At 47.6% G+C, this 115,343-nt stretch carries 94 protein-coding genes and 4 pseudogenes (1 of these 98 running past the window's edge); 48 read left to right on the top strand and 50 right to left on the bottom strand.

Annotated features, from left to right (window positions below; all coding sequences use genetic code 11):
• On the top strand, nt 1-513 hold the 3' portion of the coding sequence (locus ACN0YN_RS26750; protein ID WP_417388028.1) for a PVC-type heme-binding CxxCH protein. 2,622 nt of this gene lie to the left of the window's left edge; only the last 513 of its 3,135 coding nucleotides appear in the window; the start codon falls outside the window, past its left edge; its stop codon occupies nt 511-513.
• Nucleotides 514-563: 50 nt separating this feature from the next.
• Entirely contained in the window at nt 564-2,081 is a 1,518-nt protein-coding gene (locus ACN0YN_RS26745) for a sulfatase (protein WP_417388027.1), read from the top strand.
• 7 nt (nt 2,082-2,088) lie between these two features.
• Here the strand turns inward: ACN0YN_RS26745 and ACN0YN_RS26740 are convergent, their stop codons facing one another.
• The 4 genes from ACN0YN_RS26740 to dprA all read right to left on the bottom strand — a co-directional run bounded on the left by ACN0YN_RS26740 (nt 2,089) and on the right by dprA (nt 5,515).
• Nucleotides 2,089-2,637, bottom strand: coding sequence for a hypothetical protein (locus ACN0YN_RS26740; protein WP_417388026.1), 549 nt, complete (start codon nt 2,635-2,637; stop codon nt 2,089-2,091).
• 198 nt (nt 2,638-2,835) lie between these two features.
• Nucleotides 2,836-3,660 carry a ferritin-like domain-containing protein gene (locus ACN0YN_RS26735; RefSeq protein WP_417388025.1) on the bottom strand — a complete coding sequence of 275 codons (825 nt, stop codon included), beginning with the start codon at nt 3,658-3,660 and terminating at the stop codon, nt 2,836-2,838.
• Nucleotides 3,661-3,665: 5 nt separating this feature from the next.
• Nucleotides 3,666-4,343 carry a class I SAM-dependent methyltransferase gene (locus ACN0YN_RS26730; protein ID WP_417388024.1) on the bottom strand — a complete coding sequence of 226 codons (678 nt, stop codon included), beginning with the start codon at nt 4,341-4,343 and terminating at the stop codon, nt 3,666-3,668.
• A 41-nt stretch (nt 4,344-4,384) separates the two neighbouring features.
• Nucleotides 4,385-5,515, bottom strand: coding sequence for a DNA-processing protein DprA (dprA, locus tag ACN0YN_RS26725; protein ID WP_417388023.1), 1,131 nt, complete (start codon nt 5,513-5,515; stop codon nt 4,385-4,387).
• Between the two features lie 184 nt (nt 5,516-5,699).
• Here dprA and ACN0YN_RS26720 point away from each other — a divergent pair, with 184 nt between their 5' ends.
• The 12 genes from ACN0YN_RS26720 (at nt 5,700) to ACN0YN_RS26665 (ending at nt 15,307) form a co-directional block, all read left to right on the top strand.
• Nucleotides 5,700-5,846 carry a hypothetical protein gene (locus tag ACN0YN_RS26720; RefSeq protein ID WP_417388022.1) on the top strand — a complete coding sequence of 49 codons (147 nt, stop codon included), beginning with the start codon at nt 5,700-5,702 and terminating at the stop codon, nt 5,844-5,846.
• Between the two features lie 12 nt (nt 5,847-5,858).
• Nucleotides 5,859-6,737, top strand: coding sequence for a sulfite exporter TauE/SafE family protein (locus ACN0YN_RS26715; protein WP_417388021.1), 879 nt, complete (start codon nt 5,859-5,861; stop codon nt 6,735-6,737).
• Between the two features lie 24 nt (nt 6,738-6,761).
• Nucleotides 6,762-7,343 carry a DJ-1/PfpI family protein gene (locus ACN0YN_RS26710; RefSeq protein WP_417388020.1) on the top strand — a complete coding sequence of 194 codons (582 nt, stop codon included), beginning with the start codon at nt 6,762-6,764 and terminating at the stop codon, nt 7,341-7,343.
• A 51-nt stretch (nt 7,344-7,394) separates the two neighbouring features.
• A complete protein-coding gene (locus ACN0YN_RS26705) occupies nt 7,395-7,883 on the top strand; it encodes a DUF423 domain-containing protein (protein ID WP_417388019.1) in 489 nt (162 codons plus the stop codon).
• 72 nt (nt 7,884-7,955) lie between these two features.
• On the top strand, nt 7,956-9,038 hold the full coding sequence (locus ACN0YN_RS26700) for a dipeptidase (RefSeq protein WP_417388018.1): 1,083 nt from the start codon (nt 7,956-7,958) through the stop codon (nt 9,036-9,038).
• A 212-nt stretch (nt 9,039-9,250) separates the two neighbouring features.
• On the top strand, nt 9,251-10,048 hold the full coding sequence (locus tag ACN0YN_RS26695; RefSeq protein WP_417388017.1) for a hypothetical protein: 798 nt from the start codon (nt 9,251-9,253) through the stop codon (nt 10,046-10,048).
• A gap of 223 nt (nt 10,049-10,271) precedes the next feature.
• Entirely contained in the window at nt 10,272-10,934 is a 663-nt protein-coding gene (locus tag ACN0YN_RS26690; RefSeq protein ID WP_417388016.1) for a hypothetical protein, read from the top strand.
• 53 nt (nt 10,935-10,987) lie between these two features.
• Nucleotides 10,988-11,212, top strand: coding sequence for a PLDc N-terminal domain-containing protein (locus ACN0YN_RS26685; RefSeq protein WP_417388015.1), 225 nt, complete (start codon nt 10,988-10,990; stop codon nt 11,210-11,212).
• Nucleotides 11,213-11,317: 105 nt separating this feature from the next.
• Nucleotides 11,318-11,542, top strand: a complete 225-nt coding sequence (locus ACN0YN_RS26680) for a PLDc N-terminal domain-containing protein (protein WP_417388014.1) — start codon at nt 11,318-11,320, stop codon at nt 11,540-11,542.
• A 109-nt stretch (nt 11,543-11,651) separates the two neighbouring features.
• Nucleotides 11,652-13,676: a serine/threonine protein kinase gene (locus ACN0YN_RS26675; protein WP_417388013.1), complete on the top strand. Its 2,025-nt coding sequence runs from the start codon at nt 11,652-11,654 to the stop codon at nt 13,674-13,676.
• On the top strand, nt 13,673-14,632 hold the full coding sequence (locus ACN0YN_RS26670) for a hypothetical protein (RefSeq protein WP_417388012.1): 960 nt from the start codon (nt 13,673-13,675) through the stop codon (nt 14,630-14,632). The genes ACN0YN_RS26675 and ACN0YN_RS26670 overlap by 4 nt, the downstream gene beginning before the upstream one ends.
• A 30-nt stretch (nt 14,633-14,662) precedes the next feature.
• Entirely contained in the window at nt 14,663-15,307 is a 645-nt protein-coding gene (locus ACN0YN_RS26665; protein ID WP_417388011.1) for an RNA polymerase sigma factor, read from the top strand.
• A 178-nt stretch (nt 15,308-15,485) separates the two neighbouring features.
• On the opposite strand, the gene ACN0YN_RS26660 is transcribed toward ACN0YN_RS26665, so the two are convergent.
• Entirely contained in the window at nt 15,486-15,584 is a 99-nt protein-coding gene (locus ACN0YN_RS26660; RefSeq protein ID WP_002645378.1) for a 50S ribosomal protein bL37, read from the bottom strand.
• Nucleotides 15,585-15,886: 302 nt separating this feature from the next.
• On the opposite strand from ACN0YN_RS26660, the pseudogene ACN0YN_RS26655 reads away from it, so the two are divergent.
• Nucleotides 15,887-16,732 (top strand): annotated as a pseudogene (locus ACN0YN_RS26655) (YifB family Mg chelatase-like AAA ATPase); the annotation flags it as partial.
• Here the strand turns inward: ACN0YN_RS26655 and ACN0YN_RS26650 are convergent.
• Entirely contained in the window at nt 16,714-18,450 is a 1,737-nt protein-coding gene (locus ACN0YN_RS26650; RefSeq protein ID WP_417388010.1) for a recombinase family protein, read from the bottom strand. The pseudogene ACN0YN_RS26655 and the gene ACN0YN_RS26650 sit on opposite strands and share 19 nt — an antisense overlap.
• A gap of 419 nt (nt 18,451-18,869) precedes the next feature.
• Complete coding sequence (locus ACN0YN_RS26645; protein WP_145192925.1) at nt 18,870-19,424, bottom strand: helix-turn-helix domain-containing protein; 555 nt, start codon at nt 19,422-19,424, stop codon at nt 18,870-18,872.
• A 240-nt stretch (nt 19,425-19,664) separates the two neighbouring features.
• Here ACN0YN_RS26645 and ACN0YN_RS26640 point away from each other — a divergent pair, with 240 nt between their 5' ends.
• Nucleotides 19,665-21,875, top strand: a complete 2,211-nt coding sequence (locus tag ACN0YN_RS26640; RefSeq protein WP_145192927.1) for a Helicase associated domain protein — start codon at nt 19,665-19,667, stop codon at nt 21,873-21,875.
• 550 nt (nt 21,876-22,425) lie between these two features.
• Here ACN0YN_RS26640 and ACN0YN_RS26635 read toward each other — a convergent pair.
• A complete protein-coding gene (locus tag ACN0YN_RS26635) occupies nt 22,426-23,550 on the bottom strand; it encodes a Dam family site-specific DNA-(adenine-N6)-methyltransferase (RefSeq protein WP_145192929.1) in 1,125 nt (374 codons plus the stop codon).
• A gap of 413 nt (nt 23,551-23,963) precedes the next feature.
• Here ACN0YN_RS26635 and ACN0YN_RS26630 point away from each other — a divergent pair, with 413 nt between their 5' ends.
• The 4 genes from ACN0YN_RS26630 (at nt 23,964) to ACN0YN_RS26615 (ending at nt 28,951) form a co-directional block, all read left to right on the top strand.
• Complete coding sequence (locus ACN0YN_RS26630; protein WP_145192931.1) at nt 23,964-24,761, top strand: hypothetical protein; 798 nt, start codon at nt 23,964-23,966, stop codon at nt 24,759-24,761.
• 838 nt (nt 24,762-25,599) lie between these two features.
• A complete protein-coding gene (locus ACN0YN_RS26625; protein WP_145192935.1) occupies nt 25,600-26,535 on the top strand; it encodes an AAA family ATPase in 936 nt (311 codons plus the stop codon).
• A 114-nt stretch (nt 26,536-26,649) separates the two neighbouring features.
• Nucleotides 26,650-27,720: a DNA methyltransferase gene (locus ACN0YN_RS26620; RefSeq protein WP_145192937.1), complete on the top strand. Its 1,071-nt coding sequence runs from the start codon at nt 26,650-26,652 to the stop codon at nt 27,718-27,720.
• 124 nt (nt 27,721-27,844) lie between these two features.
• On the top strand, nt 27,845-28,951 hold the full coding sequence (locus ACN0YN_RS26615; protein WP_145192939.1) for a DNA N-6-adenine-methyltransferase: 1,107 nt from the start codon (nt 27,845-27,847) through the stop codon (nt 28,949-28,951).
• 124 nt (nt 28,952-29,075) lie between these two features.
• Here the strand turns inward: ACN0YN_RS26615 and ACN0YN_RS26610 are convergent, their stop codons facing one another.
• The 3 genes from ACN0YN_RS26610 to ACN0YN_RS26600 form a co-directional block, all read right to left on the bottom strand.
• Nucleotides 29,076-29,576 (bottom strand): hypothetical protein, encoded by a 501-nt coding sequence (locus tag ACN0YN_RS26610; protein ID WP_145192941.1) that lies wholly within the window; start codon nt 29,574-29,576, stop codon nt 29,076-29,078.
• Nucleotides 29,577-29,914: 338 nt separating this feature from the next.
• Nucleotides 29,915-30,223 carry a hypothetical protein gene (locus ACN0YN_RS26605; protein WP_145192943.1) on the bottom strand — a complete coding sequence of 103 codons (309 nt, stop codon included), beginning with the start codon at nt 30,221-30,223 and terminating at the stop codon, nt 29,915-29,917.
• A gap of 64 nt (nt 30,224-30,287) precedes the next feature.
• On the bottom strand, nt 30,288-30,977 hold the full coding sequence (locus ACN0YN_RS26600) for a hypothetical protein (RefSeq protein WP_145192945.1): 690 nt from the start codon (nt 30,975-30,977) through the stop codon (nt 30,288-30,290).
• A 1,617-nt stretch (nt 30,978-32,594) separates the two neighbouring features.
• Between ACN0YN_RS26600 and ACN0YN_RS26595 the strand changes: the two genes are divergently transcribed.
• Both ACN0YN_RS26595 and ACN0YN_RS26590 read left to right on the top strand, forming a co-directional pair.
• Complete coding sequence (locus tag ACN0YN_RS26595) at nt 32,595-32,861, top strand: SEC-C metal-binding domain-containing protein (RefSeq protein WP_145192947.1); 267 nt, start codon at nt 32,595-32,597, stop codon at nt 32,859-32,861.
• Complete coding sequence (locus ACN0YN_RS26590) at nt 32,833-33,837, top strand: SEC-C metal-binding domain-containing protein (RefSeq protein WP_197996872.1); 1,005 nt, start codon at nt 32,833-32,835, stop codon at nt 33,835-33,837. The genes ACN0YN_RS26595 and ACN0YN_RS26590 overlap by 29 nt, the downstream gene beginning before the upstream one ends.
• A 349-nt stretch (nt 33,838-34,186) precedes the next feature.
• Here the strand turns inward: ACN0YN_RS26590 and ACN0YN_RS26585 are convergent, their stop codons facing one another.
• Complete coding sequence (locus ACN0YN_RS26585; RefSeq protein ID WP_145192949.1) at nt 34,187-34,510, bottom strand: hypothetical protein; 324 nt, start codon at nt 34,508-34,510, stop codon at nt 34,187-34,189.
• 241 nt (nt 34,511-34,751) lie between these two features.
• Here ACN0YN_RS26585 and ACN0YN_RS26580 point away from each other — a divergent pair, with 241 nt between their 5' ends.
• Together ACN0YN_RS26580 and ACN0YN_RS26575 are read left to right on the top strand one after the other, a co-directional pair.
• Nucleotides 34,752-35,726, top strand: a complete 975-nt coding sequence (locus ACN0YN_RS26580) for a J domain-containing protein (RefSeq protein ID WP_197996873.1) — start codon at nt 34,752-34,754, stop codon at nt 35,724-35,726.
• A gap of 72 nt (nt 35,727-35,798) precedes the next feature.
• Nucleotides 35,799-36,608, top strand: coding sequence for a Rho termination factor N-terminal domain-containing protein (locus ACN0YN_RS26575; protein WP_197996874.1), 810 nt, complete (start codon nt 35,799-35,801; stop codon nt 36,606-36,608).
• Between the two features lie 269 nt (nt 36,609-36,877).
• Here the strand turns inward: ACN0YN_RS26575 and rnhA are convergent.
• Nucleotides 36,878-37,351: pseudogene (gene rnhA / locus ACN0YN_RS26570) on the bottom strand (ribonuclease HI); the annotation flags it as partial.
• A 570-nt stretch (nt 37,352-37,921) separates the two neighbouring features.
• On the opposite strand from rnhA, the gene ACN0YN_RS26565 reads away from it, so the two are divergent.
• Nucleotides 37,922-38,284 carry a hypothetical protein gene (locus tag ACN0YN_RS26565; RefSeq protein ID WP_145192956.1) on the top strand — a complete coding sequence of 121 codons (363 nt, stop codon included), beginning with the start codon at nt 37,922-37,924 and terminating at the stop codon, nt 38,282-38,284.
• Nucleotides 38,285-38,400: 116 nt separating this feature from the next.
• Here ACN0YN_RS26565 and ACN0YN_RS26560 read toward each other — a convergent pair whose 3' ends face one another.
• The 4 genes from ACN0YN_RS26560 to ACN0YN_RS26545 form a co-directional block, all read right to left on the bottom strand.
• The gene (locus ACN0YN_RS26560) at nt 38,401-41,685 is read right to left on the bottom strand and encodes a sacsin N-terminal ATP-binding-like domain-containing protein (protein WP_145192958.1); all 3,285 of its coding nucleotides are present in this window, start codon (nt 41,683-41,685) and stop codon (nt 38,401-38,403) included.
• Nucleotides 41,686-41,695: 10 nt separating this feature from the next.
• Nucleotides 41,696-44,749, bottom strand: coding sequence for a DEAD/DEAH box helicase (locus ACN0YN_RS26555; protein WP_145192960.1), 3,054 nt, complete (start codon nt 44,747-44,749; stop codon nt 41,696-41,698).
• 84 nt (nt 44,750-44,833) lie between these two features.
• Nucleotides 44,834-46,012: a hypothetical protein gene (locus tag ACN0YN_RS26550; RefSeq protein ID WP_145192961.1), complete on the bottom strand. Its 1,179-nt coding sequence runs from the start codon at nt 46,010-46,012 to the stop codon at nt 44,834-44,836.
• Between the two features lie 53 nt (nt 46,013-46,065).
• Complete coding sequence (locus ACN0YN_RS26545; RefSeq protein ID WP_145192963.1) at nt 46,066-46,788, bottom strand: toll/interleukin-1 receptor domain-containing protein; 723 nt, start codon at nt 46,786-46,788, stop codon at nt 46,066-46,068.
• 179 nt (nt 46,789-46,967) lie between these two features.
• On the opposite strand from ACN0YN_RS26545, the gene ACN0YN_RS26540 reads away from it, so the two are divergent.
• Nucleotides 46,968-50,336 (top strand): AAA domain-containing protein, encoded by a 3,369-nt coding sequence (locus tag ACN0YN_RS26540; protein ID WP_145192965.1) that lies wholly within the window; start codon nt 46,968-46,970, stop codon nt 50,334-50,336.
• A gap of 144 nt (nt 50,337-50,480) precedes the next feature.
• On the opposite strand, the gene ACN0YN_RS26535 is transcribed toward ACN0YN_RS26540, so the two are convergent.
• The 19 genes and pseudogenes from ACN0YN_RS26535 to ACN0YN_RS26445 form a co-directional block, all read right to left on the bottom strand.
• Nucleotides 50,481-51,296 (bottom strand): MBL fold metallo-hydrolase, encoded by an 816-nt coding sequence (locus tag ACN0YN_RS26535; protein WP_145192967.1) that lies wholly within the window; start codon nt 51,294-51,296, stop codon nt 50,481-50,483.
• Nucleotides 51,297-51,356: 60 nt separating this feature from the next.
• Complete coding sequence (locus ACN0YN_RS26530; protein WP_145192969.1) at nt 51,357-51,836, bottom strand: TIGR03067 domain-containing protein; 480 nt, start codon at nt 51,834-51,836, stop codon at nt 51,357-51,359.
• A gap of 246 nt (nt 51,837-52,082) precedes the next feature.
• The gene (locus ACN0YN_RS26525; RefSeq protein WP_145192971.1) at nt 52,083-52,634 is read right to left on the bottom strand and encodes a hypothetical protein; all 552 of its coding nucleotides are present in this window, start codon (nt 52,632-52,634) and stop codon (nt 52,083-52,085) included.
• A 254-nt stretch (nt 52,635-52,888) separates the two neighbouring features.
• Complete coding sequence (locus tag ACN0YN_RS26520) at nt 52,889-53,401, bottom strand: hypothetical protein (RefSeq protein WP_145192975.1); 513 nt, start codon at nt 53,399-53,401, stop codon at nt 52,889-52,891.
• Nucleotides 53,401-54,270 carry a plasmid pRiA4b ORF-3 family protein gene (locus ACN0YN_RS26515; RefSeq protein ID WP_197996875.1) on the bottom strand — a complete coding sequence of 290 codons (870 nt, stop codon included), beginning with the start codon at nt 54,268-54,270 and terminating at the stop codon, nt 53,401-53,403. The genes ACN0YN_RS26520 and ACN0YN_RS26515 overlap by 1 nt, the downstream gene beginning before the upstream one ends.
• Nucleotides 54,271-54,378: 108 nt before the next feature.
• Nucleotides 54,379-55,419, bottom strand: coding sequence for a hypothetical protein (locus ACN0YN_RS26510; protein ID WP_145192977.1), 1,041 nt, complete (start codon nt 55,417-55,419; stop codon nt 54,379-54,381).
• A gap of 17 nt (nt 55,420-55,436) precedes the next feature.
• A complete protein-coding gene (gene brxL / locus ACN0YN_RS26505) occupies nt 55,437-57,464 on the bottom strand; it encodes a protease Lon-related BREX system protein BrxL (RefSeq protein WP_145192979.1) in 2,028 nt (675 codons plus the stop codon).
• Nucleotides 57,465-57,473: 9 nt separating this feature from the next.
• The gene (locus tag ACN0YN_RS26500; RefSeq protein WP_145192981.1) at nt 57,474-60,065 is read right to left on the bottom strand and encodes a PglZ domain-containing protein; all 2,592 of its coding nucleotides are present in this window, start codon (nt 60,063-60,065) and stop codon (nt 57,474-57,476) included.
• A 21-nt stretch (nt 60,066-60,086) separates the two neighbouring features.
• Nucleotides 60,087-60,884: a hypothetical protein gene (locus tag ACN0YN_RS26495; RefSeq protein WP_145192983.1), complete on the bottom strand. Its 798-nt coding sequence runs from the start codon at nt 60,882-60,884 to the stop codon at nt 60,087-60,089.
• Between the two features lies 1 nt (nt 60,885).
• A complete protein-coding gene (locus tag ACN0YN_RS26490; protein ID WP_145192985.1) occupies nt 60,886-61,992 on the bottom strand; it encodes a nucleotidyltransferase domain-containing protein in 1,107 nt (368 codons plus the stop codon).
• Nucleotides 61,992-65,951 carry a BREX-1 system adenine-specific DNA-methyltransferase PglX gene (gene pglX, locus ACN0YN_RS26485; RefSeq protein WP_145192987.1) on the bottom strand — a complete coding sequence of 1,320 codons (3,960 nt, stop codon included), beginning with the start codon at nt 65,949-65,951 and terminating at the stop codon, nt 61,992-61,994. The genes ACN0YN_RS26490 and pglX overlap by 1 nt, the downstream gene beginning before the upstream one ends.
• Before the next feature lies 1 nt (nt 65,952).
• Complete coding sequence (locus tag ACN0YN_RS26480) at nt 65,953-66,759, bottom strand: hypothetical protein (protein WP_145192989.1); 807 nt, start codon at nt 66,757-66,759, stop codon at nt 65,953-65,955.
• Nucleotides 66,760-66,762: 3 nt separating this feature from the next.
• Entirely contained in the window at nt 66,763-70,425 is a 3,663-nt protein-coding gene (gene brxC / locus ACN0YN_RS26475; protein ID WP_145192991.1) for a BREX system P-loop protein BrxC, read from the bottom strand.
• A gap of 16 nt (nt 70,426-70,441) precedes the next feature.
• Nucleotides 70,442-71,041, bottom strand: a complete 600-nt coding sequence (locus tag ACN0YN_RS26470) for a BREX protein BrxB domain-containing protein (protein WP_197996876.1) — start codon at nt 71,039-71,041, stop codon at nt 70,442-70,444.
• Complete coding sequence (locus ACN0YN_RS26465; RefSeq protein WP_197996877.1) at nt 71,022-71,837, bottom strand: BrxA family protein; 816 nt, start codon at nt 71,835-71,837, stop codon at nt 71,022-71,024. The genes ACN0YN_RS26470 and ACN0YN_RS26465 overlap by 20 nt, the downstream gene beginning before the upstream one ends.
• A gap of 86 nt (nt 71,838-71,923) precedes the next feature.
• Nucleotides 71,924-72,130 carry a helix-turn-helix domain-containing protein gene (locus ACN0YN_RS26460; protein ID WP_145192996.1) on the bottom strand — a complete coding sequence of 69 codons (207 nt, stop codon included), beginning with the start codon at nt 72,128-72,130 and terminating at the stop codon, nt 71,924-71,926.
• Between the two features lie 766 nt (nt 72,131-72,896).
• Nucleotides 72,897-73,405: pseudogene (locus ACN0YN_RS26455) on the bottom strand (cysteine hydrolase family protein).
• 10 nt (nt 73,406-73,415) lie between these two features.
• Nucleotides 73,416-74,642: an FG-GAP repeat domain-containing protein gene (locus ACN0YN_RS26450; RefSeq protein ID WP_145192998.1), complete on the bottom strand. Its 1,227-nt coding sequence runs from the start codon at nt 74,640-74,642 to the stop codon at nt 73,416-73,418.
• Nucleotides 74,639-75,145: an RNA polymerase sigma factor gene (locus tag ACN0YN_RS26445; protein WP_417388009.1), complete on the bottom strand. Its 507-nt coding sequence runs from the start codon at nt 75,143-75,145 to the stop codon at nt 74,639-74,641. The genes ACN0YN_RS26450 and ACN0YN_RS26445 overlap by 4 nt, the downstream gene beginning before the upstream one ends.
• Before the next feature lie 691 nt (nt 75,146-75,836).
• Between ACN0YN_RS26445 and ACN0YN_RS26440 the strand changes: the two genes are divergently transcribed.
• Nucleotides 75,837-76,298, top strand: a complete 462-nt coding sequence (locus ACN0YN_RS26440; RefSeq protein ID WP_145193003.1) for a recombinase family protein — start codon at nt 75,837-75,839, stop codon at nt 76,296-76,298.
• 18 nt (nt 76,299-76,316) lie between these two features.
• Nucleotides 76,317-76,439: pseudogene (locus ACN0YN_RS26435) on the top strand (helix-turn-helix domain-containing protein); the annotation flags it as partial.
• Nucleotides 76,440-76,738: 299 nt separating this feature from the next.
• Here ACN0YN_RS26435 and ACN0YN_RS26430 read toward each other — a convergent pair.
• Nucleotides 76,739-81,217, bottom strand: coding sequence for a hypothetical protein (locus ACN0YN_RS26430; RefSeq protein ID WP_145193007.1), 4,479 nt, complete (start codon nt 81,215-81,217; stop codon nt 76,739-76,741).
• Nucleotides 81,218-81,421: 204 nt separating this feature from the next.
• Nucleotides 81,422-81,583: a hypothetical protein gene (locus tag ACN0YN_RS26425; RefSeq protein ID WP_197996880.1), complete on the bottom strand. Its 162-nt coding sequence runs from the start codon at nt 81,581-81,583 to the stop codon at nt 81,422-81,424.
• Between the two features lie 483 nt (nt 81,584-82,066).
• Between ACN0YN_RS26425 and ACN0YN_RS26420 the strand changes: the two genes are divergently transcribed.
• The 10 genes from ACN0YN_RS26420 (at nt 82,067) to ACN0YN_RS26375 (ending at nt 88,423) form a co-directional block, all read left to right on the top strand.
• Nucleotides 82,067-82,393 (top strand): bleomycin resistance protein, encoded by a 327-nt coding sequence (locus tag ACN0YN_RS26420; RefSeq protein ID WP_145193010.1) that lies wholly within the window; start codon nt 82,067-82,069, stop codon nt 82,391-82,393.
• Between the two features lie 81 nt (nt 82,394-82,474).
• The gene (locus tag ACN0YN_RS26415; RefSeq protein ID WP_145193012.1) at nt 82,475-82,873 is read left to right on the top strand and encodes a hypothetical protein; all 399 of its coding nucleotides are present in this window, start codon (nt 82,475-82,477) and stop codon (nt 82,871-82,873) included.
• Between the two features lie 519 nt (nt 82,874-83,392).
• Nucleotides 83,393-83,608, top strand: a complete 216-nt coding sequence (locus ACN0YN_RS26410; protein ID WP_145193014.1) for an ArdC-like ssDNA-binding domain-containing protein — start codon at nt 83,393-83,395, stop codon at nt 83,606-83,608.
• Nucleotides 83,609-83,702: 94 nt separating this feature from the next.
• Nucleotides 83,703-84,161: a hypothetical protein gene (locus ACN0YN_RS26405; RefSeq protein ID WP_145193016.1), complete on the top strand. Its 459-nt coding sequence runs from the start codon at nt 83,703-83,705 to the stop codon at nt 84,159-84,161.
• A 583-nt stretch (nt 84,162-84,744) separates the two neighbouring features.
• Nucleotides 84,745-85,635, top strand: a complete 891-nt coding sequence (locus ACN0YN_RS26400; RefSeq protein ID WP_145193018.1) for an ArdC family protein — start codon at nt 84,745-84,747, stop codon at nt 85,633-85,635.
• A gap of 283 nt (nt 85,636-85,918) precedes the next feature.
• Nucleotides 85,919-86,326, top strand: a complete 408-nt coding sequence (locus ACN0YN_RS26395; RefSeq protein ID WP_145193020.1) for a hypothetical protein — start codon at nt 85,919-85,921, stop codon at nt 86,324-86,326.
• 59 nt (nt 86,327-86,385) lie between these two features.
• Entirely contained in the window at nt 86,386-87,327 is a 942-nt protein-coding gene (locus ACN0YN_RS26390) for a hypothetical protein (protein WP_145193022.1), read from the top strand.
• A 53-nt stretch (nt 87,328-87,380) separates the two neighbouring features.
• Nucleotides 87,381-87,779, top strand: a complete 399-nt coding sequence (locus tag ACN0YN_RS26385) for a hypothetical protein (RefSeq protein ID WP_145193024.1) — start codon at nt 87,381-87,383, stop codon at nt 87,777-87,779.
• Between the two features lie 63 nt (nt 87,780-87,842).
• Nucleotides 87,843-88,058, top strand: coding sequence for a hypothetical protein (locus ACN0YN_RS26380; RefSeq protein ID WP_145193025.1), 216 nt, complete (start codon nt 87,843-87,845; stop codon nt 88,056-88,058).
• 50 nt (nt 88,059-88,108) lie between these two features.
• On the top strand, nt 88,109-88,423 hold the full coding sequence (locus tag ACN0YN_RS26375) for a hypothetical protein (protein WP_145193027.1): 315 nt from the start codon (nt 88,109-88,111) through the stop codon (nt 88,421-88,423).
• 73 nt (nt 88,424-88,496) lie between these two features.
• Here ACN0YN_RS26375 and ACN0YN_RS26370 read toward each other — a convergent pair whose 3' ends face one another.
• Complete coding sequence (locus ACN0YN_RS26370; RefSeq protein WP_145193030.1) at nt 88,497-88,907, bottom strand: hypothetical protein; 411 nt, start codon at nt 88,905-88,907, stop codon at nt 88,497-88,499.
• A 171-nt stretch (nt 88,908-89,078) separates the two neighbouring features.
• Here ACN0YN_RS26370 and ACN0YN_RS26365 point away from each other — a divergent pair, with 171 nt between their 5' ends.
• The 4 genes from ACN0YN_RS26365 to ACN0YN_RS26350 all read left to right on the top strand — a co-directional run bounded on the left by ACN0YN_RS26365 (nt 89,079) and on the right by ACN0YN_RS26350 (nt 90,889).
• Nucleotides 89,079-89,513 (top strand): hypothetical protein, encoded by a 435-nt coding sequence (locus ACN0YN_RS26365; RefSeq protein WP_145193032.1) that lies wholly within the window; start codon nt 89,079-89,081, stop codon nt 89,511-89,513.
• 65 nt (nt 89,514-89,578) lie between these two features.
• Nucleotides 89,579-89,824: a hypothetical protein gene (locus tag ACN0YN_RS26360; RefSeq protein WP_145193034.1), complete on the top strand. Its 246-nt coding sequence runs from the start codon at nt 89,579-89,581 to the stop codon at nt 89,822-89,824.
• Between the two features lie 163 nt (nt 89,825-89,987).
• Entirely contained in the window at nt 89,988-90,662 is a 675-nt protein-coding gene (locus tag ACN0YN_RS26355) for a recombinase family protein (protein WP_197996881.1), read from the top strand.
• Nucleotides 90,611-90,889 carry a hypothetical protein gene (locus ACN0YN_RS26350; RefSeq protein ID WP_417388033.1) on the top strand — a complete coding sequence of 93 codons (279 nt, stop codon included), beginning with the start codon at nt 90,611-90,613 and terminating at the stop codon, nt 90,887-90,889. Before ACN0YN_RS26355 ends, ACN0YN_RS26350 begins: the two co-directional genes overlap by 52 nt.
• Before the next feature lie 288 nt (nt 90,890-91,177).
• Here the strand turns inward: ACN0YN_RS26350 and ACN0YN_RS26345 are convergent, their stop codons facing one another.
• Nucleotides 91,178-93,496 (bottom strand): protein kinase domain-containing protein, encoded by a 2,319-nt coding sequence (locus ACN0YN_RS26345; protein WP_145193038.1) that lies wholly within the window; start codon nt 93,494-93,496, stop codon nt 91,178-91,180.
• A gap of 184 nt (nt 93,497-93,680) precedes the next feature.
• Here ACN0YN_RS26345 and ACN0YN_RS26340 point away from each other — a divergent pair, with 184 nt between their 5' ends.
• Complete coding sequence (locus tag ACN0YN_RS26340) at nt 93,681-94,301, top strand: HEAT repeat domain-containing protein (protein WP_145193040.1); 621 nt, start codon at nt 93,681-93,683, stop codon at nt 94,299-94,301.
• Between the two features lie 13 nt (nt 94,302-94,314).
• Here ACN0YN_RS26340 and ACN0YN_RS26335 read toward each other — a convergent pair whose 3' ends face one another.
• The 4 genes from ACN0YN_RS26335 to ACN0YN_RS26320 form a co-directional block, all read right to left on the bottom strand.
• The gene (locus ACN0YN_RS26335) at nt 94,315-95,913 is read right to left on the bottom strand and encodes a hypothetical protein (RefSeq protein WP_145193042.1); all 1,599 of its coding nucleotides are present in this window, start codon (nt 95,911-95,913) and stop codon (nt 94,315-94,317) included.
• A 66-nt stretch (nt 95,914-95,979) separates the two neighbouring features.
• Nucleotides 95,980-96,534, bottom strand: a complete 555-nt coding sequence (locus tag ACN0YN_RS26330; protein WP_145193044.1) for a hypothetical protein — start codon at nt 96,532-96,534, stop codon at nt 95,980-95,982.
• 56 nt (nt 96,535-96,590) lie between these two features.
• Nucleotides 96,591-97,895: a DUF4339 domain-containing protein gene (locus tag ACN0YN_RS26325; protein WP_197996882.1), complete on the bottom strand. Its 1,305-nt coding sequence runs from the start codon at nt 97,893-97,895 to the stop codon at nt 96,591-96,593.
• Nucleotides 97,896-98,342: 447 nt separating this feature from the next.
• A complete protein-coding gene (locus ACN0YN_RS26320; RefSeq protein ID WP_145193048.1) occupies nt 98,343-98,951 on the bottom strand; it encodes a hypothetical protein in 609 nt (202 codons plus the stop codon).
• A 154-nt stretch (nt 98,952-99,105) separates the two neighbouring features.
• Between ACN0YN_RS26320 and ACN0YN_RS26315 the strand changes: the two genes are divergently transcribed.
• Both ACN0YN_RS26315 and ACN0YN_RS26310 read left to right on the top strand, forming a co-directional pair.
• A complete protein-coding gene (locus ACN0YN_RS26315) occupies nt 99,106-99,798 on the top strand; it encodes a carbonic anhydrase family protein (protein ID WP_145193051.1) in 693 nt (230 codons plus the stop codon).
• 109 nt (nt 99,799-99,907) lie between these two features.
• Complete coding sequence (locus tag ACN0YN_RS26310; RefSeq protein WP_417388008.1) at nt 99,908-100,696, top strand: YifB family Mg chelatase-like AAA ATPase; 789 nt, start codon at nt 99,908-99,910, stop codon at nt 100,694-100,696.
• Between the two features lie 7 nt (nt 100,697-100,703).
• Here ACN0YN_RS26310 and amt read toward each other — a convergent pair whose 3' ends face one another.
• From amt to ACN0YN_RS26295, 3 genes are all read right to left on the bottom strand, one after another.
• Nucleotides 100,704-103,694, bottom strand: coding sequence for an ammonium transporter (amt, locus tag ACN0YN_RS26305; RefSeq protein ID WP_417388007.1), 2,991 nt, complete (start codon nt 103,692-103,694; stop codon nt 100,704-100,706).
• 235 nt (nt 103,695-103,929) lie between these two features.
• Complete coding sequence (locus tag ACN0YN_RS26300; protein ID WP_417388006.1) at nt 103,930-104,997, bottom strand: tRNA dihydrouridine synthase; 1,068 nt, start codon at nt 104,995-104,997, stop codon at nt 103,930-103,932.
• A 36-nt stretch (nt 104,998-105,033) separates the two neighbouring features.
• Entirely contained in the window at nt 105,034-106,596 is a 1,563-nt protein-coding gene (locus ACN0YN_RS26295) for a thiamine phosphate synthase (protein ID WP_417388005.1), read from the bottom strand.
• Between the two features lie 603 nt (nt 106,597-107,199).
• Between ACN0YN_RS26295 and ACN0YN_RS26290 the strand changes: the two genes are divergently transcribed.
• Both ACN0YN_RS26290 and ACN0YN_RS26285 read left to right on the top strand, forming a co-directional pair.
• Nucleotides 107,200-109,740 (top strand): ATP-dependent Clp protease ATP-binding subunit, encoded by a 2,541-nt coding sequence (locus ACN0YN_RS26290; protein WP_417388004.1) that lies wholly within the window; start codon nt 107,200-107,202, stop codon nt 109,738-109,740.
• Nucleotides 109,741-109,850: 110 nt separating this feature from the next.
• Nucleotides 109,851-110,528 (top strand): class I SAM-dependent methyltransferase, encoded by a 678-nt coding sequence (locus ACN0YN_RS26285; RefSeq protein ID WP_417388003.1) that lies wholly within the window; start codon nt 109,851-109,853, stop codon nt 110,526-110,528.
• 139 nt (nt 110,529-110,667) lie between these two features.
• Here the strand turns inward: ACN0YN_RS26285 and csrA are convergent, their stop codons facing one another.
• Both csrA and ACN0YN_RS26275 read right to left on the bottom strand, forming a co-directional pair.
• Entirely contained in the window at nt 110,668-110,898 is a 231-nt protein-coding gene (gene csrA / locus ACN0YN_RS26280) for a carbon storage regulator CsrA (protein WP_417388002.1), read from the bottom strand.
• Between the two features lie 170 nt (nt 110,899-111,068).
• Nucleotides 111,069-111,455: a hypothetical protein gene (locus tag ACN0YN_RS26275; RefSeq protein WP_417388001.1), complete on the bottom strand. Its 387-nt coding sequence runs from the start codon at nt 111,453-111,455 to the stop codon at nt 111,069-111,071.
• A gap of 96 nt (nt 111,456-111,551) precedes the next feature.
• Here ACN0YN_RS26275 and ACN0YN_RS26270 point away from each other — a divergent pair, with 96 nt between their 5' ends.
• On the top strand, nt 111,552-113,453 hold the full coding sequence (locus tag ACN0YN_RS26270) for a carbon starvation protein A (RefSeq protein WP_417388000.1): 1,902 nt from the start codon (nt 111,552-111,554) through the stop codon (nt 113,451-113,453).
• 1,666 nt (nt 113,454-115,119) lie between these two features.
• On the opposite strand, the gene ACN0YN_RS26265 is transcribed toward ACN0YN_RS26270, so the two are convergent.
• The coding region (locus tag ACN0YN_RS26265) for a hypothetical protein (protein WP_417387999.1) at nt 115,120-115,343 on the bottom strand (224 nt) is incomplete at its 5' end.

Here is a 115,343-nt window from a genome sequence, read left to right as displayed (position 1 = left end):
GTTCAGCAGGCTGCGACCCCGTTGTTAAAAAAACTGGGCGTAGATCTGGCACAGCAGAAAGCCCATCTGGAATCACTCAAACCTTTGCTTACAGAAGGACGGTTGGAAGAAGGACGCAAAATCTTCTTTGGCAAGAAAGCGGCCTGTTCAGGCTGTCATGCGATTGAAAATGAGGGCGGAAAGGTGGGCCCCGACCTGACAAAGATCGGTGCCATTCGTACGGGAACAGACCTGCTGGAAGCGATTGCACTCCCCAGTGCCAGCTTCGCGCGGGGTTATCGTTCTTACCTGGTGGTGACCGATGAAGGACGTATTTATACGGGAGTCATCAGTCGCGAATCGACGGATACGGTCTACCTGAGGACCGCTGATCTGTCCGAAGTGCGGATTCCCCGTGATCAGATTGAAGTGATGAAAGAGTCGCCGACATCGATCATGCCTAAAGGCCTGGAGCAGCGACTGACACAGCAGGAAATCCGGGATTTACTTGCGTACCTGCAGAACCGCAAGTAAAGTGGAATCATTGTCCTCATCCTTGTGATTCCAGCCGTTAAAGGTGCGCTATGTTTAATGGTTCTGTTGTAATACGCTGTCTTTCCTGGTCTGTCTGCATTCTTTCACTCTGCTTTGTTTCAAATACGCAGGCTGCAGAAGAGCAGAAGCGACCGAATATTCTGTTCGCGATTGCCGATGACTGGGGCTGGCCACATGCCAGTGTTTACGGCGATCCCGTTGTGAAAACGCCGACCTTTGATCGGCTGGCGCGTGAAGGCGTGCTGTTTCAGAATGCTTATATTTCATCCCCCTCCTGTACCCCCTCGCGTGGGGCCATTCTGACTGGTAAATATCACTGGCAGCTTGAAGCGGGGGCGAATCTGCATTGCATCTTTCCTGATAAGTTCGAAACGTATCCGGAAATACTCAAAGAACACGGTTATCAGGTCGGTTATACAGGCAAAGCCTGGGGACCGGGACGCACCGAAACCGCCGGCCGCGAACTGGCGGGAAAACGTTATAAGAGTTTTCAGGATTTTCTCCAGCATCAGAAACCGGGCGAACCCTTCTGTTTCTGGCTGGGAAGCAGCGATCCGCATCGTCCATATGAAGCTGGTACCGGAGTGCAGAGTGGCATGGATCTCTCCAAAATCAAGCTGCCTGCCTGTTTTCCCGATGCACCGATTGTCCGCAGTGATGTCGCCGACTACTACTTCGAAGTGCAACGGTTTGACAAACTCGTAGGTGATGCGATGAAGTCACTCGAAGAGAAAGGCGAACTCGATAACACAATCATTTTCATGACCGGCGATCATGGGATGCCTTTCCCGCGTGGAAAAAGCTGTCTGTATGATACAGGATCTCGAGTGCCCCTCGCCGCCCGCTGGCCCGAGAAAATCAAGCCCGGTCGGTCGGTGACCGATTTTGTCAGCCTGGTCGATCTGGCGCCCACTTATTATGAAGCAGCAGGAGTGCAAATCCCCGCGGATGTGACCGGCCGCAGTTTGATGCCTGTTCTGACGGCTTCCAAATCAGGCCGCATTGCTGATAACAGAGATGAAGTTATCTTCGGTAAGGAACGACATGTTCCTTCACAGGAAGCACCGGATATGGGAGGTTACCCATGTCGGGCGATTCGTACGGATGACTTTCTATACATCCATAATTACCGCCCTGATCGCTGGCCGGCAGGGACTCCCGACTATCAGCACGCAGCCATTCCCGGAACCTGGTATGGAGATTGTGACAACGGTCCGACCAAGAGTTACATGATCGAGAATAAAGACAAGGATGCGAATCATCGTCGGCTGTATGAACTTGCGTTTGGCAAACTGCCGGCGGAAGAACTGTATGATCTGCGAAACGATCCGGATCAGTTGCAGAATGTTGCCGCCTCTCCGATGTACCAGATGATCAAAGCGAAACTGGCAAAAGAACTCCAACAGCAACTGGTAGCCACCCATGATCCCCGCGAACTGGGGCAGGGGGACGAACTGGAAAAGCATCCTTACTTAGGCGGCGGTCCCAAGCATCCGAGTCTGGAAGTCAAACGGAAAAAGCAGGGAAAGAAAAAGGCGGCGAAGTAGCTTTCCATTAAGCTGGACCATTCGCTGTACGAAGCCAGGATTCCACTTCGGAGGATACTTTGTTCATATTCTTTTCCAGTGATTCATGTGTGATTTGAATTGCCGTGCCACCTGTCGTACGGAATGCATTGCAGTTATTTTCCAGGTCATCCAGCAGCAGGGCATCGCTGAAATCAAGGACATGTGAGGAGAGCCAGTCTTCAAAGAAGCGTTGAGGATCTTCGCTTTTTAAGATGCGTTGTTCGCTGGAGCAGAGTACATCGTCGAACAGTCTGGATATTGTATAGAACGGAGTTGATTCAGACTCTCTCACTGGTGCTGAAGGTGTTCTGGCTGTTTGAATGGCATCATGAAAGCAGTCCATATTGTCGGTCGCCAGTACGATCGCAGTGCGTGTAGCTTGTGCTGCCTGTAACAGCGGAATCAATTGTCCGTTGATTCGCATCAGCTGGCAGTCATCGACTGACTTCCGTGTCAGATAGTCACGCGGGAATTCTGGCTCCAGTTCAATCCGCAGGTGTTCTACGATCTGGCTGACATTAAGTTTTCCCTGCATCCAGTCTCGAACGAGATCATCTTGTTCCCTGAAAAGCCTGCTGGTTGCTTCCAGGAGTGATATGTGAAGTGGGTGGTGCTCATTGTGAAGGATGGACATCCAGAAAGGATCGTATGAGAGTACGCCGTGCCAGTCGACAAAGATCACCTTATTCCAGTGGGCTCGATCCTAGTGAGACATTGCTGGTTCCCCACGAATTCAATCGAGTTTTTTGGGTTTGTGATTGGGGGGCTCATCGGTATGAGCGGCCTGGTAGAGCCGATCAATGAATTCATCCGTCATACCGGCTTCTCTGCGTGCCTCTCGATTGAAGGTATCGCCCACGGAAAGTGCAGCGCGGATGGGCCAGTGCAGGTGTTGTTCATAGGCATCCCAGTCTGAGAGATGGTTGGGCTTTAACTGACGCAGCCAGTGAAGTCCAAAGGCGACGTGTTGAATTTCATCGCGATAGACGACCTTCATCAAAGCCGCGCTGCGCTGGTCACCGGCATCCAGAAAGTATTGTTCGAATTCTCCTGTATGATCCAGATTACGTCCTTCAAAAGTCAAAGGCAGGCCGGCCAGGTAATCGAGCAGGCATTCGTAGCTCAGCGCCTTTTTCCAGATATAACAGTTTACAGGCAGACTACCAAATTCGAGGCCCAGAACAGCAGCCCGCTCTTTATGCATGCGGGTGTGACGTTGTTCGTCCGCCATGATGGCGCACATTCCCTGGCGGAATTCGGGTGGCGCATCGGGAAAGGCGCACAGGACATAAGCCATCACTTCCAGTGCCTGCAGTTCATGGTTCGCCATGATGTGATGGGCGAGCGCCCGCTTGTCCTGCTCGAACAAGGCAGCCGGCTTGGGCATGGCGGGCGCCGTGCGGGGGGCTGCGAACTGCAGATTGGCTGGTCGTGTCGGTTCTTTGACGCGCAGCGGTTCGCCCGGGCTGTTATCTGTTAAAATCGGGGGGGCTGGTTTCAGTTTCTCTTCCAGTGAATCACTGAGGAGCACCTGTTCTGCAAACTCGCGAATTTCCATGCTGGTCATTTTGTCGTAGAAGGAGCGTATCGGGCTCGAAAGAGGGCCACACAGCCTGTTACTTTCATTTCCACGTCAGTATAGCGACTCTGGAGCTGAGATTGTAACTCATCCCGACTGTCTGCTGTGTTAGAGAAGATCTTTTTCTGATTGTAGAAGTTCATTAATTTGCGGGCAGGCAGGCTGCGCGGAACACCTTCCGCCAGAATGGTCGATCCCGAGATCGTGGCTCCTGTGTTCAACCATGGATTGAGATGGTCAAACAGAATGGACTTCGAAGTCAGGTCGCCAGGCAGACAATGAATGAGATAGTTGAGACTGACCGAATCGAATCGTTGTGGTTGATCGGGCAATGGTTGCAGGATGTCCGCCTGGAAAATTTCGGGAGCATATCTGCCGGCACGACTGGCGGCTGCTGCGAGGCTGTTCGGATTCAAGTCGAGCAGCCCCAGTCTGATGTTCGCATCCGGAAACGAGCAGTGGTCCAGGTAATAACCGGTGCCGACTCCGACATCCAGGTGATTGGCGGTCAGGCTCTGATTCATCCAGCTCAAGATGGATTTCGTACGACACTTCCAGATCAGGGAGTTGGAGATACCCAGGACCCACAGATCATAGATCGACAAAATGCGTTTGGAATAGACGGCCTGACCGGCGGCGCTTGCTTCGGATGGAGAATTCATGTTGTGATGTTAATAAGAATGACTGCTCTTGGGAATCGAAGTCAGCCTGTTGCCCGAACCAGGAAGCCTCCCGGCAGGCGTTTGACCACTTTACGCATTTCCAGAATCGTCAACGTGGAAAGAATCCGCGAAGAATCGAGTTCGCTCGACTGGACGATTTCATTGAGATGCTGTGGTTCCAGCGTGACCAGATTCAGAACATCGCGTTCAAATTCGCTGAGCGAGAGTTCGCGTGGAGTATGCACTTCCCGGTTCTGCGCGGTCAGCACCGGTGTCTTCGCTGGACCCAGACCTTCGAGAATATCATCGACATCCCGGACGAGCATGGCGCCATCGCGAATCAGATCATGGCAGCCGGCACTGGCGGGATGATCAATGCGACCGGGGACAGCAAAGACTTCGCGCCCCTGTTCATAAGCGTGTCGTGCGGTATGTAAGGCACCGCTTTTGCGACCGGCTTCGATTAAAACCACACCCATGGAAAACCCGCTGATGATCCGATTGCGTTGTGGAAACAGACCGGCAACCGGTGCCTGATCCAGGGGAAACTCGGTGACAATGGCTCCCTGGCTGGCAACGTCCTTCGCCAGATCTCGATGTTCGGGAGGATAAATGTGAGCCAGCCCGGTCGCCATCACAGCTATCGTACGTCCCCCTGCTTTGAGCGCGCCGGTATGGGCCGCCTGATCGATCCCGCGGGCGAGGCCACTGACGATGGTGATCCCGGCACGTGCCAATGCAGCGGCGATCTTTTCAGCCTGCTGTAGTCCGTAGTGAGTACATTTTCGGGAACCTACGATGGCGACCGCCAGCTCGTCTTCCGGCAACAGGTTTCCATTACAATACAGCAGGGAAGGCGGATCGGGCATCTCTCTTAGAAGTGACGGGTACTCTGGTAAGTCCTCAAATAAAATCTGGTAACCATTTTCTCGACAGCGGCGGAGTTCGTCTTCTGCGGTCGATTTTGCCTCGCGATAGATAATGGCGTCGGCCAGTTTTGTTCCAATGCCCGGGACATTCAGTAATTCCTGACGGGGGGCATTGAGAATTTGCGCCGGGCTGCCAAACTGGTCCAGTAAGGTTCGACGAATCCGCGGACCGACACCCCGAATTAGATTTAACTGAATCAGTTCGAGGAGTGACTGATCGGATTCCTGGTTTGGTTCGCCCATATTGGCAGGACCTTCGTGGATGGGGTGTGGTGATTCACGAACGTACATGCTCTCAAAAAAGGTATGAAAAAACAACTAAGATCGACTGACATTTCCGGGGAAGCGACTGTTCACACTTGACAGCAGACGCCTGCAGCCTCTAAACACGAAGCACACCATTCTGAACTCCATTAAGGTCAACCACATGCTGGACAAGATTTTCTTTATCATTGCCTGCATTATCATTCCCGTATTATGGGGCGTGATTGTGAACTGGATCTTCAATCAATGGCAGGATCGCTCGAACGACAGCTCAGATGACGACTATATTTTCCCTGATTATCAGATCTGAGGCAGCGGCGTAATGGGTTTTGGATGGTTCGACTTTTTTCTGATTTCCACGGCTGGAGGGCTGATCGGCTTTCTGGCGGGCATGTTTGGTGTCGGTGGTGGATTTCTACTGGTTCCCATCCTGAATATTGTCCTGGGAATTCCGATGGAACTGGCGGTCGGGGCGAGTGCGTGTCAGGTGCTGGGGCCTGCGACTACATCCCTGCTGGCACGAAAGATCTCTGTCCGGGATCTGTTCTTCCCCCTGGTGATCACCGGGGGCCTGCTGTTAGGCGTGATTGCCGGCACCGGCATTCTGGAACATGCAAAATCATCCGCCTCAGTGGTTCTTAATGGAAGAGATATTATTGTCGCGGATCTGGTTGTGCTGCTGGCTTATCTGCTCATGCTGACCGGACTGGGAGTGCTCTCCCTGCGGAGTGCCCGCCGCGAAGATTCTGAGTTGAAAGGCACCCTGTTTACGGATCGGTTTCAGATTCCACCAGTGGCCCGGTTTCCTTCTCTGGTTGAGGGCCCCCTGTCGATTCCGGTGATCGCCTGGTTTGGACTGGGATTGGGACTGGTTTCCGGTTTACTGGGAATCAGCGGAGGTATCCTGTTATTCCCTGTGCTGATTTTTGGGCTGGGGATTTCCACCCACCGCGCGATTACCTGCAGTCTGGTGATCGTCTGGATTGTGGCGTTTCAATCCACGATTGCCCATGCCTGGCATGGCAACATTAATATCATGATTGTGATTGCCCTGCTGGTCGGAGGGACCGTAGGAGCCCGGCTGGGGTCCGATTTGAATGCCCGGCTGAAAGGCTTGCAGTTGAGACGGCAGTTTGGCTGGTTATTACTCTCGGTGGCACTTATGATTGGGACGCGGCTGGTGTTTCTGCTGGCAGGTTAAATCAGCAACAGAGGAGATGAGATAATGGCAAAGAAATCCATCCTGTTTTTAACAGGCGATTATGTCGAGGACTACGAAATCATGGTCCCGTTCCAGGCATTGACGATGGTGGGATACCAGGTTGATGTGGTTTGTCCCGATAAAAAAGCGGGCGAGATTATTCGCACTTCGATTCATGACTTCGAAGGGGATCAGACTTATTCTGAAAAACGGGGGCACAACTTCACGTTGAATGCCACGTTTTCTGAGGTGAATGCAGACGACTATACTGCTTTGCTCATTCCCGGCGGACGGGCTCCCGAATACATTCGTCTGAATGAACGTGTGCTCGAGATCACACGTCAGTTTGCATCGGCAAACAAACCGATCGCGGCCATCTGTCATGGATTGCAGTTACTGGCGGCAGCCGGTGTTTTGAATGAGAAAAGCTGTACGGCTTACCCGGCCTGTGCTCCTGAGGTGACTCTTTCCGGTGGTACCTTTGTCGAAACTCCCATTGATGGCGTTCACGTGGATGGGAATCTGGTTTCCGCGCCTGCCTGGCCAGCCCATCCGCAGTGGCTGGCGGCGTTTCTGGAAGTGTTGGGAACAAAAATCGAGTTGTAATATTCGTGATACTGAAGTATCGGTGTCACTTTTAATCGGGGAGAGACGCGGATGTCGTGTTGTTCAATTAACTGGTCAACCATTGGTGCAGCCCTGGGTGGACTGGCCGTCATTTTAGGGGCCTTTGCCGCTCATGGCATCGATGGCTATTTTGCTGAAAAGTATGACGGTCAGGTGAAAACAGTGACCGGCGTAGAAGTTCCTGCAGCTCAGAAATATCTGAACGATTTCAAAACGGGTGCGCAGTACCAGATGTATCATTCCATTGCTTTGCTGCTGGTCGGATTTGCCGGGCTGACTTCCCAGAAGAAAAAACTGTTGAATATTGCCGGCTGGTGTTTCCTGCTGGGGATCATTTTTTTCTCCGGCAGTCTTTACGTTTTGACTCTCAGTGGTCAGACTTTCTGGGGAGCCATTGCGCCGATTGGAGGGACACTGCTTATTGCAGGCTGGTTTTCCTTTGCTGCGGGAATCTGTTCCTGTGGAGGAAATTCAACTGTAGTAACTGGTCCCGAAACTCCTGCCTCGACTGATGCCTGATTTACAGGACCATCATGATTTGAAATGATCGACCAGGATCATTCCCACCTACTTTTTTGAATTGAGAATCTTATGCTGATTTTTGACGCACACCTTGATATGGCCTGGAATGCCTGTGAATGGAACCGGGACCTGGAATTACCCGTCAGCGACATACGCAAGTTCGAGCGGCAGTTCGAAAATATTATCCCCGGCGAAGCGACCGTCTCCTGGCATGCCCTGCGTAAAGGGGGCGTGGGCATGACGATTTCCACGCTGCTGCCACGATTGCATCGCAAAGATGCGGCACTGACGCATTATCAATCGAGAGAAGCCGCCTATGGTGTGGCCATGGGGCAACTGGCTTATTACCGGGCGATGGTGGCAAAAGGCGTTTTAAGAGAGATCCCCGACAGCAAGACACTGGCCAGCCATGTCGCTGAATGGGAAGCCAATGAAACGGCTGCCCGTGAAGAAGGAAGTACGATTCCGATCGGTTTCATTCTCAGTATGGAAGGGGCGCCTCCCATTCTCTCTCCGGAGCAGATCGGGGACTGGTTTGCTGCGGGTCTGCGAATCTTAGGACCTGCGCATTATGGCCCCGGTCCCTACTGTTTTGGAACAGGCAGTGAAGGGGGACTCAAAGAACAGGGTCCCGCATTACTGAAAGAGATGGACCGCGTGGGAATGCTGCTTGACGTGACGCACCTTGCCGATCAGTCATTCTGGGAGGCGCTCGAAATCTATGAAGGTCCGGTTCTCGCGAGCCATCACAACTGTCGGTCTCTGGTGAATGCGGACCGCCAGCTGACAGACGAGCAGATTAAAGCATTGATCGAACGAGGGGCCGTGATTGGATGTGCCTTTGATAACTGGATGATCAAACCGGGCTGGACGATTGGCGTTTCCGATCCCAAGACGACTTCCGTCGAAGATATTGCAAATCATACTGATCACATCTGCCAGCTGGCAGGCAATGCAAAGCATTGTGGACTGGGGACGGACCTGGACGGTGGTTTCGGAAAAGAGCAGACTCCCCATGATCTGGATACGATTGCTGATCTGGAGATGTACGCCGGCATCCTCGAAAAGCGGGGTTACAGCCCTGAAGACATCAAAGGGATCATGTCACAGAACTTTGTCGATTTCTTCCTCAAGGCATTACCCCAGGGCTGAAACTGATTCAGACCGACGGAAATTCGAACGCTGTATCCTGTTGTTAATCAATGGGATACGGCGTTTTTTGTTTTTCGACGAATCTTTTTGAAAATCTTTCAAGAACCTGATGTGAGCGGCGAATAACTCCCTGTGACGTGGCCGATCGGTTTGGCCTACGGTTCCGAATCGAACATTTGTTGTTGTACGAGGGAGTCAGGACAATGATTTTCATGTGTAAAAAGTTTGTGATAGGTGCTGCAGTGCTGGCCACGCTGGGGACCTTCGTGTTTGGCCGCGATGTATTGAGTTATGTGAAAACTGCCGGCAGTTCAGTCCGACAGGCGGTCAAATCGGAAGTACCCGTTGATTTCGAAGTCGACCGGGCGCGTAAGATGGTAGAGGACCTGGTGCCCGACATTCGTCGGTGCATGCATGTGATCGCAGAGCAGCAGGTGGATGTCGAAACGCTGCAGAGTGAAATTCATGAAGCAGAACTCGCCATGAAACAGCAGAAAGAAGCGATGTTCACACTACGATCCGATCTGGAGTCAAACGAGACCCAGTTTGTGTATGCAAGTCGGACCTACAGTAAAGACGACATTCGCAGCGATCTGGCACAGCGTTTTGATCGTTATAAAGTCGCGACCGATACTCTGAAGCGGAACGAACAGATTCTAAAGGCTCGCCAGAAGGCTCTGGATGCCAATCGCGAAAAGCTGGAAAACATGCTGTCTGCCAAGATGGACATGGAAGTTCAGATCGAACAGCTGGAAGCACGTCTGAAATCGGTACAGGCGGCTGAAACAGTCAGTAACCTGGAGATTGATAATTCCCAGCTGACACGAGCCAAGAGCCTGATTAAAGACTTGAACAAGCAGCTGGATGTGAAAGAAAAGATGCTGGATGCAGAAGGAAAATTCACAGGACTGATTCCCGTCGATACCAAAGTGGAAGAAAAGCGGGATGTCGTCAAGCAGATGGATGAATACTTCAAAACCCGGTCTGGCGATCATGTTGCCGTTCAGTAAATAGCAGATGGGAATATGCAACATTGGCGCGAGTGGTGGCAGGTGGTTCTTGGATTGGAGTAGAGCCGCCTGCCCCGTGCCTGTTGTGTCTGCGGATGAAAATCTGATTGATCCCATCCGAAAATAATGTTCTAAATGACCACTTACTGAAATCATTCGTTAAAATTGAGTCTGTATCGTTTCAAAATCGTGCCTCTCTCTTCCTGAATTCAGGAGCATTACCTTGGGCTTCTTCACTTCTTCATCCAGGCAGGATCATCCAGCAAAATCTTCGGCTGGCCTGAGCTATCTGTTATGGATTGATGGAGTTGGTACGTATCTGGTCTATTTACCAGAGACATTGAGAATTGGAGGTCCGGGGGAAACGGGAATGACAGGCGGTCTCGCATCTGACTGGGCTGATCTGTCATTACTGGCGAACCTGTCGCGACATCATGCGTCGATTATCCGCTCCGGAGAGAATTATTTTCTGGAAGCGCTGGCTCCTGTTTTCTGTAATCAGCGTGCTGTCAATGATCGTGTCTTGCTCACGGATCAGGCGGCGCTTAGACTGAATACAGATACAGTCCTCACATTTCGACAGCCGACCGCGTTAAGCGCATCCGCCTGTCTCGAATTCACGAGCCATCATCAGCCTCAGCAGCGACTGGATGGCGTTGTGCTGATGGCGGAAACCTGTCTGCTGGGAGCGACCAGTGAAAATCATGTTGTCTGCGCTGACTGGCCGGGAACTGTGATTCTGTATCGCCAGGGAGATCAGGTTTTGTGTCGTTCGCGATTGAACATCGATGTGAATCAGGAGGCCGTTTCCGAGGGGACCGTTTTAACCCCGGGTTCTCTGGTAACTGGTCCTGATCTGCGTTTTCGCTGGGAGGTCGTCAGTTAACAAGTGGGGTTTTGCTCGCGCGAATCATTTTATGTCGTTTAGAAAGTGAATACATGGATTCAATCATAATCGGGCTGCTGGTTCTATCAGTCATTGCGCTCGTGATCTTACAGTTTGTGATGTGGGTCTGGATGCTGGTTGATTGTCTGAAATACGAACCCTCAACGGGTAATGAGAAAGTGATCTGGATACTTTTAATGGTTTTTCTCGGGATTTTCGGATCTTTACTTTATTACTTCATACGTCGCCCGGAGCGAATTAATCAAACGGGGCAATAAAACTTATTGTTAACGCTGGTCTGAGCAATGCCTGGAGGTTGTTGCTCAATCTAAACAGATATTTACTCGCGCAAATGAAACTGTGCCATGATGGAAATTGGAATTATGATGTCAATCTTTGGTTTACTGTTTGCTTTAATTTCCATGGTTTTGAGTCTGCTGTTTTTCGTATTCTGGATCTGGATGCTCATTGACTGTGTCAAATATGAACCATCAACCGGAAACGATAAAATCATCTGGGTATTGGTAATTGTGTTATTAAACGGAATTGGGGCACTGCTTTACTATTTCATACGTCGTCCGGAGCGAATTAAGCAAACGGGGCAGTAATCCGCGTAAATATTTGATCCACCAATACCTTAAGAACGTTATTAAAAATAGTTGAGAGTTAAATCGTATACCGTACAACTGCCATGTTGTTTAACGGATGGAACGAAAAATGAAATTCACCTTTGCACCAGAATCGAAACCTTTAGCAGGCTTTACGATCAAGCGCGCCATCGACCGGGGCGGATTTGGGGAGGTGTATTACGCGCTGAGTGATTCCGGTAAGGAAGTCGCATTAAAACTGCTGCAGCAGAATATGGATGTTGAGTTGCGAGGCGTGACTCAGTGTCTGAATCTGAAGCATCCCAACCTGGTGACGATTTTCGATGTCAAAACAGACCGGGACGGCGATCACTGGGTAGTGATGGAATATGTATCCGGTCAGGGACTGGATAAAGCGTTGCATCAGTATCCACAGGGCATGCCGATGGAACAGGTCCGTTACTGGCTGTCAGGCATCTCAGAAGGACTATCGTATCTACACAGTCGGGGACTGGTGCATCGGGATCTGAAACCGTCGAATGTCTTCCGCGATGGAGAGACGATCAAAATTGGCGATGTCGGCTTATCCAAATTTATCACGCACAGCCGACGGAGTGCTAATACTCAAAGTGTCGGGACCGTCTATTACATGGCGCCTGAGGTCGCGCGCGGTCGCTACGGGAAAGAAGTGGACGTGTATGCGGTAGGAGTGATGGTTTACGAAATGATCACTGGCGTCGTTCCTTTCGATGGGGAATCGACGGCGGAAATTCTGATGAAACATCTGTCAGAAAAGCCGGATCTCAATCGCCTGCCAGTACATCTGCGGGCAGTCGTGGGACGTGCTCTGGAAAAAGATCCTCAGAAGCGAATCGGGGATATCAAAACATTTAAGCAGGAATTTGAGCGTGCTCTGTTTCAACGCGAGACAGTGACGGAAATTCCCGATGCTGCATTTGAAACATTTGCGGCTGTTGATGCCCCGATGCAACATTCGGACGGGTTGAGGCAGACCTCGCGCGTCGCGAACACTCAGAGCTCCTGGGAGTATACGAAGCTATTAGGACCGGCAATCATCCTGACATTTATACTTATCGGGCTGACGGGAGCCACACTGGTCAGTCTGGGGGCCGGTTTTTCACATTTTATTCTTTCTCTCCCTTTCGTGATGCTTTTCAGTGGAGCCGTTGTCATGTCGTGTGTGTTCGGGCGACGGTTTTTTACCAGAGGAATGGCAGCGATTGTGAAGGGGCCGCCTCCCATCAGCAATTTGTGGGATAAAAAACAAAAGCGATATGAGACCCAGACCGCTGATCGCGAAACCAATCTCGAGAAGACACGCATCCTCCGGGAAGAAGAACGAAAAAAGTCAGACGCACCGCGTCAGCAGACGTATAGCCAGAAACGACAGAAACCGTATTACCCACGCGCTTTAACCCCGCGTACTCCCCGCACGATTTCGAATCGGACACGGCTGTTTAATCTCTCGGTTTCAATGATCAAGGCCGTATTCTGTACGCTGGTAATCGTGATTGGACTGGTCTGTTTTACCGATGGGTCTTTTTTTCAGGGAGCGATGGGCGAAATTTCCAGAGGCGTCATGCGGGGAAATAATTTCGCGCCGTTCTGTCTGTTAACCTGCGGGACGCTTGTTGCTGCCTGGAGTGTTTTAGCCGTCGCGAAACTGACCGAAGGTAAACCCTATGATCAGAGTACCCGCCGCATCCTCTGGCTGATAACCGGAGTGATTGTGGGTGCAATTATCTACCTGCTGCAGGCAGAAGTCCTGATGACCACAATTGGTTCAGCACGCAATGATTACCTCGGGTTAAGACCGCTGTTCGATGCCGTCGGCCCGAATTCACTGGTGCTGGTGAATGGGCAACCCAGTCTGTTCAGCTATATGATTTTCTTCGGTATCCTGTTCTGTTTCCGTCGCTGGTGGTGGCACGCGGATTCATTTCGTCCAAGAAAATTCCGGGTCTTGTCCGTGCTGATCACCGTCTTTACTGCTTATATCATTACTGCCATCTGGGCGTTTCCGATGGTCCCGGCTTTGTGCTGGGCCGCCATTATCTCGAGTGTTGTGCAGCTCTCTGCCAGCTGGATTCCTCCCGAACAACGCTTTATTGAAATGAAAGGGGGCGCACAATGATGATTGGTATTCTTGAAATGTTAATTTTAACGGTGGTTGTGCCCGTTGTCATTCTGATCTTTGCGTTAGTGTTTCACTACGTGTCCCGGAATCGAGGTTCACTGCTGTTTATGCTCGCAGGACTGGCAATGGCAGGACTTTTACTTTTTATATTTCTTGGCCTGTTTTACGTTCGTACCGAATCCAGGTCAGCAACCCTGGTTCAGCAGAGTGCAGTTCTAGATTCAGAGCTCGAAGCGATACGGCAAGATACCAGACTTGCTTCTCACGCTGTTCCGGAAACGAATGAAGGTGTCACAGAAATCCCAGGTGACGCGTTACAGAAACATCATTCCGAGAATCAGCCACTGGTGGCACCCAAACCCGGTGATCCTCATCCTTCTCGAATTGTGAATAAGGTTGAAATCGGTAACGCTTCGCCAAAACCAGCCAAATCAGTGAGTACAGAGTTGCCGGACTGGGTAAAAGAGGGCGTAAAAACAGCGGTGCTGCAGAAAAACAGTCTGATTAACAACAGCCGTCCGGTATTTCAATCCGGACTGTTTGCGACGCGAGACGAAGCACTCCAGGATGCTTTGGCAAAAGCAACACAGCAGATGCAGGCCGATCTGATGATGCGAGAACCCTGGTTGAAAAATAACCTGAGAGAACTGGACTTGGAATTGTTCAGGCATACCGCCTACCGCCGCCCTTATTTTCAGATGGTAGAGCATGATTTTGGTGATGTGTTGAAATCAGGCGAATCTTTAAAGCACGATATGTTCAGGGCGTATGTTGAAATTGAAAATACTCCTGGCGTAAGGCATCAGTTACTCGCCCGCTGGAAGCAGAAAATTGGGAACGAACGCAGTTTCTGGGTAGGTGGTGCATTTGGTCTGATCACCCTGATGTGCATCGGAGCCGCCATTTATTTGAGAACTGACTCGAGTCAGGATACAATCCATTCATCTCACTAATTTCTGTACTAACCAGTCTGTGATGGACTTATGCCGATCGACGAAGCCGACCAGCTGCTGGTCTCACAAATCAAAGCCGGTGATGCGGAAGCCTGGTCAGAACTGATCGCCAGATATGAAGGCCGTCTGCTGGCATTTGTTAACAGCCGCTTACGGAATCTGTCGAGTAGTGAAGATGTCGTTCAGGAAACATTTCTAGGCTTTCTGATCAGCCTGCCCAACTACGATCCCGGGACTCCTTTAGAATCGTTTCTGTTTGCCATCGCCTCGCATAAACTGACAGATTTACTGCGTAAGCAGGGACGACGTCCCACGATCCCTCTGTTTCCTGAGGAAAACGACACGCGCGGAAATCATCGTGAGCCTGCGGGACGCACGCGCGTCGCTTCCAGTCTGGCGCGCAGTAAGGAACGCAAATCGAAAGAAGAGCAGGTGATCTGCGCGAGTCTGCAGACGCTGATTGATGCCTGGATCAGGAATGGCGAGTTTGAACGGCTGCAGTGTATTGAGCAGCTGTTTGTTTCAGGGAAAGCAAATAAAGAGGTGGCGCTGCAACTGCAGATCACAGAGCAGGCCGTTGCCAATCACAAGCATTTTGTGGTGGGCAAACTGAAAGACGCAATCAAAACCGCACAGATACATGACGCGGATCTGACCGGGCTGGGGTTGAACTAGACTGTGTCCAGTTTTACTGTAGCGTCTCCAGGTCCATTTGGACCGAGTATATTAGATTGACAGACGTTATCGTTAAATGTGATTCGCTCTAGACGAATATCAAACCGCGCAGCAAAAAACCTCGCCTGATCATCACAGGACGAGGTTTTATTATTCTCAGGTCCGCTGCAACATCAGATTAGAATTTGATGTGCTTGCGTTTTGCCTTACGTGCTTTAGCACTGGCAGGACGGCGACCGTGATTTGCTTTTTTCAGTTTACGCTGTGTTTTAGCCATGACATTATCCTTTATGGTCTTCAGATATTGTTATCGAGACCACACGTTGACTGATGAGGTCTACAGAAAGTATCGGTTTCGGGTCGAGTATTCTAGTCGAAGCTTCTCCTGAAAAAAAGCCAATCAGTCAAAAAAACACTATGACTCGCATGTTTTCCTCGACTTTTGTGGCTGTTTTTAATCCTAAAAACATTTTGAGAGGGCTCCGGTATGTGGACTGTTGTTCTGTTTCGGGGTAGCATGGATCAGATCAACTGGATACTGGACAAAAAACGACGTCGTTTTAACTGAAGAAGATCATCATGCTGGCCAAGCTTTATACCTATTCGCTGTTTGGCATTGATGCCAAACCTGTGGAAGTGGAAGTCGATATCTCTCCCGGGGCGATGCCTAAGACGATTCTGGTGGGCCTGGCGGAAGCAGCCGTCAAAGAGAGTACACATCGAATTGAGAGGGCACTGGTCAACAGCGGTTACAATCGTCCGATCGATCGCATCGTCATCAACCTGTCTCCCGCTGATCTTCCCAAAGATGCCGCGTCGTTCGACCTGCCTATTGCACTCGGGTTGTTGACTGCCAGCGGGCAGTTGTCATCAGATCGCTTTCAGGATTACGCCGTGGTAGGCGAACTGGCATTGGATGGCACTATTCGTCCGGTCCGCGGTGCGCTATCGATGGCACTGGCGGCGCGAGAGCAGGGCAAACAGGGCCTGTTGGTTCCTGTTCAGAATGCAGAAGAGGCAGCCGTCGTGGATGGGCTGGACGTCTTCGCTGTCGGCACACTGGCGGAAGCCGTTGGCTTTTACACGGGCACTCTGCCTATCGAAGCCGTTGAATTCTGCTGGGAGAATGCTCTGGAAGAACATGGACGTTACGATATCGATTACAGCGATGTGAAAGGTCAGGAATATGCGAAGCGGGCGATTACGGTTGCTGCTGCCGGCATGCATCATTTACTGATGATTGGTTCTCCCGGGACCGGAAAGACCCTGCTGGCTTCGCGGATCAGTACGATTCTGCCGCGTCTGTCTCAAGAAGAGAGTCTGGAGACAACACGTATCTACAGTGCAATGGGACGGCTGCCCAGTGATCAGTCGCTGGTGATGCTGCGCCAGTTTCGCACGCCGCATCATACGATCAGCGAAGCGATAGTCTCAAATTGTGCATTCTGACCAAACGCTCTCACTCTAATTTTAGAGACTTTCCATCGATGCTTGGATTTACGATCCCACCAAAAATCGACTCTGCAATCATGGCTGATAAGCAACTCTCGGAAAGTGTCTGCGTTCAAATGGAAACATCTTGAATACTTCCCGTCCCTGCTCTTCCCAGTCTCGATATCCACAAGTTGTCCACGCAAGCCCTCAAACAACTGTCGTCTTTCACGTAGAACATCTATCCATTCATCAGACGGGATAAAAGGATGCCTTGACTTTTTATTCTTGGCCTGCTCGATTACTTTTTCCAGTTCAGCACGCTCTGCTTTCAATTCGGATAACTGCTTGTCAAGTTGGGATAGATGTTCAGCAGAAGCCAAAAGTAAATTTTTTGTTCCCCGCTCAATCAGGTCATCCAGTTTTGACATCTTCAGTTCAACTTCGTTCGGTTTTACCTTTTTTAGTTTAGGTAATTTCATAGCTGATTGCTTCAGGACAATCTTGTCGATTCCTTCAAGCAATTTCTGTTTGAGGAAAGGGAGGACCAAATCTTCTTCAATCTTCCATTGGGCACAACTGCATTGCTTCCCATATTTGATGGCGGTTTTGCATACATAAATGATTCTACCAGATTTCTTTTTTTCTGTATTCTTACCACTCCGATTTAGATTCCCATACAGCGGTTTCCCACAGTTCCCGCAGTACAGGACATCCTTTAATAGATATCCACCTGATTTGTGGGAGTGGGTGTTAGTTTGTTTCCGACGCTCGATACGTCGCTGAACTTTGTCGAATAGCGTACGACTGACGATACCATCATGGGTATTCTTCTTTATAAGAGATTCACTATTGCGGACAACTGATGTCGTTTCAGATTTAACGACCTCTTCTCCGTCCAGCCGCCAGAATGTACCTGCTGCTCTTTTTCCAAGAGGAAGATCGCCTATATAGCGGAGATTACACAAAATATCTTGAATCGTTTTGGCACACCATTTCTTACCTGTTGGACTTGGAATATTTCTACTATTCAAATCAGCGGCAAGCCAACGGAAGCCGACATCTCGGTTTGCATAAGTCTCGAATAACCATTGGACAACTTCGACCTCATCTGGATCACCCGGAACAAATTCTTGTGACCAGTTTTTAGGTTTAGTAAACTTCTCCCTACGTCCTATAATTCTGATGTGGCATTTATCATCCACAACCTTGCGGGAGAAACCATAAGGTGTCTGCTGTCCGTATGGTGTGCCATTGGACCATGTGTTGAGTTTACCGATGAGTGTTTTCTGACCCAATTTGTATGAATATTCATGCTGGGCTTCGGAAAGAACTGAATCCACAATGCGTCCGGTATGAGTGTTCCAATCTGAATCACCTTCCAGAAGCGTATGTAGTATGACACCTGCATTCCTTAATGTCTGTTTGGCAAATGCACCTTCGATTGAGTCCAGCCGACCAAAACGGGATTTGTCAAGGCAGAGGATTACTTCGAAATTTCCTGTCGTTGAGTCAGAGAGCATTCGAGTAAATTCTGTTCTCTTATGTTGTTCACGGGAACCAGATTTCCCATCGTCAATATACCAAGTGACGATTTCGTAGCCGTTGGCTTTTGCATAGGCAGTAATTTGTTTGCGTTGCTGGGGGATACTAGTTTTTTGATCTTTATTTGACATCCGAAGATATGCGACTGTGGGAATTAAACGTGTCATTGAGATACTCCAAACTTGATGGGCCACATTCATCTGGAAAGCTATTGTAGAATGACCGAATCTTTTCGGGGAGTTCCGCCAGATGATGGAAGAACGATTGCTCATTGGAAGACTGTTTTACTTCTTTAACGTATACGAAGATTCAAATAAAAAACCCACGAAAATCGTGCCTTCGCCGCAGACATCTGCGACGAAAACTCTAATTCTCCGTGGGTGTGGTTGATTTTTGACACGGCTCCCGTGGCGTCCCTATTCTACGTACGAATATAATGATCGTAAAGTAGAACTTTAGAAATTATTCAAACGGTAGGATTATTGTTTCTGTCGATTCCAGAATTCCAGTTTTCCACGAATTGTTGTAAGTCCCAAAACGTGGAATTGCCGATCAACGGCGCAATGCGATCTTGGTCACGTGACCGTCAGTCATTTTGAACTGTTGTCTGTACTGTCATATTCGCTTCGACCTTCTCAACTATTTGTTCGGCTGAAAGAGGCAGCATATCCGTATCAGCGTCCCCACGCAGCAAATATCTGATTAGGGCCAGCCCGTCTTCTTGGTTTGTGAATTTTCCCATTTTCTTAAAGGTGTCATACAGCCCTCTGTTCTTAATGAGTTCCCACACTGAATCTGCGGCGAGCATTCGGTACGCAGTGTCGATTTGACTTTTCAGCCGTTCGCCATCACTGTTGTTTTGCCGAATGACTTCGGCTGCTTTCTTGGCCCAGCCAGCAGGGGTGTTATCGAAATTGATTCCTGAAAAAAGTTGCTCGTAATCTTCTACTCCAAGAAGATCACACAGCTTCTTGACTTGCTCTGCGTTTCGCCCCTCAACCCTTGTCAGCCCTCGTGAGCAAATCCGTCTCACCCACTTGTAGGGCAGGTCAGCTTTCTTTGCGGCATCCTTCTGCGAGAGGTTTCGCTCATTCAGCCGTCGCCGCACGTTCCGTTTAAATTCCTCGGGATCTCGTCTCATACCCTGATTGTCCCAGATCGTGTCCCATAAATCTACTTACTGTCCCAGAATGCCCCAGAAATTATTGGAAGTATTAGGACACTGGTAATGGTGGCGTGAGTCAGCCGAGTGGTTGGCCAAGACAAAACTCTGTTTCAGGAGAACAAAGTGATGAGTAGAGACGATTCACGCTAAACCTCAACTACCAAAATAAATCGGCGTTAGCAGCAAATTGAGCACTCATTACAGCTAGGAGAAAAAATGTCTGTAACCCAAATCAAATTAAGGAAAAGTCAAGAGGAAGCTTTCGCCGAATTAAGGCGACATGACCACGCTATATTAAATGCCCCGACAGGCTGGGGAAAAAGCATGGTGCTTTGTGCTCTTGCAGGTGATGACTTACTTTCTGGCACAGAAAGAAAAGTTGTTATTGCGATCCCCCAAACAGTTATAGCTAAAGGATTCATCCACGATGTTTCAATCAAATTGCCGACTGGTGAAATGCTTGATTGGGCTGTCAAACACAATCTGTGTAATTACATTCGGAACAAGACCGAAGAGCTATCGCAGTTTCTAACGGAACCAGCAAAAGATAAAAAGATTTTCAATCGAATTATCGTGACAACTCATGCTGGTTTAGCCCGGACATTCTCAAGCTTGTCTGATAAGCAACTCGCAGAAGCGACCAAGAACACTACATTCCTCATTGATGAATCACACCACATTTCGGGGGCAGATGAATCATGTAATCAACTAGGCGCAATCGTTAATTATATTCTGGATATCGATAATCCGACGACCACCACAAGATTGATCTTGGCGACAGCATTCTTTTTTCGTGGTGATCAATTACCGATTATCACAGAAAGTCATCTTGATCGGTTCTATCGACATTCAATTCAGTTTGACAAATATTGGCGGTCTCTCAAGCACATTAAATCATACAAGTATGATTTCGTTGCCTTTAAAGGCACAGTTTGGAAAAGTCTCAACCAACTACTTGCACAAGATCAAACTCCAACAATCATATATTGCCCGCCTAAAAATCATCGTCTGCTTCTCGGAAAAGAGAAGTCTGATTTTACAAAACGTATTGTGAGAACGATCAAAAAACACTATCCAGAGAGTGAGTTGTGGTCTGCTGACAGTGATAATGAAGGTCGAATTATTCTTGATCTTGTCGATGGGGATCATCGAGACGAGAAAATCAAGTTTGCGATGACACAGGGAGAGCAGATTGATGTAATTCTAACAGTTGGTATGTTTAAGGAGGGTGCTGATTGGCTACAGGCACAAAGAGTAATTGACCTAGTACCAAGTGGATCAGATCAAGACAGAAATCAACGCTTTGGAAGGCTTATCAGGGATTACCCCGGTAAGGAGCACATAAGCTATTTCTCTTTCTTTTCGGTCATTACAGATGCTCCAAAAGACGAGCAACGAAAATATTTATCTAAACTGTTTGCTCATTTTCATGCGTCTTTGATTTTGGACAATGCCCTTAATCCTATCAAAATGCCGAAGTATTATGATGATGGGCATTTTGAAGGGGGGAGCCAAGGCAGACCAGTAAATTTGCTTGGTCAGTATGATGAAGATTTGCAAGAGAGCATTCTTTCTGATTGTTATGATGCTATGATCTCATTGTTTGCTGATTGCGAGCAGCAAAACAGAAAACCTTCAGACACAGAGGCAAAAAATGCAATTGTTCGTGCTCTGAAAAACTTTGACATCGAACAAGAAGAACAGACAGCAAAACAAATAGTGTTGATGATCAGACGAAAAGCTAACATCACCCTTGCTGTTGATGATCTAGTCAATTCTGGATTCGACAAGGTTTGGTCTGACGATACTCTGAAAGGTCTACAGTTGTTTTCAGCAGGGTTTGGTGGTCCTACCAGATTTGCTGAATTGAGAAAAATTATTTCAGGAATCTTTGACTCAAATTGGCTTGGAAATTACGAGAAGATCAAGTCTTTACCTGCTTGCCCGCCACAAAGTAGTAAAGCTTACTGGTGGATCAGCAACAACAAGGCATTTTATCGAGATGGAAGGTTGTCAAAAGAAAGAATTCATCTTTTGGAATCAATCCCTTGGTGGGAATGGTTCAAAAAATATGATGATCGTTGGCAAGAATACTTTAATGAGATAAAAGCTTATAAGCATTATCCAACGAAGTTGTCTAAAGCATTAGAAAATTGGACTGGCAAGCAACGTCTGATTTACTCTGCTGGCAAACTATCTCAAGATAGAATTGAGCTACTAGAATCAATTAGTTGGTGGCAATGGAAGCCTGATCGATGGCATCGCAACTATGAATCAGTCAGAGTTTTGAAAAAAAGACCGTTTCCGAAGACTGACAAGAAATCAACTAATTGGTTTTATCAACAAAGGGTTGCTTATCATCGAGGCAATTTATCTGTTGAGAAAATCAAGTTGCTGGAAGCAATAATATGGTGGACGTGGGGATAAAAAAGGAGCTTCGGGATGATCTTTATACCCACTCATGTAAGAATCCGTAAGACTTATTTCGTCGGGAAAGTCGTCTTTGACTTCTACAATGGCAGACAGAATTTTGTTGAAGCGAGTAGCCAATACTTTAGTAATTGGCTTTGTGTTATCACTCGGTATTGACTGTTCGAGGTTTCTCTTTTAAGTCTCCAAACTGTTTTTGGCTAATTCGATTTTATCCACAAATATTCTTCCGATACGTGTATTGTCATCACAAAATGCCCCTTGGTTTTAAATGAACCAAGGGGCAAGGCACACAAAGGAGCTAGTGCTGTGTCAATTCCCGACACAGTAACTCATGGACACGCAACTTGTAACCCTAGAACCCTTTTGCTTAAGCACTTTTTTGACTCTTGGGCATCTCCATTTTTTCCATGAATTCAAATTTCTCGACTGTATGGAATACATTTCTATCGAATCCATAATTCTAATTTTCCACGAATTCTTGTAAGCTCCAAAACATGGGCTCAGTGATCAATGACGCAATAGCACCATTGATCACTGATTCTCGTCAGCCCCGGTTCTTACTCGTTCGCAAATACAAGCTGTTCGTTACTTGGATCGATCCGTTTGTATTCAAAGAACCGATCCCCGCATCGATCTGCAACTCTTCATCGTACAGATTATTGGGGACAGCGAGGCGACGGTCTTCGCTCCCAACGAATCCGTTGAGTGATAACAGGTAGCTGCACCGTTGCCTCTCCATCCACGTCCACAGTTCTCCATAGTCAAATCTCCCCGAGTAAATCTCTGTTTCGGCAACATACGGTGGATCGAGGTATATCACGTCCCGAAGTCTCGTTGAAATTTCTCGATAATCCCGGACGGTGAAGGTGACATCGTGTTTCATCAGCAATCGGTGCCAGTCTTGCAGTAACGCATGAACTTCTTCGGGGGGCAGGCCATTTCGTTTGTGGTGGAAACCAACAGTGAACTTTCCCTTTTGGTTAAACCGCACAAATCCATTTCGGCAGGTCCGAAGAACGAAAAAGAAGTCACAGGGATCGTGGCTCTCATTGAACAGGTCTCGAACCTCCAGATAATAGTTTTTTCCACGCCTGCGGAGCGTGTTCCACATCACTTCATATCTTTTCTGGAGCGTGGCCGGATCGGACCTAATTTGCTTCCACAGTTCAATCAGCGGAGCGCAGGTGTCACTACAACGAAACCGCTTGACGGGGATGTCGCTCTTCAATAGCTCGTAAAGCACCGCACCACCGCCAAGAAACGGCTCATAATACGTGGCGATTTCGTTCGGGAAGCGTTTGACGATCTCGCCTGCTTGTAGTCGCTTCGTGCCGGTCCATCGAATCAGGCTGCGATCTGGTCTGGGAATTGAAGAAGAGACAACTTTTTCTTGCCACAGAGCTTCGACCTCTACTCCGAAGAAGCTGGCTATGTCTTGGAGGCCCGCTTTGGTTCGTTTATCTGCTCGACCAACTCCTTCATGGCAGAGTCGCCGCACCCATTTATACGGCACGCCGATTTGATCTGCGGCTTCTCGCTGTGACAACCATCGACTCTCCAGCAGCGACCGGAAATTCTGCCGGAATGTCTCGGCTCGGCGGTAGCCGTTTCTTTCTTCCAACGTGTTGTTTTGCTCCCGTTGCCCCAATTTCGATTCCTCGTAATCCATTCAGTTCGACCGTAACTGATTGATACCACTTTCTCTATCCACCTTTATCTCCTCGGATATTAGTGAATTATGGGCGTATTGGACACCTACAAGAAGGGCGAAAGAAAACGATCTTTGGTAAGGCAGATCGCAAGGACAAGACACCGGCAAGTGCGCCAACAAAGACACAATCATGTGAACAAAAATGAATAAGTACAGATCTGGCAAGCAGGCAAGAAAAATATTAATTGCCCTAATTTCGTGTGGCTGGGATTCGTGATGGGATTATCCCAACTCACTGATGTGACTGTGTTTACGGATGTCACATTTGCCCATCAGGAAAGAGATTGAAAGGGAGGGACACCGATAATGCGTTTTACTGATTCGCCACCGTCGGCGGATCGAAATTTTAAACCATATTCTGGAGACTACGAATGAGCAAGAAAAAAACTGCGAAGCATCAAACCCCGAAACAAGTCCGTCGTAATCTATCACAACGGATGAAGAAGGGAGAACTGTATGTAGTTTTTACTGGGATCGACGACGAAGTAATGTCACTCCTTACTTATGACGACCCGGCGAGAACGCCACGCATCTACAGCAAAACCGCACTCGATCCTCGGGTTTGTGAGCAACTCATCATCTGCAAAAGCGTGGAGTCTGCAGTCAAGTGTCTCGGACCCGAAACCTACGCCGTCGTTTTGCCACTGTCAGCAATGATCGAATACTACGGCGAATTTGAAGTACGACGATGGGCCAAATCGCAGCAATATGTCAGTCCTACCGAAGTCCGTGGTTACGTATCGAAGAAGGTTGCAACCCTGTCGGTGGGAAATAACTGGAATTCCGCCCGAGTCCGTGGGATTTATATAAAGCAGGTTGGCGATAACCATAGCCGATGGATATCTAATAATCTCACAAGCACACTTGCTGATCTGCTTGGCTTCTTAGAATGCGTTCGCTTCGAGTTCCTGCAATACGACCCTGACGAGTTGATCGTTGATCATTTTGAGGACCTCTGCAATGGTAGTGATTATCTGCTTGACTTCGAAGATCCCTCCGAATCAGTTAACGGTGACGAGCTATCAACCTTCGAACATCAACTCGAAACCGTGGAGGAGGACATCATGACTTTAGACGAACTTATCGAACTCGTTGGCGAATCATTCAAGCTCGCCGACCTTCCGTCTCTGGAACAGCCAACATCGAGTCCTCTCATTCTCGTCGGCTGACCATTCTCTGGGCCGCCGCTTCCGATTGTGTAAGCCAATTCTAACGGTCCGCAATTCTTAAACACAATTTTTGTAACCGGCGTGCCGGGTGCGCACGGATTGCGCACCGAGCGGGAACACTCGGCACGTTCGGTCTTTGTAAAAAGTCTGCGCAAGTTTGGAGAAACAAGTCCATGAAACAAAAAAACAAAAAGGAGAGGCCATCAGTGCCCAGTCGTAACAAGAGTTTATCAGTAAGGTTGTCACCGAACATTGCGACAATAGAGCGAAAACCGCTAACTACTTTTCAAGGAGAATGATTATGCCGAAGCATATGCAAGCCAGAACAATTGAGATTCTCTCGATCACGGCAGGCAATGTTATTGTGAGAAAGATCACGAAAGAAATGTCGAATGTGAGAACGACGAAAAAGTCTGTTGTGCTTATCACGTACCGACCGGACCCTGCCAACAGCCATCGTTCAGAGATTGTGGCTGTCACCACAGAACAGGCGCAGAGGATGCGAGACGATCTCGATAGCATATTGAACGTCGAAAATCTGTCGTGGATGTAGCATTTCAGTCCGTTACAACTTTTGTGCCGGTGGCTGAACGCATCTCGTAAAGTATTATCATGAAGCCACTTATGACCCCAACTTTACAATGCAAAAAATCGTGCGTATCGTTGAATGTAGGACGACAACAACGTGCGTGATCAATAACTGCAAGTAGCCGTTCACAACTCTGCCGACGGAATTTTCCATGACAACAGAACTGCGCTACCGGTGTGCGCAGAGAAAACCAAGTGAATCTGAATGAACCAAACCTGTAACTATTTTTTCAAATTGGAGGACCATGAAATGAATATGACTGCAATCCAACCTAAACAGCGGGCCGATACGTTGTCGGCCACCGAACCCGTCATTCAAGAATTCGGAACGAAGCTTCAACTCATTCGAGACCGAGTAGTGTCTGTTGCCAATGGATACCAGACCGGCGTGTACATCGTAGGAAGACCCGGCACGTCCAAGACGTTCACGGTGCGACAAGAGTTGGAATTACTCGACAAACCATGGGTGAATAAGAACGCCCGCATGACGCCGATGGGGTTGTTCGAATTTCTTGCCGATCATCCCGAACACGTCATCGTCCTCGATGACATCACATCGCTCTTCAAAAACGAGCAGGCACTTCAGATTCTGTTGGCTGCGCTCGATGGACAGCCCGACGAGCCGAGGCTCATTTCCTACAAGAGCAAGGACAGGGATGAACGAATCTGGTTCACCGGGTCGATCATTGCCATCAGCAACATTCCATTAAGGCATGATCCGTTGGCCCGAGCTTTGGGCAGTCGGATCGTGATGCTGGAACACGAGCCGACCGATGAGGAAGTCGCAGTGTTCATCCGGCACTTGGCTCTTCAGGGCTACCCAGAGTTATCACCGGATGAATGCCTCGAAGTTGCGGAGTTTTTGATTGCCGAAACTCGGAAGATGGACCAGCGCCTTGATCTGCGGCATCTGACCAAGGCGTGGCAGGACTACCGGCAAGTCAAGCAGGGTGATGCCTTGACCTCATGGCAAGACCTTGTGCGGTCCAGTCTTCAAAAGCAGATTGCCGAACCTGTGCGTGCTATTTCCAAGGATGAAGACAAGGAAATTCAACGACAACTCATCAAAGAACTCACAGAGAGATTTCCCAATGATCGCCACAGTCAGTTGGCCGAATGGCCGCACGGCAAATCCACATTCTACAAGCGTCTCAAGGAAGTCACGTCCACTGCACGAATGGTATGACCTTCTGACACTTCACGTTTTCAGATTTTCAAGAACCAGTTTCCGGCCCTTTGCAGGGAGGGGTCGGGATACATCCACACATTTCATATTTCTCAAAAAAGAAAGAGAACCCCCATGAACAATAGCAACAACAATACAAATCGCATCACTACTCATCACTCGACTGACCGAAGCTGGACCATCCACCACGGCGACGTTAACAAAGTTTTGCCGACTCTTCCACCTGTCACGTTCGATGGTACTTTTTTCGATCCACCGTATGGCCTCAACTTCATGGGGGAAGAATGGGACGGAACTCTCCCGCCCGTAAGCGTACTCGAAGGTCTGCTGCGACTCTGCAAACCGGGTGCTTATTTGCTCGCCTTTGGCCATCCAAGGACCTTTCACCGACTCGTCTGCAATATAGAAGATGCCGGTTGGGAGATTCGAGACACGCTCTGTTGGCTCTACGGAGATGGATTCCCCAAAGGGAAAAACATTGGGCAGACTCTCGGTGAACGGTGGGGCAACTACCACACGTTGCTGAAGCCAGCATGGGAGCCAATCATTCTGGCAATGAAGCCAGTCGATGGCAAGTTCGTAAAGAACGCCACGAACCATGGCTGCGGTGGGCTCAACATCGGAGACTGTCGAATTGGGACAACATGTTACACGAAGCGAAGTCATCAGGCTCCATCTCCAATGCTTGCAGACGGTACTGATAAGGGTAGGCATCCCGCAAATCTCATCCTCAATGAACGAGCCGCAGCGTTGCTGGATGAACAATACGGAACTTCTCGCTCCCGTCGTTCACGTCGTCGAAAGGCTGGTAGCAATGTCGGTAACGGCAAGACGCTTAAGGCATTCCGTTCTCGAATGGATGTTGTGGAGGGCTACGGTGATGAAGGTGGTGCGTCTCGGTTTTTCTACTGTGCCAAGGCCAACCGCAAGGAACGCAAGGGAAACGCCCATCCCACGGTCAAGCCGCTTGCCCTGTGTGAATATCTCGCTCGTCTAATCATCCAGCCGAAGCGTGAGACACCCCGCCGACTGTTAGTTCCGTTCTCGGGCAGCGGGTCCGAAATGATCGGAGCACTGTCGGCGGGCTGGGATCACTTAACCGGCATCGAAAAAGACGATCAATTCGTCGCCACGGCACGTCAGCGACTCTTCAAAGCAAAGGACGAATACACACGGCCTGCTTGATCTCACCTATTCGGTCATTCGAAGCGGCGATCTCTACACCCCCTGTTTTTGAAACCCCTGTTTGAGTCAAGGCCACCGGTCTGCGCTCAGTTTTCCAAATGCCACTTTTCCAAAGGACGTAAAAATGAAAAATCAAATTATCGAAGTAAAAATCAGCGACATCAAAATTGGACACCGTCACCGAAAAGACATGGGCGATGTTGAAGACTTTGCTCTGTCCATCAAAGAAAATGGACTGCTCCAGCCAATCGGTATCACGCCTAAAAATGAACTCGTCTTCGGAGAACGTCGTCTGCGTGCCTACCGAGATGTCATGCGAAGTGAGACGATCCCGGCTCGCATCATTGACGTTCCGTCTATTCTGCACTGCCAGTTCGCCGAAAACACGATGAGGAAAGATTTCACTGTCAGCGAGCGTGTTGCCATTGTAGATGCACTTCGTAGTTACAAACACGGCGGGGATCGCCGGTCAAAGCAAATTCGCAATATCGATGATGATCTGACTGTCGATCAGGCCGCAAAGCGTGCCGATCTTGGTGGCAAGGACGGTTACGCCCGTGCCAAGAAGGTTGTCGAAAAGGGCATCCCAGAACTCGTGAATGCAATGGACAGCAATAAACTGTCTATTGTTGCGGCATCCGAGTTATCAAAGTGTGAACCTGATGAGCAAAAGTCGGTGCTCAAAAAAGGAGCCGAACATGCCAAGTGGTACGCAAACCGGATTCGAAAGCAGAAAAACGATGTTTCCACTCCCGAATACGAAACACCGCAATGGCTGTTTGACCATCTCGATCAGGAATTCCATTTCACATTGGACGCTGCTGCTTTACCAGAAAACGCCAAATGCGAAACATTCTTCACGCCCGAATCGGATGGACTGAAACAAAGCTGGGCTGGGCAAACAGTTTGGTGCAACCCTCCTTTCAGCAAACACGAAATTGGAGATTGGGTCAAAAAGGCTTACAACGAAAGTAAGAATGGCGCAACGACTGTAATGCTTCTTCCGAGTGCTTACAAGGACTACCGATGGTGGAAAAATTGCTGCGTTCACGGAAATATTCGGTTTCTCCACGACTACGTTCGATTCCGTCGCCACGGTGAAAAGACGACGGCGTATCTCGATGTTACGGTCGTCATTTTTGGGCCAGACATTATTCCGGGATCAGCAGGGGCTCCGATCATCAAGGCAAATGTCGAGGCTGCATCGACAACTCCATCAACAGTGGCGTAATCGTTTGCTGCAGGTTTTCTTCTCTTTTGACATAATGGAGATCCTTGAAAAATAGTCCCTGATGAAATTCATCAGGGGCTATTACACAAACAGGACCAGCGCCAACGTATTTTCAAAACTAATTCTATTTGGCGACCATCTGTGAATCAAGATATTCAACTTCGATATAATCGCCTGTCAGTTTTTTCTTTGTACTCTGAAAATGAATCCAATCTCCTTTGATTGTCGCTGGTCCTTCATACCTTTTAACTCGATATCTGCTACTGGTGATCCAAACACGGTATTTCAGTTTAACATTTCGAGCTTCAGTTTTGACCTCTTCTTTTTTCGGTTTTTTTGCTACAGCCATCTGTTGCAAAGCTTCTGATAGGTTTTCATCAAATTCTTTGATGACCGCATTCACATCATAATAATCAATTTCTCTAGCGAATTTTGATGAATGGTGCCATTCGCCAAAATCACCATGTTCTTTCAAAAGTAATTCACAGCCATACAAAGTAGATTTAATATCCATTCCTTTCAGTTCGTCTCGCAAATGTTTTTTCGCATAGGTCATCGGATAACGTCCATTGGATTCTGCCAATATTGCCCGATCAGATTTGATTAAAACGCCATAATTATTCATATTATCAACTCAAAACAAAACATAAATTTTGTAAACACAAAAATTGCTTTGAGGATGCAGGGCGGAGGACGAGCAGAGTAAGCGTCCAAAATGCGCATGGCTATCTCTCACATTAAAGGTGAGAGATAGCCAAGGTGGGAGGCATTTCAAGAATGAAATTATGAACCTTTCCCGATAGGGGCTATCTCAGAAATTCATTAAAGCGTTGCCTTATTGAACTTGCCGTTTTCTCGGAAGTAAAGTTGAGACAAAAGAAAACAGCAGTTCCTCTTTCATTCATTGATACACAAGAGATAAAAAGTTGGGGAAGCACCAATAAGGAACTTCCCCAATAGGTATTAAGTCCATTCTCGTTCAGCAGCCATTTCTTGTTCTCGGACAAATCCCTCACGCAAAGCGTCAATCAAATCGTCTACATTTTCAAATGGGTCATCATCATCATTGTAACATCCACTATGCCACTCATAGATCACCTCATCACTTCCATCTGCCGCTATTGATGGTGAGCCGCAAAATGGAAAATGTGACAGATGCCCATCTTCATGGCGATATATTGCAACTGAATTTGCAACATACATATCATCATTAAGATAGAGACGTAATGTGTCAAAAATAAATTCTTCTTCTTCTTTTGTGATTCTCGTCATTTTTAGTTTCCTTTTTTATTTGAAATGATTCCCCCGATGATGTCATCGGGGGAATCAAAGTGAATTACGCTATTTGTTTTTCTGCCATCTCAACTTTTGTGCCATGAATCGAGAATTCAAAGGTTTCCGCTTTGTCAAAAATCTTGCCTGCATAAAGCATAAATGAACTGAATGAATCCATCATTACAGATAGCTCGCACTTGCTTGACTGCTCATATTTCACCTTCAGTTCATCAAACACTCCAATCACTGACATGAGATTTGCCGCATCGACAACAATTGAAGCCTCAAATACTTTGCGTATTTTGTTAGTTTTTTTGGCAGGAGCAGGAGCATTCACAGGAATCACTTTCAACTTTGCCTCTTTGACATCATCTTTGGTTGGCTCATCATGATTGTTTTTCTTTGCAATTTTTGATGATTCCTCGACTATCTCTTTCACCTTCTCAGGTGCATTTTTTGCCACAGATGACAATGCAGTTGTTGCATTGTTCGAAAGAGGGGCTGCTAATCGATCAGCCAGATGATTGACCTCGTACCAATTGCAAAAATCATAAGCCCATTGCCGTGTTTTTGAAAAACGCTCTTTTACATAAGATTCAAAGGTCTTATGTGTGGCTCGGTAAAGCTTTTCTTTTTTGATCATCATCAGTGCTTTGCCAGCTTCTAATGCTTGATCAATCCAGTTATCAACGATGGCTTCAAGACGATCTTTTTTGTCAGCTTCTCTTTTTGTCAGTTTTGTTTCAGACATGATTTATTTCCTCAATACAAAAATTGTAATTATGTAAAGTACAAAGATTGATTGAAGAAATTAGGGGGGACGAGTGCGCATAGATGACTACCTCTCACAGCTTATGCAAATCATTGCATGGTTTGTGCTATACAGTCCAGATAGCACTGGTGAGAAATAGCCAAGTGGGGAGTCGCTTCAATGAAGCTTTTTTAAAGTCCCGGTAGGGGCTACATCGTTAAGAATTACGCCCTATTATACGTGAGATTATGCGAAATGTAAAGTAAATACAAGCAAGATGAAATGTAAGGAGGTCTTTACATTTTGTGTCTTTGCTGTAAAGCAAAACCAAAAAAAGCAGGAGAAATATCGGCATCGATTTTCTCCTGCTTTTGTGAATACGAACATCGTAACGCTATTTGATTAATTGGTGTCAGTCTTTTGATTCTTCTGTCAAATATCCTGTTTCAGATTCACTCATATCAAACCTTATGATTATCTGATTTAAAGCGCAATTCCTTTAATTTATGGACACAAAATTTGCACTGTTATTAAGCACAAATAGCAAATCTTTGTTGTACAGCAAAGATTTATTTTTTGGCGTTATTAAGTGTGCTTTTTAGCTGCTTTTAGCTGTTTATTTTCTTTGTTGTAAAGCAAAGAAAAAACCATTTTGGGAAGAGCAGAAGCAAGAGGTGAGATGGAGAAATAAATTTTCAAAATTGAGGCAGATCCACTATTATACATTATGAGTTTAACACTAAAAATAAGGTAATAAAAATGGGGGAGCCCCTGATAAGAACTCCCCCAAAAATATAAAATAGTGATAATGTATTATAGTGCATCAATAACAAAAACTGAATATCAATTTGAAAAGAAACGCACTGAATCTCAAGTCACAGAAGACTTCCAAAGGTTTTTCTATGCTGGCTGTGGTCATAAGTTTTTAGGCTATGATTTCTCTTCTGAAATCTCCGATTCTGGACGTGCAAAAATCCCCGGTCCTAGATATTGGGATGTTCCTCAAAAAGAAAAACACAAATGGTCTCCTGTAAGAGATCACCTTGCTGGCAGACATAGAGGTATCGTCAGAGGAACTAATGAAACACATCTACCATGTGTCACAGACGATCTTGATAGGCACGATGGCACAATCAAGGCGACAAAGCACATCAAAGCAGTGCTTGATTCTTATAAGCTTCTCACCACTGAATTCAATGAATTGATGTGGTTGGCTGAAGTGAATCCCAGAAATGGCAGCACCAAGTTCTTTGGTTTTCATCGCCAAAAGAAACCTCTTAAAGTTTCAGAAGCAAACGAAATTGGAAAGAGGTTAAACGAGCGACAGAAAGCCAGTTCAATTGGTGCAAGAGAAGTCTTCCCAGATAATAGCCCACAAGTCTTTTTACCAATGAGACTCGATAAAATTACAATTGTTGATACTGGCATATTGGAAAAGACAAAACGCTATAGGCTTGATAGGTTGCCGGGAACAAATGAAAAGCAAAGAACATATATTGATTCTTACAGTTTGTGGGCTTTCTATGCGTGGTTACAACGTGGAGAACATTGTGATGTGCATACTTTAGAAGTTGAGCTAAAGAAAGCTTGTGCAAACACACCAGATAAGGAAATGCTATGTCAGAAAAACCAAAAAGAAACGCTCCCTGCATCTGTGGAAGCGGAAAGAAATATAAAAAGTGCTGCTTGCCCCACATTGGCAATAGAAGAAAAGACCTCTTGTCAATCGTCAATGACACAGAATACTGGCAAGGACTCTCAAAGCGACTCATTCAACGAATCAACGAAACAGACGAATCATCACCAGTGGAATTCGACCTCGACAACGAAGAAGACCTCTTGTCAGTTTGCTTGCTTGATCGATGGGGAATCACCAAAGATTAAAAGAAATGACCCCTGTTATTGTGGAAGTGGAAAGAAGTATAAAAAGTGCTGTTTGACCTCAAGTGGTATTTGTTCGACGGTAAAGACCGTCGAAATGCTGCCCCCTAAAGAGGGGGCAGACATCAGTAAAGCCCCTGACGGGGAGGTTTCTTCAAAAGCTTTATGCAAAACATTAGAAGAGATCAGAAGTATTCCTGATGCTTTCCAGAAGAATACACAACTGGCTTTCTACTGCAACAATCAAGCAAGACGACCATTGAACGCAGAAGAGTTACTTGCCAAAGCCAAAGAATACAAAATATACAATGGCAACTGGGAAGATGGATTGTCTAATAGAATAAACAGGATCAAAGGCATTGCAAAATTTGCAGCAAAGACTTTCGATCCTAAAAAATGCGGAAGCAGTACCAGACAAAGGCCATTGCTCAACAAAAAAATGCAAGAATGGCGGGGAAGGTCACACCTATTGAGCAAAACGTTGTCTACAAGAATCAATGTTGAAACATGGGTTGATGAGTATGGACAAGTGCAATACACCAAAGGACGAATTGTAAACGGCATTCAACGTGATCATGTCTTGAGACTTGCCGGTATTATATCACACGTTTCTGAAACTCATGGTGGTGATATTCCGAGAAAGTCAATCAAGGGTTGGTGGAATGAATTAGCAAATGAAAATTCAATGCCAGAATGGAAACATAATGAGTATTACTTGGCTTGCCGTCAAGTTCTGATTGATAACGGATGGTTGAAAATGAATCACGATTATTCATATCAGAATAACCAATCAAAAAAAGGGTGGATTTTATATGAGACTGAACTTGTTGGTTCAGTTTGGGACTACCCAACAGATACAGATACAAAGAAGAATAACAACAACAGACCCTATCTTTATAGTTGTGGCGCAATCGCCAACCAAAAAAACAGATTGGCTTCTGTTTTTGCCTTGCTTCACTCCCAAAGACCACCACCATGATCATCAGACCTACAAACCAACCAAATCAGACCTACAGACTCACCAGAAATGGAGATGAGAACAGAGAAGGTGTAGATTCACACTTTTACATTACTGAATTCAAATTCTGTGTTATTAGTACCCATTTTTGGTACATCTCCGAAATCCCTTGTTTTTCAGCTTGAATTGCAGGTGCGCAGCATGAGCGCTGCAATGTCAGAACGATCTCGAACAGGTACGGAATGTTGTGCAGGTCGGCGAACAGCACAACTGTGTATTAGACATTTCTCATGTTGGAGAATTTGCCGGTCCACGCATAAATAATTGCATGGAACATAAGCATCTTCTTGAATCAGCACGCTGGCAAAAATTACGTTGGTTTGTTTTCGAGCGTGATGAGGGGCGGTGCGTGATCTGTGGCAATCCCGGTTCCGACACGCACCACTGGACTTACCAATGGGGTTTCTTCAATCCCGTAGCCGTTTCTTTTGTCTGCCGTCAATGTCATCAGATTTGGCAAGGAGAAAGTTCCGATCATCTTGCTGACGATCATGATCTGAAACCGAACCTTGTCAGAATTTCGGAGATCGCTCGGGCACTCGGAAGAAAATGCAGATAGACCGCCAACTTTTTTCGGAAGGTTGAAAATATTTTTGACGTAAAAAATAAATCTGCTAATATTTAATCCGCACATGCAAAAATACTTTGACTACCGCAAAACCACATCTCTCTTACTGGACGCTCCGCTATGAGCGTCTGTTTGCCTTATTCGGAAACAAGGTGAACCGCCTGTCAGCCCCACATACTGTGCTGGCATAATCCCAAAATCACGACTGCGTAGGATGCTGCGCAGACATACAAGGATGTAGTCGTTCCTGCCATTCTTGTTTTCATAATAGACTATTTTACAACAAGGTTCAGTTCGGATGCGACTTATGAAAAATATCATTTCCTGCTGCAATGCTGGCAAACGAGAGTATGGCGAGATGCACTGGTTTTGGGCTGTTTGGACAGAAGTAGATGACCATAACATGCCGAACGATCAAGAGCCAAAAGTCAGTGGATTCGCCAAATCCAAAGCCAAAGCTCGGCGAGCCGCATGGGATGCACTTGCTGCGATGGGACACCGCCGAGCCTGTTACAACGGTTGGGCCTTTCACTGGTTATTTTCGCAAAAAACAAAGGATGACCGACCATTGTTTTCTCGTTTTAGTCTCGGAAAGAATCGTTGGTTCTGGGTAGCAGGCAATTTTTTGGAAGAGCCAATTGCGAGTGGCTTTGCCGCTTCCCCTGATATTGCTCTAAGTGACGCCGAAATGAAGGTCGGTCCAGTTCAGAGAGACGGAAACTCTATGGCTCAAGCCCATTGGAAGAAGCAACGAGCTATCCAAAGATCAAAGAAACAGGCATCTAGTTCGACTGCATTGCCATTAGAGTTCGTCTATCAGTGTCATCAATGGTGGTCAGATTACGACAAATGTTATCATGACTCGATTTCGAAATACCGGATCGTGAAGCGGACCCAAAAACGCATTTATGTTGAAAGTACAGAATACGATAAATCCGTGGAATCGAGTGGAGAGTGGTGGGATTGGATCGAATCCACTTTCATCTTAGATCGTCGGGAGTTAGAGACGATTGGCAAGGCGAATCGATCATCAAAAGGATGGTGGTGGAATACTTATTATAGCTCACCAGAGGTCTACTATGCCGAATGTCGCAACAAGTCTCGTCCCGAATGCTTTGATATATTGGATCTTGAAGCAAGTGCAACTGAGAATCAGATCAAATCTGCATACCGTCGCCTCGCTAAATCAAATCATCCCGACAATGGTGGTGACGCCGAAGAATTTAAACGAGTGAGAAAGGCTTATGAGCAGGCGATGAATATAGGGAAAAGTATCTGCTGACCAATGTTGGTTTTCAGGGTTATGTGTTACCAGATAAATGTATTACAGAGACATTGTGAAGGGATTCAGAAAATGACGACAAGAAAAACATGCCCTGATTGTGGAGTGGCTGTGGGCAAGCCACATATCAACGAATGTGACATAGAACGCTGTTCTGTTTGCGGCAAGCAGCAGATTACGTGTGACTGCGAAGGCCACGATCCAGACCTATCTGCATGGAGAGGTGAGTGGCCGCCCGATGTCGGCAAGTCAAATGCCGATTATTGGATTACTGCCATTTATGAACGTAGAAGGCGGGAAGTGGCGCAGTACGAAGTAAGTCCACCCGAGTCCCCATGGACCGAGGGGGTGGAGCAAGATGTGATCTATCCTCAAGATTGCTACTTGCGTGCGTTGAAGTATTCAACAGATGTGCGACGTTATGGAAAAAGTCACCGACTTGTTCATGGTGAAACATTACTTGCTTTTGGCGGTCATGCTTGGGTCGAGTTACCCAATGGGCTAGTATTTGATGGTGTTTATCAGCGGTTCTATCGACGTGAGGACTACTATGGCGAAATGGCACGTGCGACACCGTGGTACATCTATGAGCCTGACGCCGCCGTAAGGTTGGACTCGTATTTGCAGACATCAATTGCCAAGTGGTGGATTACATTGGGGTTGCCCATGATTTCTAACAAGTCCCCGATTTACATAAACGAAGAGTACGTCTGCGAACTACTTCAAAAATACTATGCTAAGTCTAGCGAGGACGTACTCAAGACGATGCTGACATATGCTTTGCGAGACGTGGCAAGTGGATGTGGTATCGATGGGGCTCGGCGAATGAAGAAGAAGGATATCATTTCGGCCATCCTGCAAAGACAGCACTCCACTGCGTGAGAATCCCACTTTGATTAGATTAGCCTCGTTCCATCGACGCCAACTTCTCGCTTTGCAGCCTCAACCATGTACATCGACTGGCAGCCAGAACAATATAGATACCAGTCATAGTAATAGGTCTGGTCTGCCTTAACGGTTTTTTTCTTGGGGGTACGCTTCACGATGGGAGTGTTGCACTTTCGGCAAGGCTGACCTTCTTCGGTCATCTTCGTATTCATGCCCGGTGTATTCAACCTCGGCACTTCGCTTTTGCTTTCTTCGGCGGGCAGATATCCCGTGTCTTCCAAGAGATCAGTTTGATTGAGTGCTGCCTCTGCCAATTGGTCACAACGTTCATTGTCCTCGACGCCAGCATGACCTTTCACCCAAACGAACTCAACCTCGTGCTTCTCGTAGGCTGCAAGTAAACGCTCCCAAAGGTCTGGGTTCTTTGCAAGCTTGGATCGAGAGGCATTCATTGCCCAACCTTTCGCACGCCATTTGAAGGCTGACCCGCCCGTGATTGCTTCGACGATGTATTTGGAATCGCTGTGAAGAGTAACGTGACACCGCACTTTCAGAGCTTCGAGGGCAACAATCACTGCTATGAGTTCCATTCGATTATTCGTTGTAAGGCGATAACCACCGGAAAGCTCTTTGCAATGTTTGCCAAAACGAAGGACGACTCCGTAGCCTCCTCTACCCGGATTGGGAACAGCACCGCCATCAGAATAGATCGTGACTCTCTTCTCTTGATCGCTCATTAGTTGTCCACGTCTCAAACAAAATGTGCAACTCGAATTACAAGTGCTATTGAGCCAGTAGCACTCTGCTATCCGCTGAGGCTCGTTACTTCACGCTCAGCGGCTCTCCAATCATTGAGGTCATCCATGAATATCCACTGTTTTTCCTAATTTGAATGCATTGCTGTCACAACATCCCTCCGGGTCGCAAGTTTCCGGCGACAAACCTCTGGGATTTGCTTTAGTATACAGTTCTGAAGTGGATGTGGCTATGATTCTTTGGGAGCAGAATCACAGCTACAAACCACTGGCAACCAAAGTACGAGTGGATGAAGTCGGACAGAGAATGTTAGAGCGAATGAGAAGTAGAGAAACGGTGTGCTAATGAAGAAACAAATCCACGATTTTGACGACTACGCTGAATTCATGACAAAGCAGCTTCGCACGCTCCGTCATTTTGAAAGATGCTTGTTTTCTGTATGGTGTGCCGACCATTTGCTGACATCACATACCGATCTCCTCGAAGAAAATCTGTCAGAACCCGACCTTCGAACATTGCAGGAGATTGTGAACGATCTTTAGGATGCATTGTTGGGTGGTGTGATTCCTGAAAAGGATCAACTGAATGCTCTCGACATGGAATTCATGGGAAACAATGACGAATGGTCTGCTCCGATGAAAGACATTCATCCCATTGTATCTATCGTGAAGCAGAGCATCGGGATGTGCATTCTGTGTTGTCGCAGAAACGATGTCGGGTTGGCTCAGAAAATCGCACAGTTAGTGATTGACAGCCTTGAATGCACGCTCGAAGAAGACGATTCCAGTTATTCACCAGTGAGTCTGTTCGATCATCCGCAGATTAAACACGAACTTGAAATTCAGTTGGCGATGATTAAGCACTTGAAAGGCGAGTATGAATTGGATTCGAATCTGAGGATGATGTTTAGGTGAGGAGCATGTTGTGATCCACTACTTCCAGATACACAAAAGAAAAGCTCTATAATCACCGTAATCACGGCTGCCTCATTTTAGTATCTGACAGATGAGGAATATTACTTATACGCATTTTAAGTCCTTGAAGAATCGGCCAAAGGGGTAAGGGACTCAAGACATACTCGAATACCATCTAAATGTTTTTGGTCAAACCTGAGAATGTTGTCTTTTCCATCTCGTCCCTTTTGTCGATCACAAATGATGAAATCATCCTCGTGATCTTCCAGCAGGTAGCTAATTAAACGTTTTTGAGCTTCGATATCTTTATGAATGTATTGTTGATATATTTCGCTACAGACGGGACACAAAACCAATTTGAGATCTGTCATCACTGGTAGTTGAACACCAACATGATCCGCCCACCTTTTGGAAAGTAGATCAACATATTCAACAAACACTTCGTCCCTCTGATTTATAAAAGGCATTGTGTCACAACATATCTGGCAAAAGGGCTGATCTTCTTCTACATTAAAATAGTAATCCAGTAGAGCATGACCGTCATATTCAGATTTGGAATATGCACGTACAGACCGAGCTCTCTTAGTAGAATTCTTTGTTGGGGCCTTTTTCAAACGTTCGATATTTTTCTGGCGACGACGTTCAATATTTCCAGAGTCTGAATTTTCAACCGCTTGTCGATTTGCAGCTTCTCTATTCTTGTTTTCTTTGAACAGGTTAAACGCCTCTTTGTGTTTCTTGATAAAATCGGCATCCTCTAAAGTGATTCCTAATTTATTTGCAAGTTCTAGTTCACTACGTCTCTTTGCTTCTTTTTTTTGGCTACTGCGGCCAAATTCAACGTCACTAAGCCATCTCTGGCTTGGATCGTATCGAAATCCCTCTGGTAGCATTTCTGCGGATGCGTCCAAGGGTTTTACGAAGTTACCGCTTATTTGTGGAATCCAACTGGTATTTTTAAGTGTGTGAACCAATTGAGAAGGAGCAGATCGAGATCCGTTAGCTTCGTTTTTCTGATAACAGGCTACCAAATAATTCGGAGTGTCTGGTAACGAGTACATCGTCTTCCAAATTAAACTAGATATTTCAATTGATGGTGTTTCCAATACCTCACCTAAACCTTCAATTTTATAGTCTTCGTCAATACAAGAAGATGTACGACGCTTTCCGGCTACATTGGAAAGTTTATCATCCCATGATGGATTCCAAAAACATGGACTCTTTTCTGGAACCAAATGAATCGTTGCCCCAAGAGCTATTGCGAATTTGCCAATTCTCTCAGGATCGATTTCTAAGTTTAAGTAGCGGTTTGAAAGTGAATATTTACTAGATCGATATTCTTTTTTGAGTGATTCATAGAATGGTGCAAGGCCAGAATCATAAAAAGGAGTATCAAGATAAACCCACGATGGCCTTGCTCCTCTTCCTTCATCCGTTTCAAAGAGAAAATAATTCTTAAATAAGTGATTCTGTCTCGGATTCCCTTCTAAGAACTGAATGAATCTCTTTATGTCACCAGCTAATATATTATCGTCTATCTCATTTAAATATATATCATCATCTGTTTTATCAGGTTTGTATCGTTCATCGAGAATAGATTGAATTAAGTCAGACTCTCCAACTTCACGCACTCCGATTTCTTCAAGAAACTTTCTCGCTTTCTCTTGGTCCTTTTTCTTTTTACCAGAAGCATAAATGCTTTCTCTGGTCCGAGGAAACGTTATGTCGTTCTGATCTCCATCACTTGGGAAATATGATCCTGAACCGGTTCCTAAGGAACCATCATTCATCTTCACGATCAATAGTGAATCTAATTCCTCAAACCTATATTCATCTACTAATTCTGAATAAAGAAACGCATACATCGACTGTATCCACGCATCAGGTTTAGATTTTAACCAATCAAGTAATTCTTTATCTGGTTCTATCCAACTCTTGGAGACACTTATATTATGCTCTAACATTTGAACAAAATCATCAAATCCGATATATGAGATATCGAGCGATGAAAGGAAGTGACCTAAACGAGGATTATTTTGTGAAATGCCTATTACCCACTCCTGCCGATCATTCCCCATATTTAAATAATCTAATAAGAAATGGATGTCTTTTTTGGACAGTAGTTGCTTTAAAGATACACTACTCTGAATCAGGGTTTTCGCAGGCGCATAACTATCGTAATAGGTTGGAGTAAGCGACTTGTTCGTGAACTCAGAGACAAGCCGTTTTCTCAATGGGGCATAAAATGGTATTAAGTTGTCCTCTGGAACAGGAAGGACTCCCAAAAATTCTGGTGTAAGAAGCCCCAAATCTCGGATATCTGTCATTGATTTTGCGAGTAAATCAGCGAGGTGGTCTCTTAGATCTTCATTTACTTTACATTCACGAACACTGTCCCTTGCAACCGTAGAGGCGAATGGTGCATTTATGTGGAAACGAAGTCGTGATATCTCTTTTATGGCCGGGAAATAGATAGATACATTTCCATTTTCAAGGGGCGTAATTTCCCATGTTGAATTTGAGGTCTGAGTAGATGAATTCTTTTTATCTTTTGAGCGTCTCCTTTTTCTTTCCAGATGGAAAGCTATCGAGATATCGCATTCTTTTTGCCCGTAGTCTTTATCTGGGTCAGCGATTTCAACCTTTTCAATAAAACGCAGCCAGTTTGTTTTAGTTTTTAGGTGTTTATTATTTTGAGTATTTGATGTTCCAAGATCTGGATCATGGGGACGTGTTGACTGTATTTCTATTATTGAATCTGAATTACTCTTCCTATGCAAAGAACCTTTACTTCCATTCGGTAAGACGAACTCGATATTACTGATATGTTTAAGAAACAACAGTGTGATATCGGGCAACTCAAGCAACCTCCGTTTGATTTCTTCGACAGCTATACTTGGAAATTTATGAGGATGATCAAAGGGAAAAACAAACCGGGTGCGATCACCTACATTGATTCTTTTCACATTTGAAGTATCAGGAACAACTAAATCATGAATCCGAAAATGATGGTCCCCTGAATGTATTTCTGGATTTTTCGTGTATGCAAATACAGCCTTGAATCCGACTCCGAATTTCCCAATCGCAGTTGGATCATCTTTCTTGGTGCTCGTTCCGATGCTCGTGATTGATTCGAAATCTTTAAATGTAAATCTACGTTTTCCATCGTGTTCAACAACTAACTGGTCTGTTTGCAATTCAAAACTAACATAACTTGCTTCTACGTCTTCCGCATTTTGCAATAATTCATAAATGAAATGAGCATTCTCAGGATACAGTTCCGTGAGTAGATTATTTATGCCTTCGCTAAAATTATTTTCTTTATTGGCATCGACCCATCGTTGTCTACTTTTTGAGAGGTCACTCAGTAGTTTTTGCATTTCATCTGACTCTGTTGACATAACACTCACCTTAACTTATTCGTATTGTTCCCACTAAAACCTGCTCATACCTGATATCATGGTTCTCAACACTGCTGCTTAATTCAGCGGACCTTTCTTCATATTCCCGATTAGCCCGATTGATTTCAGCTTCTCTCATTCGTTGAATCTTCTTTTCAGTTGCAGACCGCAGGCGATCATTAAGCATCGCAATGCGACCTTCATAGCTGGCTTTCAGGCTCTGTCGTTTAAATTCTGCCAGCTTGATAACTTTCCTTCGATGGAAATCAAGGGCAACTTTCCAACAGTTATAGTGGAGTGATTCAAGAGTAGTCAGATCCATTTCTGAAATAACAGAATCAGAGTCTGTAGCAACCTGCATTAATTCAAAGAAATGACTGGAGATGCTTTCATTATCTGAAATGACTATAAGTTCCAGATCATGCCGTAAGCCAATGAAGTCCCACTGATAAATAGCAAAAGGGTAGACTCCTTCTGTAAACCTATTATCTGTAACAGAAAGGTGAATTTCAGGGTCCGTATGTGTGTCAAATGAAAAGGCCGCCTGACGTGTCAGTGGATGTACCGGACTCAATAACTGAACCGAACGGTCTTCATTGGCAGTTTCTCCATCAAATGTTATTGGTAAATGTGGTTCATTGCCTTTCAGCCATTTTTCCCAGTTCCGTTGTTGAATATCATTATTACTGGAGAAGACACGAGCGTCCTGTAGCATTTTCTTGCGTGCTTCTTCATTGATACGCAATGATTTGATTTCCGTTTTCCCAAGAATTGCCGCTGATTCGTTGATAGTTTCCAGATATGTACTGAGCATATTCTGAATTGCTTCCGGTTCCAGCCAATAACTCGTAGCATTATCAACATCCACTTTGAATCGATCTTTTAACGGTAGTGAGATTCCGAAGAACTCATGCTGTTTTTCTTCCAGCTTCTCCTCTTCGAGAAGCTGGCGTATTTCATTGTCTTCCAGTTGTCGCAGCCGTACCTGACGTTCGGCGGGAGTCAGTTCTGATTTAACAGCAATCTCATTTAACTCTTTTGTGATTTTTCCGAGTATGTCCTCGCTGGCACCCACAGCCTGCTCAAATATTCCAATACGCATTAAACAACGTTCATAAATATCAGCATCAACTGTCCCCGGTGTGATCATATTGTAAACGCTGACAAACTGGCTTTTTTGTCCGTTTCGATCAATACGTCCAATTCGCTGTTCAATTCGCATTGGGTTCCACGGTAGGTCATAATTGATGATGCAATCGCAGAACTGGTAGTCCAGACCTTCACACCCAACTTCGGAAAACAAAACCACGTCGAGAGCTTCTGGATCATCTTTAGGTCGCTCGAAACGGTGACGAACTGTTGTGCGTTCTTCATCAGGAACATTACCATGAACTAGACCGACTCGAATCCCGGCACTTAACAGCCCTTCTTTGAGGTAATGCAAAGTGTGTCGAAACGAGCTAAATATCATGATTCGGTGGTTAGGATATATCTGGGCTTCCTGCTTTTGGTTTACAAGTTGAATCACTTTCTCTAGCTTGGGGTCTTTCTTGTCCAGATTATTCGCCATAGCAATAACTGATTGGATTCTTTCAGCGATAGAATTCAAATCACCTGATTCGATCCCAAAATCTTCGATGTCTACTTCTGAGAGTTCCTCTTCACAGATATGTCGTGACAGAATGTCTTTGATATACGGTGCAAGCCCATACAAGCAACTGGCTGCCTGACGGCGAATCGTGGACATCATGAAGTTGACACTTCTTGAACCGTGCAAATCTGCAAGAATATCTGACTGTACTTTCAAAAGAGCATCATGCAAAGTGTTTTGAGAATCAGTAAAAGGGACTTCTACTGTGTGGGATTGTCGTATCGTAAATTCACCAATATCACGTCGGCGAGTACGATTGATAATCCCTGAAAACGTATGCAGGTTTTCAAGTTGATCGATAATTATGATCCTCTCCTGTTCCGAGGCATCAGGAGAGGATAGCTTATCGGTGATTTCATCCACTTCCGGGTTGTTGGTGAGCATTGAAGCCCCCCAAGAGGTCGACTGTGCCTTTTTCAGGCTTTCCAACGCCTTGGATTGCCATTCAACAGATGCACTACGGGCATGTCTCACCGCTTCATTGATCATGGGATTCGGCTCTGACATGTGATCGAAACTATCCCGATCAATCACTACATCTGGTCTCAACAATTTTAATAGTGAAAAGAGGTCACAATTGCCAAGCTGGAGGGGAGTGGCAGTCAAAAATATGACAGCTTCTGCGTTATCGCAGAAATATTTAACAGCCTCGTGACCATAAGTAGTGGGGTTCGAGATCCGGTGGGCTTCGTCCACAATAACAAGGTCAAAATGAGGGGCAGGATCGAGATCCAGTAAGCAAGGCTTCTTTGAATTCTTGCCTGTTTTAGTACCAGTGATAATTTCTTCATTTAGTATTGAATAGGGAATGATTCCAAACTGGTGTCTTTCAGGCCATTCTCCATCAAGATCGCATTCGGAAATGCAGTGACGAAGCATTTTCCCGTCGAAATGTTCGAAGTTCTGATCGAACCGCTTCATTTCTGTCTGCCACTTCTTTTCAGAAAGGAGTGGTCGGGGACATATGATTAATACTGAGTTGATTTCCTGTCGAGCCTGTAATTCACGTAAAATCAGTCCTGCTTCTATGGTCTTTCCAACACCAACACCATCTGCGATCAGCAGGCGGGGGCGGTCAGCTCGAAGAAATCGGAGCACGGGGCGGTATTGATACGGAACAAAATCAATGCGAGCAGCATTTAATGAATAGAGTGTTGATGTGCTTGGGTGATTGATTAAGCGGGCTGTGAGAAGTGCCTGACATTCTGTTGCTGACAGAACCTGCTTGATTTGACTGGGTTCGTCATCAGCAATCAGTTGTGAGGTGAAATAGCTGGAAGCTTTTCCATCAATCAGAACAGTATATTGATATTCCGGGTCTGTCTCTTTTACTTCTACAACTGCACCGATTTTATCTGGCTGAGATTTCAGGCGAACGATTTGGCCCAGATGGTATGGTTGTGAGTCCGGCATTTATAACATTTCTTGGGATTATGAATTCCTCAGAGCCACACAAACTTGCATTCTGAGTCATCTGGTATATTCACTGGTATAGTATTACTGATTATCAAACTGGGCTCTAATCTCCGAAATATGTTTTCTGTGATCACGTTCCTTCTTCTTCAAAACATGATCAACGGGGAAACCACGATTTCTAAGAAATTCTGCCTTTTCATCTTTCAGCTTTTGTGATCCAGATTTAAGAATACAATCAACGACGTATTCTTTTGCGTTTAATTCAGTTTCATCTTCACCCGATTTAAAATATGCCAGAACATTTCTAATCGATTCAAGCATATCATTCAGGCGATAGAGCTCTTTCAATGTCTTTCGAGACTGGTCGGCTGTTTTTGCTGATTCCGCAACTGATCTTATTTTGATGTCGATTTCCTTCCCCCATTGCTCTTCGTCAAAACGTTTACTGGCTTCTTTTGCAGAATTGTAACCCTGATGGACAACCACAAGGTTAGCATGTGACTCTGAATATTCATCAAACCAGATACTGCCGTTTTTCGCTTTTCTACGTCGGGGGATTTTAAGCAATAATTCGATTTCCGCTTCCAGTAATTGTTTGTATGCCGATACTTCTGATATCTGCACATCAAAATAAGCTAATTCCCGAGCAAGATTCTGGACAACGCATTCTTCTGAGAGAAGTCTCTTGAGATTTGATACCGTGTCTGGAGAGTCCTTAGACCAAATTGAAACTACGAATCCACATCGCAGTCCATCTCTTTTCATTTTCTCTTCTTCGGGGCTAAGATAAGAAACCACATTCAGCTTCGGCAGGTTCATTTTGATCATTCGTTTGGAGTAGGCATAAGGTGAAGCAATTTCATTATGCTGGTGAATATCGTTTGGCCGAAGCATGTTCCACGAATATGGTTTAATCCAGTTCAGATATTTACGAAAAACACTATCAGAGAAATTAGCCACTCTTTGATCTTCGTTTGTGCGTAGCTCAACGAGGGCATCATGTGGATTTGCATTTCGTTCTTCTAAATCCCAGTCATTTCGAATTTCATAAAGAAGCTGCACGAATTCATCAAATTCAGGGAGATGCTCCTTAGGAATACGAAAGATTAAATCAATATCGTTTGGATTTCGTTTACCCCGGAAGAAACTACCAAAACCAAGAATTTCCAGTGGATGGTAAGGAAGTTCTCCAGTGTTTGCCCATTCGCCAAGAGTAACGAGACGATCAAATAGAGTTTTTTGACGTTTCGTGAGTTCCAAGATGACTCCTGTTTAAATAGGTATTATTCGATACAGTAACACTCAAAAACGATTCAAAAATATGATGTGGGAGGAGGAGTTGTAGGAGATGGGGTAGTGGGTGACGGGGGTATCAGATCATTGAACTGATCTTCATTGATGACAACACCATCACCTTCTATATCATCCACAACGAACCATGTTCCATTCCCCCAAAAGGGATCTTTAAATACACGTAATTCAGCTCGTTTTGTCAGTCTCTCCAAAAGCCATACGCAGCTAATTCTATCAGGCTCAGTTTTAAGCCATGCAGGAATAACTGGAATACCTTCATAATTACAACAGGATATGTTCCTTTTTTCTTTGCGACCGAAATGGTCGGTGATTCGGAAAGTACAGATCTTTTTCGAAATTTTATCAGCTATTACATTGAGACCTTCATTAGTTGAAAGTCCATATCTGCCTGCCAAGAGAAGGACATGCTTTTTTACATCCTCTGCAGTTACTTTATGCCAAATTGGGAGAATGCGATCATTACCGGTGGTCTCTAAAGTAATCAGTCCATCAAGTTCACGCTTTGGCCAATATTTTTCAAAGAAATGTTGGCTTAAAACTACAAGACCATATCTGCTGTTTCTCAATCCGTTCTCGATAGTTTCTCTAAGGTTGTCACCAATTTCAAATTCAAATTCGTCATACCACACATTCACATTATTCGCAGAAAATATATTTGCCAATGGACGTACGATTTCATCTTTATCTTCACTCGCATGGCTTATGAATAAATCCCAATCCATACCAATATCCTTCCTTAATTACACTGTTGCTGAACTGGATTCATACATTACTCGATTGCAGCTATGGACGGTTATGTATACTATCTGTACTAAATTAAATTTACCCTGCAATAAAGAGAAAGTACACACTTGAGTAGCGGGTATTCTCACAGCGAAATAAAGATCTTTGGTTGATATGAATGGATGAAGAACTGGCGGAAGATTTAGACGATCCTGAATCGATGGAAAACATCGATTTTGAACCTGCCAGATTCAGTTCAGATCTGGGATTACCATCTGTAGATGCCTCGATTCTGGATGACGCCAGTTATGCTGTCAGACAGGAGTTCCGAAACGAAGCAAAATGGAAAAGGCTTAATTGCAAAGAGATCAGCGTCCTTTCCGAGCAGGGGCGGGGAACAGTTTACGCTATTCACTTGGATGTTTCGTTTGAGTCTGATTGGACGTGGGAGGGGGCCTTTGCTTTTCGGCCCCAATCACTTGAGGACAATGAAGATTCTCCTAATTCCTACCATGAGAATATCGCTCACGAAAACGAAGCTCTCTGGTCTGGTGAAATCGTAGAAGTCGATGAACAAAATAACTGTCTATTCATCACACTGGAAGACTCTGAGAATCCTCCACAAACAGGAGCTTTCTTTGTTCGACCTTTCGAATTTCTTTCAGTTCTCGATGCAGTCTATAACGAACCGGCATTTGAAGAAGTCAGAACTGAGTTACCAGCCAGATTAGAAGCATCTAAAGGTAATATTCATCCACAGATTGCAGAAACATGTTCAGAAGGACTTCCACATTTAACCAACTTATGGAAGCACTCTTGGAGTATTTTGTGGGGGCCTCCGGGGACAGGTAAGACATACACCACTGGATTGCAAATCGCATCAATATTGGATGATCAAACAGAACGTATTCTTGTTGTTTCAACCACCAACAGAGCAACTGATGCAGTCGCTCTCTCGATTGGAGATGCAACAAGAACAATTGATACATCTTACTTGGAGAATGGAGAGATACTTCGAATTGGCAAGGGGGCTTCTGCCCAGCGGTTCAAAGCAAATCATCTGGAAGAATTGTTGGAAGGTACTGAGTCTGAATTGCTTTCAAAAATTGAAAGCCTGACACATGATCTTAAATCAACTGAATCCTCAGATGATAAAGCATTTGCCAGAAAGAAAATCTCAGAACTGCGGTCGAAAACGAACGATCAGAGTAAACTCATTTTTTTCGATCCAGATGTACGTGTTGTAATTTCAACGGCTTTTAAAGCAATGAGTTTTCTGAATGATTCCACAATCAGGAAATTGATTGAAAATGGTGACGCACCATTCACAACAATCTTCATTGATGAAGCTGGGTTAATTTCCCGTACTGCGGTTGCTGCATTGTCTTTGCTCGCAGCAAAACGAGTTGTTTTAGTCGGTGATTCGAAGCAACTAGCCCCAATCAGTCGCATCACTCGAATACTGACAACTCGGCAGCAAACATGGTTGGCCAGCAGTGGTCTGAGTCATCTGGATGAAATTGAAGAAACTCCATCAGCAGTTCATGTCCTGTCCGAACAGCGAAGAATGCATCCAGACGTATGCAAAATCGTTTCGAATTATCAGTATGATGGCTTTTTGAAAACTGCAAAGGAGACGATAGACCGGGAATCGACCCTGCCAACATTTATTTCAGATTACTCCAGAGCAATCTGGTATGTGCTTGATGAAGAAGATTCAGATCTTGTATCGATTCGTGCAAAGAGAGGTCAGGGTAACAATAGCTGGATGAGATCCATCACTCCTGACATTTTACAAAAGTTGTTTTCAGAAAGTTCTGTAAGACAATCAAAAGGATTGTTTATTTCTCCATTCAAGGCACAGGCTCAATCCATTTCGAAGCGATTTTCTAATTGGGATCTTCCTAACTGGGAAGCTTCAACGGTTCATAGTCAGCAGGGTTCTGAGGCCGATATCGTAATATTCGATACAGTCAATGCCAGTAGTTACAGTTGGCCATTTGAAGAATGGAAAAGGCTTACGAACGTGGCTCTGAGCCGAGCCAGAGAAGCTGTCATCGTTCTGGCCAGCCGTAGTGAAATGGAAGAACCCTATCTGAAATCACTTACTGCGGAATTGACTCCAAGCATACTGGTCCAGCAAGGTGCTACTGTTCGCTGGCAAAAGGTCGATCTCAAAGGGGGCAATACTCATAATTCTGGTCATGATCCATCAAAACAAAAAGAGAAGAGAGCCGATAATTCGCTTGGGGGCCAAATAGCCAACCGGCAGTCGATGAAACCGATTCTATCCGAGGAGCAACAACGGCTCACAAACTTAAAACTGGATGGGAAGCCTCGTCTTGTACGTGGAGTTGCGGGAAGTGGAAAATCCATTGTCCTTTGCAACTGGCTTGCTAAAACAGTTAAGCGTATGACCGACACGAAAGATTTCCATGTATGGGCAGTTTATGCAAATAGATCTTTGCATAAACTGCTGCGGGAGTCAGTCGAATCGGCATGGAGTTCAATGTCTGATGGCGAATTATTTGATGAGGGTGACTTTCCGTGGGAATCAGTATCTCTCTTGCACATTAAAGATGTTCTCACTGAAATTCTCCCGATTGCATCATTAACCATGAATCGATTCGAGTTCGATTATGACCGAGCAGCGGAAGAGTTTCTGAATTGTCATGATCAATCCGAAATGCTCCCACGCTGTTCAGCCTTATTTATTGATGAGGCTCAAGATATGGGGCCTTCCACATTGAAGCTGTTGCTTTCGCTGGTCGAACAAACTGATTTGGAAGATCCCAACAGTCGTTCCGCCCACATCTTTTACGATAATGCCCAGAATATTTATGGTCGTAAAACACCAAAATGGACAGAGTTCGGTCTGGATATGCGTGGTCGTTCCACAATCATGCGTGAGAGTTTCCGCTCAACGACGCCAGTAACAGAACTTGCTATAAACATTCTCAATCAACTCACGCCAAAGGACAAAAGACAGGACCAGCAGGAGTTGATCGAGATGGGATTGGTTGAACGAACTCAAAATGGACCTGAAGAATGGTTGAAAATCAGATACAACCAGATCAGTGGACCTAATCCAATCTTTCATTCGTTCGATGATAGACAGACTGAATTGGACGCCATTTTCAGACATTTAAAACACTTAATCACAGAAGAGAAAATCTCACCATGTGATATCTGCCTGATTTATAATTCAAATTCTGCCGTCCAGCTTCTTGAATCTAAATTAGGACCACTATTGTCTAAGATCAATGTGGAATTATCAGTTCAGACAAACCGAGCTTTTGAAAGGCGACCTAATACGCTGATCGTGACAACTTCACATTCATATAAGGGGTATGAATCGGAAGTTGTCTTGATTCCGTGTGTGGATCAGTATGTGACTGGAGATGGGCAAATCCTTGCCAACAATTTGTATGTGGCAATGACACGTGCCAGATCACTTTTAGCAATCTATGGAGTGAATGGAAACTATGATCCATCACAAATATTGATGAAAGCGATTGGGAGATGCGTTGAGGTTCAATCAGGTTAAGAATACTTCTTGGTTAGAGAAATTTATTATAAAATCATCTCGAAACATTTCCCCAATGGATCTGTTTAGTTTCCGAATCGGGTAGTGTGGCTAAAAAGTAATATCAATTCAAAGATTGTTTTACATGTGAGGTTGTGACTCTGTTTATTCATTGTGATCATCCAGAGCTTTGATGTACCGTACCGCTGATCTCTGGACAGCCGCTTTTCCATCTGTGGTAACAATCTTTCCCCAGAAGGCTCCATAGATGCGAGAGAAACTGAACGGTTCGACGGTGTCAGCAATTCGCCGAACTACTGATGCTGGCAAAGGGATGAAGTTGGGATAGGAGTACATGAAACTCACCCAGCGTCGATCCTGAACAACTTGCAAAATATCGCCGGTGAGAAGCACTCCCTCTCTAGTTGCACCCTCGGACCAGTGCAGGACCGTACCGCCGTCAAAGTGTCCACCGCACCGAATCAATGTCAGGTCATCACTGATCTCCTTCGTTTCACCATCCCAAAACTGAACGGCTGGATCGGACCGCATCACCCACTCCCGGTCGTCCTCGTGCAGATAGATCGGGCAATCAAATGCTCGGCTCCATTCCACCATGCTCGTGTAGTAGTGCGGATGTGAAATGGCAATGGCTGAGATACCACCGATGCCTTTCACCATTTGAATGAGGCCATCATCGATGAGCGGGATGCAGTCCCAGAGGATGTTTCCTTCGGGACGAACAATGAGCAATGCCCGCTGACCAATTGCAAAGGCTGGTTCCATCCCGATCCCATAGAGACCAAATTCTTTGAGCCTGATGACGTTTCGATGCGACTCTCGAAGATCTGGGAGAGTCGTCCATTGCTGTCCTTGCCAGCCAACGTACTGCCGCTCATCAGTACAAATCTTACATTCGGGAGGTGGCTGATCCATCTCATTGAACTGCGTCCCGCAGGTTGTGCAGATGAAGTTGGACATTTTGTTCATTTTTCATTGGTTTATCTACGAATTGGTATTTCGCATAAGATATGCGGCTTCCTACTTGGGCTTTTCTCTCTCGAATGTTGCAAGAAATATTTCATTACCGGGCGTAGAAGTGAACTCAGTAGGACGATCTTTTCCCGCTGAGGCAAAACACAACTTTCGAGTTTTCTCTCCAAGTATGTATATTCCGTTGAACCGCTTACCCTCGCCATGACCTTTACTTGGTATGAAAACGATGGTTTTGGGTTTCTGTGTTGGATCAATGGTGCTCGTTCCCTTGATGACTTCATTGCCCTTTGAGCGAAGACTCCATGTGCCATCAGTACTATTAACCACCGTAAAGTTCTTGATGTACTCTTCGTTAATCTTAGTGCCATTGATTTCGTAGGAGACGAGCCTCCATGTCCCTTCCAGCATCTTGCGATCATTCTTGATTGCTTCATCCTTGGCATCGTCTGCTGTAGCATTCGAACCAAACAACGTGAGCATTGCTAAAGCTCCGACTAACATGAATCCGAAATGAGAACGTGACACAATATCTCCCCTTAAAGATGACCAGATTGGTAGTCGCCGCATTTATGACGAAAGTTGATTTTAGCCGACCAGAAAGTTACGTACAACTATTTTAATTATGAGAGGGGCTAAAGTCCGAACTGCTCTCGAATTATCGTTACTAATCTGGCAACCCACGACACTCCTTCTATGAGTTCCGTTTCAGACCGGATTCTGTACTTGAGCGAGTCGGGAGGTTGATATTGTAATCGATGTGGATGTCAGCAATCACCCTTGTCGTCGTATTTGCCCAACCCACTGAGCCAGTTCCTTCAGGTCGTCCACATCCATCCCAGCAACAAGTTCTTGTCGGTGGCTGTCGTGAACGGCAAGAATGTGATCTTCATGGAAGATGATCTCGTCACCTTGCTTCAGTCCGTGCAGTCGGGTTTCGATCAATGGATTATCCACAGCACCACGGAACAAGCTTCCCGACCTTTCTTCCACTCGAACCCAAAAATCCTCACCCCACCCACGAGATGGGACATTCTGTATTGGTAGCGGTATCAATGATGCAGGATGGTCGTGCTTTAAAATCGGCTTCGACATTTCACCATTACATGATGGGCAGGAACATTTCTCAAGAGAGTCCTCGTGAACGGAGAACCTTGAAGAGTCGATCCTGAGTTCAACAAACTGGCTGGGGTTTACATGTCGCTTGATAACATCGGGCGGGATATGGAAATTCTCTGGATTCTCGGCGTGCATTGCGACTCCATTCACCAACTCGTAATCGTTGGAGAAGTGCTGGGAGTCAAGTTGTTGTTGAAGAGTTGTCATTCAGTATTCTTAACTTTGATCCTCTCCGTCTGACGATTGTATCTCTTTCAACTGAGTCTCGATGTCGGTAAGCCGCCCTGAAATCTGCTGAAGGTACGCAATAATCATTGCGTGTGTGAATTGTGCGTCGATTCCCACTGGCGATTCAGGGAGACTTATATGTTTGATGATGTCGGCGTAATCATCCTTGGTTTTCGATATTGGGTCTGTTTTCATTCTGTAACTCCTTTGTTGATTTAGGCACGACTCATTTTTTATTTAATCTTATCGGCGATCATTGCCTCAACTTGTTTTTCTGTCTTACGCAGGACTGCCCATTTGCCTTTTGTATTGTTCAGAAGCGACATACCACTCCCACTTAACCAGATTTCCTCGATGATAGCTGGTCGAAACGGAATACCAATGTATTCCACCAGATTGTCGCTCGTAGGATCAATCACGGCATCCTTACCTTCAGTGACACACCACGCATGATGAATAAGTAAAGGGGTGTCTGCAAGAACAGCAAAACCTTCGACATAGATTAGACCTCTGTGCATCGACAGCATCGCCGCATTGAAGAAACACTGTTTCTTCTCGCCAAGTTCTATACCCTTCGGAAGTGGTTGTCTTCGGTATGATCTCCCGTACTTCAGCGCAATTTCTTCGGGGCATGAGAACGGATTATCGCTCGTGGGTTGCCTAATTTTCTGAACTTGGACCCTTTGTTCCAGCAAATGTCGTAATTCACTTTTATCGACCGAGCCGTTTTTTGTTTTCTTCTTCATCAGTGGTGTTTCCTATTTGGCAGCCCTCGCCGCATCACTTTCGTTGTTTTTTCTGCATCGAACTCTTCTGGATCGAAGTCGCCAGCCCACTCCACGAAATCATCATGTTGCTCGTGCTTCGGATCAGCTAGGGCTTCGAGGAACTCAAGATAACCCCAGATACCGCCAACGTCTTCTGGTGGGCAGTTCATCTCACCTTCGACGCATAGTGGATACCTACCGCCTTTCTCCGCACGGAGACATCCTTCGAATAGAACCTCATGTCCCCAGCCGTCACCAAAGTCGTACTTATACAGGAAGTCGAATCGCTTGCCATCCTTCGGAATGATATCACTGATCTTGGTGATGGTGGAATCCACACACTCAAAATCCTCGAACCCATCGTCCAGTAGTTCGGGATTTCCATAGCGTTCCCCATTGATCTCGAACTGATGAAGATGAGAGTTGGTCCAGCCCATCGCTGTCTGGATTCGTTCATGGAACTTGTCCAACGTGGAGTCCTTGATCTGAATTCGTCGCCAGATTTGCGGCTGAGATTCGAGTAGTGTGATCTTGAATTGGTACAGTCGCTCTGGAGCCGGAATTGAGACTATGCCATCGGAGTTGTCGAGGGCTTTGGTGACGGCATCCACAATATGCCGCAGAGAGTTTCGCTTCATGCCGTTATCGGCGTGGGAGCGTGCGACCTCGGCATTCTGTCGGATCGATTCAAGTTCTTTTGTTGTGAAAGAGATCGTGCGAGAATTATTTTCGCTGAGCTTCAAACGGTCGGCGAATTTGGGCAGGAGGTCGGCTACGACTTTGCGTTGGGCTTGGGTGAGGGAAATCATCGTTTCGCCCTTTTTCGTCCATCGTTTTTCTTTATCCATTTCTCAACTGCCTCGTCGTGCGTCACTCCCATCAAACAGATTGACGTTTTTGTCCACAATGCCCCAACGTCGTTACGCCTTCGTTTCATCGATTTCAAGAATGCTGGTTTAGCATTCGTCGCCAAGTGTCTCTGTTTCGTCCACGCCCTCGTCGGACGTTCCGCCATGCCATTCAATTGACTGGAGTTTTTGTGTCACTGAGTCGTTGAAAAATTGAAAGTCTGGGGCTGAATCGAGGAACAATCTAAGGCACTGACCATCTTTGACCGGCTTTACCACTTCGGGATCGCTTAGGCCCTTCTTCCAGAAGTCCATGTCACCTTCAAATCGACCTTGCTGCCAGACGTAAGCGTTCTTCGTCCGTGCAGCCATAAACCATCGGCGTTTACCACCGAGTCGATATCTCAGGATGCGTTTTCGAAGATATGATTCTCGATCTGCCGTCAATTCTTGCTCGAAGTACGACGTGACGGCTGGATTGCTGACACCGGCCAAAGCTGCTTTACAATCAGGCCATTTGACCTTGCTGGTACTGCCATGCTTTCGGCCTCGTGACACTGATTCTTTCGCCAACTCAGGAGCAGGATAGACATTGGAGCAGACGAGATACTCTGAATCGGTTACTGAATCCTTTGCAACGGCGATCCGACAGCAGGTGATGTCCACGCCGTATTGCTCACTGAGCCATTCTGCGGCGATTAACAGTGCATAGTCATAACCCTCGGCAATGAGAATGATCCGCTGCTGTCGATTGATGTCGTCACGATCAACTTCCAGAAAATCCGTCAACGCATCCTGTTGTACGTCGTCCAGCAATTTGAGGAAATCATCAGGCTCCCATTGGGAGATCATTCCGGCATAGGAAATTGCCTGAAGCATGTGAAGTTTGTGATTGCCACGTTTCAGTTCAACAACGACACAACCACCCTCTTTATCGACAGCAAGTAGATCGATGCGATCCTGCACGTTCTGCGATGGTTCTATCTCTTTTCCGATCAGGAATAGTTCCAGTCCGAGTTCCTTAAAGAAGGCATCTGGACTATTCGAGATGAACTCTTGTAAGTCGTACCGCTCCGTGATCGACACATCTGCCAGCGTGGGTGTGTCGAGCAATGAGAAGCTTTGGTTTTTTCTGTCGATCTTGAGCATAGTTTGTCTTCTCTAAGTTATGTCATCCCTAACGCCTTCATTGCCGCAGTCATTGGGTCAGAAAAGAACACTGGGTCCACTCTTTCCACGATGTCGCCTGACACTTCGAGGAAGTTGCGTTTGTTCTCCAGCGGAACCAATGCTCGGCGTGCCCCGTTATCCATTGCGACTTGCAGTGGTTCAGCCAGCGTGCGGAGCGATTTGATATTTCCCTGAATACTCAAGTCGCCGAGGATCACCAAACCGGCCAGAACCGATTGTCGCTTAATCGCCGAATAGACGGCGACCACTAAGGCGATACCAGCTTCACAGGGAACGTGGTTGCTGAGTAGGTCGATGGCCTCGACGTGAAAGTCGGTCGTATCGAACTGCTGACCAATTCCCATTTTTACCTTCTGGCCTTGAAGGTAAGCGAAGGCTCGCTGGAGCGATTCCTTCATGGCACCTTCCACACCGCCAGCGATTTTGAGTTTGCCTGTTCCCGGTGATGTGCCCACCTCCAGCCGGTAAAGCCCCACTTTACCTTGGTCATCGACGGAGGCGGTATAGAGAGAGCCGGGAGCCAGTGGGTCCGCCGCAATCATGTCTCGACCGCCTTGTTCGGGAACACCAACAAACCGTTCCTCACGAGACTCGCTGTCAATGAAAGAGAAAGAAGTCTGATGGTACTCGAATGACCCCATTTTCTTGAGTTGTTCCTTTACCCGGCGACGGCCTTCCAATGACAGTTCTAGAAGTTCTCCCAACTCATCCTTCGTCACTTCGCCGTGTGGATAGATCAGCTTGACCAGCCCTGACACCGATTTCCGAACGGCTTTCACATCACGAGCATTCAGATGAGAACCAAGTGCGAAATGCCGGTCGATTATTTCTGTGAAATTGTGCCTTCGAAGTTCTCTCAATGCCTCCGCCAAATAATCCACGACGAAGCCATAGTGGTCGGTAAAGAACTCAACTCGCATCTTTGGGATTTCCCAACCGGGGATGTAGAAGTGGATGCGGTCGAGAAAAGCCATGTCTTCTCGAATCACGTCAGGCATAGGCATGAATAGATGAGACGACCGAACCATAACCTCCACAGGTTGGTTGGTGTTGCCGAACATCGAAATCGATGCCATGCCGGAAAGCGAATCTTTGCCACGGGCAAACGTACCCGATTCGCAGTAGGTCTTGAGTGTAGTCACGACTTCCTTCGGCATCTTTTGAAGGTCAGCTACTTCATCGAACGCTACAGCATCCCACATTCCTACCAATCCCATCTTGCCGCTGGCCATGTTATAGAACAGGTTGGCCACCGTTGTCGGGCCTGTGAGGAGAATCGTGTATGGTGAAAGCTCCTGATAACCGTAGCTCTTGCCGGTTCCACGGGGGCCAAGTTCGACAAGGTTATAGTTTTGTTCACAAAGGCCCAACAGACGTACTAGAAAAAGCAGCTTCACTCGTCGTTCAAAAAACGACGGCTCCATACCGATGGTACGGAGCAACAGGTCGATCCATTCATCCGTGGTGAACTGGCTGCGGCACTCCCGGTATTCTTCGAGGTCAAAGGTGGCAAGTTGAATCGGTTTGATACTGTCGATCCAGAATGGACTACGTTTGCCTTTCTGCTCTTCATCGTACTGGTGACGCAAATCAATTTGTGCCCAAATACCTCCCATCAGTAGTCGGTCGTAATCCCGCATGAAATGTTCAGGGATGTGAACGAACTTATGGCCAAAGTTCTTGAGTTCAGCCCAGTATTTGTCGTCATCGGAGACGTAACGGACTTGCACCTTATCGATCAGAGTATGCTTTCCTTTGTCTTTCACAATCGATTGGGCTTTGTTGGACTCATCGGGGCGGACAAAGTTCGAGGATAATGTGTTATTGACCACCTTCAGCCCGGCGTCGATGGCAACGGGATCATCGGTTGCGCAATACTTGCCCAGCAGGTATTCAAGGACGAAAACCGGGACGTTGGCCCCCACTTTCACCTTACGGACTAAATCTTTGCGAACGACTTTGCCCGCAAACACGGATGCCGCTTTTCGGTCTAATTCTGGCATGACTTATCCTCACATCGAAATGGCGACATCTACAGTCAGGGGAGCCGCCAGTTCTACACCCGTGGTGGCGTCTAGCAGGTAGACTCCCACTGTCTTCTGAGAAATTTCTTCCGACAACATCACGGTGACGGTATTTGGTTCAATTCGTTTGTTGTCCTCTTCAGAAATCTTTAAATTCACTTCCCCGGTCGCATCCTCGAATCCATATGAGGCACTCACCGGCAGCGACACACACTTCTTGCTGGCCCTCAATTCGATCCGTATTTTTGGTGGTTCAAATCCGAACAGGCTCGACTCGCTTTGACTTCCGGCAATCTGCACCGAGAAAAACCTTGTGGTCAGTTTAGCCGTACCGGGAGTTAACGTCCATTGGATGCCGGTAGTTTGGACTGATGGCTTTGCCGTCGAATGCAACACAACCATCGGCACAATCAATTCTTGTGGGGATAAACCGCCGTGAAAATAAGCTCGTCCGCCTCCCTTGGATTTGAAGACAGCGAAGGTCCACGGGGTTGCTATGTCAAACTCGCTCTCAATACCCAGCGAGGTCAGTGATGTCCGTAGATAAGATGGTTCCGAAGTTCCGCCGGACCCTACCCACACCCGGCGATGCAGGTCTTCTGCTTTACCACCGGGGGCTTCGATCTTCATGTCCTCCCCGATCTCATCGGCAAACAGGTGCCCATGATCCGCTACTAGCACGATGGTCTTAATACCTTGGTCAGCCAGAATTCGAACTCCCCGTCGCAAATGGCTCAGTACACCGTCGATTTGCAGCCGGGCCTGTGACATGTTGTCTGCCTCGCCTAGTTCATCAATTTCTTGTGAGGTGATCAGAATCAAGTCGGCATTCTGAATGCCGTCCCTGACTTTCTTGGCGGGCTTAGGTAGAAGGTCGTCCAGCTTGGTATCGAAGACCTTTACTCCCGCATGTTCTTTCAGAAATGCCACTCGGTCCTTTCGATTCTTGATGACCTTACCGTCGATCTCCAGTGCGAGCTTCCCTCCCCCTACGCTGACCACCTTGGCCGACTCGTGAGCCTTGGGGAGTAGAGCCGCCATGCCGATCTCAGTGATTGTGGGCATGGTGCCAATGGCTGGCTGAACCTCCAGCTTGAAATCGTCGGAGAGCAACCGGCATAGCCCACGAGCCATCTCAAACCGCAAAGCGTCCACCCAGACGTAAGCAACTTTGCCTTCGCCCAGAAGTGGCTTCACCTGCTTCTCGAAGATATCCCGCTGCCTCAGCAATCCTTTGATGGGATGCTTGGCCTTCGAGAACTGCGTGATGAAGTGTTTGGCTAACTCGGAACCGACTTCGGTGTATCGCTGCTCTGCTTTGGTGATGAGCTTTTCCAGCCCGTGATGATCGTTGCTTGCGGCAAACTCAAAGTTGTACTTGCGGCTCTCCATGTGCCGGTGGTGCGTGTCGAGCAAGCACCATGGCTCATCATCGTCGGCATACGCTCTGACGAGGGCCGGAACTGTCGTGGGAGCATTCTTCAGTGCCTTGCCCACACGGTCGGCTTCGACCAAGACCTCGGCGGAGGAAGAGATCAGCGCCCATCGAGCCTGAATTGCCGGAACCACATCGGCCCAGAATCTTGAGAGGCGATACTCGGCCAACTCCAGCAGGTCCGAAGTCGCCGACTTGAGCAATTCGCTTTCCACATGTATAAGCAAAGCCCGTTCAATGCACGGGAAGGTTTCGTTCTCTGTGAGTGGTTCCACGGGAAATTCAAGCTGATCGAGGCCAAGTTCTTGTTCGACCTTGTTGGCCACGGTGACGTAGCTGTCTCGCACTTCCCGGTCGTTTCGCCATGTGCGAGCCAATCGGATGCAGGCATCAATGCCGCCATTGCTATTGGCCACTGGAACCGACGAGAGTGACACTGGTACTTGCTTATTGAGGACGGTCAATAAATCGGTCAGCAGTACATGCCGACTCAATTGTAATCGCCAGTTCGAGAGGGCATCCGCAGCGGGGAGTTCAATGTCGAAGCTGATTTGCAACAGATGACGAAGTTCCTTCTGGGCGTCCTTTTTGCCGACCTCTTCATCGTGCTGGTCGCTGTGTAAGAAGGCCAAGGCAACTTCCTGTGGATTGGCCGAGTCGAAGATGAGTTTTAACACGCCGGTTGAAATATCAATTCCCTGTTCGGCCAACGAATTCAGATCGGCCAATGACAACTTGCCCGACTCCACTTGTCGTTCGATTTCACCAACTTGATCCTCGCCCAAAATCGGCTTGAGAGCATTACGAGCTAAGACGGAAAGGCGAGTGTTGCAGGCAGGTGGTTGTTGCCGGGGTTGCATGACTATCCCCGCACAATCGAGTTCAATCAGAGCGCTATAGGTCTTCTCACGCTCGACAGGGACGTACACGACCAACCGGGGCGGTTGTCCGTCGTTGAGCAGATGGTCGATCTCTTTGCGCAACTGAAGAAAGCTGCCTTCGTAATGGGCGACGGTGGTGTTTGGCAGGGTGAGTTCCGCTACCGCTGCGTCATAGGCTTTCTCCGGGTCGTACCAGACGACCAGCCCCTTGTCATCAACCTGTTTGGCGATGAGTTGTACGAGATGTTCAGTGACAACAGCCATTTCTTTGACAATACTCCTTAGTTACTTCGAAGAGACATCAGGGCCACAATTAGGGCCTGCCTGCCGCCTCTGATCCAAATTTTCGTCTTGATCCGGCAAGTGCCAACTCGAAGAGATGCAGCACCAGAGAGCTGAAAAGACACTCTCAGCGGACTTGATTTCGTCATCGATATCACTTGATTTCACAGGCGTCTCCAGAATGATCGGAGTTGCCTCGCTTAGCCAATGAGCCACTCGCTGGAAGGCCCGAATGCTCTCAAAATTCAATCTTTCATGTCGGCTTTGCGAGTTGACATAACTCATGTGAACCTGTCGCAGTCGATCATGAAACAGTTCAAGAAACGTCTCCGCTTCCTGCATCGTGGGATCGACCTGCCGTGCGTGACCGATATCAAAACAAAATGTTGCATCGGGAAGCTTCTCGAAAACCGTCCGTAACTGAGCAGCTGTCCGTCCAATCTCCTTGCGCTTGTCCATGTTCTCGATGCAGACCGCTGGCCCAAGCGACCGCCAAAGCGAGAAGTCCTCGATTACATCAGGATGAACGATGATCGCCCAACCTCGGTCAGCAACCTTTCGAAGCTTCTCGACAAATTCGGATTCAGAGAAGCGAGTTCGTTTGCTTGGTGCGTGGAACGAGACGTATTCGAACGGCAGTAGGTCATTCTCCAATCGATCCAGTGACTCCAATAATGGATCGAGTTCATCTTCCCGCAGTGCCGATAGTTCCACTGCATTGGCACGTTGATGTGTCGCTACCCGCAGGCCTCGTCGCACGTCGTCCAAGGCAATACTGCCTGTTGAAAATCCAATTTTCATCTTAGAACACTCCGTATTCACAAGTAAACTCCCGCAAGGGAGTGTCGATCTCAAAACACATACTTCTCAGTGTCGCTTGCAGCCGGTGGCTGATCTCCCGACATTTCAGGAAAATGGCATCGGTGTAGACGTCCTCTTCGCTCAGTATACCAAGATGGTCCCGAACCGTCTTATCGTTGATCTGGCCAAGAAACTCTTCGTAAATACACAAGAAGGCCCTACAAGGCTCATCCAGTCCCAATTCTCGTAACGTCCACACGAGAATGTTGAGCGGCGTCGAGTGAACGAAGTTTAACAGGTGTTTTTGAAGCTTCATTTGGTAGTCACCGGAATTCGCTCCATCGCTTAGAAGCGACTCGTTTTTGTAGCAGCTGAATACCATCAATAAACCAGCGACGAAGAGCAGCTTCCTTGAAGTCCGCAGTTTGATGTTTCGAATCGCCCATTTCTTTCCTCCTTGATCCCAGTCCTTATAAGCAAAGTCTACGCACATCGTCCGCCAGTATCGAACAACGTCGTTCATTAGAAATCGGGGAATGCGAGACTCATCATCGGGTTGGCTATGGAAGTTTGAATCACTCATCAGATATCTATTGAGAATCTGACGAACAATGCGAGCGTAGGAACCTCCCAGTTCGTCATCAGAATCACGCAACGACGTTGCTTCCAGCAACAGAAGAACTCGCTGTGTGGTATTTCGGTTCGTGTCGGCCTGACCTCCGATGTGATGCACAATTTCATGACTAAACGCCATGTTTCCGAAGATGCCTTCCGCACCCGGTCCTTTCAGTGATACATCTTTGTAATTCATCTCTGCCAGAGTCATTTCGATTTCTCTGGCGGCGACTCGATGTTGCGTATCAGCTTGACCGTCAACCAGCATGGTCCAGTCCACGTCGCTGCCACTGGTCCACTCACGGCGAGCCAATGAACCGAAGACAACCACATCCACATCGTCCGATGTAAACTGTCGCAACGTTTTAAGAAGCAAATCCTGCACCGCAAAAGCATCCGCTTGTGCAGCCACCATCGTGGGCCATTCTTTGCCACTGTCGGCACTGAACTGCGCCACATAGTCGAAAGCGGGGTCAATTGAGCCATTGGGCATTACTTCACCAATCCTTTCTGATGTAGTTGCTTGCCGATGGATGACCACTCGTATTTGCCTGCGAGTAGCTCGTTCCAGTATTTCTTGGCAACCTTCCAAGGGACCAGTTCGTGGAGCGGGGCGATGTTCAGGACGACTCCATCGTTGAGGTCCGGTTCGAGATGCAGGTTTGCTGCCCGGCGCAGCTTGTCCTCGAAGTCCCGCAGTTCAGAGAGGAAGTCTTCTTGTTTTTCTGCTTCCTTGGCAATTCGCTTGGCTTCCTTACCAGAGTCGCCAGCGACGGCACTCTGGCTGCGAAGTGCTTCGAGACGGCTGGTTTCCAATCGAATCTTTGGTTCGACGTAATTTACCAACGCTTTGAAGAGCAGGTCTTTGTCCAACTGGTGGTAATACAACCAGATGGCGTAGTTCTTCTTCAAGGATTGGAGCAACCAGTAGATCGGGGCGCTTCTGCGGCTCTGCGAGTACCTAGTCACATGATCGTCCCAGAAACCGTTTTTTCCGGGTTTGCGAAGGTAGTCTCGAATCTTCTTAACGCCGAGGATGTCGCACGCCTCTGTTTCGACGGCATCTCCTCGGCCCTCAGAAATGACATCACATACATCTCGAATACGCCTCACGATGTCATCAGCGTGGTCCGGGTCGTCAACTAGGATGGCAAGCGTTTGAGAATCTTGAGGAAGTCCACCGGCTTGACTTTGCAAACTGCCGGGTGTGTCCTGAATGGCTTGTGGAGGATACGACGGAAGAACACTGTAAGGACTCTTTGATGCAAGCTCGTTTGCGAGTTCGGAATAAGACTTTAGCCCCCATCGTCCGAAAACAATGCCGACCGAGTGCGAAAGAAGCATCCCTGCAATAGTCGAGTCGCTCAGACTAGGAGTGCCTTCGTCGTCACGTTGCCCATCCGACGAGTCATCGTCGTCATCGAACACGTTGATTTCCCGCAGCCGACGAACATCTTGTTGAGTCATTCCGTATGCTGCATTCACTGTGCGATCCCAGTCGGCGTCAATGGCAGTAACTCGTTGCTGCAATGTAAGAAATTGGCCTCGCACGTTCCGAATCAAAGCAGTAAGGCTTGTGCAATTGGGCAGGCCGCAGTAAACGGCACTGGTCTCGTTAATGGCGTCCAGCGATCGAAGATTCTGAATCAGATCATTGGTGGCTGCTTCAAGGCGAGGGAGGTCATCGCATTCGATGCCTTTCCACGGTAGAGTCTTAATGATGCCGCTCATAAACTTCCCAGCGTTTGACTGTAGCTCGATGAGGCTGGTGATTAGCTTCGAGTTTACCCACCCTAAAATGGCTATGTTGCTCACCTTCGATTCTGAGAAGATGACTGGCCCTTGACTTGTGAAGAGGCAGCCAGAAGGCAGAACTCGTGCGCTAAAGCCACGCCCGCTGCGTAGCGAGTATGTCGCCCCCGGTCGCCGCCAATAGTCCGAAGCTTGACGTGCTTGGGCATCAGTTCCGTTCACACGAATGTTCGCTTCACGCATCTCTTTTCCGTCGCTATCCCATCCGACGACGAGATGAATGTTACCGTAATACCTCTGATAGCCACCGCCTTTAGCGAGATGCTCCCACCTGTTGTTTGGCCCAATCATGTCGGGAGCGACTTCCCAGCGGAGCCGGATGAACCGAAAATCATCCCACGTAGTCATCCCTTGTCGAGCCGTTCCTACGGTTGGCTCAAACTTGCTTGGTAACACAAGCAAGTCGGCGACCTTAGAAGGGAGAGAGTAAAGAATCTTGTAATTGGGAAAACGCTTAAACACGCTCGGAAGTAGGCGGAATGCAACCGATTCCCCACCGTTGTCGATCCTGATCGCTTTGGATAACTGTTCTTCACGTCCGGCTTGACGACGGACATCGAAAGCTACAAGTGGATGGCGAGGTAATGGATCGGCAACAAAGGTGTAAGCAGCAGACTCTACAAGGGCCGCATCCATGACCGCTGCACCAAGATCTGCAATAGTCACAATCCTGTCAATAAGAATATCGTGCCTCCAATTTCGAAGGCGGGTGGCGACCATGAAAGAGCGAGATGTAATTGCTCCTCCAATGCCAGTACATAAATGGAGAGATCGTTCAACAAATGTTGCAAGTAATTCCGTGTAGCTGAGTGGAAATGCCTTCTTTAAGTATGCAAAAGCCCTTTCTGGTGCGAGACCGAACGGTGGATTCATAAGCACCACGTCATAGCGATTTTGGCACAAATCCACAAAGGCAAAGCCCCGTACAGCGTCCTCCGTGAATAGCCTGCGTTGCAGACGCTGGCCATTCTGCGCTTTTTCGGCGTAGGACCGCAGAGCTTCAATAACTTTTTCTTCTGCTTGCTCGAAGAATTGAGAGTCAGTGATTTCCTTTACCGAGAAGACTTTGACTACCGGCTCGCTTGGTTTGTCGAACAGAGTCCGCTGAATCGAGATGCCACCGATTTCGTACTGCCGCTTGGCTTCACGGATCGCATCTCGAATTTCTTCTTCGATCTTGAGCAGCGATCCAGCCTCACCTGCCAGTTTCATTTTATCGAAGACGACTTCCACGACTTGGCCGAGGACTTTCGGTTCAAGCTGTCCGACAAACTCTTTGAGCATTTGCTCTTCACCCGGCATCGGTTCCGCACAGACGAAGTTGGAGCGGGTGATCGTCGGGCGGTCCTTCTTCAGCCCCATATCCTGATATGCTCGCTGGCAACGCAGCCAAAGGGCCAACGCTGCAATCTGGCTGGCCCGCAGGTCAATGTCGATGCCGTGCAGGTTGTGGGCGAGAATCAACCGAGGAACATCACGTTCCAAGTCTTCCAACTTCGGGTAATCCTTCTGAAGCGCCGGGCCGAGGTCGGGGTCGGCGTAGGCTTCCTCGTAAATCGTCAGCAATAGGTCGAAGCAGTACAGCAGGAAGTGACCGCTGCCACAGGCTGGGTCGAGAATCTTCAATTCCCGTGGGTCCTTCTTTTGGCGGTGAAGAATGGGGACTGGGAGCTTGAGCAGTTCTTCCTGCGAAAGATCGTCTTGCCCCTCAGCGGCATCCTTGGGCGGTTGTTCGTCTTCCTTGAGGAAATTGTCGGTGGGGCGACGAACCATGTACCGGCATTGATCCTTGAGCCTCGTCTCGCCTTTACGCATCTCGTACCAGATGCGCCCCAACGTGTTGTCAGTCAGGAACTCGACCACATAGCGGGGTGTGAAAAACTGATTTCGGAAGGCCAGTTCGTAAGAATTGCGGGGTGCTTGGCTTTCCTTGCGTGCTTTATCTCGCAATTCCTTGGGCGTGAAATACTGGTAGACCCAGCCGATGGTTTCGTCCTGCGACCAGATTAGCGGCCATTGTTCTCGTAACTCAGTTTCCTCGGCCTTGATTCCGCCGCCATTGAGCAGGTCGAGAACTTCATCCAACGTCTTCTGTCGAGGGTACAGGCGATTGGCCGGATCGTTGGGATTGAAAAGCACGCCGATTTCGTCGGAGAGTGCCCCACCCAGCCAGTCCAAGAAATGACGGTAGGCAACATCCTGATGTCCGGTGTTGTAGAGCCGTTCATCTTCCTCATGGTCGGCTAGATAGAACTTCACGCCATTGGAGTTCACACCCCGACTCACTGCTTCACGAAACTTCTGCCCTCCTACATAGACATCACGGGCTTCCATCATCTTGTAGGCACAGAGTCGATTGAGGTGCGTGAAGGCAATTTCCCGCACCAACTGATCGAGAGCCTCCTTCGGCTTGAACCCACGGGCCTTGATGTGGGCGAAGTGATCGAGAATATCTTTGCGTGCCGCCCGATCCTCGTCAGTCGTCAAGTTATTCATCTCGGCGTTTGAATCGGCAATGACCTTTTCATCTTTGGTAAAGATGGTGTACTTCCCCTCAAGCTCCTGTGAAATGGAGTCTTCCAGTAGCTTGCGGCACTGCGTCACGACATTGCGGAGCTTGTTGCGAATCTCTTGGTCCATATCACTCCGCTCCCTGTGGTTGCGCCGCTCGTAGTTGTTTCATTTGATTTTGAATCAGGTCGTCTAAACAAGTCACGACATGCCGAATCGTATCGACTGCTTGCATCGCAAAAGCTGGGGCAATTTGTTGTTGTTCGCCACTTAGGTCTGTCTTGTTCCGGTCAGCTCGATGCACGATGTCGTTGCGACGACTGACAGTATCCTCAACCAATTTGCCGAGTTCTGTCGGCTTGCGACTGAGCCTAGCTCCAATCTCGCCCCAAGGTTGTTCGACTCCGAACATCACGCCTACAACGTGGACCCCTCGTCGGCCACTGAGGTTTGTTTCCAAGTAGAGTCGAACCTTGTTTGCGACAAACAGCGTGTCAGGATCAGCAAGAAGCCGAAGGGCATCCGGCAAGTCAAATCTGATTGCAGAGAGATGACCGACTAGTTCCTTATCTTTAATGTTGATGAATGATCGTCCCTTGATCGTGATTAGTTCCTCAAAGTGCGCATTCATTACTGCCGGGAGATATGTCTCCAAACCAGTGCAGGCGATCACAACGGCTTGTCGAAGTAAATTGCAAAGGGCGCTCTTACGAATGAGTCTTGGGGCGACTTCAGCCCGTTCCCGAATCATCCCTAGAAAGACTTCGTTGTATATGACCATCACCCCTTCATCGTGATCGGCCTTCACCAAATCTCGTAGTGTGCGAAGTACACCTTCTTCGGTGTTGGGCGCATCATGCTCCAAAAGCCGATAGACCTTTAGCAGCAGGTCCGCTGGCCGGATGTTGTCTTCAAAAATTTGTCGAGGACTGAGCATGGTTCATTCCAAAATGATGATGGCACCTTCGTCGATGCACTTCTGAAGTGAATCCCGAATGAGGTCGAGGGCTTTGTCGAGTTCCGCCTGCGTCTCAATGGGCCGATTAAAGAACCCCGAAACACGAACCTTTCGGATCGGGGCTTTCTTGTCGTTGCCAATCGAAAGTTCCTGCAACTTGACCAACACAGACGACTTCAACCCATCGACGGCAGCGAGATCCGACTCCATTTCGGTCAGACTGGCCTTACCGAGCGACTTTCCTTCCTGCACCGCCTCTTTGTCTTCCGTGGTGCCGACTCGCCCTTGAAGCGGAGTCAGCAATGACAATGCCATACCGGGGTTGTTGGCTTCCAGTGGTGTCCATTCCGTTCGGTTCTGGATTTCACCAATGGCTGATTCGTATGACTTCGCACGACGGTCAAAGAGATCGCAGTAAGCGGTCTTGTACGCACCCAGCACCGTCTTGGTGTGATCGGTAATGGTATCCCACGAGTCGATAAAGTCTTCGGACGCCAAGAAAGATTGCAATTCTTCAACCGTGGTGCTGAGTTCCGGCGAAGGGTTGTGGGCAGAAAGGCGGTGCCACACTTGTTCGGTTGCTTGGCGAGCCTGTCGCAATATCCCGATGGCTTCAGAGTCCAGTGACTCACGCAGGTTGCGAACCTTGTCTCTGGTCTCTCCAAAGTCCTCCCCGTTTTCGGTGAGAATACGAACGCAGTCATCCGATGCAGACGCCTGTATGCCCGTCAGCGTTTGCTGGTACTCGGACAACATGGACAGAACTGGGAGGCGGTGCGCTTCAGCCGTGGCCTTTAACTGGTAAAGTTTTTCCAGTTCATCCGCTGCTACCTTTTTGAACGCCGTGGCGATGGCTCCCTCTTCAACGTCAACTTCTTCACCGATCAGGTCTTCGAGTTGCTGTACTGCTTGCGTGAGCGTCTTGAGACCAACTGACTGCCGAGGCGAAAACAATGACGACCGGAAAGCCGGGTTATTGGTGAATGGTGTGCGTGAGGCCGGGTCTTGGTAATTGTGGAAGCGATTACCTTGATGAGTGACTTCGATTTCGCCCGCACGGAACAGCGTGGCAAGAATCAACCTCAGCATGTCACGTTCCCAGCCATAGGGAGTGCCGCCGAAGCGTTTCTCCAACGCCTTGCCCATGCGACTGTCTTTGTTGCCATAACTGTGTTCGCTCTTCAGGTAGTCCAGCACTTCCTTGGCGACATCGGCGTTGGTGTTGATGACGAGTTTTGCCCCGTCCTTAACCACCACCGCAAGTCCCTGTTCGCTTTCATAGAAGACCTTTGGGAGCGCCTTGAGGTCGGCAGCTTTGAGAATGTGATCGGCTTCATCGCCCTTGAGTGGGCGAGAACCCATTTGTAGCTTCGGGTACAAGTCTGGCACGACCTGACTGAAGAGCTTCTTGAGGATTTCACTCAACCCCTTGCCCAAGGCCGACGCATCCTTCTGAACGCCCCGGAACATCCCGGTACCACGTTCCATTGCCTCCGTCAGCTTGTCACGCAGACGAGTTTCGAAACCGTTCTTGGAGTTCTTTTCATCTTGAAGGCAGGACGCTTCATCCTGTGTAATCTTTTGCTGAGCGCTGAGTTGGTTGTACTTGTCCACCATCTTGCGTGAGGCGTGCAATTGGCCGACCAGTTCATCAATTTCGGGTGTCAGGCAAAACAGCCAATACAGATCAGACTGGTGTGAGTTCTGTTGGCTCTCGGTGCGAATTTCCTCAATCCGTTTGGTGAGTTCGTCGGCATCCTCGGACACGCACAGAGTTAGTGGCAATTCACCTTCATCACCAATACTCGTACCATCCATGCTGATGCCGATGCGGAACGAGCGATTTTGGTAGCGGTAAGTTTTGAACTCCGGTTCGTCGAAGATTTGCTGGAGGGCAGTGCGTGCCAGTTCATTGCGATCACGGGGCTTCGGTTCCAGATAACCCCTGCGTTCTGTCTCCCAGTTCTTCTCTTGGGCGGTCTGAAGCTTCCAGCCTTCCTCGGTGTTGCGAATGAACTGAGCGGTATTCAGTCGCTTCACCGCTGCTTGAACTTCGCTGAGCGGTGTGGCCTTGCCGACTTCATCAACCAATACAGCGGCGAGGTTGGCTTCGGTGCGGGGCAGGTCACGAATGAATTCCAGCAGGCAGATGGCCTTGGCGACCTTCAATGCCCAACCTTGGTCTTCAGGATCGCTGTTGAATCGTTCTGCAATCTGGTGGATGTCGGTGCGTTTTTCGTTCGATAAGTTGCCTTCGACCAACTCGAATACCTTGTCCAGCGTCACCAATGCTCCAATTGGCTTTTGGGCGAACGCTGTTCGATCCGACACCAACATCTCGTAAGCCTGCTTGATGATCGTTCGATTGCTGCCACCGTAATGCCGTGGCGCACCGGGTTGCAGTCGAATGCCGGACATGATCCCAATGCAGAGATCAATGTAATGCGGCGGATACGGATAGAAGCTCACAAAGTCTTCTTCATTGATGTCAGTGCGTCGGGTTGTGCGTTCCAACCGCAGAGCAGCGTTCAACTTCCCTTGATTGTCAGTGAAGAGTTTCTTCAGCGGCTTCTCGGCATCTCCTGTCTTGGCCAAAACACGCTTGGTGGCAACTTCTCGAATGTCAGATGGTGCAAGGTCAACACGGTAGTGAAATCGATCCTGCAATTTGGCCAAGTCAATTCGCTTGGAGTCGATGGCAGCCACGACTTCATCGAGCTTCTCTTGCGAGGTGACGACTATCCAGCAGGGAGCCGAAATCTTGCGAGCCTTGAGTAAGTTCTTGCTGACCTTGCCGAATTCTTCGATGGTGGCTCGCAGGTCTTCGATTTTGTCGCCGCTGCGAGCCACGTGCTGGCCCACTTCGTCGATGATGAAGACAAGTGCCTTGCCCGGACGCCTTCTACCCCACAGTTCAAAGGTTCGCTCGACAACCTTGCGAACCGTGATCGTTGCTTCTTGGTTCCGAAACGACTTGGCCCATGAGTCAGCCGAGGGATAAGTCGTCGGTTCCAGTTCATGGAGAATTGCACTTGCCCGGTTGATCTTGTGGCTTCCGGTGCGTGTCTGTCGCCATGCCTTTCCATCTTTTTCAGCAAGCTGAATGAACTGCTCCAACCGTCCTTCAGCTTCCAGAGTGATTTCCAACTCAGCGATGTCAAAGTCTTCTGCGTAGTCCAACTCTCGCAGCAGGACCGTGTACATCAACTCGGCAATACGCTGCGTAACCTTCCGAGTGTCCGCCTCTTTTGCCACTTCAAATAGAATGACCTCGGTGGGAGTCTTGGCATTGATGAGATCGAGCAAATCGCTGATGCGATCATCTTCCAATTGTTGCTTGAATAGATCGGCAAACTGGCTGCCGAGAACTGTTCGGTTTTGCAAAGCGTAGCCGAGGTTCTTGGCGAACGAGCTTTTGCCCGACCCGAAGAATCCCGATACCCACACCCCGACACTTTCGTGAGGATCAGCGGGAGCCTCAGCGATGGCTTTGAGAAGATGGTGGTACTGCTCACGGATACTATCAGTGCCGATGTATTCAGTTATTTCCGCATGGACGGATTGCTCGTCCGCCTGATCGACCTGAATGATCTCTTCGATCTTGCGGCTGAGGTCTCGTGTCAGCAGTTCGCCAATTGTCGTCATGTTGGATACCTTTGCCTCAGCCGTAAATTTTGACTCGGTAGTTGCCTAACGCATCCCGGTCTTTCAGGTCCATGAAACGCAATCCAGTCGTGCCTTCGATAGAGCCGGGATAAAGCAAAATCGTGGGCAACTTGGTTTTGCCGTGCATTTTGTCTAGCAACATCGACATGTGGAAAATGCCCGGCGACATTGCTGCCACACGAGTCAGGAAAACCACCGAGTTTTCCGGGTTGAAAGATGAAAGTCGTTCTGCGAGCAAATCCCACAGCGGCACCCATACCTTGCTCGACAAGTAAGTGGTCACCTGCTGCTGAGCTTCTACATAACCCCGGTCCTTTTCTAAAGCGATGATGGCATCCAAGCCTTCTTCATCGTCCTTAGCATGAACCTGCTCCAGCGCAGACCAGAGCAGTTCGGACATCGGGATGATGTGGACCTCTTTTCCAACTGCTTCGAGTCGAGTGGCGAGTAGCTTGATCTCACGGCGAAGTTCCCATTCATCGGTCGGATCATACCGCATGATTGCGAAGGGGAGGTCTTGGTAGACGCCAATCTGCATCGGAATCGACTTCAGGTGGCTCTCCAAAGGAGCGATGCTATCTTTGAGCGAGGACATTCGCATACTCCTGTAGAGTTTCGGCGGGGAATGTCAGCCGGGTCACGCTTCCAGCAACGTGGTACTCCAACAATTCAAGCTGGTGCGCTTCAAACAGGAATCGCTCCACTCCTTCACTCGACAAAAAGAATAGTTTCCAGTCCGGTAATTGGAGCAGCTTCACTCCAGATGGCTGATGCAGCTTGAGGTAGAACACGATATAGGCAAACGCTTCGATAGGCAGAAAAGCAGGAGCGATCTTTTTGTTGGTAGCGCCCTGAAGCACACCAAAATCCCGCAGTGCTGCGAGCAGGCTTCGTGAAACTCGATTGATTGTGATTTCCGACCAATGCCCCGTCATTTTTCCTTCATCAACCCACTTGGTCAAGGATCGTTGAAATTCATTTGGGTTTATATCAACAAGCCCTTGTTCTAACATTGGGATTAGGATTTTAGTGACGCTATCATGAAGCAACTTGTCGGCCCGAGCGGAGTGAAAATACAGCAACCGTTCCAGAGCCGCTGACGGAAACTTTCTTCGAACGAGCGTAACCAATGCCTTGTTCACTGGTTCTTCGGTGAGGTAGCGTTGCTGAAATATGCGGAGTATATCTTTGACCCGTGAGCGAGATGCCTTACCGAAGATGTTCTCACGCTGAATACGATCAATGTTTTCAGTTACAGTAGAGGTGGCATCCCAGTGGGAAAGCAGCGTTTTAGTGTCCCCTATCAACGCACCGGCTTTCAGGATTTTGGATGTGTATGAAGCCGTAGTATGGAGCCGTTTTTCCTTGTTCGGTTTCGTTTTGATAGCCATGCTCAATCCCTGCAACGTCATCACCATTAGTAATGAATATCCCTGCTATTTGTATCTTCCACTTTTCCGACTTCACCAAGTCTGCTTCATTTTTTGTGCGATTTCTTACTCGCCGTCTCCACCTGCTTTAACAAAGCATCTAGGTCTTCTCGCTTGAAGAGTCGGTAATCGTTCACCGGATGGCGAATAGCTACAACTTTTTCAGCATTGACCCAATTGCGAAGTGTGTTCGGCGATACGCCCAAATAGTCAGCAGCCTCGGAAATTCGGAGGAAATTCGATAGTTTGTCCACTTCGACGCTCCCCGATTCCAAAATCAGACCAGACTTTCCCAACCTTACCAACTATTGCTATACTTGCCAACTATCACAGGCATTTTAGAGAGGCGTTTTTCTTGGGATGAAAATGTGGTTAGAGTGCTTTTTCTACACGGCTGGCACAGCATCGTCGGTGGCGTCAAGCCAACCCACCTGAAACAAGCTGGTTACGAGGTGTTGAACCCAGCACTCGACGATGACGATTTTGAACAAGCCGTTCGAACTGCCCAAGCTGAATACGATCAGAACGAACCAGATGTGATAGTCGGTTCTTCTCGTGTGGACTGATGCCAATCCACTGCCTCCGTGGGGGTACAGAGCCAGAAAGAGAAGACCAAATAACACACCAGCTACAAAGTTTTGGTTGAATACCTCATCCAATGTAAGGCACAACCAAAACTGTGAATACTTCAAGAAAACCAAGCGTGGTCGGTCATGCGGACCGAATGATGGAAAAGCCTGTGGCAAATGTGGTGGGTAATTCGATGTCAGGAAGAATGGATACCTGAGTCATCAGCCGAAGCGAGGCGTAAATCACAATGGTAAATGTATCAGTAGTTACTGAAGAGTCGCCCTTTCGATGTGGTCGATGATCCAATCGGGGGCGAAAGTTTCGAGATCGCAGAGTATTTCGGAGATTTCTTAAGCCATTTCTACCGTTTAACGGACTAATGGCGGCTGAGCAGCAAGGTTGTCCTCGGAAAGGAAACGTACGACTGCGACAGGGGCGTCTACCTTTAATTCACAGAGCTTCCGTTGAGAGAATGAGCTTCACCCGATTTGAAAGGGCATCGAGGGCCAGCAGATGGATGATCTCGCTGACCGTTGTGCAGCAGTCGGGAAGAACAGTGATGGCATACTTCTCTGCGGACTTCGAAATGGCCGTGTGAGTTACACAGTTATGAGTCATCATGCCGCACACAAGCAGTTCGGTGACGTCGAGTTTGTTGAGTACCTCTTCCAATGTCGTTCCCTGAAAACTGTCGGCATTCTGCTTCACGATGATGGGTGCATCTGGAGCAGCGGCGAGGATACGAGAATTGATTTCGACTCCGGGCGTCTCCTCGCCAAAGAAGGGGGCCTGTTCCTGCTTGACGACGTGCTGAATGTAGATGATAGGGATGTCATTGTCCTTCGCCCTCCTGACCGCTTTCTCGACGTTCTCCGAGACGGTCTCGGCGTTCCACAGAGGGAACTTTCCATCAGCAAGTAGTCATTCTGAACGTCGATGACTAGCAATGCTTTATTCATGGTTGTCCTGTCACTTTGTTTTTGGATTCAGGTAGATTACTACATTGTTGCTTTCACGACCGGCAACCAGAAAATCTTTGTCTCCGTCACCATCAAGGTCGGCCACTCGAATATCATAAGCTTCCTGATTCATGCCTACGACATGTCGAGAAAAACGTCCTGATCCGTCATTCTCGTACCATACACAGATTTTACTTCCGTATGCACAAGTCACGGCATCCAAGTCGCCATCACCGTCGATGTCTTCCACTTGCAGGCAGTGAGGCTCCTTAATCTCAGCATCAATGGTGTGAATCTTCCAATCAGGCGATTCAAACCAGATCACCCCGCTCCCATGCCCACGAGTTGCCAGAAAATCTACCTTGCCATCTCCATTGATGTCACCCGGCAGGATATTCGTTGCTCCTAAATGGTTTCCCGGCAAGTCGTGCTTGGTCCACTCCTGTGTGGGGTCGGTTGGTGACTCCCACCATGCGAACCATTGACCTGTTCCTTTCTCAACGATTGTTGGTCCTCCCTTGGCCCCTGTCACAACATCGGGGCGGCCATCGCCGTTGAAGTCGCCCAGACCCAAGTAGTGAGAAATCCCCGGAGCATTACGATCAGCAAGAATATGGCGTTGCCATGCCTGATCGGATTGGACCTTAGCAGGAGGAGAAAGCCATACCAGAGAATTGGGAAACCTGCCCTTTGGCTGGTCGCTTGTCGCCAGCAAGTCCATGCGTCCGTCTTTGTCAACATCGCCGTGAATGACACTGTGAACGCCGTTCAACTGATTTTCGATCACCCGGCGTTTCCAAGGCTCCTCCAGTGGTCGCTCAGGCTGTTCATACCACACGATCACACCGGGGTTGAAACAGGCGGCGATGTAATCCGCATCCCCGTCGCCATCAAGGTCGCACACATCGCTGGTGATATAGCTGTTGTTGCCGCCGAGATTGAGGTGTTTGTCATCAATGATGATTTGCTTCTTCCAGTCGGGACCGACAAACAGCCGAGTGACACCTTTTCCGGCATCGGCGATGATGTCGGGAATACCGTCTTTGGTGAAGTCGGCTGTGACGGCGGTGTAGCATATCCCACCTTCCCAAATCACCTTTTTGGTCCACGCATTTTTCGTCGCCGGTTCTTCCGGCCAAGCAGCGGGAACGTGAACTGCAAACACCAACATCAAGACAAGCCACCATTTGTGTGTCACTGAATATTCTCCAGAAGTAAAGTTAATGTTCGTATTCATTTTATAACCTCAGATATTTTGTTAATACCATAACGCTTAAGTGAGCGAACGGTAGCACTACGAATTTCAAGTAATTCCGCAATTGATTTCGTATCCCAACCTTGTAGGTATAAACCAAGGACAACCCGTTGTTGTAAAGGTAGCTTTATAATAGCTTCACCTAGTTCTTTTCCCCATTTATTGTGATCATCTTGCGGTCTGTCATAAACGTTCAATTTTTCATGAAAGTGAAGATCTGGATTTACTAACGATTCAGACTTTTTGCTCTTTCGTATTAAATCAATACAGCGGTGCATAACTACTTTTCGAGACCATTTAGAAAAATGAGTAATATCTCGAAAGTAGTTTTCATTACTATCAAACCTTGTTAAAGCTTTTGCAATTGTCTCTTGAAGAGCATCTTCAATGTCGTGTGGCTGAAGTGTTCCAAATTTCGTCTTCATTTGAGTCATTAGTTTGGGGGCGAGTTCATACCACCATTTTTCTATGTCTTGTATGTCCACTCAAAAAAACCAACGATTCCTATACCAGCTTACTTGTCACACCATAAATAACGTAGAAGTGTAATTTTTGTGCAATATATTCTGTAATTTTATTTGGAGAAAAATTTCCAAAAAAGCAAGTTCACTCATTAAATGATACGTAAAGTTATCACATAAAAATACTTGTGTAAAATTTACTGGGACGAGAGAGCCTAGGATAAAGAAATAAATAGGCACGAATAATGTCCGTATGTACATTTTTCAAGGTGAGTAGATATGACTTTACAGGTGAAATAAGTGCTCTTTCGATGGTTATTTGAAATGCTTCAATCCACATGCAGAATACAATTCAGACTGACACTATACCGTTCCCCCCAGTCGCTTCCCCAACTCAGTCATCTTGGAACGCAGTTCTTCCAGCTCAGATGAGTCCAGCAACTCATCCAGAGAATCTTCGATCTCATAAATTAGTTCTTCGGATCTCTGTCACGATTCCTGATCCATTTATGATTTTCCTTATGTCCAGACCTGTGAACCGAGCGAAATATGTAAAGTCTCAATAGTGTGAAAATCCGGGTAGGCGAAACTCTACGATTCTAGGTCGGCCCTGTCTCATTACTTGTCATGTGTATTTTGTAATCTACAGTTTACAAATTCTGACACCCGCAAGCCATCTGTTCAAAACAGAAATACAAAATGCGGAGAAATTCAGATGGCAAAAGTGTCAGCGATTTATATGAGGGTATCAACCAAGGACCAGAAGCACGCCAGTCAGTTACCAGATCTGGAACGTTGGTGCGAGACACATGGTGGCAAAGTGATCTGGTTCAAAGACACCTTTTCGGGGAGGACCATGAGCCGTCCCGGAATGGATCAGCTACTGGAATCACTTCGCATGGGGAAGTTAGATCGTATTGTAGTCTGGCGTCTTGATCGACTAGGTCGAAACACCAAAGGGCTCTGCCAACTCTTCGACGAGCTCCGGGACCGTCGTGTTGATCTTGTCAGTCTCAAAGATGGTTTCTCCTTGGAGTCTCCTGCTAGTCGACTTCATGCACGCATCCTTGCCTCAGTCGCTGAGTACGAAACGGAGATCCGTGCTGAACGAGTGGCGGCAGGACAGGCTGTTGCTCGCAAAAACGGCAAGCGATGGGGCGGAAGTGAAAAAGGATGACGGTGGAAAGTAACTGACGATCAAGTCAAAACTATCCATGAAATGAAGCATGCTGGCAAAGCCATTACAAAGATCGCTCGTGTGACTGGCCTTTCAAGACCAACGATCTGTCGAGTCCTGCGGGAAGTCCAGCCACTTTAGTAGTGTGGCTTGACGGATGGGAAGGGGCACTTGTGTTGCAAAAAAAGAATAGCCGAATTGTTGGATAGTTTATGTTGAAAAGTTACCCCCATAGGGGGCTCAAAATGGACTAAGCCCCCTATGGTTTATATATAACCTGCTCGTGACGAGGAATCGTCTATGCAAAGTTGGTTGCAAAAATTGGATTTTCTGGCGGGATGCTCATGGTGAAATTATCTTGAAAAGTTTTTGAGAAGGGCGAGGTTATAAATAGCGGCAATTGGAATAGCCTCTTTTAAACGATAGGCAACTGAAGAAGTTTAGCTTAGTTTAATTTTTGGATCTATCGAATCACTGATCCTACCAGTGTTGTCATGTAGTGTAGCTGAAACTAGTTCATTAATCTTTTTCACATGAGTTTGAATTATGGATATAGACTCTAAAATATTTTCATCTAATTTTGTTGAAGCCCATAGCTTATCTAGTTGAGTTCGTCTATTGAGCCTTGTTGTTAAACCTTCCATTGATGTTTGAGTGTAATCAAACATCTCTAGCTGTCGTTGCCATGGTACATCACGTTTTGACGTATGATTTGTAAAACTACGCCACAATGCATACGCAATTGATATATTAGCATATGATTCCATGATTCTTAAGTACCGAAATAGATCAAGGCGAATAACTCTTTCCGCATCTTCAATTATTTGATCTGCAATAGTTGGAGTGCCAAATGGGGCCTGATCAAGTCCGATGTAGGGCAAGTTCATATTTCCGGAGGGTATTATTTCCTTCTTTAAATAGAGCTGCACAATAGTATTTAGCTTTGCATAAATGCTCACCTCGATAAGTTTTATTCGAATTTCATAATACCATGTAGTCCACCACACATTCTTCCTATTTGACTTTAACATCGCACTAGCTCTGTCCAATGTTTGCCAGCCATCTTCTACACATAACATTGAACTCCGAAACGTTTCAGATGGCACTGAGTTTATGCAACATTCTTTTCTCAGTTTATTAAAATTTGGAACTTTTTGTTTTATTATTTCACTAATTATACTCGTGCGATATTGTCCTAATGCAGATGATTCAGCTTTTTCAAAAGGAGGTTTTTGTTGAATATTATTTTGCCCTTGTAATAAATATTCATCTTGAAATACAAATACTGCTTCGTGAGTTAGAACCTCGGCCCGATGAAGTTCAATAATCGCTTGCTCCATTGATCCAGATGGATGTTTGGTATGTGCCAAGGCTGCTTCTGCTTCATTAAGACGACGATGAGCCTTTCGATAATCTCTCTTGAAGGCCACAGCTAATCCTTCCTGAGTAAGTAGACGCTGGCGATCATCGTACCATTTAGGAGAATGACCAGTCGTAAATATTTCGAATGAACTATCAGATGACACTCCTCTGAGACCTACATACTTTTGCATAACTTGTGCAATTTCATATGCACGTGAGGCACGATGAAAACAAGACCTCGCTTCTTTTTTCATCTTATTTTGATCAGACTTTTTTCTTTTGCGTCTGCTTAGCATGTGAAATAAGTGGCCTTGCGCTAGAGCAAGCTGCTGTTCTCTTTGGAGTGTCTTGACTAAAAATCGAAGTGTTGATGAATCATCTTTAGTTGCATCTCCATTTATGAACTGGTTGATCCACTCATCCAGTATTTTAATTTTTGAATCTTTATAAAGCGTAGAAATTGATACTAATAGTTTAGTTGGAAATTTTATCCTACTATAGATTATTTCAAAGCATCGTATTGAAAAAGCATATGAGCGAATCGCTATACCCAAGGTAGCAAGTTCGTTCCACGAGGAAATCCATTCAGATAATCTTTCGTAATTCTCATTATTATTTCCATGTGGATATAAGATACGTAAATAAAATAGCGATCTTTTTGCATGCTCTGTATTATTCATCTCCTTTTCAAGACTTGAAACTGTTTCTACAAAAGTATCTGGAGAGTGATATCGTGCATATTGAGCAATCCTGAGTTGATAATGTCTCTTTATTGCAATAGTGTTTTCCCCAACTTCCCGGGCTAGGTCACGATTCATTTTTAGTGACAGTTCCCATATAGCAAGCATCAATTCTCTAGCATGTTTTTTTTCGACAGGGGAAAATTGTGATGTTTTAAAATAATTTAACAATTTCGTTAAATGAAAATATCGCAATAAATACAGTTCGTGACATATCCCCTTCGAAAATCCCCACGAAAGAATGGCTGGCCTCGCAATTTCTAAAACTCTGATAATATCGCCAATACAAATCAAAATTGAATTCAAGTTCTTTTTATGATCTGGTCTCACCTTATTTTCTTTATCAATTCGAGCCAATGCTTCATTTACTCGATGGTAAATAATTTCAAATGCTGTCATTGGATCATTAGACGATGCTAATAATCTGTGATACCACTCCGACAAACCATTATGTATCGATGGTAAATCTTTTTTCAGAAAACTATTTTTCTCAATTAGTTTATATCGCAGATAATTCCGAACATCAGAATGAATCCAAACAAATCCACCTTTCTTTCGTCTTACTACATGTTCATTTTCTAGGTCATCTAACCAATCATCAGCCATTTTACTCCATACTTCTGTAGGATGTTGTGTCTCATGAAATGGCCATGACCATACAATTGAAGCATACCTCATTCGATTTACTAAACATAAACAGAATAGAAATCTTTTTTTACCGGGTGTGTCTGCCCACAATATTGCTTTTCGAGCTATGCTTTTAAAATCACGATGCGAAATATCACTTTTGGGAATAACGTCATTGATTATATTTTCAATTTTTATTATTCGTTCAATATGGATTAACTGATGATGTTGACTTGCGTCATTTCCATTACTGAATTCAGAGATACGATTTGTAAGTTCTAAAAATGGACCATCGTAGCAGAGAAGGATTACTGTTACATTTTTACATTCATGCCCGCATACTCTGGATAGTAATTGCCAGAATGCTTGGCCATTAGCTGTATATTCTGCATAAGTATGATTGATCTCGATTTGGTCTAGCCAGCCATTTGGTGACAGCTTCGAATTATCTATGTTGACACTTCCAGCACCACTGCGTGCATTAAGAAATATGAGCCATTGACGATTTGGATTATTTGTGAGTCGTGCAATTTCATTTATTTGAGCATTTGCGATTCGTCGACTATCGGAAGAGTCACTATCTAGTAGAACCGGTATCCATTCACTGATACCGGCCTTCCGTGATATAGTATGTAGTATTATTTCAAAAAGTGCATTGCAATCACGTATCTCATCAAGGTCAATCCAAACAGCTTGTCGACGAGTATCTATTTGTTGGGCAAATACTTCAGAAGCTGCGGAAATTGCCCCAAAAAAACGGCCTTGTTGTCCATGCAGAAGAACAAATCTGAGCAACTCTCCCTCATGTTCGTTACTGAAACAATTATCAATACTTCGCTCTAGTTCCTTCTGTAGTGCTTCTTGCAACTTCTCACTATGAATTTTGTTTTTAGGAATTGGCAATGTGAATTCAGGTGGAACCGGCACCCTCGGAGGTGATGGAAATATACAACCTCTGGGTGGCAACCCTCTGGTTAGTCGTTGAAATAATTCAAGGAATAATAGCCCCGGGTATTGATGGTTTATTACCGCATATGACGGCGTTTTAGTGCGTGAAGTAGAATGTGAAAAAAGCTCTGCTAATTGTGCTTCAGTTTCTGGAACAGTTTTTTTGCGTCCACAAACCCAGAAGATCTTAAACCCTTCAAGAACTTCAGCTGCGATTGAAATCATTGAAAGAATACGTTTATCGCTAATCGAACTACCAACAATGAGAAGATATCTCGCTGCTGGAATTGATGACTGTGACTTTTTACGATTGCGAGTAACATCTTTCCAAGCCTCTGAGGTGATGTGTCGATCTGCTAAATACGAACAAAAATGTCTTAAGTCATCATCTGTAGGTGGCTGGTCAAGAGAATAATCTGCTCTTAATCCATATCTGCCCCCGTGAAGTTTAACTAAGCTGTTTTGCCCCTGCATGTCCCGGTATGAAGGAAGCCCGCTTTCTACGTGGACATCAAATACGGTAAAATCATTGAAAGTCTGATCAAATGCAAGTTCTACAAGCTCATCAAAGTTTGTTGTTAAAGCAGTCCTTATGCGAAGTGGGCCTGTTAATAAAGCTAACATATAGTGGCCAAGAGTTGGTTTTTTTTGAGACACAACATGTAAAAAAAATGTATCTACAATGTCCAAATCTGGCTCTCGAAGTGTGAGTTGATATGACCGGTTACCTTCAATCCGTAAGCGAGATAAAAATATCAGTGCAGATCGCCATTCTGCTGTTGCTCCGTACCCTTCCTGTAATTCTTTAAGTTCCGCATATTTTTTTCCTTCAAGCTTATCTTTGAGGATAAGCTTCTCTTGGATAATTGCTCGATCTAAAGCGGCCTTGATTCGCATTGACCAATTCGCTGTCTCTTCTCCATCACCTTTGTGTATTACAAAGGGAGGCCAGTCATCTCGTCCCGGAAGCCATCTATACGCCCTCTGACTTTCAATTGCAGCAATATCAACTTCTTCAGTCCCGGAATTTGAAGATGCAATCACTCCCGGTAGATTTATACCAAATGCCATTGCAATGCACTTTTGTAGATATCCATGCAGTTCTGTTATGATGGGTATTCCTGATGGTGCAGAAAGGCCGGCACCAAGAAGTGGCACGCAGCCATAACCTTCTTTCCGGGCATTGTTTATTTGATCTAAGAAATATTGTTCAGGAGATTTTGCTGTCTTGTCTTTGGCCACTTATTCCTCCCAAGTTATTACAGTAGACATGCCTGCAAGGTGTGTACGCATCCACACATTCTGTTGTTTGGGCCAGTCACTCTCAAGAACAAAATATCTATTTCACTGCATATTTATTATATTCTCCATTTTGAAGGTCTCGTTCTGGTATTATTGAGTTTTAAGATAACGAAATCAGACAATACATGACTTCAAAACAATATGTCATTTGACTTTACCAATCACATTCTCAGGATCAAAGTTTTTAAGAACCATTAATTTCAATTCACCATTTCCGTTCTCAGGCTCACCTGCGAAGAACAATTCATTCGTCGCTTCGACATAGCGAGGAAATATTCCACGCTCCGTAATCTCTTCGATATTCAAAACACTTGCAGAGTGAAATCATCCATCTGTATCTCTACCAGAGTGAATAATGATGTTTGATCCTTTCGAAATATCTCGCCCAGTGCAAAATAAATATTGCCCATCTCGTGAGATGAAAGGGAACTTCATCTTGCCAATCGGAGTCTGTTGCAAAAGCTGCGGCTTACTCCAGTTTGAAGATTTTGTCTTTCTGGTCATAAATTGAATTTGTGGACCGACTCCTTTACTCATACTGACGCAGTAAAGCGTCAAGCCGTCAGTTGAGAGACAAGGCCCGGCCAGAAACCCATCTTTGAGAACAGCAGTAGTGATTCTCGTTGGTCGTTTGAAATCACCGTAGACTCCAAGAGCAAACGGGCGGTCGTGTCCACGCCATCCCGTTGTGAGTTTCCGAGAGATGGTATATTATAAACACCATCAGAAGTGCTGGTTTTTCTGCAACCGAGAAAGAGTAGTACAAAGGACTTTTTAGAGGACAGCTTCATGTCTGAGCAACTGGTTCCAATCTTTCGAGTGACTGATGCCCGTGCCACCGCCAAGTGGTATGAACGCCTCGGCTTTGAGCTTGAAGGGGAACATCAATTCGCCCCAAAATTGCCCATCTACGCTTTCTTGAGGCGTGGAGACATCCTGCTTCATCTATCCGAACACAAGGGGGATGCAACTCCCAATTCCCTCGTTTACTTTTATGTGGACGACGTGGATGCAATCGCCAAAGAGTTTGGAGTTGCGGTCACAGAGCAGCCATGGTGCCGGGAAGTATCACTCACCGACCCTGACGGAAACCGACTTCGTGTAGGGCAAAAATAAGAATTCCCGTTTCCTTAAGAAAGCGTCAATCGAGAGGAATGCGGTTCAGTGGGCTTTGAAAAAGTTGGATGAAGATGCCGAATGAATATACCTGATCCAGAACCAGTCGATCCGAAGAAACTTCGTCTCGGTCCAATTCGTAACGAATCATTGCCACCAAATCTGCTCCAACAAATCGAAGCGGTTCACAAAGTAATCGGCTCTTATGTCAGCACGTCGCTCGAACAATTCGAAATCAGCTTCATGCGGGACGCTTCGCCCGAAGTTGAGGTCGCCATATGGTGCAGCATCGCCGCCGCATGGATCACCTACCACGAAAAATATCTCGGCGATGAACTGTTGCCAGACGAAGACGAAAAGAAGTTGCTCGCTGCCTTGCTCTCCATCTCCACCGGCATTGAAGACGTGGAAGCACTCGGAGTGCCTGAAAATGTCGGACGCAAATTATTGGCATGCTACGATGCGCTCGGGGACGACTGAATCCTGATCAACCGTTTGAAGGTATCCCTCGGATCGGCGCACTTTCGACCTTCGACATACTCCAGCATTGAAAGCAGAATGCCGCTCAGCTTGATGCCGACCTCATGGGGCGATATTGAACCGAGGCATCGCCATGCCCGGTATTGGCGAGACCAGAAACTGCCTCCATTTACACGCCACGCATTCGTTCTGGTGGATCTCGTGAAAAATGAGACTCACCCCGCCGTCTTCACCTGTGCTGTGTCGTAAAACACTGTAAACGCAGGCATTTCTTCCCGACACTCTCTCCGCTTGAAGCCCAAACTACGTCGCAAATCAGTTCAAATTCTCATTTGAGCGTTTGCGACAAGCGGCCTCTTCTCGATTCACATGCGAAAACCAATCTGCGCACAACATTTGTAATAGGACACCGGCAAGCGCAGGTTCGGCAAATGCTTCGCCGCTAAAGGAGACCACCACCTCGACACAAAGGACACCGGCAAAAACGTCGTAACCAAACCACTCACAAAAGACGACGCAATGCCAAGCCAAACAGAACTTCGCCAGCAAATCACAAACGAAATTATCAAAACTTTACAACAAGGTATCGCACCTTGGAAACAACCTTGGTCTTCTGCCCCCATGCTGCGGCAGGCTGACAAACGCTATCACAAATACATTCTCCGAACTGACTTATGCGCAAGGAAGTATGCGATTCGAGAGCGATCAGGGAGTTGGCAGGTATCAAGGACTTGAGTCACTCCTCTACGATTTCTGAATTTTTGTGGGCTCATGAAACTAAAAGTGTTAATCTATATGAGGATTCACAACTCTTTAATGGGAGCGAACAATGCCGAATGAATTGATACCAGACGAAATTGACAGTAGAGAGATTCCACCGGGCTTCGTTGACTTCAAGATTGAAGTGAATAAACCCGTAGGATTTTTCCTAGAGATTATCGACACGAAGGCGACGGAATCAGATAAGCGGAGAATATTTCAACCATTTTTTTGCATGACTTTGGGTGATATGACGGGGTTTTCTATAATGTATTCCGATTGGTATGGCACATTGGTAGGAAGTTACCCAAAGTCATTCCGATTGGCGACAGCCGGAATAACAGCTAATGGGAGAACCGAAGCACGTTTCAGTGTTTATAAAGCAGTATCTGGAGACGAAGTGCAATTCCGTGCATTTCAACTCATTCCAAATTGTGAAATACAGATCTCTGTGTTTGACCAGCAATGGAAGACAGCAGCATATGGCTCCATGACGGATACTCTAGCAACAATTAAATTGACGTGGTAAGTGCGAGATATATCCTTGTAGTCGCCACATCGCTTCTCTTGAGAGGCAAGTCTTGCAAATACATTCGGCATTAGTTTTATCAAGACGCCTTGACCAATTCTGAGTCAGATCGACTTTGTGGTGTATCTCAGGCGCAGGCGTCACCGCTTCGCATCTCAGGCATTAAGGATGCTTCTGCAACATTCCTTCCGCCTTCGGACCGATTGCCCACAGTGGCCTTCCACTTGAGATGTTCACTGAGATCGGACATGATCACCGGCTTGCTGATCCAGAACCCCGCCGCCTTCACGTACGTCATGCCGTAAGGCACTACAAATATAGTCATCTTCACTCTACATTTGCCCCCGCCTAAAGCCCCATTTCCGTCCAAGATCGGTTCAGATTCTCATTTGAGAATTTGCGATAAGCGGCCTCTTCTCGATTCTCATGCGAAAACCAATCTGCGCACAACATTTGTAATAGGACACCGGCAAGTAAAGGTTTGCCACCAACATCTCATCACAAGAGAAGAAAACTCTGGAATGAAAGGACACCGGCAACGGCTTCGTAACACTAACCCACTCAACAGTGAAGGAACGACGCAATGCCAAGCCCAAAAGAAATTCGCCAAAATATCTCTCAACAAATCGTAGACGCCTTAAAGTCGGGCAACACGCTCCCGTGGCGTCAGCCGTGGAGCAATGATCTAAATGTTGGACTACCAAGAAATGCTGTGAGCGCAAACCGATACTCGGGAGTGAATCCGATCCTGCTGGAAATCAGCCGGATGCGGCAGGGATTTCAATCAAAGTGGTGGGGCACCTACAAGCAGATCCAGCAACTGGGTGCTAATGTCAAGCGTGGCGAAAAAGGAACAGCAATCACGTTCTACAAAAACATTCCAGTCAAGAATCAAAAGACGACGGCTGGTGAAGAACCTGAAAAAACCGTACCACTTTTACGAACGTACCACGTTTTCAATGTTGAGCAAACTGATGGGCTAGATCATCTACGAATTGGTCACGGTGACAGTACGACCGACATGGAAGATTCCCACGACGAAGCCGATGAGTTAATAGACGCTACTGAAGCTGACATTAGATACGGTGGCAATCGGGCATTCTACTCGCCTACCACAGATCATATCCAATTACCTATGCGAAATCAGTTCCCCGACATGAATGAATTCTACAGCACGGCTACTCACGAACTCGTGCATTGGAGCGGAGCATCGCACCGACTGAATCGTTTTGGCTTGAGTTATGCTTTTGAAGAACTCGTAGCAGAAATCGGTTCATGTTACACATGCTGCGAAGTTGGCGTCCCCGCCAGTGATGATCTCTCGGACGTGACCAGTTATGTGCAAAGTTGGCTCCGAGCGATGGAGAACGATCCCAGCTTCATTTTTAAGGCAGCTTCGCACGCCTCAAAAGCCGCTGACTACCTACTGGACTTCCGCCCGTCGCCGGTTGAAGAACCAGCATTGGTTGTGTGAATCACAACAGGACACCGGCAAGCCATTCGTCCTGATCGGGACAGCCAAGTGGGATCACTGATGGTGATTACGAAGACGCCTAGGCTTTGACGCACGCAAGCAGAACGGAACCGTTGTCTCGGTCTGGCCAGCGAGCGACGGTACTCCACTGCCACTGTAAAGCCTTGAAGTCCCTATCGATCATCAACAGCGATCCGCTTGGTCTCTTTCTCTCTCCCGAAATGGTGAAAGAGGACACCGGCAAGTCCGTAAGACGAAAACAATCTTCTGATGGAGAATAAACATGACAATCCAACTCAACAACATCTGCAATTCACAGCTTGTGCAGGTGAATTATTCCACAGTGCTGCGAGCCATAGAACTCACCGACAGCACCCCTTTCACAATGACGATCCGTAGCCCTCTCGAATGGGCCGCTATTGCTCAATGCGTGAATCAGGGAATTGACAGTCACCTTGAAGCGGTCTGTGAACCACAGGACGTGTTCAATAATGGCCACTGTTCGGTCACACCGCACTCTCTATGCGTCCTGCTGCGAAGAATGGGTGACACAGAGTTCCGAGACACCGACGGCCACAATGCTGACGAAATTAGGGATGCAGCCATGTCGCTCCAGTCCAGCATTTTTACCTTGCTAGGGATAAACGAATACGGCGAGTGCATCGGGCGTGAAGCGATGGGGTTGGAGTAACAGGACACCGGTAAGAGAAGTAACAAGACACAATCAACTTCGCAATGGAGCTTTTGAAAATGAACAACCCTAATGACAACAACGACCAGATTCCATTTTTCCAAAATCCCACGTTTGAAAAACCTATAACCGCTCTTGAAGAGCGACAACAACTTTTGGCGCATCATGTGCGGCTTGTGGCTCGCAAACACAATCATGCTCTCTTCGTTTTTGGTGCCCAAGGTGGACTTGGGAAAAGCCGGACGATTCTCCAAATTTTGGACCAAGAGAATATCGAACCAGTTTTAATAAATAGTCACGTGACGCCGTTAGCATTTTACTCAATTCTTTTTCGCTATCGGAGTGAAGAAGTCATCTTCATGGATGACGTAGATTCAGCTTTTTCCTCCATGGCCCACTTAGGACTGTTGCGAAGTGCGCTTTGGGGATCACCACGAGTCGTAACATACGGTTCGAGCCAGTTGCCGAGCGACCTTCCCTCTTCTTTTGAAACAACAGCAAGATTCATTTTCGCCGCCAACGTCATTCCGAAAAAAAATGATGCTTTCAAGGCAGTCCTCTCCAGATGCGACATTTTTGAGCTTTCTGCGACAAATGAAGAAGTGGTTGATTTGATGAGATCAGTTTCGCAGAAAGGATTCCATCAGCTAACCCCCGAAGATTGTGGCATGGTCATCGACTACATCGCAGAGAACTCCGATGACCGGCAACTCTCTATGCGGTTACTGGGACCGTCGCTTCGCAAGCTGCTTTATGCACGTGGCGAAGGCATCGATTGGCAACCCATGATCAAGAGCCAGTTGAGTACGCTCGGGAGAAAAGATGCGTCTACAAAGCGACTCGATAGCAAAACTAAGGATTTACGGATCTTGCAAAACGCAATTCAGAAACATCCCGACAGCGTGCAAGAGCAGGAGAAGGTATGGAGGCAAGTTACGGGTAAGTCGAGAGCCAGTTTTTATCGTTGTCTCCAGCGTCTCCGTGCTGAACATAATGAGTAGGACACCGGGAAGTGAGTTGTCATAACAATTCAACTCACAACGGAGTCAAAAAAATGAACGAGGTAAAATCATGTGCGGTTTTCAACGGTCACGAACTGAAAGACATCCCCGTAATCAATCCGGGCGACTGGTTTGGCAAGACGTGGTTGCTCGAAATCGGGGGATCTTATTGGCCACTGTTTTTGATTGTAGAAGCAGACACCGTGCAGGACGCCATCGACGAACTCGCAGACAACGAAAAATACGGCCACAACATAACTGTGTCTGATGACGATCTCGCCGATTACGACGCCGAGACCTGCAACTACGGGCCGTCAGGTCAGGTGATCGGCCTCGACCATCTGATGATCTATGGGACTGAAGGAACCGAGACTCCGTTTCCATGCCGGTATTTCGGTGCTGGTCTCCCCAAGGAAGGCATGATGCCGACCAAGTTCTGTCACCGGGATTAAGTCAGTAGGACACCGGCAAGCAAGTCGTCAAACAACAATTCACTCAATCACAGGAGCAACACAATGGACAACTATCACGATCAATTCACCGAAGACCATTTGAACGGCGGCTACGGCGATATCCTCGACGAACTGGCCGCAATTGAATTCGACGATGAGTTTCCGGAGCTTCCAGAACTCGACGAACCGTGGGACGAAATGTTGGCCCAGCAGGAACTCGAAGATTACGAGCAAGCAGATGAATATTTCGGGTTCTATGGTTTTGATGAGGACTGGTAAGGACACCGGGAAAGAAACCAGACGAACAACTTCAATCTGAAAGGAAAAGCATGATAAATCAAAATAGCAAAGCAACCAGTCCAAAATTTAAGTTAGGAACAGTAGTCGCCACTCCGGGTGCATTGGATGCCCTTGAACAAAGTGGCCAGTCACCGAATGAATTTCTCAAACGCCATTTGCAGCTTGAGCAGGGTGATCTCTGTGCCGAAGATCATGAACTCAACACCGAATCTTTGAAGGACGGGAGCAGGATCTTGTCGGCTTACAAGACTTCGAAAGGCGTCAAGATTTGGATCATCACAGAAGCCGAAGATGGTAACGGCCATCGATCAGCAACCACGCTACTCCTGCCGGAAGAATACTAATTGCCCATTTTGGACACCGGCAATTCACGAAGTGTTGACCATCAAAACAGCACTGTATTCCTGTTTTGATAGTCTACGCCCCCACCATCATCGAGAAGAACTCAGCGTAGTCGTCGCCGCCAGCAATCTCACCACACTGCTGTCGCACAGCCACAGCCGCAGACTCATCTTCATCATACGACTCGTCTGCAACACACTTTCCAAAGTGCGCTTCGAGCACTTTGAGCGCAGAGATGAAAACTGTTTGGTTTTGGGCAACTGGGCATAATACCCGATTCTCAACTTCGTGATCGTACACCTGAAGCGTTCCATCGTTCATCAGGCATAGTGCATCCGCCTCGGCCAGTCCGATAAACGTCGCTTCGGCGGGAAGAGCGTAGTATGGGAAGCAATCCGCTGCAGATGCGGATGCTGAGAATTCGATCATGCCAACGACGTGTTTGTTTTGTTGCCAGTCGGCAATCTTCGGGTCGATCTGAGTCATGTTGACATCCGCTTGGAAAGACTTTTGTACAAGTAATGGGATCTGGCGTGGACGATTCTACTTGACCGCAGAAGTCGAATGCAATGAAAGGGCTGAAGAATACTGATTACCCCAAAACAGGACACCGGGAAGCCAGTTGTAAATCAACACAACTCTTCACAGGAGAAACACATGGGATGGCTTTTCAGAAATGGCAGCACACGTCGAGGCTTGATCGAGGAAAGAACCGAGGGGTGGGAGCGGACGAATCCTGACGGCCTCGTCATTACAAGCACCTGTCTTGCTCATTGCTATCGAGGGGCCAGTTTTTCAGGAGTCCTTTGGAGTGTCTGGGAACGCACTTTCAACAAAGAAGGTACTGAATCCAGTCCCAAACAACGCTGGATTCAGTGCGACTTACTGAGATACCAGCGAGATTTTGGATGGGGCTATAAGGACATGGAAGAGTCCAGTGGTCCTTACTTCTTCAGTTGTCCTATCAAATATATCCGCATGGTTCCTATTGAGCAGTACGGCGGCAACGAAGAGTGGCGGGAGCAGGTCGTCCTACATCATCAGCGTGCAGCAGAGAAACGTCGGCAGCGGAGTGCAGCAAAATGCCAGTGATCAGCAAGTAGGACACCGGCAAAACAACTGTGGAAACAACAACACACTCAACTAAAGGAACAAAAATGTCTGATCCAACAGAAACAACTCGCCGTGAGATGGTGACACAGATCAATGCTATTGAAGGAAGTCGGGAATATCTTGAAGCCAAGCACGGCGAAGTGTGGGACACGACCGAGCTTCAGGAGCAATTTGAAGTCACGGGCTTCATGGCACCGTTTGTCGGTGTTCGTCGTCGATGTGACAACGTGCGGGGGAGTGTGATGTTCCAAGCGAGCCCTCGCTATTATTTCGGATTTTCCCCGGAATAGGTCCGTGGATGGTGGGGCTCTCAAGGATGGGAGCTTCACCTTTCGGACACCGGCAAGTATTGAAGAAGGCCATATTCATCATAAAACCAGTGGTAAGAAGCCTTGACCGTTCGTTGAAGGCTTCTTACCACCCCGTGATATTGGGAGAAATCCATTGAAACTCGTGCCTTACTACCGAGTATCCACGACAAAGCAGGCCAAGTCTGGACTTGGACTCGAAGGGCAAGAAGCCACAGTCAGTCAGTTCGCCAACGCCCATGGGGCACAAGTCCTCAAGTCGTATATCGAGGTCGAGACAGGCAAGTGGTCCGAACGACCAGAGTTGGCGAAGGCAGTTTCTCATGCCCGTCGATCCAAAGCCACACTCGTCATCGCCAAGCTCGACCGGCTGGCTCGCAACGTCCACTTCTTGAGTGGTCTCATGGAGGCAGGCGTCAAGTTCCTTGCCTGTGATCAGCCAAGTGCCAACGATCTGACCATTCACATCTTGGCGGCTGTTGCACAGGACGAAGCCCATCGGATCAGCGAGCGTACCAAGGCTGCGCTCAAAGCTTACAAAGCTCGTGGTGGTAAGCTTGGAGCGTCCAGACCTGAATGTCGTAACCTGACTACGGATGCGAGTAGAAGGGGCGCAACAGCAGCAGGTGAAGCCGCACGAAGAGAGGCCGACTCTGCTTACACTGACCTGTATCCAATCATGAGGGAACTTCGAGACAAAGGCGTATCACTGCGAGCCATTGCCAGACACCTCAACGACGACGGATACGAAACTCGCCGTGGCCGATCATGGAATCACGTGCAGGTGCGGTCTGTCTTGAGGCGGTACGAAGTTGGTTGATCGTCAGGATCAGCTTCGGTCTTCAATCCGATGTTGCAAAAAAAGAAATCGAGTTTCTCCAATTCGAAAAGTGGGGAGATTCGACCGGGGTATCCGCCCCACGACCACTACGTCACCACCCTCATTTATTAGAAACCTCGAAACTTTCAAATCGTCTGCGCACGCTGAAAAAATGGCGCAAATTGAATCTCGAAAAAATCGCCGCCGCTGAAAACTCGTTAACTTGATAGCGATTTAATTTATCAGGATTTCCGTTATTCAATTCCTATTTTGCGAATGTGAATAGCAACTCTTCTAACCACCTCAATGTGAGCTTTACTTGATACCTATTGTAAAACTAAAACTGCTGGTAGTGTTCCATCGAAGACTGTTACAGGCTCAAGAGCGGCTTTCTTTGGGACTCTAAAATGCCAACCCAATGATCTACAGATTAACCAGATTCCAGATTGGAATTAAATCAGACACCATTCAAAGTAGCAAATTTGATCATGTATCTTGTTGCATACTGCTCAACGCTACGGGGCTTTTGTTGCTGGCTCAATCACCTTTAACTCATCATTCAACTTCACCCATTTTGTACCAACAATCTTGCCATCGTGTCCGTTGCCGGATAAGTCTTTGAGAACATCGCCGCTGCCTTCATCAAAGTGATACAAGGCCATTGTGTTTTTGTCGTTTTCAAAGCGTTTGGTAGGGGTGAAATCTTCGGTGTACCGGGCGATGTTGGAAATACGAACTTCGTCGATGGTGCCTTTGAAGAAGCCGCCACCTTTTCTATGACAACCGATGTGAAAAGACTCACTGGGATAGAATTCTTTTAACATTATTTCATCGTCGGTTTCAGAAAATGAATCATCAGCGTTTCTTTTCGTAAGAGTTGCTTTCAATGTTTTCCCATTCAGGAACAGCTTGAATCGCTTTCCATCAAAGCAGACTGCAACGTGAAATCCTTCTGATTGAAGTGGTATGTATTCTGTAGTTAGAAAATAGGTTTGATCAGGATTTCTGGATTTGGCGTGTAACGTATATACTGATAATTTCGCTCTCCCTGCTACCAATTTGACGTTTAGATTAAGGGGTACTTTCGACAGCCCAAGCGGGGAAGCCATCCATTTAGATTTCGTGGCTTGCGGGATAATAAATGCTTCCAGCGTCAACGGATGGTTTCCATCATACTTCAGCGTGTCTACAGCAATGTAACTCGACTTCCCATCAAACTCCAACGCATAGTTACTATCTTTGGAAGGCGGTATTTTCTCAGTCATTGCCGACGGCATCAAGCGGACCTTGATCGTCTCTTTGCCACCCGCTTTCACCGTAAACTGCTTTGTAAATGTTTCGAATCCGCCTTTGGTCACTTGTAATGTATGTGTCTTTTCATCAGCCACCACTTCAATCGGTTCTTTACCTTCACCCGTCTTGATGGTGATTTTCTTTTGCTCATCGACAGAAACCACAGCACCCGCCAATTCGGGCTGGTCGACTTCCAGAACGATGGTCCCTGAGGGGGTGTCTATTTTGAAGATGATTCCAGCTATTAAAACGAGCGAAGCCAGCACCACGCCCGCAATAATTCCACCCCGTTTTCCGATGGACTGCTTTCGCTTTGATAACGGTTGATAGCTGGTGCCGCCCAGTGTGTTGTTCAAAAAACCAGAAGTGAGGCTCTCATTTTGAGTATCGGTCAACGGTTTTTCTGCCGTCATGACATCCGCAGACATGACAATTGTCGGACTGGATGCGACCTTTTGTGATTGCAGAAACTTGTGTAACTCTGAATCTGACGGTTCTGTCGAAACAGTCGAGGAAGACTTCATCTGAATACAATTTTCAATTGCGACGATGACTTCACTCATCGATTGAAATCGGTCTTCAGGCTTCTTGGCAACCATCTTCTGAAACACGGCATCGATATCTTGAGAAATGAGGATGTGTTTGCCTGTCAGTGAAGGAATAGGATCATTCTGGTGTGCCATGATCCGATTGACCATGGTACTGCCTCGGTAAACCGATTCGCCTGTGAGCAGGTAATACAGCGAACACCCCAAGCTGTATATGTCGGAACGGGCATCGGCTGTGTGCGTGTCCTTGGCCTGTTCGGGAGCCATGTAATCGACGGTGCCCATCACTGAGCCATCTTGTGTTAGCTGTGTGGCTGGAATTTCGTGGGCTTCGTCTTCGATCCGTGCCAGCCCCATGTCCAGTATTTTGATAGTGCCTTTTTTGTCCAGCAACAAATTGGCGGGTTTAATGTCTCGATGAATCACTCCTTCTTCATGGGCATATTCCAAACCCTTTGCCGCTTGCAGAATATAATCGACGGCAACATCAACCTTAAGCACACCCTGTTTTTTCACAACGGCTGACAGATCAATGCCTTCCACATACTCCATCACAAAGTAATGGACACCATTGGCTTCATCGGCATCATGGGCAGTCACGATATTTGGATGGGTCAGCTTTGCGGCTGCTTTGACCTCACGGTGGAAGCGTTGGATCGATTGTGTATCTTTGGTCATCGCAGCTGGCAGAGTTTTGAGAGCCACCCGCCTTTCCATACGACGGTGTTCAGCCAGATAGACATCACCCATCCCACCCGCACCGATTTTATCCAGAATGAGATAGTTCCCCAGCAGCAGTTGTTTTCCTTTGCCCTGATAAACGAACTGTGCTTGAAGCTTGGTGACTTTTTTGTGTTTGACCAGCAGTTTCCCCAAGTCTTCGGCAGACTCCGCAGCAGGAGATTGCGACTTTTGAAAGACAGCGATATCCACAGCGGAGATAACACCGCTTTCCTCAAGCTGAGATACAAATTGTTCCAGACTAAGCGACATAAACTCTGGCCAACTAGAGAATTTAGAAGGTATTCAAATAGGCTAAGTACTGTAACCACAAACAGTATTCAATACAAGAAATTATAGCCATTCTCCGTATCCAACCAGTCTGATAAAAGAACGGTGTCAGTCGTTTTAAGCACCGGTCAGAGAATATGTTGCATTTCCAAGCATAAATACCTACATGAATAAAAACCACAACATAATCGAACTTCTTCGCACTTTCGCCCATCGGACTGATCCCGACCGGGTATTCGACGCCGAGCAAGCACTTCAGCCTTTCGGTGACGAGATAGTCCCCGCTCTTACCAAATCTCTCAACGATCCTGACCCCGACCTTCGCATTCTCGCTCTAAAAATACTTGAACACATCGACCAAAATACCGAACCTGCACTTCCAGCTATGATCGAGGCACTCGAAGACGATCACAGAACTGTAAAAATCGCCGCCCTCACACCTGTGGCGTCATTCGGTGCAAAGGCGATTGATGCCGTTCCAATTCTGGAGAAGTGGATTGGAAGCGATGACGAGTTCAGTCATGTGTCGGCAGCGGGGCACATTTTGATGATTGATCCCACAAGATCTAAAGAACTCTTATCGGTTCTGCTAAAGGCTTTGGAATCTGACGATATAGGAATTCGTTGCCAGACGGCTTGGCTGCTCGGACAACTCGGAGAATTGGAAAGAGATGTTGTGCCTGCATTGGAGCGAATGCTGGACGATGAAAACTCGTCTGTTCGCAGTGTCGCAGCAGATGCGATTCTGGATATTACGGACAACGACATAACTCATGTGACGATTTGAAACTAAACGAGCTTCAGTGAATTATCTTGCAATTGGGAAGTGCTCGTTTCAGCTTCTGGATGCCCGCTTCGGATATGGACGTGTTATTGATCTGGAGTACCGTCAATTTCTTCATGTCTGTCAAGTGAGGTACTCCACTGTCCCCGATGTCTTTATTGCCGTTAATGCGGAGACCCTTAATTTTTTTGAGTCCCGTGAGATGGCGTAAGCCATCACTCGTAATTCGTGTGCGCCCAATGGCCAGATAAGACAGATTCGAGGGCTTGGCAAGAGCTTTGAGTCCGTCATCCGTCAGGTTCGTCTTGTATAGGTTCAATGATTGCAAGGACTGAAGTGTTCCAATGGCAGCGAGATGGGATTCGGTAATTGAAACCCCCGTCAGGTCCAGATTGATAATTTCGCCTTTGGCGTTTACCTTCTCCGACTTTACAATATTTCGAAGCGATTCAAGGTCCACGAGTGGTTTGGAAGTTGTCGATGCTGTGATTTTCTCTTTGTCCAAAGTGATCGTAATGGGTCGCTTGGCCAGATGGTGCGGCTGGTTCGGTGCTCTGGTTCCCCATCGTGGCGTGTAAGCGTATAACAGACAGCCAGATGCTTGATTGGCAGTCGCTCGGGTGATCAGCAGATGGGGATGTCCCACATATTTTCTTCCCTGATAAGGAACCGGATGGCCTGTCACCAATGATTTAGGTTCTGTCCAGTTGATTCCATCATCAGAGAAGCAGAAGTAAATTCCCCCCTTTTCGGCTAGCTGTTTCTCTTGGTCCGAATAGACCATGACATTGCAGACCATCACATACTTATTCAACTCCCGAATGTACGTCACGTGGGGGGCGTAGACATCGCAAGGAAATGAGGCAGGGGGGAACACCACTGGGCTTTCCATTCCACCACGTCCCTTTTCAGTAAATCCGCCGTTGTGGAATTTATACCAGCTTCCGGGCCTGCCACCGGCTGCAATCTTGCTCCTAGCCATGCCAATTTTTGCAGGTTTGCTGCCCTGTTTTCGAGTCAAATCTGTGAAATAGGCATATAAATATGTGTTGGATGAGTCGGTAATGACACAAACATCCCCAATTCCTTGGTGATCATGAGTAACATCGGGTTTCTTAACACTTGGGATCAGTATCTGGCCTGACTTCATAAAGACGTTGCTGTCGGCATTCAACACTGCCATTCCGATTGACCAATAAGCTCCCTGTATATCTTTGTTGTAGGAGACCTTGGGCATGCCGACATGATCTTCGGCGTGATAGAAGGCAAGAAGTCGCTTCCCTTTATTGTCATACACAGTGGAAGTAATTCCGGTATAACCGTTGTCAAATTCTGTTTTTGTGCCGGGGACGAGAACCTTCTTGATTGGAATAGCATTGTCCAAGGTACTACCTTGCATCAAATATGTTGAATTGCCAGCAACCATGAGGTACTGAAATGGATTTTTCTTGATCACGCTAATTGGCTCATCGGGAAAGTAGTTCAGTCCTCTATAACCGGCTGGAAAGACAATTTGGCGATCTCCTACGGTCACAGTAGGCTCTACTGCCTCGGATATGGAAAGTGGAAGGAAAATCAGAAGAAGCAAGATCTTATTTTTATGAATTGTCATCATTTCATTTTTCTTTCTTGGGCCTAGACTTATTTCCGATTCCTTGCCGGTGGCCTAATGAGCGACGGTTCATTGTGATCGAGGTTTTTTTTGACTTATATTCATTGGAAGTGGTGGCGGTTCTCCTTTTGATCGAATCGTTTTTGGAATTGGTGGAGGGCTAGTTTTTGATTTATGCTTCGTTGAAGAAAATGATTTTGGCAGAGCAGGAGGAAGTTGTTTCGGACGATTCTTTCTTGGTTGAGAATGGGGAGGTGTTGTTGATGGAGACGATACTGGTTCACTCTCATCAACTATAATGATCTCTAAATCGTCTGTTTCTTGAGTCTGCGGTGTAATAAATGAATTTGATTGAGTTCCCGATAATTGAACTTGAATCCAAGAGAATAACATCGAGCTTCCCTTGATGATCAGAGGAAGTACAAATGCAATTAAAGAGATTACTCCGGCTACAATCATGAAAAATACTTCGGCGTTCTCTTTCTTTTCATTCTGTTGATGCCCCTCTCCCTGACTCTTGCATTGAAGGCTACAATAAGTGCCAGCAAAAGCATCGATATGGCTGGTAGGGAAATGGTCTGTTGGATAATCAAAATAACGCCCACAATAGCTACATGTGCTCACGGCTTTCCCTTTGCTAAATTACGCTGATGTTTTTATTGGTATCCGTATCGATTTCATTATGGTCTTTCAATTCGGATCGCTCGATTTCCGTAATTCAAGGAACCCTCTTCACACAGAAATGTGACTTCAAGTTTGGAAAATAGATCTGCATTTGGAAGATCGTCGAGGGAATTGAACTCTGCCAAAGAATCTACAGAAGACGGCGCAACGTTAATCATCACGTCAAGCTTATTGGTCCCGACAAAAGCATAGAACGCAATCGATCCACCTGATCGGAGAAAACCACTAGGCATCGTCAGTATCGTTCTAATGACCTTGCCTTTATACTTCTTTGTGTTATCAATGAAGTCCAATATCTCTGAATCGCTCAATGTCGTTACTTGCGATGCCGTCTCTTGTGGCACCACGCTACCTATATCCGATCCCGCCGAATCAATGAAATCACTCATCATCTTTTCCATCAGACTTACTCTCATAATTTCATTCTGAACAATTCCGTTAAACTCAAGAGCGGTAAATTCAAAGCGATCATCAACGACAAGAAACTGGAGCAATGCTTTCACGGGCTTCGCCTGATACGTCATTCCTCCAGTGATATTGACGAAGTGATTGCCGTCTTCACTTTCGCTAACCGACCATTCGGGGTCAGATAGAAACTCGTCGATGGCATTCCCAAGGCTGATGCCCGGATAAGCGTCGAGTTTTCCATATCGGACTGTGAGAATTTCTGCCGGTGTACCAAGCAACGTAGGGAGCACGGCAAACACAAGCAGAAAGCATAAACACGCCGACGCAAAGCCAATGGGCTTGCCCCAAGAACGTCTTTGATAGTCATTTCCAAAACGCTCTTTGATATAATTTATTTGAGGCTGTGCCGAAAATATTGACCATGCTGCAAGAACTCCAAGTCCTACAAAACGAAATATTTTCAGCGTGAAATCATCATCAGGTGTAATCAGCCCAAGAAAGATGAATCCAAATATTGAATAAAACCATATCATCGATTTCTTTGATTTTTCATGCTCTCCCAATGACTTCCAATTTTGAGCCATCAAAAATCCACCAAAGCCCCACGTAAAAAGCAAACTCCATAATCGAATGGCAGTTGGATTCCAAAGAGCAGGTGCCGTATCCATTTTGGCCGTATTCGTTGAGCCGGGGACCGGTGGTGGCGTTGGCGAATCTGGCTTCGTAGGGAACAATCCCTTTACAATACTCGCAGGCTTCCACTCGTTTTTTCCTTCTGTCCACACCAAATCGGTTGGCTGAAGTTCACCAACATTGGCAAGGTGTTTCAACTGCTTGGATGTGATTGGGCCTTGCCTTTCACCGTCTTTCGTGTAGTACCATTCTTGCGGCATTGTGCTCTCCCAGAATTTGTGCGACGAACTTGTTTTGTCGTCTTGCCGGTGTCCTTTAGCCCCAGCCATCAGCGCATAAAAAAAGAGAGCACCGAACCGAGGTCGCTCTCCACACGCCCGCCAAGGCGCACAATCGAACAACACAAAGCCGGTGCTCCCATTTCAAGGAACATCCGTCCGAGTGCTGCTTCGATTGTTCAAGAGTCTTTTGACTCAGGTTGGCGATTTGTGGAGAAGCAGTATCTGACGTTACACGTCATTAAATTGTCAGTTTGGCCATTACAGGCCGTTAAATAATTCTCCTTTAGTTTTCTTTTAATAGCTTCGGCAGACTGTCGAAGCATCCGTGTATCAATATACAGTGAGGAACCAGCGCCATCCACAGTTATTGAATGAAAATATGGGATGGTATTGGTTTTTGAGTCAATTAGAGTTTACAGTTTCGAGTCAATTTCCCCAACGTTCGTAGTAGGCTGATTCGTCTCCGTCCTCTCCGTAGTTGCAATTCCAACACACGCCGAAATTGGTTTGTTGCCTTGCGCCACATACAGGGCACTGAAACCGCCAGTGAGCAGGCGGCACAAAGCCTTCGTATATCGGCTCCTCAAATCCACCATCCTTGATCAATTCGCTGTCGTGATTGTAAATAGTTGTGTCCCAAAACGGATGCCATCCTGCTTTGCGTAAGGCGCAGTAGTTCGGGTCCGCATAGGGGTAAATTAAATGGTGGGCGATGGTATGAGCAACCCATTGCCAGAATAATATGACCCAGAGCGTGGCGTGTGAAATCATGTACCAAAAAAAATAACCAGCCCCAAATAAGAGTAAGAAAGACCAAACCACGCAATAGGTCAATGCCATATTTCGCATGATAATCGAGATTGCCGACCGAGGAGCACGTCCGCAGTCTTTCCAAGCCAGAACGAGGAAGGCGACCACTGATATCATCAAGAGCGTGGAGAATCGCATTTGCTCGTGCATCGGTCCCATGTGAGTTTCATGGAAGAAGTACGCCACCCACAGCGGCGAGATGAGGAACAGTCTGGCAACCAGCATTTTGATCTCCTTTTAATAGAGTTAATAGAGCGGTAAACTTTGTTGGAGTTGCCGGTGTCCTTATTATCCAGATGAAGTTGGTTCGCTTGAGGGCTTTTATGTAAATCCTTACGGCGAGGAATAATTTCCAGAATTGCAGTCAAGGAGAAGATAGATGACGAGTGAATCCTCTTACATGCCCCAACAATCACCCATCAATCTCATTCAAGCATCGACGATCCGAGTGCAGCTTCCAGCAGAATACCTTGAAATCAAGTACCCCAACGAGCCGCTCTCTGGTCACTTTGATCATGATTTCTATTTTGATGATCCGCCAGAAACTCGCTTCGAAGGCATGTCGGCATGTCTGGAACGTATCCACATTCATTCACGGAGCGAACATCTGGTGGACGGACAAGATTTTGATTTCGAAATCCACTTCGTCCACCCGCTTCCCGTAAAGATTCCCGAAACGGGAGAGCAGCGTTACTTGGTGCTGGGAGTGTTCTTCAAAGAAAATGCGGCGAGCAAAACGTCGAAATCAATTCGTATCTTGAACGATTATTTCAAGGCTAACCCCGAAAGCATATCTAAAGACTCTAGGGGTGATGATCCTCCACCGCAGGCTAGCATCAATCCTTGTGAATTTCTGCCCTCTGATTGCAGTCGATTCTTCAGATACGAAGGATCACTTACGACGCCTCATAAGGATAGCACGTCAAATCCTGAGATCGTGAGTTGGGTCGTTTTTACCGAACTCGTCGAAGTGAATCCTGAAGACGTAGCCGACTTAAAACAGTCTGCTCAAGATACCGCCCGTAAACCGCAGGAGATTTATAGAAGGTTCATACTACGAAACTTTGAGTAATAGAACCTGCTTTTGGCTGGACAGTGTGCCGTTGTCACCGTGAAGGTGAGAAGTTGATGACAACGGCACCGAGAACAGTATTGTGGAAGTATCGCAGGAGATAGGGTGATTGTTGGATGCACAGGGCTTTCAGCCCACTTTTAACAAATCTGCTCCCTCAAATGACTCATCGATTAGGAATGAACTATTTGGCACCATCAGTGAGGCAGGGCTTGTGGGTGGGGGATCGACGCCTGCACCCGGTGAAATCAGCCTGGCACATAACGGGCTACTGTTTCTGGACGAGTTACCCGAGTTCAATCGGCGGACACTGGAAGTCCTGCGACAGCCCTTAGAAGGGGGAGAAGTGACGATCTCGCGGGCGATCGGCAGTGTGACTTTCCCGGCGAATGTCATGTTAATCTCTGCGATGAATCCCTGTCCCTGCGGTTATCTGTCTGATCCGCGGCGGAAGTGTTCCTGTAATCCGATGCAGATTGAACGTTATCTCTCCAAGATCAGTGGCCCTCTGCTGGATCGAATTGATATTCATATTGAAGTACCCCCTGTTCCGTTTCGGGAACTCTCCAATCAGTCAGCGGGAACCAACAGTGCGACCATGCGCGAACAGGTATTGGATGCCCGTGAAATTCAGGCACGGCGGTTCGCAAATGAATCCACATCTCATAATGGTCGCATGACGCCACGACAGTTAAGAAAATACAGTCAACTGGCTGCTGATGCAGAGGGACTGCTCAAAACCGCGATGGAGGAAATGGGACTCTCTGCCCGGGCGCATGACAAAATATTACGTATCAGCCGGACGATTGCCGATCTGGATCACTCTGATCAGATCACAGCAGCTCATATCAGCGAAGCCATCAATTACCGTACACTGGATCGCCAGTTCTGGTCCTGATGTCAGATTAACTGACAGGAGTTACTGTTTCCAGTTTCGGTTTGGCAGAATCAACCGGGGCAGAAAGACGGGTGAGAGTTTCCAGCAGCTTCCGTTTGTCAACCGGTTTGGTGGCATAGGCATCGCAGCCGGCGTTCAGACATTTCTCCATATCATTTTTCATCGCATGCGCCGTCAAAGCGATAATCGGTCCGGTATAACCGGCTTCTCTCAGCTTGCTGGTGGCAGTATAGCCATCCATAACGGGCATCTGCATATCCATCAGCACAAAATCGTACGGTTCACCCGACTGCAGCGCAGCCATGGTTCTTTCGTAACCTAACTGACCGTTGTCTGCCAGGTCGACGTGCATCCCTTCCTTTTTCAGCAGAAACGAAATCAGTCGTTGATTGTCCAGACCGTCTTCGACGACCAGAACGCGACTGCCAGAAATTGTTCTGACAATGCTGTCAGGAATTTCCTGGCTTGATTCCGAAACAGCGCGTTTGATGGAATATTGATCCAGGCGTAACAGTTGCACTCCCTCCAGTGGTCCGGTGTTGACGGAGATGGTGAAGGTACTTCCCGATCCGATCGTACTGGTGACATGAATTCGTCCTCCCAGCATTTCCGCAAGCCGTTTGGAGATAGCCAGTCCCAGTCCTGTGCCACCATATTTTCGAGTTGTCGAATTATCGGCCTGGGTAAATGGTTGATAGATCTGTGCGAGTGCTGTTTCTGAAATCCCGATCCCGGTATCAATCACATCAAACTGTAGCTGAGCAAAGCCATCTTCCAGATTGATGGTTCTGGTTCGTAATTCCACGTATCCTGTTTCAGTAAACTTAATGGCGTTGCCCAGGAGATTAATCAGAATCTGTCTCAGTCGAGTCGGATCTGTCACGATTGTTTCCGGAATCAGATTCTCAAATGAAACAACCAGTTCAAGTCCTTTCAGGTCTGCTTTAATCTGCATTAACGAGGCGATGTCGCGGATCACTTCGATCGTATTGACGCGTACCTGTTCCAGTTCGACTTTGCGTGCTTCGATTTTAGACAGATCGAGAATGTCGTTGATCACGCCGATCAGGTATTCTCCATTCCGTTTGACGATGTTGGCAGATTCGATATCTTCCGGTTTCGTCAGATTGTTCAGCAGAATATCGGTGAACCCCAGGATCGCCGTCATGGGGGTGCGGATTTCGTGGCTCATATTTGCCAGGAATTCACTCTTGGCTTCACTGGCTGCCTCTGCCCGTTTACGGGCTTCGTTTAAAGATCGTTCGTATTCTTTGCGCTCACTGATATCCTGAATGATGCCGGTGAAAATTTCGCGGTCTGCCAGGATTACAGAACTGACAGCCAGTTCTGCAGGAAAGGTAGAACCATCATTGCGCTGGGCAACAATTTCCTGTCGTGAGCCAATAGCGCGAACCAGTTGAGGATTCAGTTCCCCACTCGAATACTCATGTTGAATTTTCTGATGCAAAGGCGGGATCAGAAGATCAATGTTCTGTCCGATCGCTTCGTGGTTATAGTAGCCGAACAGATACTCGGCACCCCGATTGAATTCTTCAATCTTTCCTTCAAGATCAATTGTGATAATCGCATCCATGACATTATCCATGATCGATCGGTAACGCACTTCACGGTCTTTGACGTCCGACAGCAGGATTTCCTGTGCATCCAGAACCCGGTTGTACTGATAGCCGACGATTCCCGCTTCAGTAAAATCGTCAACATCCGCCCGTGACTGATTGTTTCCTTTTTCATGGTCAATCATGGTTTCCAGCAGACTGTGTAATTCAGTGGAGGCCCCGTGTTCAGCCACATTCAGACCGATTTTTTCATCTGCTACGGTAACACGGAGGGGCATGAAACGATTTACCAGTTTCATGAAAAGCCAGATAATGCCGAAACTCCAGACAAAACAGACTCCTGCTCCCAGAGCCTGGACTCCCAGTTGCGAGAGGCGCGACACACCGCTTTGGAACAGGCTTGCATCTGCAAATAAAGCAACGGCAAGTGTCCCCCACACGCCGGCAAAGCCATGCACGGGAATCGCTCCCACGACATCATCAATTTTAAATCGATTTTCCAGGAGCGAAAGCGAGGCCAGCATCACAAAACCAGCGATGAAGCCAATAACAATTGCACTGGGGTAATTGACGGCGTTGCAGGATGCTGTGATGGCAACGAGACCTGCCAGTGAGCCATTAAATATTTTTTCAACGGAAATCTGTTTTGAGGTAATTACTTCCCAGAGTAAAGCACAGAGCCCGCCCGAGATTCCAGCGAGTATCGTGTTCAAAATAATGGAAGGCACCTCCCCGTTTAAGGCGAGTGTGCTGCCTCCGTTGAATCCAAACCAACCAAACCAGAGAATTAAAAACCCCAGTGCCGCCATGGGTAGATTGCTGGATGAGAAACGCTGTTTGTTTTTATCATCAGTAAAACGGCCCGTTCGAGGACCCAGAATCAGGACTGCTGCCAGAGCAGACCAGGCACCGACGGAATGCACAACAGTGGAACCGGCAAAGTCGAGAAATCCGAGTTTCCCGAGCCAGCCTGTCGCATTCCCTGCCGCATCATGGGCCCACGCCCAGTGACCAAACAGCGGATACGCAAAGGCACCGATTCCAACAGCCAGCAGCAGGTAGGCGCGAAATCGCATCCGTTCCGCCACTGCACCCGAAGAAATAGTCATCGCCGTACTGCAGAACACCAGCTGAAACAGAAACACAACGGTCGGCCAATGTGTGTTGCTTGTGTCTTCGAATGCGAATTGACTGGTACCCACCCAGCCGCCGTACGACTCCCCGAACATCAGACCAAAACCGAACAACCAGAAAATAAAGACCCCAATGAAGAAGTCAACGATGTTCTTGGTGGCAACATTGATGCTGTTTTTTGATCGCGAAAGACCGGATTCCAGGCAGCAGAAACCAGCCTGCATCAGAAAGACCAGACTGGTACAGGTCAGTACCCAGATTGTATTTGCGGTTAACTCATGCGACATGAGACGAGGGGCCTGTCAAAGTCGATATGCAGTCGTGAGACACTTTTAACGACTGGTTGATTTTTTGAAACATACGCTCCCCAACTCTAGGTTGTGAAAAGCGGCAGTCAAAAAAAATTTGAGTGAAATCCCTCTGTTATCGAATGCCCATAAAATCGATTCAGATGTGAAGGTCATTAATCGGGATAACCGTTACAGTTGTTTCAGATGCCCTTTGTAAGCTCTCAAACTCTGGTCAGACAGCAGGTATTTCCTGCGAAAGCGGGTTAGGCTTTTCTACCGGCGGAAAGCGACCTGGTGCATTTTCTGCATACCACAGCTCCAGTACGTTTAACCACTGCGCTGCTGTTTTGACAGCAATAAATGCTTTCTTGACGTCTGCGAATTGCGGGTGGAGCTCGGAATAGAAAATGCCGAACTTGCGCATCGTATTACAGACTTTTTTATCACCATAAAATTCACGAGCCAGCTCAAAATGCGCGGCGATGACTTCCCGCTGTTCCCTGACATCGGGCGGAGTGATCGATTTGCCACGCAACAGATCTGCTGTCTGTTGAAAGATCCAGGGGTTGCCGATCGCACCGCGGGCAATGGAAACGCCATCCACACCAGTCACACGCAGCATGTCCAGACAGGATTGCGGCGAAAACAGGTCTCCACTTCCAATGACGGTTTTCTCACCCGCGTGTTGTTTGACCTGTTTCAGAAACTCCCAGTTACTCGGTCCAACATACTTCTGATGCACGGTGCGTCCATGTACGGTAATCGCTGCCAGTCCGCGTGCGAATGCTCCATCGAAAATTTCAAAGAAATTGTCTTCCGATTCACTGGAGTCATCGATGCCACGCCGCATTTTCAGAGTGACCGGAATTTCTGCAGTTACGGTATCCCGCACGCGCGAGACAATATCCAGTGCCACTTCCGGCTGGCTCAAATGATATCCGCCACGACAGCGACTCATCACCTTTTTAACCGGACAACCGAAGTTGATGTCAATTACATGGAAACCAGCGTCGACCAGTCTGCGGGCAGCCGGTCCAAATTCTTCCGGCTCCGATCCCATCAGTTGACCACCGACGGGGAATTCATCCTGATGGCAGTACATCATGGGATGCGGCTTCCCCTCTTTGGCTTGAACGATCATGCGGTCAATCATCACTTCACAAAGTGTGTACGCAGCACCGAGCCTGGCGGCGATGACGCGCATGGGGTAATCGCTGTATCCGCTTAACGCTGCCTGATACAGGGGGGACTCCAGTTGATAGGGACCCAGAGTAACAGGTTGTAAGGTATTCGTTGACATAAAGGGTTTCGGTTTTGACTTTTTAATCTCGTAAGATCAGTTCGAGAACTGTTCCAGTAATTCGCGGGTGATCTGTCCCGGATGCGCATGGCTGCAAATGACACTGCTCACGGCGACGCGCGAGGCGCCTGCTTCCAGTACCTGCTGCAGATTATCGGCCTGGATGCCTCCGATGGCAAACCAGGGTAAGGTGATTTCAGCGGCGACCTGTTTCACAAAATCCAGACCCGCGTATTCATGTTCGGCAAAAATTTTGGTGGAAGTGGGAAACGTGGGCCCGACACCGATGTAGTCTGCACCATCCAGCACTGCCTGACGCGCTTGTTCAATATTATGAGTCGAAACGCCAATCAATCGTCCCGGTCCGATGATCTGCCGCACTTCTCTGACAGGAAGTTCATCCTGACCGACGTGCACACCATCAGCGTCAATGGCAACGGCCAGATCCGGACGGTCATTCATAATGAGCGTCGCACCGGCGGCGCGGGTCCATTCCCGCACGCGTTTTCCATGCTCCAGTAACTGGCGGTCTGTCATTGTTTTTTCACGAATCTGAATCAAGTCCACACCCGCAGCCAGTGATTCTCGAATCGCCGGGCCAGCACCGTGATGACACAGGCTTTCCGAAACCAGTAGATAGAGGCGGCTGTTCTGCAGTCTGCGTTGGCTGGCGATGCAGGTCAGGATCGTTTTTTCCAGAGTGTAGCTGGCATAGCGCATCTGTTTGAAAAGGGAAGCTGCTTCGGGCGAAATCAGCTTGCTGAATTCTTCCAGTGTCCGTGCCGCTTCCTGAACCCGTTTCAGATTGGCCTGCAGCAGATGTTCCAGTGATGACCGGTCGAACTCGGATGTCGTGCTGATGGAAGTGCCGACATCATTGAGGGTATCGCGGCTCGAAATCAGTGAGTCAGTGCCGATAAACCGGAGAGCTTCCGCCAGTTGATGCCGTGTCGATTTCAGCAGACTCATTAAATGGGCGTCGTCCAGCGAAAAGCGGAGGAAGTCTTCAATGACACGTAAACCTTCCCGCAGGCGATTGGCGGCTGCATCAATGGTTCGCAGTGTATTCGTCTGGTCGGTGGCTGTGGCAGGAACCGTTCGCAGAGCAAAATCAACACCGATCGGTTCTGCAGTCTGTCGAAATACGACATTAATCGAGTCATCCAGCTTCTCCACTGAAAGACTGCCTTCCTTTTGGAGCCACTCCGATTCTTTTCCGGAGGTAGCCAACAGTCCCCACAATAGATGCTCACTTCCGATTTCTGTAGGAATGTCAGCATGGCTTGCCTGCTGGAGTGCGTGGTTCAGCACCTCTCTGAAAGCAGGAAACTGCTGCAGGGCCTGTGACATTTCCAGAGGTAGATCTGAAGTTTCAATGGGGGAGTCTGTTGCTTCCTGAGGCAGCGGTAACTGAAATTCCCTCAAGATCAGGGCCAGATCAATCTGATGTGCCAGCATGATTTCAGCGGCTCGCGATTCTTCCAGAGCCAGCGCAGCCAGCAGAGGGGCCAGTGTCGGTTCTGATTCAGCTGAACCGCTGGCGATCCGTTCTGCCTGAATCAAGGCCCGTTGTGCTCCGGCTGTCAGTAGATGATGCATGGGAATTAGGTTTCTGGACTGGTTGATGCCGGAAGAAAATGAACGTGACAGACTGGTGTTGTTCCAGTCTTCATTTAAATAGAGTAACCGATCAAAGGCTTATCTTGCTACATTAGGGGTTGGGTACTAGAATTAACAATGCTGGCCTTATGGATTGTGACGATTTTAAAGCTTTGGCAGGGTGGTGATTTTCGCTGTGATGCACTATGAATCAATGTCCCTGTCTCGGTTTAAGTCAGGCCAGTGAAATTTTGATTGTTAAAATGGGTATAATATTTTAGTAAGTTGTGATTTTTCAGTCACTTCCTCAATTGTTCTTTCAGTAGTTTTGGGAAAATCCTCGACGTTTTTTGGTGAGTAACGTATTATTCCTACGAACCTTTCTTTTTCAAAGACTGTAGCTAATCAATTGAGAATGCCGTAACTGAATGTACACATGCGGTTGCGACGTTTTTAAACTTTCAGCAGACAATTAACGACAATTCAAATTTCATAAACAGGTTGGGAGAAGTGTCTCCAGAATTGAGACCTCTGGTTTCGGTTCGGATTCACAGTGTTCATCCAGAAGAGCCCGGGATGTACGGGCCATAGGAGAAACAAGTTATGTACGAGCGGTTTACAGATCGAGCTCGAAAAGTGATGCAGCTGGCCAATCAGGAGGCCCAGCGGTTCAATCACGAATATATCGGGACCGAACATATCCTTCTGGGATTAGTCAAAGAGGGTTCAGGTGTGGCAGCCAACGTGCTGAAGAACCTGGACGTGGATCTGCGAAAAATCCGTCTGGAAGTCGAAAAGATTGTGCAGTCCGGACCGGACATGGTCACGATGGGCAAACTGCCACAAACCCCGCGTGCGAAAAAAGTCATCGAATACGCGATGGAAGAAGCACGGAATCTGAACCACAACTATGTGGGAACAGAGCATCTGCTGCTGGGTCTGCTTCGTGAGCAGGATGGCGTTGCCGCTCAGGTTCTGATGAATCTGGGTCTGAAACTCGAAGAAGTTCGCGAAGAAGTTCTCAACCTTCTGGGTCATGGCCTGGAAGGGGGCGAAGCAGGCGAACGGACTCCCGGAACCGGCAGCCAGAAAGCCGGCAAAAGTAAAACACCCGCGCTGGACAGCTTCGGTCGCGATCTGACTGAACTCGCCAAGCAGAAAAAACTGGATCCGGTTATCGGCCGCTCCAAGGAAATCGAACGCGTCATTCAGATTCTCTGTCGTCGTCAGAAAAACAATCCGGTTCTCTTAGGGGAAGCCGGCGTTGGTAAAACCGCGATCGTCGAAGGCTTCGCTCAGATGGTCGTGAACGGCGAAGTTCCGGATCTGCTCCGCGACCGTCGTATCGTTGTACTCGACCTGGCGATGATGGTTGCCGGCACGAAGTACCGCGGTCAGTTCGAAGAACGAATTAAAGCCGTCATGAACGAAGTCCGTCGTGCCAAAAACACGATTCTGTTCATCGACGAATTACATACGCTCGTCGGGGCCGGTGGTGCAGAAGGTGCCATCGACGCTTCCAACGTATTGAAGCCGGCTCTGAGCCGTGGCGAACTGCAGTGTATCGGTGCCACCACTCTGGATGAGTACCGTAAATACATTGAAAAAGACAGCGCCCTGGAACGACGTTTCCAGAACGTAATGGTAGAACCTCCGACCGACTCACAGACGGTTGAGATTCTGCGTGGTCTCCGCGAACGCTATGAAGAACACCACAAGGTACAGATCACCGACGACGCGCTGGAAAAAGCAGTCGAACTTTCTTCCCGTTACATCACCGGCCGTTGTCTGCCAGACAAAGCCATCGATGTCATCGACGAAGCTGGTGCCCGTATCCGTCTGAAATCCATGGTTCGCCCTCCCGATCTCAAAGAACTGGAAGAAGAATCAGAACGCCTGAATCAGTCAAAAGAAGAAGCGGTTGCCAACCAGGACTTTGAACTGGCTGCCAACCTGCGGGATCAGGCTGATAAACTGAAAAAACGAAAAGAGTCGCTGACTCAGGAATGGCGTGAAAAATCCAAAGAAGTCGATGGCGTGGTCGATGCGGAAGTCGTTGCAGAAGTCGTCGCGAAAATTACCGGCGTGCCTCTGACCCGTCTCTCCAGCGAAGACACCGTCCGTCTGCTGAATATGGAAGATGAACTGCACCAGCGGGTCATCAGCCAGGACGAAGCGATCAAGCAGGTTTCCAAAGCCGTTCGTCGCAGCCGCAGTGGATTGAAAGATCCCAAGCGACCGATGGGGGCCTTCCTGTTCTCCGGTCCGACTGGTGTCGGTAAAACATTGCTGGCCAAAACACTGGCCGAGTTCATGTTCGGCGATGAGTCTGCTCTGATTCAGATCGACATGAGTGAATACATGGAGAAGCACAACGTCAGTCGTCTGATTGGTGCCCCTCCGGGATATGTTGGCTTCGAAGAAGGCGGTCAGCTGACCGAGAAAATTCGTCGTCGTCCCTACGCCGTCGTGCTGCTGGACGAAATCGAAAAGGCACACCCCGATGTATTCAACATGCTGCTGCAGATTATGGAAGAAGGCCACCTGACCGACAGCTTCGGTCGCAAGGTTGACTTCAAGAACGTCGTGCTCATCATGACCACCAACGCCGGTGCTCAGGGAATGGCTCACGGGGATGCCTTCGGGTTCCGTAAAGCCGATGATGACACCAGCTACGATGCCATGAAACGAAATCTGATGCACGACCTGCAGAAAGAGTTCAAGCCGGAGTTTCTGGGACGTCTCGACGAAGTCGTTGTGTTCCGCAAACTGACCCGCGAAGAACTGAAGCAGATCGTGGATATCGAACTGGGCAAAGTCCGCAGCCGTCTGAAAGAACAGGGGGTCACCCTCGAACTGACCGACGAAACTCGGGAATTCATCATCGACAAAGGTTCCGAAGGTGGCGAACTCGACTACGGTGCACGTCCGCTGCGTCGTTCAGTCGAACGTTACATCGAAGACCCGCTGGCAGAAGAACTGCTGCGTGGTGCCTTTGAAGGTAAGAATAAAGTGCTCGTCAAAGTCACCGAAGTCGCCGATAAGAAACAGCTCGAATTCGATGGTTCTTACGAAGCGGAAACAGAAGAGCTGGCAACCGTCGGCTCTGTAGAAGGGGACGGCGGTTCTTCCGAAGGGGAGTAATCATCGACCGTCTCTTAAGATGAAAATCGAAAGAGTCCTCTCTCATTGAGTGAGGACTCTTTTTTTATTGTCACTGTTGAAATGACTCGATTGAACTTTAGGATGATTTAATGATTCCTCGACAACTCGAACCCGAAGTCATGGACACCCGCGAAGAAGCCGTCAACTATGACACGATGGATCATAGTGAAGTCAATCGGCTGTTCGCCGAGTCCCTGCTGCCTGTCATCGCTGGCTGCCAGCATCACCAGATGCAGACACTGAAAATTCTCGATCTGGGAACCGGGACGGCTCTCATTCCTATTGAAATCTGCCAACGTATTCCTCATCTGCAGATCATCGCTGCCGACCTCGCTGCCGAAATGCTGAAGGTGGCGCAGCAGAATATTCAGCGAGCCGGTTTGAGCGAATCGATCTTTCTGGAACATGCCGATGCCAAGCAGCTTCCCTGTGAAAATCATAGCTTTGATGGCGTGATCTCCAACAGTCTCATCCACCATATTCCCGAACCGCAAACGGTCTTCGCAGAAATCAAACGCGTGCTCAAGCCGGGAGGCTTTCTCTTCCTGCGTGATCTGCTCCGGCCCGATTCGCAGGCAGAACTCAATCGACTGGTCACCCTGTATGCGGCTGATGAGAATCCGCAGCAGCGACAGATGTTCCACGATTCCCTGCACGCCGCTCTGACACGGGAAGAAGTCAGAGCGTTACTTCACAGCTGCCACTGGCCCGAAGCAGCCGTAAACATCACGTCTGATCGTCACTGGACGGTTTCACTCAATTTGTGAAAACGAATATTTCGCCTGCCAAATAAAACAAAGGGAGGCCGACTTCTTGCCGACCTCCCTTCGCGACTCATTCAATTACTCTTTAATTGTAATCTGGCCACAGCCATTCCCCGCAGTGTGATTTCCTCAGGCTAAGAAATCATTCGCTGGCATTTTTTGATGGCGACTTTGCTGAAGGTCGGTGCGCTTCCGCTTCTTTCATCGCGTTTTCTCTTTGAATCGCATCGTATACTTCCTGACGGTGTACTGGAATTTCTGTTGGTGCCTGAATTCCTAACCGTACTTTATCACCCCGGATATCGACAATAGTAATGACAATATTGTCACCGATGATGATGCTTTCGTCGCGTTGTCTCGACAATACAAGCATCGTAAATACTCCTTCCGTAGATCTTAGTTCTGGGCCAATGAGGTGATATCTGAAGAGGCGACAAACCTCTTATTGATTTGATTTATTGTTTGTCACCTGTTGTTTATTCATATGTAATTAAAACAAATCAGACCGGGCTCAAGAATCTGATCCCCGACAGTTCCGATTCCTCAGACTGACCAGAGACCGGCTGCGTTTTCAGGCATAATTCCCTTACCGGCAATGACCCACATCCCTGCATCATTTAATGAGTTCCTCGTGGGTACTAACTTCATCGACGCTTTCTCACAGATTAATTCTGCTAAGATGGGATAAATAACGTCGCTAACGAAAGATGTGTGCCGGTTTGCCGAATCCAGCAGGTTTGCCGATTGTGCCGAATATGCCGCCGGCCTGGAGCTGTAATAGTGTATTAATGTGTATTTACAGGCCTGCCGAAGTTGCCAACAGGACTGACTGATTTGCGATTCTTGATCTATGCGGATAATCTGTAGTAAGCGCTCTGATTTAAGATTTCCTGCTGGCAGGAAGTCCCGCTTCAGTGCAAAATCAGACATGCAATGCACACCTGGACCAGTTTCAAACCGGTTCGGCCCCCTGAAACCCTCTATCAGTCCACCTGATTTTTCGACGAATGCTGGAGTAAAACACGAATGGCCACACTGTTGATCGCTGCGGGAGCTTTTGTAGGTTACATCATTGCCTACCACACTTATGGAAAGTGGCTGTCCCAGAAAATCTTTAACGTCGATGGCAACGCGGAAGTCCCCAGTAAACAGCTGCGGGATGACGTCGATTTTGTCCCCACCAAAAAGGAAGTCATCTTCGGCCATCACTTCACCAGTATCGCCGGCACCGGTCCGATTGTCGGCCCTGCGATCGCTGTTTTCTGGGGCTGGCTGCCTGCACTGGTGTGGGTTCTGTTTGGATCGATTTTCATTGGTGCCGTTCACGATTTCGGTGCGCTGGTCGTCTCGTTGCGGAACCGTGGACAGACCGTTGGTGAAGTCGCCGGCCGTTTGATTGCACCGCGCACCCGCATCCTGTTTCTGCTCATTCTGCTGCTGGCTTTGACGGTTGTCCTCGCGATTTTCGGACTGGTCATCGCCATCATTTTCGCGCTTTATCCTGAAACAGTGATCCCTGTCTGGATCACCATGCCCATCGCGATTGTCATCGGCCTGATGGTCTACAAACAGAATGCGGAACTGCTGATTCCGTCTCTGGTGGCTTTGTTCATCGTCTATGCATCGGTCTGGCTTGGTGCCTATTACTGGCCCATCGATATCTCGGCGATGTTCGGTATTAAACTCATGGGACCCTTCCCCAATGCCGTGATTCTCTGGACCTTCGTGCTGCTCGCCTATTGTGCGATCGCTTCCGTACTTCCTGTCTGGCTGCTGCTGCAACCCCGCGACTTCATTAACAGTCACCAGCTGGTTCTGGCTCTGGGACTGCTGCTCATCGGTGCCATCGTGGCCGGGGCGACAGGCAAAGCCGATCTGGTCGGCAGTGCCCCTGCCATTGCCAGTAACCTTCCCGCCGACGCACCCCCGATCTGGCCGTTCCTGTTCATCACCATTGCCTGCGGTGCCTGTAGTGGCTTCCACTGTCTCGTCAGCAGTGGTACCAGCAGTAAGCAGGTCGAATCCGAACTCGACGCGCAGTACGTCGGCTACGGTGCCATGCTCCTCGAAGGGGGGCTGGCGGTCATCGTGATTCTCGCCTGTTGTGCCGGCGTGGGGATGGGAGATTTCTCTCGCATTGGTGAAGGAGCCGCCTACACCTACGAACCCACGATTGACGCCGCCACGGGAACCCAGCTCACCGGTGTCGCTGCCTGGGAGACCCGCTATAACGCCAAAGCCGAAAATGGCTGGGCCGCGTTTGCATTGAAAGACAAAATCGGCGCCTTCATTCTGGGCGGTGCGAACTTCCTGGGATCGATTGGTATTCCGATGAAACTGGGAATCAGCATCATCGCGGTGCTCGTCGCCAGTTTTGCAGCCACCACTCTCGATACCGCGACGCGACTGCAGCGTTACGTGATTCAGGAGCTGGCGGCCACCATTCATATCAAACCTCTCACCAACAAATATGCCGCCACCGGTCTGGCTGTCTTCCTGGGGGGCATGGTTGCAATGCTGCCCAAAAGCGCGGAAGCCGGTCCCGGGAGTGGCGGTCTGATTCTCTGGCCCCTCTTCGGTGCCACCAACCAGCTGCTGGCCGGCCTGGCGTTTATGGTCATCGTCTTTTACCTCCGTCGTCGTAACAAACCGATTATCTTTGCTTTGGTCCCCATGATCGTCATGCTCATCATGCCTGCCTGGGCCATGCTGTGGAACATGTTCAACAGCCAGTCGGGCTGGGCCTATAGTGCCAACGATCGGCATCTGTTCCTGTTTGGAGTCGTCGTGATCGCGCTCCAGATCTGGATGATGGTCGAAGGTCTGCTCGTCTGGTCGAAGTCCAAAGGGCACCTCGAACAGCAACTCCCCGAATTGCCGCAGACACGAACGGCGGTTGCCGCTGCATCGACAGGCGGCTCGAATTAATTTTTTCTGAATCAGTTTCCAGAGCCCGGCTGCTTTCATAACAGGAGCCGGGCTCTGATTTTGCGCGACTGAAAAAATTGAACTTGACCCCGCCGCGCCAAAGGCGATAAGCGTTGTTGTGAGTCGCGCGCGTGCCCAGTTTACAGTGCACCGAAACACGCGACAGTTGTTCCGGATCTTCACCAAAAAACAGCCGGTTTTTTCCAGATAAGCAGTTCGCAGATCAACACCGGTTCCCCATGTATGCCTGCGGGTCGCCACACATCGCCGCCCGTCACCGCAGAGCCACCCCGGCGTCGCAGCAGATCGGACCCCTGTCAACCGGTATCGCCACCCGATCCGGTTCATCCCCCCTTGACGCCGCCACGCCCCTGCAGAGAATATCCCTGTGAACAATGAAATCAGACGGATCCTGAAACCAGCTTGCTCAAAATATCCATCAGCAAATAAATGAGAGAAACAATCCATTACTCTACCTCATTCCTTATTGTGAAAATTCACATCAAACGTTCGTGAGTTTTCGTACTTTTCGTGGTAGTAAAAAAACAAACGTGCAATCATCCGACAGTGATTGTCTACAGGTCACCTCAATTATTTCACCACGAATGAGAAAGACATCGGGTGGTTCTATTGGCTCGCCTGACAGTGATGGTGAGCTATTCAACTTTCACAAAGCATTATAAAAGATGTGCCTCCCCCGCCCGCAGATGAATTTCCCGAACTGGTGAACGGGTAAGCCCGGATGTAATCCGGGCCGAGCGGAGCGAGCAGGAGGTCGCAGCTGCCGCATTCAATCAAACCCAGTCCGTCTCATCCGCAAAACCCAATCAGCCGCAGAGCGTTAGCTCCGGTTGTCTCCCGATCTGCAGTAACTGCGTCTAAGACCGTACAGTTCATAAAAAAGAAAGGGTGCCCCCGGATGCAATCCGGGGTTGTCGCAGACAACAGGAAACCGTCAGAGAATACGCACAATCAGTTTTCAGATCACCAACCTGCCTGGCCGTAGGGGCGGCACCCATGTGTCCGCCCGCTGACGAGGTACAAACCAGTTTCACCCCACAACGGGAACCGCTGGAACGTTCGAAATTGATTTTTCTACCACGAAAAGGCACGAAACCGCACGAAAGCAAAAAAAGGGGGGGTGTTATTTACCGTCGAACGAAGTCAATCAGCCGCAGAGCGTTAGCTCCGGTTGTCTCCCGATCTGCAGAAACCGCAGCTGACTCATTACAACTCATAAAAAAGAAAGGGTAGCCCCGGATGCAATCCGGGGTTGTCGCAGACAACAGGAAACCGTCAGAGAAAACGCACAACCCGGTTTCCGATCACCAACCTGCCTGGCCGTAGGGGCTGACCCATGTGTCCACCCGCTGGCGAGGTACAAACCAGTGTCACCCCACAATGGGAACCGCTGAAACGCTCGAAATTGAATTTTCTACCACGAAAAACACGAAACCACACGAAAGTAAAAAAAGGGGGGTTGTGTTATTTACCGTCGAACGAACTGAATCAGCCGCAGAGCGTTAGCTCCGGTTGTCTCCCGATCCTCAGAAACCGCAGCTGAGTCAGTACGGCTCATAAAAAAGAAAGGGTGCCCCCGGATGCAATCCGGGGTTGTCGCAGACAACAGGAAACCGTCAGAGAAAACGCACAACCCGGTTTCCGATCACCAACCTGCCTGGCCGTAGGGGCGGCACCCATGTGTCCGCCCGCTGGTGAGGTGCAAACCAGTATCACCCCACAATGGGAACTGATGAAACGTTCGAATTGATTTTTCTACCACGAAAAGGCACGAAACCGCACGAAAGTAAAAAAGGGTGAAACTATGAAAGAAGGTCGAGCCGGTGGTGGTATTCTTTAACGCGTGGTAAACATAGTTTATTGAACCTT

This window comes from Gimesia sp. (assembly GCF_048260065.1).
Lineage (GTDB): Bacteria > Planctomycetota > Planctomycetia > Planctomycetales > Planctomycetaceae > Gimesia.
Note: the sequence above shows the minus strand (reverse complement) of the source record. Positions and strands in the feature narration are given on the sequence as shown.

What these genes read in the sequence shown, in the direction of transcription:
- ACN0YN_RS26715 (WP_417388021.1), top strand. Translation starts at nt 5,859, where the DNA reads ATGGGTTTTGGATGGTTCGACTTTTTTCTGATTTCCACGGCTGGAGGG.
- ACN0YN_RS26610 (WP_145192941.1), bottom strand. Translation starts at nt 29,576, where the DNA reads ATGAATAATTATGGCGTTTTAATCAAATCTGATCGGGCAATATTGGCA.
- ACN0YN_RS26670 (WP_417388012.1), top strand. Translation starts at nt 13,673, where the DNA reads ATGATGATTGGTATTCTTGAAATGTTAATTTTAACGGTGGTTGTGCCC.
- ACN0YN_RS26270 (WP_417388000.1), top strand. Translation starts at nt 111,552, where the DNA reads ATGGCCACACTGTTGATCGCTGCGGGAGCTTTTGTAGGTTACATCATT.
- ACN0YN_RS26480 (WP_145192989.1), bottom strand. Translation starts at nt 66,759, where the DNA reads ATGCTCAGTCCTCGACAAATTTTTGAAGACAACATCCGGCCAGCGGAC.
- amt (WP_417388007.1), bottom strand. Translation starts at nt 103,694, where the DNA reads ATGTCGCATGAGTTAACCGCAAATACAATCTGGGTACTGACCTGTACC.
- ACN0YN_RS26525 (WP_145192971.1), bottom strand. Translation starts at nt 52,634, where the DNA reads ATGACAACTCTTCAACAACAACTTGACTCCCAGCACTTCTCCAACGAT.
- ACN0YN_RS26520 (WP_145192975.1), bottom strand. Translation starts at nt 53,401, where the DNA reads ATGAAGAAGAAAACAAAAAACGGCTCGGTCGATAAAAGTGAATTACGA.
- ACN0YN_RS26545 (WP_145192963.1), bottom strand. Translation starts at nt 46,788, where the DNA reads ATGGATTGGGATTTATTCATAAGCCATGCGAGTGAAGATAAAGATGAA.
- ACN0YN_RS26695 (WP_417388017.1), top strand. Translation starts at nt 9,251, where the DNA reads ATGTGTAAAAAGTTTGTGATAGGTGCTGCAGTGCTGGCCACGCTGGGG.
- ACN0YN_RS26535 (WP_145192967.1), bottom strand. Translation starts at nt 51,296, where the DNA reads ATGTCCAACTTCATCTGCACAACCTGCGGGACGCAGTTCAATGAGATG.
- ACN0YN_RS26710 (WP_417388020.1), top strand. Translation starts at nt 6,762, where the DNA reads ATGGCAAAGAAATCCATCCTGTTTTTAACAGGCGATTATGTCGAGGAC.
- ACN0YN_RS26575 (WP_197996874.1), top strand. Translation starts at nt 35,799, where the DNA reads ATGACGACAAGAAAAACATGCCCTGATTGTGGAGTGGCTGTGGGCAAG.
- ACN0YN_RS26665 (WP_417388011.1), top strand. Translation starts at nt 14,663, where the DNA reads ATGCCGATCGACGAAGCCGACCAGCTGCTGGTCTCACAAATCAAAGCC.
- ACN0YN_RS26680 (WP_417388014.1), top strand. Translation starts at nt 11,318, where the DNA reads ATGATGTCAATCTTTGGTTTACTGTTTGCTTTAATTTCCATGGTTTTG.
- ACN0YN_RS26350 (WP_417388033.1), top strand. Translation starts at nt 90,611, where the DNA reads ATGGAATCACGTGCAGGTGCGGTCTGTCTTGAGGCGGTACGAAGTTGG.
- ACN0YN_RS26745 (WP_417388027.1), top strand. Translation starts at nt 564, where the DNA reads ATGTTTAATGGTTCTGTTGTAATACGCTGTCTTTCCTGGTCTGTCTGC.
- ACN0YN_RS26440 (WP_145193003.1), top strand. Translation starts at nt 75,837, where the DNA reads ATGGCAAAAGTGTCAGCGATTTATATGAGGGTATCAACCAAGGACCAG.
- ACN0YN_RS26700 (WP_417388018.1), top strand. Translation starts at nt 7,956, where the DNA reads ATGCTGATTTTTGACGCACACCTTGATATGGCCTGGAATGCCTGTGAA.
- ACN0YN_RS26580 (WP_197996873.1), top strand. Translation starts at nt 34,752, where the DNA reads ATGAAAAATATCATTTCCTGCTGCAATGCTGGCAAACGAGAGTATGGC.
- ACN0YN_RS26490 (WP_145192985.1), bottom strand. Translation starts at nt 61,992, where the DNA reads ATGCCCAATGGCTCAATTGACCCCGCTTTCGACTATGTGGCGCAGTTC.
- ACN0YN_RS26615 (WP_145192939.1), top strand. Translation starts at nt 27,845, where the DNA reads ATGAAAAATCAAATTATCGAAGTAAAAATCAGCGACATCAAAATTGGA.
- brxL (WP_145192979.1), bottom strand. Translation starts at nt 57,464, where the DNA reads ATGCCAGAATTAGACCGAAAAGCGGCATCCGTGTTTGCGGGCAAAGTC.
- ACN0YN_RS26295 (WP_417388005.1), bottom strand. Translation starts at nt 106,596, where the DNA reads ATGCATCATCTACTGACAGCCGGAGCACAACGGGCCTTGATTCAGGCA.
- ACN0YN_RS26500 (WP_145192981.1), bottom strand. Translation starts at nt 60,065, where the DNA reads ATGGCTGTTGTCACTGAACATCTCGTACAACTCATCGCCAAACAGGTT.
- ACN0YN_RS26405 (WP_145193016.1), top strand. Translation starts at nt 83,703, where the DNA reads ATGCCGAATGAATTGATACCAGACGAAATTGACAGTAGAGAGATTCCA.
- ACN0YN_RS26705 (WP_417388019.1), top strand. Translation starts at nt 7,395, where the DNA reads ATGTCGTGTTGTTCAATTAACTGGTCAACCATTGGTGCAGCCCTGGGT.
- ACN0YN_RS26605 (WP_145192943.1), bottom strand. Translation starts at nt 30,223, where the DNA reads ATGACGAGAATCACAAAAGAAGAAGAAGAATTTATTTTTGACACATTA.
- ACN0YN_RS26675 (WP_417388013.1), top strand. Translation starts at nt 11,652, where the DNA reads ATGAAATTCACCTTTGCACCAGAATCGAAACCTTTAGCAGGCTTTACG.
- ACN0YN_RS26515 (WP_197996875.1), bottom strand. Translation starts at nt 54,270, where the DNA reads ATGGATAAAGAAAAACGATGGACGAAAAAGGGCGAAACGATGATTTCC.
- ACN0YN_RS26345 (WP_145193038.1), bottom strand. Translation starts at nt 93,496, where the DNA reads ATGTCGCTTAGTCTGGAACAATTTGTATCTCAGCTTGAGGAAAGCGGT.
- ACN0YN_RS26380 (WP_145193025.1), top strand. Translation starts at nt 87,843, where the DNA reads ATGGACAACTATCACGATCAATTCACCGAAGACCATTTGAACGGCGGC.
- ACN0YN_RS26465 (WP_197996877.1), bottom strand. Translation starts at nt 71,837, where the DNA reads ATGGCTATCAAAACGAAACCGAACAAGGAAAAACGGCTCCATACTACG.
- ACN0YN_RS26470 (WP_197996876.1), bottom strand. Translation starts at nt 71,041, where the DNA reads ATGTCCTCGCTCAAAGATAGCATCGCTCCTTTGGAGAGCCACCTGAAG.
- ACN0YN_RS26560 (WP_145192958.1), bottom strand. Translation starts at nt 41,685, where the DNA reads ATGTCAACAGAGTCAGATGAAATGCAAAAACTACTGAGTGACCTCTCA.
- ACN0YN_RS26450 (WP_145192998.1), bottom strand. Translation starts at nt 74,642, where the DNA reads ATGAATACGAACATTAACTTTACTTCTGGAGAATATTCAGTGACACAC.
- ACN0YN_RS26285 (WP_417388003.1), top strand. Translation starts at nt 109,851, where the DNA reads ATGATTCCTCGACAACTCGAACCCGAAGTCATGGACACCCGCGAAGAA.
- ACN0YN_RS26740 (WP_417388026.1), bottom strand. Translation starts at nt 2,637, where the DNA reads ATGCAGGGAAAACTTAATGTCAGCCAGATCGTAGAACACCTGCGGATT.
- ACN0YN_RS26320 (WP_145193048.1), bottom strand. Translation starts at nt 98,951, where the DNA reads ATGCTGGTTGCCAGACTGTTCCTCATCTCGCCGCTGTGGGTGGCGTAC.
- dprA (WP_417388023.1), bottom strand. Translation starts at nt 5,515, where the DNA reads ATGGGCGAACCAAACCAGGAATCCGATCAGTCACTCCTCGAACTGATT.
- ACN0YN_RS26685 (WP_417388015.1), top strand. Translation starts at nt 10,988, where the DNA reads ATGGATTCAATCATAATCGGGCTGCTGGTTCTATCAGTCATTGCGCTC.
- ACN0YN_RS26410 (WP_145193014.1), top strand. Translation starts at nt 83,393, where the DNA reads ATGCCAAGCCAAACAGAACTTCGCCAGCAAATCACAAACGAAATTATC.
- ACN0YN_RS26650 (WP_417388010.1), bottom strand. Translation starts at nt 18,450, where the DNA reads ATGACACGTTTAATTCCCACAGTCGCATATCTTCGGATGTCAAATAAA.
- brxC (WP_145192991.1), bottom strand. Translation starts at nt 70,425, where the DNA reads ATGACGACAATTGGCGAACTGCTGACACGAGACCTCAGCCGCAAGATC.
- ACN0YN_RS26395 (WP_145193020.1), top strand. Translation starts at nt 85,919, where the DNA reads ATGACAATCCAACTCAACAACATCTGCAATTCACAGCTTGTGCAGGTG.
- ACN0YN_RS26600 (WP_145192945.1), bottom strand. Translation starts at nt 30,977, where the DNA reads ATGTCTGAAACAAAACTGACAAAAAGAGAAGCTGACAAAAAAGATCGT.
- ACN0YN_RS26415 (WP_145193012.1), top strand. Translation starts at nt 82,475, where the DNA reads ATGAATATACCTGATCCAGAACCAGTCGATCCGAAGAAACTTCGTCTC.
- ACN0YN_RS26720 (WP_417388022.1), top strand. Translation starts at nt 5,700, where the DNA reads ATGCTGGACAAGATTTTCTTTATCATTGCCTGCATTATCATTCCCGTA.
- ACN0YN_RS26365 (WP_145193032.1), top strand. Translation starts at nt 89,079, where the DNA reads ATGGGATGGCTTTTCAGAAATGGCAGCACACGTCGAGGCTTGATCGAG.
- ACN0YN_RS26340 (WP_145193040.1), top strand. Translation starts at nt 93,681, where the DNA reads ATGAATAAAAACCACAACATAATCGAACTTCTTCGCACTTTCGCCCAT.
- ACN0YN_RS26555 (WP_145192960.1), bottom strand. Translation starts at nt 44,749, where the DNA reads ATGCCGGACTCACAACCATACCATCTGGGCCAAATCGTTCGCCTGAAA.
- ACN0YN_RS26325 (WP_197996882.1), bottom strand. Translation starts at nt 97,895, where the DNA reads ATGCCGCAAGAATGGTACTACACGAAAGACGGTGAAAGGCAAGGCCCA.
- ACN0YN_RS26510 (WP_145192977.1), bottom strand. Translation starts at nt 55,419, where the DNA reads ATGCTCAAGATCGACAGAAAAAACCAAAGCTTCTCATTGCTCGACACA.
- ACN0YN_RS26370 (WP_145193030.1), bottom strand. Translation starts at nt 88,907, where the DNA reads ATGACTCAGATCGACCCGAAGATTGCCGACTGGCAACAAAACAAACAC.
- ACN0YN_RS26635 (WP_145192929.1), bottom strand. Translation starts at nt 23,550, where the DNA reads ATGGATTACGAGGAATCGAAATTGGGGCAACGGGAGCAAAACAACACG.
- ACN0YN_RS26620 (WP_145192937.1), top strand. Translation starts at nt 26,650, where the DNA reads ATGAACAATAGCAACAACAATACAAATCGCATCACTACTCATCACTCG.
- ACN0YN_RS26385 (WP_145193024.1), top strand. Translation starts at nt 87,381, where the DNA reads ATGAACGAGGTAAAATCATGTGCGGTTTTCAACGGTCACGAACTGAAA.
- ACN0YN_RS26360 (WP_145193034.1), top strand. Translation starts at nt 89,579, where the DNA reads ATGTCTGATCCAACAGAAACAACTCGCCGTGAGATGGTGACACAGATC.
- ACN0YN_RS26585 (WP_145192949.1), bottom strand. Translation starts at nt 34,510, where the DNA reads ATGTGCGGATTAAATATTAGCAGATTTATTTTTTACGTCAAAAATATT.
- ACN0YN_RS26400 (WP_145193018.1), top strand. Translation starts at nt 84,745, where the DNA reads ATGCCAAGCCCAAAAGAAATTCGCCAAAATATCTCTCAACAAATCGTA.
- ACN0YN_RS26645 (WP_145192925.1), bottom strand. Translation starts at nt 19,424, where the DNA reads ATGAGACGAGATCCCGAGGAATTTAAACGGAACGTGCGGCGACGGCTG.
- csrA (WP_417388002.1), bottom strand. Translation starts at nt 110,898, where the DNA reads ATGCTTGTATTGTCGAGACAACGCGACGAAAGCATCATCATCGGTGAC.
- ACN0YN_RS26375 (WP_145193027.1), top strand. Translation starts at nt 88,109, where the DNA reads ATGATAAATCAAAATAGCAAAGCAACCAGTCCAAAATTTAAGTTAGGA.
- ACN0YN_RS26335 (WP_145193042.1), bottom strand. Translation starts at nt 95,913, where the DNA reads ATGATGACAATTCATAAAAATAAGATCTTGCTTCTTCTGATTTTCCTT.
- ACN0YN_RS26625 (WP_145192935.1), top strand. Translation starts at nt 25,600, where the DNA reads ATGAATATGACTGCAATCCAACCTAAACAGCGGGCCGATACGTTGTCG.
- ACN0YN_RS26630 (WP_145192931.1), top strand. Translation starts at nt 23,964, where the DNA reads ATGAGCAAGAAAAAAACTGCGAAGCATCAAACCCCGAAACAAGTCCGT.
- ACN0YN_RS26730 (WP_417388024.1), bottom strand. Translation starts at nt 4,343, where the DNA reads ATGAATTCTCCATCCGAAGCAAGCGCCGCCGGTCAGGCCGTCTATTCC.
- pglX (WP_145192987.1), bottom strand. Translation starts at nt 65,951, where the DNA reads ATGGACCAAGAGATTCGCAACAAGCTCCGCAATGTCGTGACGCAGTGC.
- ACN0YN_RS26640 (WP_145192927.1), top strand. Translation starts at nt 19,665, where the DNA reads ATGTCTGTAACCCAAATCAAATTAAGGAAAAGTCAAGAGGAAGCTTTC.
- ACN0YN_RS26290 (WP_417388004.1), top strand. Translation starts at nt 107,200, where the DNA reads ATGTACGAGCGGTTTACAGATCGAGCTCGAAAAGTGATGCAGCTGGCC.
- ACN0YN_RS26660 (WP_002645378.1), bottom strand. Translation starts at nt 15,584, where the DNA reads ATGGCTAAAACACAGCGTAAACTGAAAAAAGCAAATCACGGTCGCCGT.
- ACN0YN_RS26390 (WP_145193022.1), top strand. Translation starts at nt 86,386, where the DNA reads ATGAACAACCCTAATGACAACAACGACCAGATTCCATTTTTCCAAAAT.
- ACN0YN_RS26595 (WP_145192947.1), top strand. Translation starts at nt 32,595, where the DNA reads ATGTCAGAAAAACCAAAAAGAAACGCTCCCTGCATCTGTGGAAGCGGA.
- ACN0YN_RS26300 (WP_417388006.1), bottom strand. Translation starts at nt 104,997, where the DNA reads ATGTCAACGAATACCTTACAACCTGTTACTCTGGGTCCCTATCAACTG.
- ACN0YN_RS26540 (WP_145192965.1), top strand. Translation starts at nt 46,968, where the DNA reads ATGGATGAAGAACTGGCGGAAGATTTAGACGATCCTGAATCGATGGAA.
- ACN0YN_RS26315 (WP_145193051.1), top strand. Translation starts at nt 99,106, where the DNA reads ATGACGAGTGAATCCTCTTACATGCCCCAACAATCACCCATCAATCTC.
- ACN0YN_RS26735 (WP_417388025.1), bottom strand. Translation starts at nt 3,660, where the DNA reads ATGGAAATTCGCGAGTTTGCAGAACAGGTGCTCCTCAGTGATTCACTG.
- ACN0YN_RS26420 (WP_145193010.1), top strand. Translation starts at nt 82,067, where the DNA reads ATGTCTGAGCAACTGGTTCCAATCTTTCGAGTGACTGATGCCCGTGCC.
- ACN0YN_RS26495 (WP_145192983.1), bottom strand. Translation starts at nt 60,884, where the DNA reads ATGAAAATTGGATTTTCAACAGGCAGTATTGCCTTGGACGACGTGCGA.
- ACN0YN_RS26275 (WP_417388001.1), bottom strand. Translation starts at nt 111,455, where the DNA reads ATGTCTGATTTTGCACTGAAGCGGGACTTCCTGCCAGCAGGAAATCTT.